At 65.1% G+C, this 111,598-nt stretch carries 124 protein-coding genes and 3 tRNA genes (1 of these 127 cut by a window edge); 104 read left to right on the forward strand and 23 right to left on the reverse strand.

The window, feature by feature from the left end:
• Positions 1-58 precede the first annotated feature (58 nt).
• Together QUS11_00460 and QUS11_00465 are read right to left on the reverse strand one after the other, a co-directional pair.
• On the reverse strand, positions 59-553 hold the full coding sequence (locus tag QUS11_00460) for a hypothetical protein (protein MDM7991765.1): 495 nt from the start codon (positions 551-553) through the stop codon (positions 59-61).
• A 32-nt stretch (positions 554-585) separates the two neighbouring features.
• Positions 586-1,269 (reverse strand): HAD family hydrolase, encoded by a 684-nt coding sequence (locus tag QUS11_00465; protein MDM7991766.1) that lies wholly within the window; start codon positions 1,267-1,269, stop codon positions 586-588.
• Between the two features lie 112 nt (positions 1,270-1,381).
• Between QUS11_00465 and hydG the strand changes: the two genes are divergently transcribed.
• Together hydG and QUS11_00475 are read left to right on the forward strand one after the other, a co-directional pair.
• A complete protein-coding gene (gene hydG, locus QUS11_00470) occupies positions 1,382-2,839 on the forward strand; it encodes a [FeFe] hydrogenase H-cluster radical SAM maturase HydG (protein MDM7991767.1) in 1,458 nt (485 codons plus the stop codon).
• Positions 2,836-3,096 (forward strand): hypothetical protein, encoded by a 261-nt coding sequence (locus tag QUS11_00475; GenBank protein ID MDM7991768.1) that lies wholly within the window; start codon positions 2,836-2,838, stop codon positions 3,094-3,096. Before hydG ends, QUS11_00475 begins: the two co-directional genes overlap by 4 nt.
• On the opposite strand, the gene QUS11_00480 is transcribed toward QUS11_00475, so the two are convergent.
• Positions 3,093-5,111 carry a urocanate hydratase gene (locus QUS11_00480; protein MDM7991769.1) on the reverse strand — a complete coding sequence of 673 codons (2,019 nt, stop codon included), beginning with the start codon at positions 5,109-5,111 and terminating at the stop codon, positions 3,093-3,095. The two genes, QUS11_00475 and QUS11_00480, sit on opposite strands and share 4 nt — an antisense overlap.
• A gap of 126 nt (positions 5,112-5,237) precedes the next feature.
• On the opposite strand from QUS11_00480, the gene QUS11_00485 reads away from it, so the two are divergent.
• The 17 genes from QUS11_00485 (at position 5,238) to QUS11_00565 (ending at position 21,499) form a co-directional block, all read left to right on the forward strand.
• Positions 5,238-5,858, forward strand: a complete 621-nt coding sequence (locus QUS11_00485; protein ID MDM7991770.1) for a nitroreductase family protein — start codon at positions 5,238-5,240, stop codon at positions 5,856-5,858.
• Positions 5,859-5,896: 38 nt separating this feature from the next.
• A complete protein-coding gene (locus tag QUS11_00490; protein ID MDM7991771.1) occupies positions 5,897-6,226 on the forward strand; it encodes a cupin domain-containing protein in 330 nt (109 codons plus the stop codon).
• A gap of 362 nt (positions 6,227-6,588) precedes the next feature.
• A complete protein-coding gene (locus QUS11_00495; GenBank protein MDM7991772.1) occupies positions 6,589-6,969 on the forward strand; it encodes a hypothetical protein in 381 nt (126 codons plus the stop codon).
• A 34-nt stretch (positions 6,970-7,003) separates the two neighbouring features.
• Positions 7,004-7,696 carry an aquaporin Z gene (gene aqpZ, locus QUS11_00500; GenBank protein ID MDM7991773.1) on the forward strand — a complete coding sequence of 231 codons (693 nt, stop codon included), beginning with the start codon at positions 7,004-7,006 and terminating at the stop codon, positions 7,694-7,696.
• 165 nt (positions 7,697-7,861) lie between these two features.
• Complete coding sequence (locus QUS11_00505; GenBank protein MDM7991774.1) at positions 7,862-9,682, forward strand: bifunctional homocysteine S-methyltransferase/methylenetetrahydrofolate reductase; 1,821 nt, start codon at positions 7,862-7,864, stop codon at positions 9,680-9,682.
• A 28-nt stretch (positions 9,683-9,710) separates the two neighbouring features.
• The gene (locus QUS11_00510) at positions 9,711-10,256 is read left to right on the forward strand and encodes a hypothetical protein (GenBank protein ID MDM7991775.1); all 546 of its coding nucleotides are present in this window, start codon (positions 9,711-9,713) and stop codon (positions 10,254-10,256) included.
• A complete protein-coding gene (locus tag QUS11_00515) occupies positions 10,244-12,631 on the forward strand; it encodes a homocysteine S-methyltransferase family protein (GenBank protein MDM7991776.1) in 2,388 nt (795 codons plus the stop codon). Before QUS11_00510 ends, QUS11_00515 begins: the two co-directional genes overlap by 13 nt.
• Positions 12,628-13,764, forward strand: a complete 1,137-nt coding sequence (locus tag QUS11_00520; GenBank protein MDM7991777.1) for a glycosyltransferase — start codon at positions 12,628-12,630, stop codon at positions 13,762-13,764. The genes QUS11_00515 and QUS11_00520 overlap by 4 nt, the downstream gene beginning before the upstream one ends.
• Positions 13,761-14,441, forward strand: coding sequence for a hypothetical protein (locus tag QUS11_00525; protein MDM7991778.1), 681 nt, complete (start codon positions 13,761-13,763; stop codon positions 14,439-14,441). The genes QUS11_00520 and QUS11_00525 overlap by 4 nt, the downstream gene beginning before the upstream one ends.
• On the forward strand, positions 14,438-15,493 hold the full coding sequence (locus tag QUS11_00530; GenBank protein MDM7991779.1) for a hypothetical protein: 1,056 nt from the start codon (positions 14,438-14,440) through the stop codon (positions 15,491-15,493). Before QUS11_00525 ends, QUS11_00530 begins: the two co-directional genes overlap by 4 nt.
• Positions 15,480-16,211 carry a hypothetical protein gene (locus tag QUS11_00535; GenBank protein ID MDM7991780.1) on the forward strand — a complete coding sequence of 244 codons (732 nt, stop codon included), beginning with the start codon at positions 15,480-15,482 and terminating at the stop codon, positions 16,209-16,211. Before QUS11_00530 ends, QUS11_00535 begins: the two co-directional genes overlap by 14 nt.
• 12 nt (positions 16,212-16,223) lie before the next feature.
• Positions 16,224-16,949 (forward strand): YebC/PmpR family DNA-binding transcriptional regulator, encoded by a 726-nt coding sequence (locus tag QUS11_00540; GenBank protein MDM7991781.1) that lies wholly within the window; start codon positions 16,224-16,226, stop codon positions 16,947-16,949.
• A gap of 20 nt (positions 16,950-16,969) precedes the next feature.
• Positions 16,970-17,437 (forward strand): crossover junction endodeoxyribonuclease RuvC, encoded by a 468-nt coding sequence (gene ruvC, locus QUS11_00545; GenBank protein ID MDM7991782.1) that lies wholly within the window; start codon positions 16,970-16,972, stop codon positions 17,435-17,437.
• A complete protein-coding gene (gene ruvA, locus QUS11_00550) occupies positions 17,434-18,030 on the forward strand; it encodes a Holliday junction branch migration protein RuvA (GenBank protein ID MDM7991783.1) in 597 nt (198 codons plus the stop codon). The genes ruvC and ruvA overlap by 4 nt, the downstream gene beginning before the upstream one ends.
• Positions 18,027-19,061, forward strand: coding sequence for a Holliday junction branch migration DNA helicase RuvB (gene ruvB, locus QUS11_00555; protein ID MDM7991784.1), 1,035 nt, complete (start codon positions 18,027-18,029; stop codon positions 19,059-19,061). Before ruvA ends, ruvB begins: the two co-directional genes overlap by 4 nt.
• Positions 19,062-19,081: 20 nt before the next feature.
• Positions 19,082-19,624 (forward strand): epoxyqueuosine reductase QueH, encoded by a 543-nt coding sequence (locus QUS11_00560; GenBank protein ID MDM7991785.1) that lies wholly within the window; start codon positions 19,082-19,084, stop codon positions 19,622-19,624.
• Between the two features lie 75 nt (positions 19,625-19,699).
• Complete coding sequence (locus tag QUS11_00565; protein MDM7991786.1) at positions 19,700-21,499, forward strand: T9SS type A sorting domain-containing protein; 1,800 nt, start codon at positions 19,700-19,702, stop codon at positions 21,497-21,499.
• Between the two features lie 66 nt (positions 21,500-21,565).
• Here QUS11_00565 and QUS11_00570 read toward each other — a convergent pair whose 3' ends face one another.
• Genes QUS11_00570 through QUS11_00595 form a run of 6 tightly spaced genes read right to left on the reverse strand, consistent with a single transcriptional unit; the run spans position 21,566 to position 27,377 of the window.
• Positions 21,566-22,264, reverse strand: coding sequence for a glycosyltransferase family 2 protein (locus tag QUS11_00570; protein ID MDM7991787.1), 699 nt, complete (start codon positions 22,262-22,264; stop codon positions 21,566-21,568).
• Entirely contained in the window at positions 22,261-23,667 is a 1,407-nt protein-coding gene (locus QUS11_00575) for a radical SAM protein (GenBank protein MDM7991788.1), read from the reverse strand. The genes QUS11_00570 and QUS11_00575 overlap by 4 nt, the downstream gene beginning before the upstream one ends.
• Complete coding sequence (locus tag QUS11_00580; GenBank protein ID MDM7991789.1) at positions 23,664-25,238, reverse strand: hypothetical protein; 1,575 nt, start codon at positions 25,236-25,238, stop codon at positions 23,664-23,666. The genes QUS11_00575 and QUS11_00580 overlap by 4 nt, the downstream gene beginning before the upstream one ends.
• A 2-nt stretch (positions 25,239-25,240) precedes the next feature.
• A complete protein-coding gene (locus tag QUS11_00585; GenBank protein ID MDM7991790.1) occupies positions 25,241-25,711 on the reverse strand; it encodes an aspartate carbamoyltransferase regulatory subunit in 471 nt (156 codons plus the stop codon).
• Positions 25,708-26,625, reverse strand: a complete 918-nt coding sequence (gene pyrB, locus QUS11_00590; GenBank protein ID MDM7991791.1) for an aspartate carbamoyltransferase — start codon at positions 26,623-26,625, stop codon at positions 25,708-25,710. The genes QUS11_00585 and pyrB overlap by 4 nt, the downstream gene beginning before the upstream one ends.
• Before the next feature lie 38 nt (positions 26,626-26,663).
• The gene (locus QUS11_00595; GenBank protein MDM7991792.1) at positions 26,664-27,377 is read right to left on the reverse strand and encodes a PTS sugar transporter subunit IIA; all 714 of its coding nucleotides are present in this window, start codon (positions 27,375-27,377) and stop codon (positions 26,664-26,666) included.
• Between the two features lie 83 nt (positions 27,378-27,460).
• On the opposite strand from QUS11_00595, the gene pepT reads away from it, so the two are divergent.
• Both pepT and QUS11_00605 read left to right on the forward strand, forming a co-directional pair.
• Positions 27,461-28,678 carry a peptidase T gene (gene pepT, locus QUS11_00600; GenBank protein ID MDM7991793.1) on the forward strand — a complete coding sequence of 406 codons (1,218 nt, stop codon included), beginning with the start codon at positions 27,461-27,463 and terminating at the stop codon, positions 28,676-28,678.
• 64 nt (positions 28,679-28,742) lie between these two features.
• Complete coding sequence (locus QUS11_00605) at positions 28,743-29,249, forward strand: hypothetical protein (protein ID MDM7991794.1); 507 nt, start codon at positions 28,743-28,745, stop codon at positions 29,247-29,249.
• A 1-nt stretch (position 29,250) separates the two neighbouring features.
• Here the strand turns inward: QUS11_00605 and QUS11_00610 are convergent, their stop codons facing one another.
• Positions 29,251-30,273, reverse strand: a complete 1,023-nt coding sequence (locus QUS11_00610) for a radical SAM protein (protein ID MDM7991795.1) — start codon at positions 30,271-30,273, stop codon at positions 29,251-29,253.
• A 72-nt stretch (positions 30,274-30,345) separates the two neighbouring features.
• Between QUS11_00610 and QUS11_00615 the strand changes: the two genes are divergently transcribed.
• Genes QUS11_00615 through QUS11_00630 form a run of 4 tightly spaced genes read left to right on the forward strand, consistent with a single transcriptional unit; the run spans position 30,346 to position 34,819 of the window.
• Positions 30,346-30,789 carry an OsmC family protein gene (locus QUS11_00615; GenBank protein MDM7991796.1) on the forward strand — a complete coding sequence of 148 codons (444 nt, stop codon included), beginning with the start codon at positions 30,346-30,348 and terminating at the stop codon, positions 30,787-30,789.
• Positions 30,790-30,793: 4 nt separating this feature from the next.
• Positions 30,794-31,483: a type 1 glutamine amidotransferase gene (locus QUS11_00620; GenBank protein MDM7991797.1), complete on the forward strand. Its 690-nt coding sequence runs from the start codon at positions 30,794-30,796 to the stop codon at positions 31,481-31,483.
• Positions 31,484-31,491: 8 nt separating this feature from the next.
• Complete coding sequence (gene pepD, locus QUS11_00625) at positions 31,492-32,961, forward strand: beta-Ala-His dipeptidase (GenBank protein MDM7991798.1); 1,470 nt, start codon at positions 31,492-31,494, stop codon at positions 32,959-32,961.
• A 37-nt stretch (positions 32,962-32,998) separates the two neighbouring features.
• Positions 32,999-34,819 carry a DUF4954 family protein gene (locus QUS11_00630; GenBank protein ID MDM7991799.1) on the forward strand — a complete coding sequence of 607 codons (1,821 nt, stop codon included), beginning with the start codon at positions 32,999-33,001 and terminating at the stop codon, positions 34,817-34,819.
• Positions 34,820-34,906: 87 nt separating this feature from the next.
• Here the strand turns inward: QUS11_00630 and QUS11_00635 are convergent, their stop codons facing one another.
• Entirely contained in the window at positions 34,907-35,191 is a 285-nt protein-coding gene (locus QUS11_00635) for a metalloregulator ArsR/SmtB family transcription factor (GenBank protein MDM7991800.1), read from the reverse strand.
• A 4-nt stretch (positions 35,192-35,195) separates the two neighbouring features.
• Positions 35,196-36,428 carry a permease gene (locus tag QUS11_00640; protein ID MDM7991801.1) on the reverse strand — a complete coding sequence of 411 codons (1,233 nt, stop codon included), beginning with the start codon at positions 36,426-36,428 and terminating at the stop codon, positions 35,196-35,198.
• Positions 36,429-36,619: 191 nt separating this feature from the next.
• Here QUS11_00640 and QUS11_00645 point away from each other — a divergent pair, with 191 nt between their 5' ends.
• From QUS11_00645 to QUS11_00685, 9 genes are all read left to right on the forward strand, one after another.
• The gene (locus QUS11_00645; GenBank protein ID MDM7991802.1) at positions 36,620-37,465 is read left to right on the forward strand and encodes a fumarate hydratase; all 846 of its coding nucleotides are present in this window, start codon (positions 36,620-36,622) and stop codon (positions 37,463-37,465) included.
• Positions 37,462-38,004: a fumarate hydratase C-terminal domain-containing protein gene (locus tag QUS11_00650; GenBank protein MDM7991803.1), complete on the forward strand. Its 543-nt coding sequence runs from the start codon at positions 37,462-37,464 to the stop codon at positions 38,002-38,004. The genes QUS11_00645 and QUS11_00650 overlap by 4 nt, the downstream gene beginning before the upstream one ends.
• Positions 38,004-39,314, forward strand: a complete 1,311-nt coding sequence (locus QUS11_00655; protein MDM7991804.1) for a malic enzyme-like NAD(P)-binding protein — start codon at positions 38,004-38,006, stop codon at positions 39,312-39,314. The genes QUS11_00650 and QUS11_00655 overlap by 1 nt, the downstream gene beginning before the upstream one ends.
• Before the next feature lie 56 nt (positions 39,315-39,370).
• Entirely contained in the window at positions 39,371-40,528 is a 1,158-nt protein-coding gene (locus QUS11_00660) for a 6-bladed beta-propeller (GenBank protein MDM7991805.1), read from the forward strand.
• A gap of 121 nt (positions 40,529-40,649) precedes the next feature.
• Positions 40,650-42,923, forward strand: a complete 2,274-nt coding sequence (locus QUS11_00665; protein MDM7991806.1) for a TonB-dependent receptor — start codon at positions 40,650-40,652, stop codon at positions 42,921-42,923.
• A gap of 411 nt (positions 42,924-43,334) precedes the next feature.
• Positions 43,335-43,880 carry a cysteine hydrolase family protein gene (locus QUS11_00670; protein ID MDM7991807.1) on the forward strand — a complete coding sequence of 182 codons (546 nt, stop codon included), beginning with the start codon at positions 43,335-43,337 and terminating at the stop codon, positions 43,878-43,880.
• Positions 43,881-44,187: 307 nt separating this feature from the next.
• Positions 44,188-44,577, forward strand: a complete 390-nt coding sequence (locus tag QUS11_00675; protein ID MDM7991808.1) for a hypothetical protein — start codon at positions 44,188-44,190, stop codon at positions 44,575-44,577.
• On the forward strand, positions 44,574-45,071 hold the full coding sequence (locus QUS11_00680) for a GNAT family N-acetyltransferase (protein MDM7991809.1): 498 nt from the start codon (positions 44,574-44,576) through the stop codon (positions 45,069-45,071). Before QUS11_00675 ends, QUS11_00680 begins: the two co-directional genes overlap by 4 nt.
• Positions 45,061-45,768: a hypothetical protein gene (locus QUS11_00685; protein ID MDM7991810.1), complete on the forward strand. Its 708-nt coding sequence runs from the start codon at positions 45,061-45,063 to the stop codon at positions 45,766-45,768. The genes QUS11_00680 and QUS11_00685 overlap by 11 nt, the downstream gene beginning before the upstream one ends.
• 10 nt (positions 45,769-45,778) lie before the next feature.
• Here the strand turns inward: QUS11_00685 and QUS11_00690 are convergent, their stop codons facing one another.
• The gene (locus tag QUS11_00690) at positions 45,779-46,417 is read right to left on the reverse strand and encodes a TetR/AcrR family transcriptional regulator (GenBank protein MDM7991811.1); all 639 of its coding nucleotides are present in this window, start codon (positions 46,415-46,417) and stop codon (positions 45,779-45,781) included.
• A gap of 157 nt (positions 46,418-46,574) precedes the next feature.
• On the opposite strand from QUS11_00690, the gene QUS11_00695 reads away from it, so the two are divergent.
• From QUS11_00695 to QUS11_00780, 18 genes are all read left to right on the forward strand, one after another.
• Complete coding sequence (locus QUS11_00695; GenBank protein ID MDM7991812.1) at positions 46,575-46,994, forward strand: pentapeptide repeat-containing protein; 420 nt, start codon at positions 46,575-46,577, stop codon at positions 46,992-46,994.
• A gap of 52 nt (positions 46,995-47,046) precedes the next feature.
• Positions 47,047-47,826 (forward strand): class I SAM-dependent methyltransferase, encoded by a 780-nt coding sequence (locus QUS11_00700; GenBank protein MDM7991813.1) that lies wholly within the window; start codon positions 47,047-47,049, stop codon positions 47,824-47,826.
• Between the two features lie 297 nt (positions 47,827-48,123).
• Positions 48,124-48,714: a hypothetical protein gene (locus QUS11_00705; GenBank protein ID MDM7991814.1), complete on the forward strand. Its 591-nt coding sequence runs from the start codon at positions 48,124-48,126 to the stop codon at positions 48,712-48,714.
• Positions 48,715-48,749: 35 nt separating this feature from the next.
• Entirely contained in the window at positions 48,750-49,052 is a 303-nt protein-coding gene (locus QUS11_00710; GenBank protein MDM7991815.1) for a putative quinol monooxygenase, read from the forward strand.
• Positions 49,025-49,813 carry a hypothetical protein gene (locus tag QUS11_00715; protein MDM7991816.1) on the forward strand — a complete coding sequence of 263 codons (789 nt, stop codon included), beginning with the start codon at positions 49,025-49,027 and terminating at the stop codon, positions 49,811-49,813. Before QUS11_00710 ends, QUS11_00715 begins: the two co-directional genes overlap by 28 nt.
• Positions 49,814-50,009: 196 nt before the next feature.
• Positions 50,010-50,372 carry a hypothetical protein gene (locus tag QUS11_00720; protein MDM7991817.1) on the forward strand — a complete coding sequence of 121 codons (363 nt, stop codon included), beginning with the start codon at positions 50,010-50,012 and terminating at the stop codon, positions 50,370-50,372.
• Between the two features lie 355 nt (positions 50,373-50,727).
• Entirely contained in the window at positions 50,728-50,928 is a 201-nt protein-coding gene (locus QUS11_00725) for a hypothetical protein (GenBank protein MDM7991818.1), read from the forward strand.
• Between the two features lie 164 nt (positions 50,929-51,092).
• Positions 51,093-51,464: a DUF3795 domain-containing protein gene (locus QUS11_00730; GenBank protein MDM7991819.1), complete on the forward strand. Its 372-nt coding sequence runs from the start codon at positions 51,093-51,095 to the stop codon at positions 51,462-51,464.
• Between the two features lie 330 nt (positions 51,465-51,794).
• The gene (locus QUS11_00735) at positions 51,795-52,577 is read left to right on the forward strand and encodes a nucleotidyltransferase domain-containing protein (protein ID MDM7991820.1); all 783 of its coding nucleotides are present in this window, start codon (positions 51,795-51,797) and stop codon (positions 52,575-52,577) included.
• A gap of 400 nt (positions 52,578-52,977) precedes the next feature.
• Positions 52,978-53,220: a ribbon-helix-helix domain-containing protein gene (locus QUS11_00740; protein MDM7991821.1), complete on the forward strand. Its 243-nt coding sequence runs from the start codon at positions 52,978-52,980 to the stop codon at positions 53,218-53,220.
• A complete protein-coding gene (locus QUS11_00745) occupies positions 53,205-53,543 on the forward strand; it encodes a type II toxin-antitoxin system PemK/MazF family toxin (protein MDM7991822.1) in 339 nt (112 codons plus the stop codon). Before QUS11_00740 ends, QUS11_00745 begins: the two co-directional genes overlap by 16 nt.
• 129 nt (positions 53,544-53,672) lie before the next feature.
• Complete coding sequence (locus QUS11_00750; GenBank protein ID MDM7991823.1) at positions 53,673-54,032, forward strand: hypothetical protein; 360 nt, start codon at positions 53,673-53,675, stop codon at positions 54,030-54,032.
• Positions 54,033-54,116: 84 nt separating this feature from the next.
• Complete coding sequence (locus QUS11_00755; protein MDM7991824.1) at positions 54,117-54,566, forward strand: DUF3795 domain-containing protein; 450 nt, start codon at positions 54,117-54,119, stop codon at positions 54,564-54,566.
• 114 nt (positions 54,567-54,680) lie between these two features.
• Positions 54,681-55,151: a hypothetical protein gene (locus QUS11_00760; GenBank protein MDM7991825.1), complete on the forward strand. Its 471-nt coding sequence runs from the start codon at positions 54,681-54,683 to the stop codon at positions 55,149-55,151.
• Positions 55,152-55,157: 6 nt separating this feature from the next.
• Positions 55,158-55,685, forward strand: coding sequence for an O-acetyl-ADP-ribose deacetylase (locus QUS11_00765; GenBank protein MDM7991826.1), 528 nt, complete (start codon positions 55,158-55,160; stop codon positions 55,683-55,685).
• Between the two features lie 69 nt (positions 55,686-55,754).
• On the forward strand, positions 55,755-56,486 hold the full coding sequence (locus QUS11_00770; protein ID MDM7991827.1) for an SDR family NAD(P)-dependent oxidoreductase: 732 nt from the start codon (positions 55,755-55,757) through the stop codon (positions 56,484-56,486).
• 159 nt (positions 56,487-56,645) lie between these two features.
• The gene (locus tag QUS11_00775; GenBank protein ID MDM7991828.1) at positions 56,646-57,014 is read left to right on the forward strand and encodes a hypothetical protein; all 369 of its coding nucleotides are present in this window, start codon (positions 56,646-56,648) and stop codon (positions 57,012-57,014) included.
• Between the two features lie 373 nt (positions 57,015-57,387).
• On the forward strand, positions 57,388-58,293 hold the full coding sequence (locus QUS11_00780) for a cation diffusion facilitator family transporter (GenBank protein ID MDM7991829.1): 906 nt from the start codon (positions 57,388-57,390) through the stop codon (positions 58,291-58,293).
• A 90-nt stretch (positions 58,294-58,383) separates the two neighbouring features.
• Here QUS11_00780 and QUS11_00785 read toward each other — a convergent pair whose 3' ends face one another.
• Positions 58,384-59,187: a 4Fe-4S binding protein gene (locus QUS11_00785; GenBank protein MDM7991830.1), complete on the reverse strand. Its 804-nt coding sequence runs from the start codon at positions 59,185-59,187 to the stop codon at positions 58,384-58,386.
• A 565-nt stretch (positions 59,188-59,752) separates the two neighbouring features.
• Between QUS11_00785 and QUS11_00790 the strand changes: the two genes are divergently transcribed.
• The 4 genes from QUS11_00790 to QUS11_00805 all read left to right on the forward strand — a co-directional run bounded on the left by QUS11_00790 (position 59,753) and on the right by QUS11_00805 (position 61,343).
• On the forward strand, positions 59,753-60,205 hold the full coding sequence (locus QUS11_00790) for a DUF3788 domain-containing protein (GenBank protein MDM7991831.1): 453 nt from the start codon (positions 59,753-59,755) through the stop codon (positions 60,203-60,205).
• 22 nt (positions 60,206-60,227) lie between these two features.
• Complete coding sequence (locus tag QUS11_00795; protein MDM7991832.1) at positions 60,228-60,428, forward strand: DUF3795 domain-containing protein; 201 nt, start codon at positions 60,228-60,230, stop codon at positions 60,426-60,428.
• 24 nt (positions 60,429-60,452) lie between these two features.
• A complete protein-coding gene (locus QUS11_00800; GenBank protein ID MDM7991833.1) occupies positions 60,453-60,776 on the forward strand; it encodes a hypothetical protein in 324 nt (107 codons plus the stop codon).
• Positions 60,777-60,848: 72 nt separating this feature from the next.
• Positions 60,849-61,343, forward strand: a complete 495-nt coding sequence (locus QUS11_00805; GenBank protein ID MDM7991834.1) for a TspO/MBR family protein — start codon at positions 60,849-60,851, stop codon at positions 61,341-61,343.
• A gap of 220 nt (positions 61,344-61,563) precedes the next feature.
• Here the strand turns inward: QUS11_00805 and QUS11_00810 are convergent, their stop codons facing one another.
• Positions 61,564-61,761, reverse strand: a complete 198-nt coding sequence (locus QUS11_00810; GenBank protein ID MDM7991835.1) for a hypothetical protein — start codon at positions 61,759-61,761, stop codon at positions 61,564-61,566.
• A 465-nt stretch (positions 61,762-62,226) separates the two neighbouring features.
• On the opposite strand from QUS11_00810, the gene QUS11_00815 reads away from it, so the two are divergent.
• The 8 genes from QUS11_00815 to QUS11_00850 all read left to right on the forward strand — a co-directional run bounded on the left by QUS11_00815 (position 62,227) and on the right by QUS11_00850 (position 67,997).
• Positions 62,227-63,006, forward strand: a complete 780-nt coding sequence (locus QUS11_00815) for a radical SAM protein (protein MDM7991836.1) — start codon at positions 62,227-62,229, stop codon at positions 63,004-63,006.
• A gap of 288 nt (positions 63,007-63,294) precedes the next feature.
• On the forward strand, positions 63,295-63,498 hold the full coding sequence (locus QUS11_00820) for a dodecin family protein (GenBank protein MDM7991837.1): 204 nt from the start codon (positions 63,295-63,297) through the stop codon (positions 63,496-63,498).
• A gap of 110 nt (positions 63,499-63,608) precedes the next feature.
• Positions 63,609-64,142 carry a DUF1648 domain-containing protein gene (locus tag QUS11_00825; GenBank protein ID MDM7991838.1) on the forward strand — a complete coding sequence of 178 codons (534 nt, stop codon included), beginning with the start codon at positions 63,609-63,611 and terminating at the stop codon, positions 64,140-64,142.
• A gap of 4 nt (positions 64,143-64,146) precedes the next feature.
• The gene (locus QUS11_00830; protein ID MDM7991839.1) at positions 64,147-64,545 is read left to right on the forward strand and encodes a pyridoxamine 5'-phosphate oxidase family protein; all 399 of its coding nucleotides are present in this window, start codon (positions 64,147-64,149) and stop codon (positions 64,543-64,545) included.
• Positions 64,546-64,617: 72 nt separating this feature from the next.
• The gene (locus QUS11_00835; GenBank protein MDM7991840.1) at positions 64,618-65,301 is read left to right on the forward strand and encodes a hypothetical protein; all 684 of its coding nucleotides are present in this window, start codon (positions 64,618-64,620) and stop codon (positions 65,299-65,301) included.
• Between the two features lie 113 nt (positions 65,302-65,414).
• Entirely contained in the window at positions 65,415-65,807 is a 393-nt protein-coding gene (locus tag QUS11_00840) for a cupin domain-containing protein (GenBank protein ID MDM7991841.1), read from the forward strand.
• 244 nt (positions 65,808-66,051) lie between these two features.
• Entirely contained in the window at positions 66,052-67,020 is a 969-nt protein-coding gene (locus QUS11_00845) for a GNAT family N-acetyltransferase (protein MDM7991842.1), read from the forward strand.
• Positions 67,017-67,997 (forward strand): 4Fe-4S double cluster binding domain-containing protein, encoded by a 981-nt coding sequence (locus QUS11_00850; protein MDM7991843.1) that lies wholly within the window; start codon positions 67,017-67,019, stop codon positions 67,995-67,997. The genes QUS11_00845 and QUS11_00850 overlap by 4 nt, the downstream gene beginning before the upstream one ends.
• Before the next feature lie 288 nt (positions 67,998-68,285).
• On the opposite strand, the gene QUS11_00855 is transcribed toward QUS11_00850, so the two are convergent.
• Positions 68,286-70,538, reverse strand: a complete 2,253-nt coding sequence (locus tag QUS11_00855; protein ID MDM7991844.1) for a C25 family cysteine peptidase — start codon at positions 70,536-70,538, stop codon at positions 68,286-68,288.
• 302 nt (positions 70,539-70,840) lie between these two features.
• Between QUS11_00855 and QUS11_00860 the strand changes: the two genes are divergently transcribed.
• Together QUS11_00860 and QUS11_00865 are read left to right on the forward strand one after the other, a co-directional pair.
• Complete coding sequence (locus QUS11_00860; GenBank protein ID MDM7991845.1) at positions 70,841-71,239, forward strand: hypothetical protein; 399 nt, start codon at positions 70,841-70,843, stop codon at positions 71,237-71,239.
• Between the two features lie 34 nt (positions 71,240-71,273).
• Positions 71,274-71,687, forward strand: a complete 414-nt coding sequence (locus QUS11_00865; protein MDM7991846.1) for a hypothetical protein — start codon at positions 71,274-71,276, stop codon at positions 71,685-71,687.
• A gap of 57 nt (positions 71,688-71,744) precedes the next feature.
• Here the strand turns inward: QUS11_00865 and QUS11_00870 are convergent, their stop codons facing one another.
• Positions 71,745-73,079, reverse strand: coding sequence for a hypothetical protein (locus tag QUS11_00870; GenBank protein ID MDM7991847.1), 1,335 nt, complete (start codon positions 73,077-73,079; stop codon positions 71,745-71,747).
• Positions 73,080-73,242: 163 nt separating this feature from the next.
• On the opposite strand from QUS11_00870, the gene QUS11_00875 reads away from it, so the two are divergent.
• The 22 genes from QUS11_00875 (at position 73,243) to QUS11_00980 (ending at position 93,326) form a co-directional block, all read left to right on the forward strand.
• Positions 73,243-73,653, forward strand: a complete 411-nt coding sequence (locus tag QUS11_00875; protein MDM7991848.1) for a low affinity iron permease family protein — start codon at positions 73,243-73,245, stop codon at positions 73,651-73,653.
• 306 nt (positions 73,654-73,959) lie between these two features.
• A complete protein-coding gene (locus QUS11_00880; GenBank protein ID MDM7991849.1) occupies positions 73,960-74,514 on the forward strand; it encodes a M55 family metallopeptidase in 555 nt (184 codons plus the stop codon).
• A gap of 104 nt (positions 74,515-74,618) precedes the next feature.
• Positions 74,619-75,161, forward strand: coding sequence for a hypothetical protein (locus QUS11_00885; GenBank protein ID MDM7991850.1), 543 nt, complete (start codon positions 74,619-74,621; stop codon positions 75,159-75,161).
• A gap of 89 nt (positions 75,162-75,250) precedes the next feature.
• Entirely contained in the window at positions 75,251-75,658 is a 408-nt protein-coding gene (locus tag QUS11_00890) for a DUF3795 domain-containing protein (protein ID MDM7991851.1), read from the forward strand.
• Positions 75,659-75,733: 75 nt separating this feature from the next.
• Positions 75,734-75,985, forward strand: coding sequence for a hypothetical protein (locus QUS11_00895; GenBank protein ID MDM7991852.1), 252 nt, complete (start codon positions 75,734-75,736; stop codon positions 75,983-75,985).
• Entirely contained in the window at positions 75,982-76,434 is a 453-nt protein-coding gene (locus tag QUS11_00900) for an isoprenylcysteine carboxylmethyltransferase family protein (GenBank protein ID MDM7991853.1), read from the forward strand. Before QUS11_00895 ends, QUS11_00900 begins: the two co-directional genes overlap by 4 nt.
• Positions 76,425-76,886: a hypothetical protein gene (locus QUS11_00905; GenBank protein MDM7991854.1), complete on the forward strand. Its 462-nt coding sequence runs from the start codon at positions 76,425-76,427 to the stop codon at positions 76,884-76,886. The genes QUS11_00900 and QUS11_00905 overlap by 10 nt, the downstream gene beginning before the upstream one ends.
• Before the next feature lie 47 nt (positions 76,887-76,933).
• On the forward strand, positions 76,934-77,224 hold the full coding sequence (locus tag QUS11_00910; protein ID MDM7991855.1) for a helix-hairpin-helix domain-containing protein: 291 nt from the start codon (positions 76,934-76,936) through the stop codon (positions 77,222-77,224).
• 17 nt (positions 77,225-77,241) lie between these two features.
• On the forward strand, positions 77,242-77,808 hold the full coding sequence (locus QUS11_00915) for a flavin reductase family protein (protein ID MDM7991856.1): 567 nt from the start codon (positions 77,242-77,244) through the stop codon (positions 77,806-77,808).
• 131 nt (positions 77,809-77,939) lie between these two features.
• Entirely contained in the window at positions 77,940-78,989 is a 1,050-nt protein-coding gene (locus QUS11_00920) for an NAD(P)-dependent oxidoreductase (protein MDM7991857.1), read from the forward strand.
• A gap of 77 nt (positions 78,990-79,066) precedes the next feature.
• Entirely contained in the window at positions 79,067-79,969 is a 903-nt protein-coding gene (locus QUS11_00925; protein ID MDM7991858.1) for an NAD-dependent epimerase/dehydratase family protein, read from the forward strand.
• Between the two features lie 63 nt (positions 79,970-80,032).
• A complete protein-coding gene (locus tag QUS11_00930; protein ID MDM7991859.1) occupies positions 80,033-80,497 on the forward strand; it encodes a hypothetical protein in 465 nt (154 codons plus the stop codon).
• Positions 80,498-80,706: 209 nt separating this feature from the next.
• A complete protein-coding gene (locus QUS11_00935; GenBank protein MDM7991860.1) occupies positions 80,707-84,018 on the forward strand; it encodes a PAS domain S-box protein in 3,312 nt (1,103 codons plus the stop codon).
• Positions 84,015-85,526, forward strand: a complete 1,512-nt coding sequence (locus QUS11_00940) for a PQQ-binding-like beta-propeller repeat protein (GenBank protein MDM7991861.1) — start codon at positions 84,015-84,017, stop codon at positions 85,524-85,526. The genes QUS11_00935 and QUS11_00940 overlap by 4 nt, the downstream gene beginning before the upstream one ends.
• Before the next feature lie 45 nt (positions 85,527-85,571).
• Positions 85,572-86,321: a rhomboid family intramembrane serine protease gene (locus QUS11_00945; protein ID MDM7991862.1), complete on the forward strand. Its 750-nt coding sequence runs from the start codon at positions 85,572-85,574 to the stop codon at positions 86,319-86,321.
• A 12-nt stretch (positions 86,322-86,333) separates the two neighbouring features.
• A complete protein-coding gene (locus QUS11_00950) occupies positions 86,334-86,960 on the forward strand; it encodes a hypothetical protein (protein ID MDM7991863.1) in 627 nt (208 codons plus the stop codon).
• A gap of 288 nt (positions 86,961-87,248) precedes the next feature.
• Positions 87,249-87,695 (forward strand): hypothetical protein, encoded by a 447-nt coding sequence (locus QUS11_00955; GenBank protein ID MDM7991864.1) that lies wholly within the window; start codon positions 87,249-87,251, stop codon positions 87,693-87,695.
• Positions 87,696-87,761: 66 nt separating this feature from the next.
• Positions 87,762-88,979 carry a hypothetical protein gene (locus tag QUS11_00960; GenBank protein ID MDM7991865.1) on the forward strand — a complete coding sequence of 406 codons (1,218 nt, stop codon included), beginning with the start codon at positions 87,762-87,764 and terminating at the stop codon, positions 88,977-88,979.
• A gap of 55 nt (positions 88,980-89,034) precedes the next feature.
• Positions 89,035-90,633, forward strand: a complete 1,599-nt coding sequence (locus QUS11_00965) for an NADP-dependent glyceraldehyde-3-phosphate dehydrogenase (GenBank protein ID MDM7991866.1) — start codon at positions 89,035-89,037, stop codon at positions 90,631-90,633.
• 75 nt (positions 90,634-90,708) lie between these two features.
• Complete coding sequence (locus QUS11_00970) at positions 90,709-91,206, forward strand: hypothetical protein (GenBank protein MDM7991867.1); 498 nt, start codon at positions 90,709-90,711, stop codon at positions 91,204-91,206.
• A gap of 26 nt (positions 91,207-91,232) precedes the next feature.
• The gene (locus QUS11_00975; protein MDM7991868.1) at positions 91,233-91,703 is read left to right on the forward strand and encodes a hypothetical protein; all 471 of its coding nucleotides are present in this window, start codon (positions 91,233-91,235) and stop codon (positions 91,701-91,703) included.
• 105 nt (positions 91,704-91,808) lie between these two features.
• Positions 91,809-93,326 carry a hypothetical protein gene (locus QUS11_00980; GenBank protein ID MDM7991869.1) on the forward strand — a complete coding sequence of 506 codons (1,518 nt, stop codon included), beginning with the start codon at positions 91,809-91,811 and terminating at the stop codon, positions 93,324-93,326.
• 202 nt (positions 93,327-93,528) lie between these two features.
• Here the strand turns inward: QUS11_00980 and QUS11_00985 are convergent, their stop codons facing one another.
• Entirely contained in the window at positions 93,529-95,004 is a 1,476-nt protein-coding gene (locus QUS11_00985) for an FAD-binding oxidoreductase (protein ID MDM7991870.1), read from the reverse strand.
• Positions 95,005-95,154: 150 nt separating this feature from the next.
• On the opposite strand from QUS11_00985, the gene QUS11_00990 reads away from it, so the two are divergent.
• The 7 genes from QUS11_00990 (at position 95,155) to QUS11_01020 (ending at position 101,783) form a co-directional block, all read left to right on the forward strand.
• A complete protein-coding gene (locus QUS11_00990; protein MDM7991871.1) occupies positions 95,155-96,408 on the forward strand; it encodes a 3-isopropylmalate dehydratase large subunit in 1,254 nt (417 codons plus the stop codon).
• A gap of 1 nt (position 96,409) precedes the next feature.
• The gene (gene leuD, locus QUS11_00995; GenBank protein MDM7991872.1) at positions 96,410-96,904 is read left to right on the forward strand and encodes a 3-isopropylmalate dehydratase small subunit; all 495 of its coding nucleotides are present in this window, start codon (positions 96,410-96,412) and stop codon (positions 96,902-96,904) included.
• Positions 96,901-97,539, forward strand: coding sequence for a hypothetical protein (locus tag QUS11_01000; protein ID MDM7991873.1), 639 nt, complete (start codon positions 96,901-96,903; stop codon positions 97,537-97,539). Before leuD ends, QUS11_01000 begins: the two co-directional genes overlap by 4 nt.
• A gap of 42 nt (positions 97,540-97,581) precedes the next feature.
• Positions 97,582-97,657, forward strand: a tRNA-Thr gene (locus tag QUS11_01005).
• Between the two features lie 24 nt (positions 97,658-97,681).
• Entirely contained in the window at positions 97,682-99,028 is a 1,347-nt protein-coding gene (locus tag QUS11_01010) for a hypothetical protein (protein ID MDM7991874.1), read from the forward strand.
• The gene (gene glmS / locus QUS11_01015; protein ID MDM7991875.1) at positions 99,016-100,848 is read left to right on the forward strand and encodes a glutamine--fructose-6-phosphate transaminase (isomerizing); all 1,833 of its coding nucleotides are present in this window, start codon (positions 99,016-99,018) and stop codon (positions 100,846-100,848) included. The genes QUS11_01010 and glmS overlap by 13 nt, the downstream gene beginning before the upstream one ends.
• Positions 100,845-101,783, forward strand: coding sequence for a YihY/virulence factor BrkB family protein (locus QUS11_01020; GenBank protein MDM7991876.1), 939 nt, complete (start codon positions 100,845-100,847; stop codon positions 101,781-101,783). The genes glmS and QUS11_01020 overlap by 4 nt, the downstream gene beginning before the upstream one ends.
• A gap of 6 nt (positions 101,784-101,789) precedes the next feature.
• Here QUS11_01020 and QUS11_01025 read toward each other — a convergent pair whose 3' ends face one another.
• The 4 genes from QUS11_01025 to QUS11_01040 all read right to left on the reverse strand — a co-directional run bounded on the left by QUS11_01025 (position 101,790) and on the right by QUS11_01040 (position 103,884).
• Positions 101,790-102,779 (reverse strand): DUF933 domain-containing protein, encoded by a 990-nt coding sequence (locus QUS11_01025; protein ID MDM7991877.1) that lies wholly within the window; start codon positions 102,777-102,779, stop codon positions 101,790-101,792.
• 72 nt (positions 102,780-102,851) lie between these two features.
• The gene (locus tag QUS11_01030; protein ID MDM7991878.1) at positions 102,852-103,256 is read right to left on the reverse strand and encodes a hypothetical protein; all 405 of its coding nucleotides are present in this window, start codon (positions 103,254-103,256) and stop codon (positions 102,852-102,854) included.
• Between the two features lie 23 nt (positions 103,257-103,279).
• Positions 103,280-103,537, reverse strand: coding sequence for a hypothetical protein (locus QUS11_01035; GenBank protein ID MDM7991879.1), 258 nt, complete (start codon positions 103,535-103,537; stop codon positions 103,280-103,282).
• Positions 103,537-103,884 carry a DUF2089 family protein gene (locus tag QUS11_01040; protein MDM7991880.1) on the reverse strand — a complete coding sequence of 116 codons (348 nt, stop codon included), beginning with the start codon at positions 103,882-103,884 and terminating at the stop codon, positions 103,537-103,539. Before QUS11_01040 ends, QUS11_01035 begins: the two co-directional genes overlap by 1 nt.
• 152 nt (positions 103,885-104,036) lie before the next feature.
• On the opposite strand from QUS11_01040, the gene QUS11_01045 reads away from it, so the two are divergent.
• Both QUS11_01045 and QUS11_01050 read left to right on the forward strand, forming a co-directional pair.
• On the forward strand, positions 104,037-105,299 hold the full coding sequence (locus QUS11_01045; GenBank protein ID MDM7991881.1) for a glucose-1-phosphate adenylyltransferase: 1,263 nt from the start codon (positions 104,037-104,039) through the stop codon (positions 105,297-105,299).
• Between the two features lie 102 nt (positions 105,300-105,401).
• Complete coding sequence (locus tag QUS11_01050; protein ID MDM7991882.1) at positions 105,402-106,436, forward strand: hypothetical protein; 1,035 nt, start codon at positions 105,402-105,404, stop codon at positions 106,434-106,436.
• A gap of 334 nt (positions 106,437-106,770) precedes the next feature.
• Here the strand turns inward: QUS11_01050 and QUS11_01055 are convergent, their stop codons facing one another.
• Positions 106,771-107,940, reverse strand: a complete 1,170-nt coding sequence (locus tag QUS11_01055) for a PLP-dependent aminotransferase family protein (protein ID MDM7991883.1) — start codon at positions 107,938-107,940, stop codon at positions 106,771-106,773.
• 176 nt (positions 107,941-108,116) lie between these two features.
• Between QUS11_01055 and QUS11_01060 the strand changes: the two genes are divergently transcribed.
• The 7 genes from QUS11_01060 to QUS11_01090 form a co-directional block, all read left to right on the forward strand.
• Complete coding sequence (locus QUS11_01060) at positions 108,117-108,572, forward strand: peptidylprolyl isomerase (GenBank protein ID MDM7991884.1); 456 nt, start codon at positions 108,117-108,119, stop codon at positions 108,570-108,572.
• A gap of 12 nt (positions 108,573-108,584) precedes the next feature.
• A complete protein-coding gene (locus QUS11_01065) occupies positions 108,585-109,553 on the forward strand; it encodes an RluA family pseudouridine synthase (protein MDM7991885.1) in 969 nt (322 codons plus the stop codon).
• A complete protein-coding gene (locus tag QUS11_01070; GenBank protein MDM7991886.1) occupies positions 109,553-110,125 on the forward strand; it encodes a hypothetical protein in 573 nt (190 codons plus the stop codon). Before QUS11_01065 ends, QUS11_01070 begins: the two co-directional genes overlap by 1 nt.
• Positions 110,125-110,871 (forward strand): tRNA pseudouridine(38-40) synthase TruA, encoded by a 747-nt coding sequence (gene truA, locus QUS11_01075; GenBank protein MDM7991887.1) that lies wholly within the window; start codon positions 110,125-110,127, stop codon positions 110,869-110,871. Before QUS11_01070 ends, truA begins: the two co-directional genes overlap by 1 nt.
• Complete coding sequence (locus QUS11_01080) at positions 110,868-111,344, forward strand: SPOR domain-containing protein (protein MDM7991888.1); 477 nt, start codon at positions 110,868-110,870, stop codon at positions 111,342-111,344. Before truA ends, QUS11_01080 begins: the two co-directional genes overlap by 4 nt.
• A 40-nt stretch (positions 111,345-111,384) precedes the next feature.
• Positions 111,385-111,460, forward strand: a tRNA-Gly gene (locus QUS11_01085).
• Between the two features lie 81 nt (positions 111,461-111,541).
• Positions 111,542-111,598 (forward strand) — tRNA-Cys (locus QUS11_01090) (it continues 18 nt past the right edge of the window).

Raw genomic sequence — 111,598 nt, forward strand, 5'->3', positions numbered from 1 at the left:
GTTGGGGGGGGCGGCCCCGGCCGGGCGGCCCCCCCTCTTCGCAATCGGACAGGATGATCTAGAAGTAGATGCCGGCCTGGGCCGAGAGCCACATGTCGTCGAAGTCCATCCAGTGGAGCTTGCCGGAGAGCTCGAGCTTCGTCCCTCCCAGCGGGAGAGTGGTGCCGAGATTGCCGTAGGCGCCGAGGTCGCTCTCGCTGGCCTCGACATCCCCCGAGGGGGTGCTCCAGCTCGCGCTGTAGGCGTCGAGCTCGAGCCCGCCGCCGTAGAACACGGTGCCGCTGTAGGTGCGGAGGCCTGCCATCACGGGGATGATGTGCCCTGAGTAGTCGTCGATGTCCAGGTCGGGCTGGAGGAAGACATAGCCCAGGCTGGCCTCGATGGCGAACATCGGCATGTGCATGAGGAACTGCCCGCCTATCTCGGGGCAGGTGTTGTAGGCATCGCCGGCGTCACCGGTCGGGAAGAAGAGCCCGCCGTGGATGCCGAACTCCGAGTAGCCCGCGAAGGCCGAGAATGCGGCCAGGATGGACAGCAGTACCGCCAACCTCATGTTCCCCTCCTGAAGCCGGCTGCGCCGGCCCGTTACTCCCGGAAGCCCGGGAGGCCTGGCAGATCCCTCAGGCCGGTTATCCTCGCGATCCACCGGCCCGAGGGTGCGAACACCCCGTCGGGTCTGAAGTACACGAAATCGATGCCGGCGGCCTGCGCGCCGGCCATGTCGCTTGCCGCACCGTCGCCTACCACGACGGCATCCTCCTTCGAGGAGGACAGGAGTTTGAGGGCAGCCCGGAAGAAGGCCGGGTCGGGCTTGGCCATCCCCACCTCGCAGCTTATCACGAGAGCGTCGAAATACTGCATCAGTCCGGCATCCGCGAGGCGCGCCCTCTGCACGGGCCCCAACCCGTTGGACACGGCCGCCAGCCTGCGCCCGGGCCTGACCGCCTCGAGGGTCTCGAGCGCGCCGTCGATCAGCCCGTGCTGTCGCGAAAGGGCCCGGAAGAAGGCGTCGAGGAAGACCGGGCAGTCGACCCTGTCACGGAGCGGGAAGATGGAGCGCAGCGAGGGATCGCTAGTGGCCGGCGCCCCGGGTCTGCAAGCCTCGATGGCCTGGACCGGATCGGAGTCGAGGAAGGCCAGGAGAGCGTTGCCGACGGGGTCCGGCGCCTCGAGGCCGAATTCGGAGAGGCTCTCGTCTAGGGCGGCCCGGCGCGCCCCGGCATAGTCGAGGAGCGTGCCGTCGAGATCGAACAGAACGGTCTTCCACACGGCGCCCCTCCTCCCGTCGAAGCGGGAACCCGCGCCCCGACGGCCACATTATATTACACTGGTCAGGCAGCGGCATGGTGCCACGAAGTCAGCACCCGAACGGCGGTTATCGATGAGCGGCGACGCATGGGTCTCGGGGGTGATACGTTCCGCCGAGGACGAGAAGTATCTCGAGAACGGCAGGGACTTCGTGGACGAAGCCCTGATCGGGTCGGAACTCGAACACAATTCCAGCCCTGATCCCGCGAGGATCGGCGACATCATAGACAAGTCCCTGTCCCTGGCGCGTCTCGATCCCTCCGAGACGGCCGCGCTGCTGAACTGCCGGGACGAGGGGCTCTGGCAGCGGATGTACGAGGCCGGTCTGAAGGTGAAGCAGTCTGTCTACGGGCGCAGGATAGTCTTCTTCGCCCCGCTCTACGTATCCAACTACTGCGTGAACAACTGCGAGTACTGCGGATTCAGGAGCTCGAACCGGGAGACGCAGAGGTCGAGCCTCACCGACGGGCAGCTCCGCGAAGAGATCCTCGCCCTGATACGGAAGGGCCACAAGCGCCTCGTGATGGTGTACGGCGAGCACCCGCGCTCGGGGGCCGACTTCATCGCCCACACGATCCGCCTCGCCTACTCGGTGAAGGAGGGCGGCGGAGAGATCCGCAGGGTCAACGTGAACGCCGCGCCCCTGTGCGTCGACGACTACAGGAAGCTCAAGGAGGTGGGCATCGGGACGTACCAGGTCTTCCAGGAGACCTACCATCCCGCCACCTACCGGAGGCTCCATCCCGCCGACACAGTCAAGGGCGACATGAGATGGCGCCTCTACGCCCTCCACAGGGCCCAGGAGGCCGGCATAGACGACGTGGCGATCGGCGCCCTCTTCGGGCTCTACGACTACAGGTTCGAGGTCATGGCACTGCTTCTCCACACCATGAGCCTGGAGAAGTACTTCGGAGGCGTGGGTCCCCACACCATCAGCTTCCCGAGGCTCGAACCGGCTCTGAACACCCCGTACACCGAGAACCCCGCACACCGCGTCAGCGACGAGCAGTTCAAGAAGCTCGTCACGGTGCTGCGGCTCTCGGTGCCGTACACCGGCCTGATCCTGACGGCGCGCGAGCCGGCGGAGATCAGACGAGAGGTCATCCCGGTGGGCGTCACGCAGATCGACGCCGGGTCGAACATCGGCATAGGCGGCTACTCGTCGGGCACGATCAAGGGCGAGAAGCAGCAGTTCATGCTGTCCGACCCGAGGTCCCTGGACGAGGTCGTGGGCGAGCTGGTGGACATGGGCATGATCACGAGCTTCTGCACCGCCGACTACAGGTGCGGGCGCACCGGCGGCTGCTTCATGGGCTTCTCGAAGTCCGGAAAGATCCAGGGCTTCTGCATGCCCAACGCCGTGCTGACCTTCGCCGAATACCTGCTCGACTACGCTTCGCCCGCTACGAGGGAGAAGGGCTGGGTGCTCCTCGAGAAGGAGCTGGAGTCCCTCCCGGTCGACGGGCCGCGCGAGATCGTGGCGGGATACCTCGAACGCATCAAGGCGGGGGAGAGGGACCTCTACCTGTGAGCGCACCGTCCCGGGAGGAGCTCGAACAGGCCGCGGGGCTGCTCGAGCATGACCACCCGGGGCTCCACGTCAGGTTCGCGCGCGTGATGGGCAGGAGGCTCTCGCATCTCGCGGGAAGCGCCTCCCCCGAACCAGGTCCTCAGGTCCTGGTGAACCTGGATGACGGCCTCGCGGCCGTGATTTCCGGCAGAATCCCCTTCGAGGGGGAGGAGCTGGAGGCCGCTGTCAGGTCCGCGCTCGGGAGGGCCTCCCCCTAGACGCCGTCCAGGGCCGCGGACACCGCTTTCGGGTCGGCGGGCACGGGCAGCGTGACCCGCATGGCCCCGTCAGACTCCATTGCTCGCGATACTGCGAACACCGCGCCGGGGTTCCTGGCCCAGGCCCTCCTCGCGAGGCCGTTGGCCACGTCCCACGACAGCATGGAGGAGGCTCTGCGCGACGCCTCCGGCGATCCGTCGAGCAGCAGGCCGAACCCTCCGTTGGTCACTTCGCCCCAGCCCACGCCGCCGCCGTTGTGCAGCGACACCCAGGTCGCGCCCCTGAACGAGTCTCCGATCACGTTCTGTACAGCCATGTCGGCGGTGAACGAGCTGCCGTCCCTGATGTTAGCGGTCTCGCGGTATGGCGAGTCCGTCCCTGAGACGTCGTGGTGGTCGCGCCCGAGGACTATCGGGCCGGAGACGACCCCACGGGCAACGGCGTCGTTGAAGGCCAGCGCGATCCCGATCCTACCGGGATGGTCGGCGTACAGGATCCTCGCTCTCGAACCCACCACCAGCCGGTTCACCTTCGCCTGCCTGATCCACAGGAGGTTGTCCAGGAGCTGCTGCCGGGTCTCCGGAGGGGCTTCCGAGGCCATCCCCGAGAGCACCTCGCCGGCGATGCGGTCGGTCGCGTCGAGGTCGTCGTCGCTGCCCGAGCAGCAGACCCAGCGGAAGGGGCCGAAGCCGTAGTCGAAGCAGACCGGGCCCATGATGTCCTCGACGTACGATGGATACGAGAAGGAGCCGTCCTCCCCGAGGATGCCCTCGGCGCCGGCTCTCGAAGCCTCGAGCAGGAATGCGTTTCCGTAGTCCCAGAATGCCATGCCGGCCCCGGCGACCCTGTTGATCGCCGCCACCTGCCTGCGGAGCGATGCGCCGACCGCCTCCCTGAATCCGGCAGGATCGGCCGTCATCATCAGGTTCGACTCCTCGAACGAGAGACCGGCGGGGTAGTAGCCTCCGGTGTACGGCGCGTGCAGGGAAGTCTGGTCGCTGCCGAGGTCGACGGGGCAGCCTTCGGCGGCCAGCCTCTCCCAGAGGTCGACGACGTTGCCCAGGTAGCCCAGGGACAGGGCCTCGCCCGACGCCCGCGCCTTCTCCATCCTGGCCATGATCCTGTCCAGGTCGTCGTCGGATTCCATCAGCCAGCCCTGGTCCTGCCTCTTCCGGAGGGCCGACCCGTTCACCTCCGCCACGACGCAGACGGCACCCGCTATCACCGCGGCCTTTGCCTGGGCTCCGCTCATCCCGCCCAGGCCGGATGTCACGAAGACCTTCCCCGAGAGGTTCCTGCCGGGTTCGAGCCCGAGATAGAGACGGCCGGCGTTCAGGAGGGTGATGGTCGTGCCGTGCACGATGCCCTGGGGGCCGATGTACATGAAGCTGCCCGCGGTCATCTGGCCGTAGGATGTCACTCCGAGGGCGGACATCCTGTCGTAGTCCGCCCTGGACGAATAGTTGGGTATGACCATCCCGTTGGTGACCACCGCTCGGGGCGCGTCGGGATGCGACGGGAAGAGGCCCATGGGGTGTCCCGAGTAGAGCGCGAGGGTCTGCTCTCCCGTCATCTCCGACAGGTACTGCATCGTGAGCAGGTACTGCGCCCAGTTCTGGAATACGGTGCCGTTCCCGCCATACGTGACCAGCTCGTACGGATGCTGCGCCACGGCCGGGTCGAGGTTGTTCTGGATCATCAGCATGATCGCGGCGGCCTGACGGCACTTCGCGGGGTACTCGCCGATGGGGCGGGCCTTCATCTCGTATGACGGCCTGAAGCGGCGCATGTAGATCCGCCCGTCCACCGCCAGTTCGCGGGCGAACTCCGGCGCGAGCCTGCCATGCCACTCTGCGGGGAAGTAGCGGAGGGCGTTGGCGAGGGCCAGCTCCCTGCCCCTCCTGTCGAGCACCTGCGGCCTGGCCGGGGCGTGGCTGATCCCGGGGGCCTCGGGGGGCATGTCCGGAATCGACGCCGGGATGCCCTGCCTTATCTCATCCGCGAATGCGGTCATTTCGGGCCTTTCTTTCTCGGGTCCGTCTCCCTGCCGGGGAAACCTAATCCAGCCCGGGTTCCCATGCCAGACCACCGGCCCCATAGTCGGAGGGAAGGTGCCGATCTGCTAAAAAGGGAGGTCGAAGTGTCCGGGTCCCCGTCTGTGAAGATGGCCTCGTCGGATCACCCCATCCATGCACTAGTAGCGGAGAGGTGGAGCCCGTACGCGTTCGACTCCGGGCCGGTTCCGGATGCCGACCTGGAATCCCTGTTCGAGGCCGCAAGATGGGCGCCTTCGGCATACAACGAACAGCCCTGGAGATACATCGTCGCGAGGCGGGCGGATCCGGAGCATTTCGAGAAGGTGCTGTCATGCCTGGTCGACGGCAACAGGGTCTGGGCGGCCTTCGCCCCGGTGCTGGCCCTCGGCGTGGCATCCCGCCGCTTCTCGCGCAACGGCAGGGAGAACGGCACCGCCCTCCACGACCTCGGCCTCGCATCGGCCAACATCCTCGTCGAGGCGACCTCGCGCGGGCTGTTCGTGCACCAGATGTCCGGCATACTCCCCGACAGGGCACGAGAGCTGTTCGGCATCCCCGAGGGCTTCGACGCGATCACCGGGATGGCAGTGGGCCGACCCGGCCACCCCGGCGGGCTCCCCGCCGATCTAGCCTCGCGCGATCTGGAGCCGAGGGTGAGGAACCCGCTGGCCAGGTTCGTTTTCGGTGCGCACTGGGAGGAGCCTGCAGCCTTCCTGGAGGCCTGAGGCGTCCGGATGGTTCCTTTCGACGGGAGGAGATGGAAATGGGAGATGGAGAGGGCGGGATCGTTCCCGTGACGAGGCTGGCCGGCCTGGTGGAGTATCAGGAGGGATCGGTCGTCAGCCGCGAGCTGGTGAGGAAGCAGGCGGGCACCGTGACCGTGTTCGCCTTCGATGCCGGACAGGGGCTCAGCGAGCACACAGCCCCCTTCGACGCCATCGTCGACGTCCTCGAAGGCGAGGCCGAAGTGAGCATCGGCGGGATACCGCACATGGTAGGTGCCGGCGAATTCATCGTCATGCCCGCGGGCAGGCCGCACTCGCTCTCCGCCGTGGAACGCTTCAAGATGCTGCTGGTGATGATAAGGGGGTAGCATGGTGACAAGCCGTGCAACACCCCGGGAATCACCGGAACGGATCGCGGGCCGGCGGGGACCGGGAGGAGCGGCCGGGTTCCTCGTGCTCGCCGCGGCCTTTGCTATCGCTGCAGCGGCATTCCTCGTGAACCCGGCGAGCCGTCCGCTGGGGCGCGGGGCCGACCCCGCGGGACGGGACGGCAACCGCCGCGGGGGAGATGCACGGAGGGGCGATGAGGAGTGTTCTTGACACCGCGCTGGTGCTGGCCGATGTTGAATCTACATGGTCCCGCCACCCCGGCCACTGCATATCCCCGCGCTGCCGGGATGACCGGCCGAACAGCCGATAGCACCTTCAACCGTCTCGAAAGGAGAGATCGATGGCCGGGGAGAACGGAAGACACGGCTGCCTGACGGTCTGGCTGCTCCTCCTGCTGCTGTGGAACCTCGTCCTTATCCTGACCTACACGGGATGCAACATGGTGCAGTGGTTCGGCGACGTGGGCGAGCCCTTCGGCTGGTACTTCCCGATCATGATCGGGCTGGCCGTGGCAAGCCTGGTCTGCGTGATGGCGATCTTCAGGTGGAGGAAGTGGGGCTTCTGGGGCCTGCTCATCATCAGCGCCGTGAAGGTCGTTCTCGAAGTCATGGCCGGTGGCACCGGCTTCGCGGTCCTTTCCGGCGTCGTGTTCTCGATGCTGATCCTCTACGGGGTCCTGCACATAGGGAGCGGGAACAAGGGCTGGCCGCAGCTCAGGTAGCATCCCCGCCCACAGTGGAGATGGAGGGAGCATCATGAAGAAGCTGGGTGCGGAGTTCTTCGGGACCTTCTGGCTGGTCCTGGGAGGCTGCGGCAGCGCAGTACTGGCCGCGGGCGTCCCCGGGGTCGGCATCGGATATCTCGGCGTAGCGCTCGCGTTCGGCCTGACCGTGGTCACCATGGCCTATGCCATCGGCCACATCTCCGGGTGTCACCTGAACCCTGCCGTTTCGATAGGCCTGTGGGCCGGGGGCCGCTTCCCGGCGAAGGACCTCCTTCCGTACATCGCCTCCCAGGTCCTCGGCGCCATAGCTGCAGGTGGAGTGCTCTTCCTCATCGCGAGCAGGACCGCGGGGTTCGACGTGACCGCCGGTTTCGCGTCGAACGGATTCGCCGCCCACTCGCCACAGGGATATTCCATGGGGGCCGCGCTCATCTGCGAAGTGGTGATGACCATGATGTTCCTGCTGGTCATCATGGGTGCGACCGACAAGCGGGCGCCCCAGGGCTTCGCACCTCTCGCGATCGGCCTCACGCTGACGCTGATCCACCTGATCAGCATCCCCGTGACGAACACCTCGGTGAACCCCGCGCGCAGCACCGGGGTCGCCGTATTCCAGGGCACCTGGGCCCTCGAGCAGCTCTGGCTGTTCTGGGTCGCGCCCATCATCGGCGCGGTAGCAGGTGCGTTCGTCTACAGGTTCGTGGGGGGCAGAGCCGAGAAGTAGCGGCGTCACCCCGGGGGACGACGGGTCCGGGCCATCCGCGGCCCGGACCTTTCTTTCCGCCCTCTTCCGGGCAGGCTTGCGGAGGTACGCGGCGATGCACATAAAGCCGGGTATCGTCCGGACGGCAGGGGACCGGAACCGGGCAACACGATGACGGAGGACGGCTTGGGCGGATTCCTCGACAGGCTCGCAGAGAGGCGCGCCATCGTCTTCGACGGGGCGATGGGTACGCTGCTCTACCAGCGCGGGGCGGCGGGCGGGAGCTGCTACGACGAGCTCAACCTGTCCAATCCGGACATCGTCGCAGGGATCCACAGGGACTACGTCCTCGCGGGCGCCGAGGTCATCACCACCAACACATTCGGTGCGAACCCCGTGGTGCTCGAGAAGTACTTCGGACTGGGCTCCGCAACGGCCGAGATCAACAGGGCCGGGGTGGGGATCGCCCGGGCCGCTTCGGGCGGGGCCATGGTGGCGGGCTCGGTCGGCCCGGTCACGAGGCCGGCAGAGGCGCTCGACGATATGACCCCGGAGCTTATGGAGCAGGCCTTCGGAGTGCAGCTCCGGGCTCTTCTGGGCGCCGGGGTCGATCTCGTGATCTTCGAGACGTTCAACGACCCGCGTGAACTCGCGGCGGCACTGGATGCGCTGGATGCCGCGGGAGGGGCCCCGTCCGTGGCCATGCTCACCTTCCTCGAGGGCGGACAGACGATCGGGGGGCTCCATCCCCTGCACGCCGGGCATGCACTGGACGAGCTCCCGGCCGATGTCGTTGGGGTCAACTGCGGCACCGGGCCCATGGACATGCTGAAGGTGATCCAGAAGATAGCGCAGGCCACCGGCAAGCCGGTCTGCGCCATGCCCAACGCCGGGGTCGCGAGGTTCGAGGGCGGGAGGTTCACATACCCACGCAATCCCGAGCACATCGGCTTCTACTCGTCCCGGATGGTGGCCGCCGGATGCTCGATAGTGGGCGGATGCTGCGGCACGACGCCCGAGCATGTCTCGGCCGTCGCTAGGGCCGTGCGCGGCGCGACCCCCGGGAACCGCAGGCGCGTGAGCGTGCAGCTGTCGCACGACGATTCCGCGGATGCGGCGCCCCCGGTCGTGGAGACCACCCTCAAGAGCATGCTCGGCAGGCGGTTCGTCACGAGCGTGGAGGTCGACCCTCCCAGGGGACCCGACTCGAAGAAGCTCCTCGAGAGGCTCCGGAAGCTCAAGGGCCTGGGGGTGGACGCCGTGAACGTCTCGGACGGCCCGATGGCGAGGCTCCGCATGTCCCCCTCCGCCTTCGCATCCATAGTGAGGAGGGAGCTGAACCTGGAGGTCGTGATCCATGCGACCTGCCGCGACAAGAACATCCTCGCCCTGCAGTCCGACCTGCTCGGGCTCTCCGCAACGGGTCTGAGGAACATCCTCGCTCTCTCCGGCGACCCTCCCAGCATCGGCGACTATCCGTTCGCCACCGCCGTCTACGACGTCCGTTCCGAGGGCCTTGTCAGGATGGTGGACTCCCTGAACCGGGGCCGCGACGTCCTCGGGAACAGGCTGAACGGCCCGGCCGGGATCTTCTGCGGAGCCGGGGTGCCGTCATCGCCGGCCGATCATGCGCAGGAGCTGACCGCCCTGGAACGCAAGACCAGGTCCGGCCTGGGCTTCGTGCAGACGCAGCCGGTCTTCGACCTCGAAGGCTTCGCCCGTTTCCATCCGGAGCTCAGGAAGCACGGTCTGCCGGTGATCGCCGGGCTGATGCCCGTGCTGACCGCCGGAGGCCTCGACTACCTCGCGAACGAGGTGCCCGGGATGAGCATCCCTCCGGAACTCCTGGAGTCGATGAGGAGCGCCGGAGGGGAGGAGGCCGAGGCTGCCGCCGGAATCTCGTTCGCGAGGGGCGTTCTCGAGGGGCTGAGGGACATGGGTGTCGACGGAGTCTGCATCATGCCCGCCCTCAACGGCTACGATGTCGTCGAATCACTGCTCTGCTGAGCGGCCGGAGCCCCGGCTCACGCAGCGCATGGTCCTCCTCCGGCTCGGCTACAGGCCCGGGATGCCCGCCGGAGACTGGGCCGTGCGCGCCGGGGAGGCGGTCGGGAAGATCCTTGGTCTGATGGAACCGGCGTGCGAGCGCGAGCACATGGATGTCGTCGATGTGTCGACCTCCGGCGTGGGGCTCCGGGATGTGCGTTTCGAGAGCGCCTGCCTGGCGGCCCGTCTCGAGGGATGCACCGCCTGCACGGTCTTCCTCGCCACTCTCGGTCCGCGCGTGGACGAGGAGATAGACGCGCTCGCCCGCACCCCTTCGATGCAGGCCGTCCTCGACGCCGCGGCCTCGGAGGCAGCCGAGGCCTGCGCCAGGTGGATCCAGCGCCGCGAGGCGGAGCTGGCCCTTTCGGCCGGAGCCAGGACGATGCACAGGTTCAGCCCGGGCTACGGCGATTTCTCGCTGGGTTACCAGCGCTGGTTCACCGGACGGTTCCCTTCGCTGGGGGTCCGGGTAGAGACTTCCGGCATGATGGTGCCGAGGAAGACGGTATCGGGGGTGATCGGATGGAGGCTCTGATAGACAGGTTCGGGGGTCGTGTCCTGGTGGCGGACGGCGCCATGGGCACTCTTCTCTCGGGGAGCGGGCACTCCGGTTCCGCACTCCCGGAGGAGATCCTGCTGGAGGATCCCGACAGGGTGCGGGACGCCCACCGCGAGTATGCCGCGGCCGGAGCCGACATCCTCGTGACGGACACCTACGGCGCGGGCAGGCTCAAGCTCTCCGAGTTCGGCCTGGAGTCGAGGCAGCGCGATATCGTGGATCGGGCCGTATTCGCAGCGCGGTCAGGGGCTTCCGGACGGAACTGCCTGGTCGCCGGCTCGATCGGCCCGCTGGGGAGCTTCCTCGCACCTTTCGGACCGGTCCGCCCGGCCGAGGCCTCGGCCTGCTTCAGGGAGCTCGCGGAACTGCTGGTGCAGTGCGGCGTCGATCTGATATTCCTCGAGACCTTCACCGACATCCGCGAGCTGAGGCTGGCCGCCTCGGCGGTCAGGGAGGCCGGCCCGCGGCTGCCTATCCTCATGAGCATGAGCTTCGAGAGAAACGCGAGGACGGTGACCGGCACGCCCGCCGAAGTGCTAGCCGACGTCTCCGGGGCGTTCGGCCCCGGCATGGCGGGGGTCAACTGCGGAGCCTCCCTCCCGGACAACGAGGCTGCCGCGCTCGCCCTCCTGGCACATTCGAGCCTTCCCGTGTGCTACATGCCCAACGCCGGGATCCCGACCGTCAGGGACGGCGTAACGACATGGGCCGCCACCCCCGGCGACCTGGCGGGCTCGGCCGTCCGGGTCTGCGAAGCCGGGGCGTCCGTGGCGGGGAGCTGCTGCGGGTCGACCCCCGAGCACACCAGGGCCATCGCGGAAGCACTTTCCGGAATGCCGGCCGCCCGGACGAGGCCGCGCAGGGTCTGCTCGATCTCCTCCAGGACCTCGAGGCTGGTCTTCGGCGGCGGGGGCTTCCTGATCGCCGGCGAGAGGATCAATCCCACCGGGCGAAGGGCGCTGGCATCATCTATACGGAGCGGTTCCACAGGGGTGCTCAGGCGGTCGGCCGCGCGGCAGGCCGCCGCCGGCGCGAACCTGCTCGACCTCAACGTCGGCGTGGGCGACCCGGGGCTCGAAGCCTCGTTCATGCCGGGAGCCGTCGCGGCCCTGGACGGAGTGCCGGGGCTCCCGCTGTTCATCGACAGTCCCCTGCCCGGAGTCGTCGCATCGGCGCTGCCCGAATACCCGGCACGGGCCTTCGTCAATTCGATACCCTGCATCCCGTCGAGGCTAGAAGCCGAGCTCCCTCTCGTGAAGAAGCACGGGGCGGGATTCGTGGCGCTGCTGATGGATGCGCACGGAGTCCCCGACACCGCCGGGGGCAGGATCGCGCTGCTCGGGGAGATGCTGGCCGCCGCCCGGGCTTTCGGACTCGGTGTCGAGGACGTGATCGTGGACCCCGTGGTCCTCTCCGAGGCTGCGTCACCCGGGGCTGCGCTCGTGACTCTGGAGACCCTGCGCCGCATCAGGAGCGAGTACGGCCTGGAAACCATCGTCGGGCTGAGCAATGTCTCCTACGGCCTCCCCGCGAGGAGTGCCGTGAACAGGGCATTCCTGACCCTGGCCGTGGAGGCCGGCCTCTCGGCTGCGATAATGGACCCGCTGGATTCCGATGGTGGCCTGCTGCCGTCGGCAGCCCGGCTGCTCATCTCGCCGGGCGAAGGCTTCGCGGGGTTCACCGGGCTCGCCACCGGCTGCGCGCCCGCCATGGAGCCGGCACCCCGCCCGGACGCGGACGGACCCACGATCGAGGAGGCCATCGCTGGGGGCGATGCCGCTTCCGCGGTGGAGGCGGTCGAAAGGGCCCTGAAGGACACGGACCCGTCCGGGCTCGTGGCGTCGGTGCTGGTGCCCGCGGTGACCAGGCTCGGGACGGAGTACGAGCAGGGCAGGATCTTCCTGCCCATGCTGCTGGCGGGCGCGGAGGCGGTCGAGGCATGCTTCGGCGCCATCCGGAGGATCTCGGGCGGATCGGCCTGCCGGGGGACCGTCCTCATGGCCACCGTCGAGGGCGACGTTCACGACATCGGCAAGAACATCGTCGCCGCAATCCTGGCCGGGCACGGCTGGAGGATCGTGGATCTCGGCAGGAACGTCCCGGCAGGGGTGATCGTAGAGGCGGCCCTTCGCGAGAAGCCTGATGCAGTCGGCCTGAGCGCGCTGCTGACCCCCAGCCTTCCCGTCATGGCGGCCGCAGTCGCACTGCTGCGGGAGAGACTCGATCCCGTGCCGCCCATACTCGTGGGTGGAGCCGTGGTCACCGAGGGGTTCGCCCGGGGCATAGGCGCCGTCTACGGCAGGGACGGGGTCCAGGCCGCGAGGATCCTGGACGGAGGAAGCCCGTCATGAGCCCGGCCGGGCCCATGCGCATCGTCATCAGCAACTCGATGATGACCTGGGGAGGCGGCGAGAACTGGAGCCTCACCGCCGCCGCCGGGCTGGCCGGGAGGGGACACGACGTCATCCTGGTCTGCCGGCCGGGAAGCTCACTGGAAGAGAGGGCCCTGGCCGGGGGCGGCCTCCGTGTGGAGGCGATCCCCATCCGGGGCGACTTCAGCCCCCGGTCGGTCTTCCGGGCGGCATCCCTCTTCGCCGGGCACGGGACACAGGTGGCCTGCTGCAATCTCGACCGCGAGGTCAGGAGCCTCGGGATCGCCGCGAGGATGGAGGGAGTGGTCTTCATCCGCCGCAGGGGCAGCGACTACGGCTTCAAGAACAGCCTCAGGTACAGGATCTCCTACAGCCGCCTGGTGGACGGCGTCATGGTGAACAGCGACTCCACGATGAACAGCATCCTTTCGAAGAACAGGTGGCTTCCGAGGGGAAAGCTCCGGAGGATATACAACGGCATCGACACCGGGCGGTTCGTTCCGGACCCCGTGGCCGGAGCCCGGTTCAGGGCATCGGCGGGCCTGGGGGAGGGCGATCTCGTCGTAGGCATCGCGGGCTCGCTCCTTCCCAGGAAGAGGCACGGAGTCCTGTTCGAGGCATGTTCCGGACTGGTGGGGACCTTCCCCGCGATGAGGCTGCTCGTGGCCGGTCCCGCGCCGACTGCGCGGCACAGGATGGAGACCGAGGAGGCCGCCTCGAGGGCGGGTGTCCTCGACAGGACGGTCTTCACCGGCCCCGTAGACGACATGGTGGGATGCTACAACTCGATGGACATGCTCTGCATGCCCTCGATCAACGAAGGATTCGGCTACGCGGCAGCCGAAGCGATGTCCTGCGGGAAGCCCGTGATCGTCTCCGACGCCAGCAGCCTGCCGGAGGTCGTCGGCCCCGACGGCATGATATTCCCGGTGGACGATGCCGCCGCTCTCGGGGGATATGTCTCCAGGCTCGCCGGCGATCCCGGGATCAGGGCCGAGGCCGGGAGGCGCGCGAGGAACCGCGTGGTCGAAGTGTTCTCCATCGACAGGATGCTCGACGGCATCGAGGCGTACTTCTGGGAGATGATCGCGAAGAGGGGCGGGGGGGCATGAAGACTTCCTGCAGCCAGTGCGGCGCCGGGCTGAGGGTGCTCAGGAGGGAGTTCTTCCTGAGATGTCCGTACTGCGGCGCACGCATGCTGTTCGAGATCCCGGGCAGGATCCTGATGATATCCTCTCCTTCGATCGGCGAGGACTCCCTCCGCAGGCTGCTCCCCGGAGTGGGCATCGATGCGGTCGAACTGATCTACTACCCCTACCGCGAGATCCCGGGGGCGGGCCTCGAGGCTGCGTTCTCGCAGCCCGTGCCCGATCTCGAGGGCTACCGGCCTCCCTCCGGCGCCATGACGGTCCTGTCGGAGAACGATGCCTCGCCCGAACAGCTCATGCCGCCGGCGGGCGAAGGCGCTGAGAATACCGGTTCCGAAGCCTCGACGATCGTCTACCATCCCTTCTTCCGGGTCCGGACACAGGACAGGGGGATTCCCGAGACGCTCCTCGTCGACGCGGTGAGCGGGCTCCCCGTCGGCGGCGCACGAGCAGCGTCGAATCAAGTCAGGCTGCCTTCGGCCAGTTTCGTCGAAGCCCTGATCGCCCTCTCCCTCCTGTCGGGAGCGGTCTTCGCGGCGGCGAGGCTTGCGGGCGCCGGGCTTCAGGGCGGCCTCGAGGCCTCCCTGGTCGCATGCATCGCGGGATGCGCCCTCTACATCCGCTTCAGGATCCTCCGGTGACCGGTCCCAGGGCCCTCTCCTGCCCGGCCTGCGGCGGTCTTCTCGACTTCAGGGAGGGAGACGTAGAAGGGTCATGCCGCCACTGCGGCACCAGGGTCAGGAGGACCGACGCAGTCGTCAGGCTGCTCAGACCCTCTGCCATGGACGGGACCGGAGCCCTCAGGGCCGTGAGGCGTCTTCTCGAGGGTCCGAGCATACGGCGCGGGGCGCTCTCCAGGGCGAGGGTGGCCAGACCGAGGCTCTTCTACGTGCCGTTCTGGCATGTCTCGGCCCAGGTCACGGGTTTTGCGTTCGGGCTGGAGCCGGTATGGGAGGAGCAGGAGCTGCCCGTGGCCACCGACACCGAGCAGGGCGGCGACAACATGTCCGTCTTCGGGAAGACGCGGACCGTCCGGATCAGGAAGGGTGCGAAGGCCGTCTCCCGCGAGATCAGGGTGTTCGGGAGCGTGAACGTCAGCGCCGCAGACCTTGAGCCCCTCGGCATCCCGTCGATGGGGGAGGACGCCCAGCTCTCGATGACCGGCCTCGAGATACAGCGGAACGAACTCCCGGAGGGCCTCGAGGTCCTCGACTCCCGGTCGGCCGGAGAGGGTGTCCTCGTCGACCCTTCTATGCCCCTGAGCCAGGCGGTCGCGAGCGCCGACAGGTACTTCGAGCGGCTGGCCGGGGGATCGGCGAGAGCGCTGGAGCAGCGGTGGACGTGGCACGCCATCACCTGCCGCCGCGTGCGTCTTGTCTTCTACCCTCTCTGGGTGGTCGATTTCCAGTGCGGCGGCTCTCCCTACCGGGCGGTCCTCGATGGAGCGTCCGGAAAGGTCATCAGGGGAATCCTTCCCGGCAGGAGGCGCGACATCAACATCCTGGCCTCGATCGTGGCCGCCCTCTGGGCCGCCTGCCTGCCCTTCGTCCTCTCCTCCCTGGACGGCGGTTCCGCTCTGCGGGGCTGCGGGTCGGTCACGCTCCTGGCCGGCGCGATGCTGGGACTGGGCACCTGGAAGCTCATGGACATGCTCGACTCCGTGAGCAGGAAGGGCAGCGATGTCGTGGTCTGAGAGGGAGATGACCAGCCTCGCCTGCGGGCTCTGCGGAACCGGCCTCACGGGGCTGCCCGACGATATCCTGCTCTACTGCCGCGGCTGCGATTCGGTCTGGAGCATCGAGTCGGGCTGCCCGGAGAAGGTGGCCCTGTCGGTGCTCCCCTCGCCGGAGGAACCGGCCCTGCACCTGCCGTTCTGGCTGGTCGAAGTATCGGTCGAGCGGGGCGGCATCCTCGTCAGGGACGAGAACTGCCCGGCCCGGATCGAGTTTCCCAGGGAACTGGACACTTCGGCCGAGAGAGGCCTGGAGTTCGTCGAGACGAAGCCGTACTCGACGAAAGCCGCCGTGCCGGCCTTCGCGTGCGACCGGGCTGCCGGATTCGGCTCCCTCCTGTCGTCGATCCTCGGAACCATGGAGGGCCGGCCGCACCCGGTCCGCTGCCTGGCCGGAGGTGTCATGTCCGGGCGTGAGGCCCGCGAGACTGCCCATGCCGTCCTGATCGCGGGGCTCAGGCGCGACAACCCCGGCCTGGCCCGCGTGGACCTCGTGACGGAGACATCCGCACCCTCTCTCGCCGCAGTGGGTTTCGACCCCGTCGAGCGCGGCCTCCGGCTTGCAGGAACGCGCTTCGTACTGCCATATACGGCCCTGGCGGATGCACGGGCGCTCCTGTGTTTTTCCGGTCACCGGATGCAGTCTTCAACAACTGATTTTACCGGCCATCTTCCATGAAATGAGGGAATCATGTCGGGACACAACAAATGGAGCACGATCAAGCACAAGAAGGGCAAGGCCGACGCCGTCCGAGGCGCGCTCTTCAGCAAGCTGGTCAAGGAGATCACGGCTTCGGCGCGCGAAGGCGGCGGCGATCCCAACATGAACGCCCGTCTCAGGGTGGCCGTGGATGCCGCCAAGGCCAGCAACATGCCTGCCGACAACATCGAGAAGGCCATCAAGAGGGGCACCGGCGAGATCGAGGGCGTTGTCTACGAGGAGATGCAGTACGAGGCCTACGGCCCCGGCGGAGTGGCCATCCTCATCGATGTCCTCACCGACAACAAGAACAGGGCTGCCGCCGAGATCCGGCACATGCTGACGCGCGGAGGCGGCAGGCTGGGAGCCAAGAACAGCGTCGCCTACCACTTCACCAGCCGCGGCCAGATCTTCGTCGATGCGAGGAAGTACGACGAGGAGAAGGTGATGGAGGCCGGGCTCGAGGCCGGCGCCGAGGACATCCAGTCCGAGGACGACACCATCATCGTCGTGACCAGCCCGGCCCAGCTCTACAACGTCAAGGAGAGCCTCGAGAAGGCCGGCATCACAGTGGACGGGGCCGAATCCACCAAGGTGGCCGACAACGTGGTCGTGCCGGACAGGAAGGAGGCCGAGCAGGCCGCCCGGCTGCTCGAGATGCTCGAGGAGCACGACGACGTCCAGGCGGTCCACACGAATCTGGAGATGCCGGAATAGGTTCTACCGGCGGGATCGTCCTGGGTGTCGATCCGGGCCTCGAGATCACCGGATACGGTCTGATCGGGTCCGCGGGAGGGAGAGCGGTGCTGCTGGAGGCGGGAACCATCCGGACCCGCCGGAGCGCACCTCTGCCAGATCGCCTGAAGGAGCTCTACGAGGGACTTTCCTCCGTCATCGAAGGCTTTTCGCCGGAAGTGATGGGCATGGAGGAGATCTACTCCCATTACGCCCACCCGGCCACCGCCATCGTCATGGGGCATGCCAGGGGTGTACTCTGCCTCGCGGCCGCCGTCAGGGGCATACCCGTGACCGCACTCCAGGCCACGCTGGTCAAGAAGCTCGTCACCGGGAACGGCAGGGCTGGCAAGGAGCAGGTTTCCGGCATGGTCAGGCATCTCCTCGGCATCAGGGAGGAGATCAGGCCTCCCGACGTCACCGACGCTCTCGCCGTGGCCATCGCGCTCATGGAACGGGGGGAGCCTTGATCGAGCGCATCCGCGGAACCGTCGAGTCGATCGACGACGGAGGGCTCGTCCTGGGGACGGGCAGCCTCTCGGTGCGCCTGCTGGCATCACGGAACCTCACGTCCAGGCTCGTGCCAGGGCGCGTCGAGGATCTGCCGGTACAGCTCGTGGTCCAGATGGAGGGGAGCAGGGTACTGCCGATGTGCATCGCGTTCGACGACGAAGTCGAACGGGAGGTCTTCGAGGCCCTCGTATCTGTCTCCGGGGTGGGCGCCAGAGCCGCGGTGAAGGCTCTTGCCAGGCCGGCTTCGGAAATAGCTTCGGCCGTCGTGGCAGGGGACGAGAGATTCCTCTCGACCCTTCCCGGCATCGGAAGGGCGAGAGCCAGGCAGATAATCGCCGCTCTCCAGGAAAAGCTGTCCAGGACCCATTCGCCGTCGGCTCCGCCAGGCGACGCCGCCTCGGAGGCCAGGCTCGTGCTTGCTCAGCTCGGAATCAATCCGTCCGAAGCTGATGTGCTCATCTCCCGGGCCGCGGAGGCCCTCGGCGAAGAGGCCTCCCGCCGGTCATCCGACCTCGTGCGTGAGGCCATGAGGATCAGGGGTACGAGATGACGCGCCAGTCCGTGGTCTCCGGGGAGGTTCAGAACGGCGAGGAGGCAGTGCTCTGCACCCTCAGGCCGAGGCTCCTCTCGGAGTACGTCGGGCAGGGCATGGTCGTCGAGAACCTCGGGATAGCGATAGAGGCCGCCAGGGGCAGATCCGAGCCGCTCGACCACATCCTCCTCCACGGCCCCCCGGGGCTGGGCAAGACCACGCTTGCGCACGTGATCGCTGCGGAGATGGGCGCCGAGATAACTACGACATCCGGGCCGGCCCTCGAGAGAGCCGCCGACCTGGTGGGCATCCTGACCAACATGCGGGAGGGCGGGGTCCTCTTCATCGACGAGATACACAGGCTGCCGAGGGTGGTCGAGGAATACCTGTACCCCGCGATGGAGGACTTCGAGATAGACTTCGTCCTCGATCCCGGCCCGCACGCCAGGACCGTCAAGCTGGGGCTCTGCCGCTTCACGATCGTGGGCGCCACCACCAGGGCCGGACTCCTCACGGGTCCGCTCAGGAACAGGTTCGGCCTCGCGCTCCACCTGGACTTCTACAGCGTCGACGATCTCGCATCCATCATCCTGAGGTCCTCGGGCATACTTGGGGTTTCCATCGATGCGGACGCCGCCGCCATGGTGGCCTCAAGGTCGAGGGGCACGCCGCGTGTGGCGAACCGCCTCCTGCGGAGGGTCAGGGACTTCGCCCAGGTGTCGGGCAGGCAGGGCATCGACGCGGACTCGGCCCTCGAGGCCATGGAGATCAACGGCGTCGACGAATGCGGGCTCGACGCGCTCGACCGCAAGTACCTCGGTATAGTGATCGGGCGCTACTCTTGCGGCCCGGTGGGCATATCCGCCATCGCCGCCACCCTGAACGAGGAATCGGACACCCTGATGGACGTGGTCGAGCCTTATCTCCTCTCCGAGGGTTTCATCATCAGGACGAGCCGCGGGCGGTGCGCCACCGCCAAGGCCTGCAGGCATATGGGCCTCGAGTGGACTGGGAGGGCCGACATGTTCTCGCAGGAGGCCGGACGCTGATCAGGAGGCTGCTCCTCCACGTGTGCTGCGCCCCGTGCATGACGGTCACCGAACCTTTCCTGGGGGAACAGGGCTTCGAGTCCACGGCCTTCTTCTACAATCCGAACATCCATCCCTGGCGGGAGTGGAAACGCAGGCTGGACACCCTGGGGGAATGGGTGTCCCGGACCGGCACCCCTCTCGTCGTCGACTACTCGTATCCGCTGGAGGAGAACGTCTCGATGCTCATCGGGTCGGAGCCGAGATGCGCCGCGTGCTTCTCCGACCGCCTGTCGAAGGCGGCATGCAAGGCCTTCGAATGCGGATGCGACTCGTTCTCCACGACGCTCATGCTGAGTCCCTATGCAGACCATGCACTCCTCCGGGCGGCGGGGGAGGAGGTCTCGGCCCGCACGGGCGTGCCGTTCGTCTACATTGATCTGAGGCATCTCTACGGCAGGTCCGTCGAGCTTTCGAGGGCCGCGGGGCTCTACCGCCAGCCATATTGCGGATGCATCTTCAGCGAGAGGGACAGGTTCGCGCGCGGAAGCCCCGGCCCCGCCTCGCTCGGAGCATCTTCCTGAAGGATTGCCACTGGCCGGATTCTTGCAGATATTGACATGGCTGCCAGCATAAATCAATCGGAGTGGAGGGTCCCGATGAAAAGATTGTGTCTGTTCACCATGCCGTTGTTGCTCATGAGCGGTTCGCTCTGGGCCAACATCGAGAGCCAGACCAACTGGGAGGGCGGGCCGGGGGTCGCCGGACCCGTCAGCGCCTGGGGTGATCATTTCTACCTCGGCACCGACCTCGACTGGGATACCGAGCCCGGCCAGCTCAAGCTGGTCATCGACCAGGGCGAGAACGTGATCGATCCCTCCGTCAACGGCGCCTACGGCTGCGACCTCGTGGACATCGACCAGGACGGCGACCTCGACATGGCCGGGTGCTCCTACTACGACGACTACGTCCACTGGTGGAAGAACAACGGCGCCGGCGAATCCTGGACGGAGTACACGGTCGGGACCATCAACGGCCCCGTTTTCGTCAAGGTGGCCGACATCAACATGGACGGCGCCCGCGACATCGTGGTGGCGGCGGCCGATGCCAACCAGATCGTATGGTACAGGAACAACAGCGGCGGCACGAGCTGGACGGCCACCGTCCTGGAAACCGACTTCGACGCCAGGCAGATCAGCCTCTCCGACTTCGACGGCGACGGCGACCCTGACATCGTGGGCGTGTCCAGCGAAACCGGCGACGTGGTCTGGTGGAGGAACAGGGTCAACCAGAGCCTCCCCTGGATCAAGACGTACATCGACGGCTCACTCCTCGGCGCATACGCCTGCGACACCGGCGACATCGACAACGACGGCGACATCGACGTTTTCTGCACCTCCACGTACTACGGGTCGATCGTCCTCTACACCAACGATCTCCAGTACACCGGCTCCTGGATCAAGTCGACGGTGGCAACCGGGCTCTCCAACCCTTACTCCATAGCAGTAGCCGACGTCGATTCCGACAACTCGTTCGAGGTCGTGTCGGCCAACTGGGCGGGCATCAGCTTCTATGACTACTCCGGGAGCAGCTGGACCGCCAACACCATCGACGCCACGGTCACCAACGTCACATCGGTGGTCGAGGTCGACATGGACGGCGACGGCGACATGGACCTCGCCTCATGCAGCAGCGGCTCGTCCGACGACGTCTACTGGTACCAGAACCTGCCGGGCACCTCATGGGAGAAGAGCCTGGTAGACGGCGACTTCCAGGGCGGCATCTTCGTGGTCGCAGGCGATGTCGACGACGACGGAGTGCCCGACGTGGCCGGCGCCGCGACCGACGAGGACAGGATTAGCTGGTGGAGGATAGGCGGGTTCACGAGCCCCGGCGTCCTCTACTCCTCGATCTACCAGGTCGACCAGGTCGGCTACTGGCAGCAGATGGGCTGGAGCCTGGATCAGCCTGCAGGCACGTCGATCTACTTCAACCTCAGGGCCTCCGACAATCCGTCCGCGATGGGCTCGTGGAGCCCCAACATCAGCGGCACGAACCCGAGCAGCATCATCGGCCTCCTCGAGGATGGCACGGGCTACCTGCAGTACCGGGTCACGCTGCAGACCACCAATCCCTATGCCACGCCGTCCCTCAAGGACCTGTACGTCTACTGGAGCCCGACCGGAATAGAGGAGGAGGAGGGCGGCAGCATGCTGTCCGTAGCGTCCTCCAATCCGTCGTTCGGCCCCGTCGAGCTGGTATGGACCCTCGAGAACGCCGGCAACGCCGTCCTCACGATCTACGACACGACCGGCAGGCTGGTGCGCGAGGTGGAGAACGGCTGGTTCGAGGCCGGAGAACACTCCACGACGGTCGAGGGGCTCCCAGCGGGCGCCTATGCCGCCTGCCTGCAGGGCAGCGGCTTCACCGCCCTCCACAGGGTCGTGGTGCTCGACTGACGATCCTCCGCAAAAGGGAATGGGCGGGCTCCGGCCCGCCCATTCCACATCTCCCGGGATTCCGGGTCAGGCGCCCGTCATCGATATCCCCAGGCGCTTGGCGAAGAGGAAGGCCAGGTTCCTGGCCCCGTCCCTCCAGAGTCTCAGCTTGGCTTCGCCCAGCCTGCGCGAATAGCTGAAGGGAACGGGGATCTCGCAGCATCGCAGGCCCTTCTTCCGCCATGCCTCGATCTTGATCTCCTCGGAGAACGGCATGCCCCTGCTGGTGAGCCTTAGGCCGTCGAGAACCTCCCTGCGGAAGACCCACATGCCGGACTGGCTGTCCCTTATGAATCTCCAGAAGAGCGCCACGGTCCAGAACGTCAGCATCGCGTTCCCGCCGAACCTCAGCATGTTCTCGAGGTTGCCGGCCCTGTCGTCGGCCACCCTGCGGGCCGAGACGAAGTCCCAGCGGCCCGCCTCGAGCTTGTCGACCAGATATGGCAGGAGCTCGACGGGGTAGGTGCCGTCGGCGTCGGCCGTCGTGACGATCTCGCAGCCGGAGGCCGGGAGGCCCGCCATGTAGGCGCTCCCGTACCCCTTCACGGGCTGCGGCACGACCCTCGCCCCGAACGAGGCTGCGACCGCAGCGGTCGAGTCCGTGGAGGCGTTGTCGACCACGATGACCTCGTCGATGCCTTCGGGAACCACTCCCAGGACCCTCGGGAGCCCTTGCTCCTCGTTGTGGGCGGGGATCACCAGCGAGACCGTCCTCCCGGCTATCATCCCGCGCACCGCGCATCGGCCGCGGCACGCGGCGAAAGGTACTCGAGGGCGCGCCTCGCGAGCCTCGCGGCATGCCTGCCCCGGAACAGCAGCGCTACCGCCCTGAAGAAGGGGCGGGGACGCATGTAGAAGGACATGAAGGCCCTGCGCTGGATCGCCTTGAGTCCGGACCTGCTGATCCCGTCGGGAGGCGCCGGGCAGGCGGTGTTGTGGAAGGTGGACCATGATCCTCCGGGAATCCCGTGGGCCGCCAGATACGAATCCCCCGCCTCCGAACCCGGGATGGGCAGGAATGCCGCGAAGTGGGCCCAGGCCAGCCCGATGTCCTTCGCGAACGATATGGTCTGGAGCATCTCCTGCCTCGTCTCCCCCGGGAGGCCCAGGATGAAGTACCCGGCTGCCGGGAGGCCCGCATCCCTGATCATGCGGACCGCCGAGCGGATCGAGGCCGTGTCCGTGGCCTTCCTGACGCCTGCCAGAATCCTGTCGGACCCCGATTCTATCCCGCAGTGGATTACGTACCAGCCCGCCCGCTTCATCGCGGACAGGAGCCCGGGATCTAGCCTGTCCAGCCTGACCCCGTTCGGTGTCGAGAAGAGGAGGCCCGTGTTCCTCGCGGCGGCCTCCTCGCAGAAGGCCATCGCGTAGTCGCGGTCGAATGTGAAGTTGTCGTCCTCTATGTGGATCTCGCGCACTCCGAACCGCGTCCGGAGCAGCTCGATCTCATCCCAGACCATCCTGAGCGGCCTGTGCCTCAGGCTCCTGCCGGTCACCCTGAAGCCGGCGCAGAAGGTGCAGTGGTACGGGCATCCCCTCGTGGTGAGGATGGGGGCATATGGCGACCTCCTGAGGACCACTCCGTTGGGCAGCCCCCGGTATCGTCCCGGCGGGGCCAGGTGCCAGGCAGGCAGAGGAAGGGCCGACAGGTCGGCTATCGATGCCGGCGCGGTTTCACGGGGGGCCGATCTGCGGATCACCCCCGTGATGTCCGGTTCGGCGGGGAAGGCCGATACGGCCTCCACTGCGGTCTCCTCGGCCTCGCCCACGAAGGCTGCGTCGAACCATGGCAGGTCATCCAGCGAAGCCTTGCCCCTGCACGAAGCATGGGGCCCGCCCAGCCACATGGCCGTTCCCGCAGGGAGACCCTCTCTCAGGCGCGGCATCTCGCAGGCCAGGGAGGAGACATCGGAAGTGAAGGCCGATACCATCAGGATGTCGGGCTCCCTGCCCGAGACAGCCCTGAGGAGGCCTTCTCCCGAGAGTCCCAGCAGGGCGGCGTCGACAAGGGCAACCTCGTGGCCGGCCTTCTCGAGCGACGAAGCCAGATAGAGCAGGCCCAGCGGCGGCAGGAGATTCGTGCCCCGCCCCCCGGGCCTGGGGGGTTGGAGCAGGCAGATCCTCACCTCGCAGGCTCCAGCCTGAAGAGGGTCTGCTCGAATCCTCCCGAAGCCCTTCTCACGACAGGCTCCATGACGGCCTCCGAGACGATCATCCCGGCCAATGCCTCGTCGAACCCGGGGTTCGCAGCATCCGCCCAGGGCCTGTAGACAGTGTAGGATGCCTCCGGGTCCAGGGTTCCTCCGCCCAGCCTGCGGCACGGGACCGGGGCATCGACGAACCCGAGTGCGGGGTTCTCGAACAGAGCGCATTCGCTTTCCGGCGCGATGACGGTGTCACCCACGGCAGAGGCCGCCACGGCCATCTCCCTGGTGTCGTAGACGGTGGCCAACCCGGCAGGGGTGGCGTCCGGCTGATTCGGGACGATCCTGGTCCCGGCCGTCACGCATGCGAGCGCCGCTGCTGCGGCGAGCGGATGCAGCATCCTGATCCCGCCCCGGTTCCGGATCAGCGCGACGGTGCATGCGATCACGGCCGGATATACCGCGAGGATGTATCTGAAGAGGTCGAGCTGCGGATCGGGCGCGAATGAGACCACGAGGACATGGAAGGCGATCATGGCGAGGGCGAAGACGACTGCCGGCAGGGCGGCCGGATCGGGCATCCTGCCCTCCCTGAGGACTGCGAGCAGGGCGGCTGCGGCCATCAGTGCGAGGAACATGATCCTCCCTGGCGGGAAGAGGAACGCGGGGGAGAGCAGGAGCAGCACGGCCGTCACCGAAGGGGCCTTGCGCGCCTGTCTCGCGAGGGTCAGGGCGATCGCCGACGTCAGCAGCAGCCACCTGCCGTCTCCCGCGAGGAGGTGTCCGGCGAACAGCCTGATCCTACCGGGGAGCCATCCCTCCCCGAGCTCGGACGGGTCGCCGAGATAGGTCGGGAAGAAGAAGTAGCCGTTGTATGCCAGGTTGCCCAGGCCGGTCAGGGCCAGGACCGCCGGGGAGAGCAGGTGGACGAGGATCCGGCCGGGCTTCGAGAAACCGTTCCTGGCGAGTTCCACCAGCATGAAGGATGCGGCCAGGAGAAGAGCCTGCTCCCTGAATGCAGTAGCGACGGCCGTGAGGAGAGCCGCCCGTCCGTTGCGGCCGGATCCGTACCCGTGCATGGCCAGCACGGCCATGGCCATGAATCCGACGTCCTGCAGCGGCTGCATCGACTGGGCCAGGAAGAGCGGGCTCGCCAGGAGTATGACCGCCGACCACATCCCTGCGGCCCTGCCGCCGAGAAGCGAGCCGTAGCGGTAGGTGCCCCAGAGCGCAAGGCCTGACAGGAATGCCGGCAGGAGGTGCGCCACGAGGGGCGTGTCGCCCAGGACATTCATCAGGAGCGCCCAGATCCAGAGCATGAGCGTGGGATGTCCCATCGCCTGCTCGCCCCGTTCCTCTCCGGCCGCAACGGGCTGCATGCCGTGATGCGCGATCCAGGAGGCGGACCTGTAGCCATAGGCCCAGCCGTCACCGAACACCGGCAGATCACCCAGGAACAGGAGAAGGACGACTGATGCGGCCATGCAGGCCGCGAGCATCGTCAGATCGCGGCGGTCGAGCGGGCCCGGGAATCCGTGGGTGCGGCCCGCCATCCCTAGGTCCCCGCGGAAGTGATGAGCAGGTCCGGCTCCACCTTGGTGGTCCGCTCGCAGAAGCGGCACCTGTAGAGAGGCCCCTCCGGCGAGGCGAGGCCGAAGACCCGCGGGGCTCCCAGCACGTTGGTGGCGCAGTTGGGATTGGGACATCTCATCACGCCACGGATGCCGTCCGGCAGGCTGATCCTCCTCTTCTCGATCACCTTCCCGCCCTCTATGATGTTGATCGTGGCCTCCGGTGCTATCAGCGCTATCATGTCCGTCTCGTCGCGGGTCAGGACCTTGTTCTCGATCTTGACGATGTCCTTGCCCTCGGGCAGCCTCTTCGACGTGAAACCCATGCCGATGGTCAGTATGCCCTCGTTCCCCAGCCCGAGGATCTCCACCACCCTCAGCGCGAGAGGGGTGGGGATGTGGTCTATGACGGTTCCGCTGCTGATGGAATAGACCTTGTAAGCCCTCTCGGTCATGACAGACCTCCGGTGACCAGCCCGAGCAGGGCCTGCCTGGTCGGGATCCCGTTGTGGGCCTGGCGGAAGTAGATGGCATTCTGCAGCCGGTCCACGTCCTCGGCTATCTCGTCCACCCTGGGGAGCGGGTGCATCACGAGCACCCTGCCGCCCAGCCCGCGGATCGTGTCGGCGGTCACCCTGAAGCTGTGGGCGACGCTCTCGTATTCCTGCGGATCGCCGAACCTCTCGCGCTGGATCCTCGTGACGTAGAGCACGTCGAGGTCGTCTCCGGCCTCCTCCGGCTGGCGGACCTCCCGGAAGGAGACGCCGGCCTGGGATAGCTCGCGCTTGATCATGTCAGGCATCTGGAGGGTATGCGGGGAGATGAAGGTCATCCGCGCGCCGAACATCGCCATGGCGGTCGCCAGCGAGTGGACGGTCCTGCCGTACTTGAGGTCGCCGAGCATCCCGATGTGGAGCCCGTCCAGCCTCCCGAAGGATTCCTTCATCGTGAACAGGTCGAGGAATGTCTGGGTCGGGTGCTGGTTGGCACCGTCGCCCGCGTTGATCACGGGGACCGAGGCGATGTCGGATGCGAGCCTGGCCGAACCCTCCACGGGATGCCTGATCACCATCGCGTCGCAGTACCCCGTGACGGTTGAGATGGTGTCGGCGAAGGACTCGCCCTTGCTCTGCGACGAGGATGCCGGGTTGGCGAAGCCTATCACCGTGCCGCCGCTGCGCTGTATCGCCGATTCGAACGAGAGCCTGGTCCTGGTGGAGGCCTCGAAGAACATCACCGCGATGGTCCTGCCCTGCAGGAAGCCCTTCTCCCGGCAGGCCTTGATCCTGCCCGACGTGTCCATGATCACTTCGAGATCGGCGGCCGTCATGTCGTGAAGCGAGATGATGCTTCTCCCCGCGAACCCCATAGAACCTCCACTCCACGGACCACGCAGGGTCCTCAGGCTTATCTCCCGGAGGCCAGCAGAGCGGATTCCGCCGACCTGACTGCATCGAGCATCTCCGTCGCGCCCGGCGCCTCCTCCAGGGCGTCGACCAGGCCCTGGTCCCTGATCATCCTGTTGAGCCTGGCCAGAACGTGCAGGTGCACGCTGGGCGAGGGCAGCAGCAGAAGGAAGAAGATCCCGGTCAGCCTTCCCCCGGGAGCCCCGAATGGTACGGGGGAGGCGGTCCTGGCGAGGATGAGGAGGTCATCCTCCATGTAGACGCTGCGCATGTCCCTGGGATGGGGGAACGCGACCCCGTTCGGCAGGGCGGTCGAGACTATGTCCTCGCGCGATGATATCTGTTCGGCAAGCAGGTGCTCGTCGTACGTGAGCCCCGTTCCGACTGCCAGGTCGGCCAGGGACCTGATCAGGGACACCCTTGTCCTGGCGGGCACCATGGGATGGATCCTTCCCTCCAGCATGCGGGAGACGAAGGGCTGGGTCGGATCGAGACCCGCGTTCGAGGCGTTCGAAAGGTCCACATTGCGGAGCCTCTCGACGGTGAGGCTGCCGAAGGTGCTCTCGAGCCAGTGCAGGAGTTCGTCGCGCACATATCTCTTCTGCCCCCCCACCATGGTGGCCTTCAGTGAACTCCTGTGGAGTATCCTGTCGGCCTCGGGCAGGGAGACCCCGAGACACCGTGCGACCTCGACCGCTGTCAGAAAGTTCTCCATCGGCGATGGCTCCGGAGGGGTGACATGTGACCACTCGAGTGATCTATATACTAGAAAAGGACGATCCGCAAAAGGAGAACGGCATGTCTTCACTCCTCGACAGCTTCCTCAGGTATGTCCGCGTCGACACGGCGTCTGACGAGGATTCCCCCGCGGCCCCCTCGACTCCGTCCCAGCTCGACCTTCTGCGGATGCTCGAATCCGAACTCCGGGAGATCGGCATGCTCGACGTGGAACTCAGCGGGCAGGGGGTGCTCTACTCCAGGATGCCAGGAGCGGGCGGAGGGCCAGTCATTGGTCTCATCGCCCACGTGGACACGTCGCCGGAGGAACCCGGATCGGGCGTGAATCCGGTGCTCCATCGAGGCTGGGACGGTTCCCCGATCGCCCTGGGCAGCGGCGTCACGGTCGACCCGGCCAGGTCGGTGGACATGATGCGCTACAGGGGGACGACGATCGTCACCTCCGACGGCTCCACCCTGCTGGGGGCCGACGACAAGGCCGGTGTGGCGATCATCATGGACGTGCTCCGGACGATGCTGGCCGATCCTTCCATCCCCAGGCCCCGCATCGTGGCCGCCTTCACCCCCGACGAGGAGGTGGGCCGCGGAGTAGAGAACTTCGACGTGGGAAGGTTCGGGGCTGATTTCGCCTACACCGTCGACGGCGGCGTGATCGGAGAGATAGAGACCGCCACCTTCAACGCCTGGAGCGCGGAATGGCGCATCAGGGGCCGCCAGGTCCATCCCGGCAGCGCGTACGGGCTGATGGTGAACGCCGCCAGGATCGCCTCCGAGATCATATGTGCCCTGAAGACCGAGGAGATGCCGGAGAACAGCAGGGGCATGGAGGGTTACGACTACCCGCTCCACATCTCCGGGACCTCCTCCGATGCCCGCGTGAAGATGATCCTGAGGGACTTCACCTCTGCCGGCATCGATGCCAGACGCACCAGGATGCAGGGCCTGAGGGACTACATGGCCCTCAAGCACCCTGGCTCCGAGATAGTGCTCACCCTGAAGGAGCAGTACCGGAACCCGTCCGAGATCCTGGGGAAGGACAGGCGGCCCGTGGAGTACGCTCTCGAGGGGGCCTCGAGGGCAGGTGTGGAGTGCAGGGAGGGAGCGATAAGGGGCGGCACCGACGGTTCCAGACTCTCCTTCATGGGCCTTCCCTGCGTGAACCTCCCTACCGGAGGCGAACTCTTCCACTCCAGGGAGGAGTGGATTTCCGAGAGGGGTATGGAACTCGCCCGCGACATGACGATACAGACTCTCGGGGTGTGGGCGGAGCGCGGCTAGAGCTTGCAGCCCCGTGCTCCGAGGCCTATAGTCCATCAGGGAATCATCCCGACGGGCGGTGGCCATGAGATCGATGTCCGGCATCGTCACAAGCCTGATGATCGCAGCTCTGCCTGCATCGGCGGCCGACACCGACCCCGGCCCCGTTGTCGAAGCCTTCTTCTCGGCCCTCAGGACGGGCGATTCCACGGCGGTGGACTCGCTCGTATCCGATGAGGCGCTCTCCATGGTCGAGACCATGCTCGACGCCCTGAAGCAGACCGCCGAATTCGACCCCGACGGGGTTGCCGCCAGGCTGGCCTCGGCCGGCTACGCCGCCGGTGTCGGCGAACTCGAGGACTGGGACTCCCGGGAATACCTGAAGCGGACCGTGGCGCTCCCGGTCATGGCCGCGCGATATCTCCAGTACGAGATGACTGTCGGCGAGCCGTCCTACGACGGCGACAGGGCGGTGGTCCCGCTGGTCTTCGCGACATCAGGAGGCTTCACCCTCGAATCGGAGGCGATACTCGACCTCCACGACGGGGCCTGGATGGTCACGGGATTCCTCGGTCTGAACAGCTTCCCCTGAGTCACACCTTGCTTATCTCACCGCGCACCGCTCCCTCGATCTCAGGGCACGATGCGCACACCCCCCCGAAGACCCCCCCGGCCAGGCGCGCCCTCAGCCTCTCCCAGGCGGCGCCCCTCCACACATCCCCGAAGCTGGACACGGACAGGTCGCCGACGGGATCGCCCAGATTCCAGTAGGGGCAGGGGAATACCTTTCCGTCCGGGGCGATGAAGACCCATGACCTGGAGTAGCGGCAGTCCGGGCCGGGCGATGCGGAGCCGGCCCGGTGGAGGCCCACCCCCAGCACGGCCGCTGCGCGCCCGGCACGATCCATCGTGTCGGCCAGGAGAGGATCCGAAGGATCGACCGCCTCGCCTGCCATTCCGAGCCCTTCGTAAGGGACGAGCAGATTCACGTTCACGGTCTCGGCTCCGCAGTCAGCCGCGAGTGCCACTATGCCGGGCAGTTCCGCCAGATTCCTCTGCTGCAGCGTGGTGCTGAAGGCGACGTGCGGGATGCTCCCGCCGCGGGCCTTCCTGCCCTGCGCGAGGGCCTGGAGGTTCCGTTTCACGACACCCAGGTCGCACCCGCCCCTGATGGCCGCGTGGGTCTCCTCCGTCGCCCCGTCGACGGACACCGTGAGTGTCGTGGGAGGGTGCCGGAGCACTGCGTCGAGCCTTTCCCCCGTGAGCAGGATGCCGTTCGTCACCATCTCCCGGCAGGGCACGTCGGCCCTGTAGAGGGATTCCAGGTGGGATGGGAAGGACGGGTTGCAGAGCGGTTCGGCCCCGCACGAGAGGGAGACGGACGACGCCCTGGGGAAGACTTCGGAGGCTATGCGGCCGAAAAGGGAATCCTCCATGTCCATCCAGACTCGGTCGGGATCCAGGTCGGACAGCCTCATGGGGCACATGGAACAGCGCAGGTTGCACCGGTTCGTGGTGTCCATCCTGACGGTCAGGGGCCTCGGGAGGGCGGGGACGATCCACGGGAAGCGCGTCGACCTGCGGACCACGCGCCTGACGATCCTGCGCAGGAGCATTGACCGCGGACCTCCGTGTTATGAGTATCGACGAGTATTCCAGAACGCGAGTCTTCACGCAATGGGGGCCGGATGGCTGGATCGACTGGCAGGTGGCTGGGTGGCATGGCCTTCGAGATCGAGCAGGACGGGCATGCCTTCATACTCGACGCCCCCGGCGACTCAGGAGGTGCCGATGCGGGTCCGAGGCCCAAGGCGCTGCTGCTCTCCGGGCTCATAGGCTGCACGGGCATGGACGTGGTCTCCATCCTTGCCAGGATGAGGGTGGAGGGCTTCACCTTCCGGCTCGAGGCATCCGCTCCTCTCACCGACGGATATCCGTCCGTCTTCGGGAGGATCTCCCTCAGATACGTATTCGGGGGGCACGGGCTGCCGGTGGAGAAGATCCGCAGGGCCGTCGAGCTCTCCCAGGAGAAGTACTGCGGCGTGTCGGCCATGCTCAGGGCTGCCGCCCCGCTCGACTGGCGGATCGACTTCGAGGATGCCGAAGGCTCTTCTCCCGGCGCGGCGGAGTGACGGGGTGACCAGGACTCTCGTGATCGACTACTCCACCGACCGCACGGCCGGGGCCGACATCTCCCGGTGGATCCCGCCCGATGCGCTGGCCGGGGTCTTCACTCCCGGCTCACAGGACTTTCCCGATCCCCTGGACTTCACCCACGTCGTCCATTCCGGATCGGCGCTCTCGATCTGCGACGACGCCCCCTTCCAGGAGGAGGCCGAAACCTTCATCAGGAGGGCGGTCGACGGGGGAGTCCGCCAGATGGGGATCTGCTACGGCCACCAGCTCCTCGCGAGGGCCGTCTCGGGGCGTTCCGCGGTCCGCAGGAATCCGTCGGGCGGCGAGACCGGCTGGCTCGAAGTCCTATGGAGCCCCTTCGGCTCCGGGCTCTTCGGGATACCCCGTTCCACGAAGCTGTTCCAGTTCCACTACGACGAGGTCGTAAGGCTGCCCGAAGGGGCGGCCATCCTTGCATGGAGCCCGGTTTCGTTCACAGAGTCCTTCGTGAGCTTCGATCTGGGGCTCTTCGGGGTGCAGTTCCACCCCGAGTTCGGGAGGGAGTCCGGGAACGCCCTCTTCCTCCGTGAACGCTCGAAGATCGAGTCGAAGGGTCTCGATGCCGATCTGATAGTCAGGGGCGGACCCGAGCCCGACACGGACGGCGGTTTCTTCAGGGCCTTCATCGGCCCTCTCTGGAACGGGAGGTGACGAAGGCGGTGGAAGAAGGACGGATCAGCATCCTGTCCGGCCTCGAGCCCGCGATCGTATGGCGGATGTTCGACGCCGTCAGGAGCATTCCCCGGCCTTCCGGCTCGGAACAGGAGATGACCCGCTTCCTGTGCGGGTTCGCATCCGAACGGGGGTTGGCCCATCTCACCGACGCTGTGGGGAACGTGCTCGTGAAGCTGCCGGGCAGGGGACCGGCCTCGTCCGGCAGGCCCGTGTGCATCCAGGCTCATACCGACATGGTCGCGGAGAAGCTCGATTCGAGCTCGCACGACTTCCTCCGCGATCCGATCGATGTGGAGGTCGACGGCGACTGGGTGGTGTCGCGCGGGACCACGCTCGGAGCCGACAACGGGATGGGCGTGGCGATCATGCTGGCCCTCCTCGATGGCGGGTGTGAAAACCATCCCCCCCTCGAGTGTCTCTTCACGATCGACGAGGAGAGGGGGCTCACGGGAGCCTCTCATCTCGATCCTGGCTGGCTCGAGGCCAGGCGGATGATCAACCTCGACTCAGAGGAGGAGGGGCACTTCTGCATCGGCTGCGCCGGCGGCGTCGACGTCGGCATCGAGGGGCGGTTCACGCCGGTCCCCGCAGCCCGGGGGTTCGTCCCGCTGTCCGTCAGGGTGGAGGGTCTCCTGGGCGGCCATTCTGGGATGGAGATCCACAGCGGCAGGGCCAACGCAATCAGGGTACTCGGCAGGGTGCTGCGCGTGCTCATCGACGGCCACGGCTGCGCCGTGGCTGCCATGGCGGGGGGATCCAAGCGGAACGCCATCCCCAGAACCGCATCGGCGCTGGTGGTGGCCCCTCGCGACGGCCTCGGAGGGATCCGTGAGGCCGTAGCGGCGATCCAGGTCCGGCAGAGGGAGGAGTTCTCCCCCGTCGACGGCGATATCACCATCAGTGTCACTGTCATGGGCGATGCCCTCCCGGACTCCGTGATGCCTCCGGAATTCGCATCCCGGGCCGTGGACCTGCTTCTCTCGCTGCACCACGGCGTCGAGAGGATGAGCTGCCTGTCCCGGGGGCTCGTGGAGACCTCGTGCAACCTGGCGATCCTGGAGTCCGGGGCTGATTCGGTCTCCCTCGTGCTCACCGCGCGAAGCCTGGTCGAGACCGCCAAGTACGCACTGGTCGACCGCCTCGATGCTTCCGCGCGACTCGCCGGGTTCTCGCATTCGAGAGGCAACGGCTATCCCGGCTGGAAGCCCGATGCATCCTCCGAACTCCTTGCGGCCGCGACTGCACACTACAGGGGGCTTACAGGCGGAGAGCCGCTCGTGGAGGCCGTGCATGCGGGCCTGGAGTGCGGGATCATCGGCGACAGGGTCGGAGGCATGGACATGATCTCCATGGGTCCGGACATCAGGGGCGTCCACGCTCCGGGCGAGAGGGTCTGCATATCCTCGACCGGGCGCTTCTGGGAATTCCTCCGTGGACTTCTCGCCAGGCTCTGATATTCGCGAGGCCGCTGCTCCGACGCCTTCCCGCGGCGTGAGGAGGTCCGGCAGGGCGGTTCTCAGGACCGAGATAGCCGCCGCACTCGATCTCTCCCTGCGTTCCGTCGCGGCGCCGAAGGTGCCGCCGGGCACGCGGCCCCTCTCGGCCGACGAGGTCCTGGCGCTCCGCGATGCGGGCTGCACTGCCTTCGACTGGAGCAGGGTATCTACCGGCCGTTTCTCCGACCTCGGCGGTGTGACGTCATGCCGGTTCTCTGGCGAGGTCGTCCTCGCACTCGCCCCCGGCTCGATCCTTTCCTCGTCGGGCATCTCCGACTGCATCCTCGAAGGAATGATAGTCCTGGAGAGGACAGGGCTCCTGGCGGGCTACCACGTGCTCGATGGAGCGGTGATCGAGGACTGCGGCAGGGTGGCCTTCGAAAGCTCCCTCGGCCTCGCGAGGGGACCTCTCCTGAAACTCGGGGTCGAAACCGGCGAGCGTGACCTCCGGGCCCTTCCGGCCATCGGGGTGCCTCTCGCATCCAGGCTCACCTCGGGAGATGTCACGGTGAGGGACCACGACCATTACGAGGCCTCCCGCGAGAGTTTCGCCTCCTTCGTCGAAGCGCAGCCCAGGGGCGTGATCGGCCGCGGGGCGCACATCAGGGGCGCCCGGCTGGTCGAGAACTGCCTCGTCGGTGAGGGATGCCGCTTCGACTGTCCCGGATCGCTGAGGGATTCCATCTTCCTGGGCGGGGACGGAGAGGGATGCCGGGTATCGGACGGCTCGATCGTCCGGTCCTCGGTCGTCCAGTGGTCGGCTTCCGTCGACTGTCTGGCCATGGTGGAGGACTCGGTGGTATGCGAGCGCGCCCTGGTCGAGAAGGGTGCGAGGCTGACATCCTCGATGCTCGGGCCGTGCTCCTCGCACGGATCGGGCGAGGTGACGGCAAGCCTGGTGGGCCCGCTCTGCGCCATGCACCACCAGTCGCTCCTGATCGCCGCGCGCTGGCCCGACGGCGGGGGCAACCTCGGATACGGCGCAAACGTCGGCAGCAACCACACTTCGCGGCTGCCCGACCAGGAGATCTCCATCGGGGGTGGGGTGTTCTTCGGCCTCGGCTCGTCGGTGAAGTTCCCGGCCTTCGTGGCGACGGGGACGATCATCGCCACGGGCGTGACGCTTCCTCCGGGCAGGATCGCATATCCGTTCTCCCTTGTCACGCAGGGCGAGCCCCCGGCTCCCGCCGGAGCACCCGCCCTTCTCCCGGGATGGGTGCTCTACGACAACCTGTTCTCCTTGCTGCGGAACGAATCCAAGCACCGGAGCCGCTTCGATGCCCGCCGGAGCCATCCTCCGGCCTGCCTGACCAGTTCGGAGACCGCACTGCAGGCTCATCGGGCCCGCGCGGCACTCTCTGCCGTGCCGAAGGAGGCCGACTTCTACACTTCGGCCGACCTGCCCGGCGCGGGTGCCTGCGCCGTCTCGGACAAGGCGAGGCTGAAGGGCATAGAAGGCTACACCCTGTATCTCCGTTGGCTGGGATTCTCGAACCTGCTGCCGCGCCTGGAGAGGGGCAAGCGCATCCCCACGGCCGACGAGTTCGAGATGAACGGCCACCTGTGCGCCCTGCCCGAGCTGGAGTTCCCGGGAGAATCGGAGCGTTCTCTGATGGAGAGGTATCTCGAACTGATCGGAGACATGAAGCAGAGCGTCTCGGGGAGCAGGATGAGGGACTACAGGAGGGGAGCCTCGGTCATACCGGACTATGCCGACAGGCACGCCCAGCCTTCGGAAGACGAGGTCCTTGCAGGCATCCTCGCCGAACTCGATTCGGAGGCCCTCAGGATCGCCAGGTGGCTCAGGAGGCCCTGAGCCGTTCCACCGGGTGCGGGTCCGCCGCGACGCCGGCAATTCCGATCCCCGGCGCTTCGACTGGATGGACCGTCCGGAAGCTCGCGGCTACTCCCTCACGTGCGAGAGCCCCATCGTCATCAGCGCCTCCACGTGATCGTCGGCCAGCGAGTAGTAGACATGCCTGCCGTCACGTCTGCGGCACACGAGCCCTCCGGCCCTCAGGAGCCTCAACTGGTGCGACACCGCAGACACGCTCGACTCGACCTCGCCTGACAGTTCGCACACGCACTTCTCGCCATGAAGCAGGGTCGCGAGCAGGCGCAGCCGGGTCGGGTCGGCCGCCAGTGCGAACAGGTCGGCTAGAAGCCTGACCTCGTCGGGTGCCGGCATGTCTTCAGTCCGCCGTGGCTTCATAACCGAGCCCCGTGACGGCTGCGACTGCGAGCCGCCTGTCGAAGCCCGCTGCCGCATCCACGACAGCCGAGCCTTCCTGCCTCGATACCGAAACAGCCTTCACTCCCCGGACCGACAGGAGGGCTTCGCGCACCCTGCGCTCGCAGGAGCCGCACGACATCCCCCCGATCCTGAGCCTGAAGGATGAGGTGGACCTCCTGGCGCTTCTCTCGGAGATGAGGGCGGACAGATCGGACCACGCGAGCCAGACTATCCCGGCGATCATCAGCAGGGCGGCGGCAGGCGGGAGCCAGTGCGGGATCAGATGCATGCCGTGAGTAGCCATGCCTGCAGCCGTGCCTTCGGAGATGACCCCGTCGAAAAGAAGCCCGGCCGCGAGGCTCACGGCGCAGATCACCGTGATGTAGATCCAGAATACGCGCTTGCCCAGGAACTTCCTCACGGCGCCCATGGTGGCTGCGTTTGTGGCCGGGCCGCCCATGAGGAATACGATGGCCGCGCCGGGAGGGAAGCCCGCGGCGACCAGACCCGCGGCTATCGGTACGGATGCCGTGGAACAGACGTAGAGAGGGACCCCTACCGCGAGTGCGGCCAGCATGCCGAGCGGTCCGTGCAGCCAGGTCACGCCGGCCAGGCTGTCGGCGGGGATGAAGGTCGAGAGCAGGGCGGAGATCACTATGCCGAACACGAGCCACCTGTAGAGGTCGCGGAAGATCACGCCGAACGCGTGCCCCCAGAACCGTGCGAAAACTCCCCTTCCGGCCTGCACGGCGCACGATTCGGCCGCGGAGGCGTCTGCAGAGGGAGCGGGGGCCTTGCGGAGATCGGTCAGAACTCCGCTCACCAGGCCCGCCAGGAAGGCCGAGACCATCTTCACCACGGCAAGCGGCCATCCCAGCATGCCTGCCGTGACGAGTATCGAATCGACCCCCGTCTGCGGAGTGGAGACGAGGAAGGCCGTAGTGGCGCCGGGCGATGCGCCGTCCCGCCTGAGCGACATCGCCGTGGGGATGACCCCGCACGAACAGAGGGGCAGGGGGACTCCCCAGAGCGAGGCCTTGAGCGTGCTGGAGAAACCGGGCCTGCCGAGGTGGCGGAAGATCCTGTCCTTCTTCACCAGCACGTGGAGGATCCCCGCGACGGCAAGGCCGAGCAGGAGGGAGGGCGCTATCTCGGTGGAGACCCTCCAGAGTTCCGCAGGAAACGTGGACATCGAGCCTCCTGTCGTGTTGCCGGGGCAATACTGAAACACTTGAACAAATATTCAACTATCGAGCCGCGGTGACAAGCCCCCCTGGATCGGGGTCGTGAGGCCGTGACGATACAGGGTCTCGAGCGGAGGGATGGAGTGCCCTGGACCGGCGGAGGCCTGCAGGATCATAAATGCCCGACGGGGAGGACGGATTGAGGGAACTGGACGCGGAGACCATCGCCATGGCAGTGGAGGGGATGTGCAGGGAGGGTTCGACCTCTCCGGCTCCCGGGCTGGCGCCGGCTCTTGCAGATGCTCTGGCGCAGTGCCCGCCCGGTCCCTCCCGCGAGGTGCTCGCGATCTGCCTCGAGAACATCGACATCGCCTCCTCCTCCGGGCTTCCGCTCTGCCAGGACACTGGCGTGCCGGTCTTCCTGGCCGAGCTCGGTTCCGAAGTCACGATCAAGGGTGGTACGCTGGAGACCGCGATAGCGTCGGGCGTCTCGTCCGCCTGTCGTGCGGGCTTTCTGAGGCCCTCGATGGTCTCCGATCCCTTCGGATGCAGACTCAACACCGGCGATTCGACCCCTCCGGTAGTCCACCTCGGGATCGTGGAGGGCTCGTCCCTGCGCCTCGGGCTCGTGCTGCGGGGTGCAGGCACGGAGAACGCCAGCCGCGTCGCCATGCTCCCTCCACTTTCGGGTGCGGATGGAGTGGCGCGCTTCGTCGTGGATACGGTTGCCTCGCAGGGAGCCTTCGCGTGCCCGCCCCTCATCGTTTCGGTGGGAGTCGGCGGCAATCTGGAGACCTGCGCTCTGCTCGCGAAGAAGGGCCTGCTGAGGCCGTTCGGCGCCGGATCACCGGATCCGGCCTGCGCGGCTCTCGAGGAACGGCTCCTGAACCGGATCAATTCACTGGGGATCGGCCCGCAGGGCTTCGGCGGGCCGTGCACGGCACTCTCGGTGCGCGTGACATCGGCACCCTGCCACATGGCATCCCTGCCGGTGTGCGTCTGCATGGGCTGCCACGCCCTCCGCACGGCGGAGGCGATGCTTTGACCGGGCGCAGGGTCGATCTCCGGAAGGATTCGGGCGATCTCCGCGAAGCCCGCGCCGGAGAGCTGCTTCTCCTGTCGGGCCCGCTCCTGGCCGCCAGGGACGCCGCCCAGGAGAGGCTGGCCGGGCTCGTTTCCGCCGGCGGGCAGCCGCCATTCCCCCTATCGGGTTCGGTCCTCTTCTACATGTCCCCCGCCCCCGGGCGGGGCGGGCTCGCCGTATCGTCGGCCGGACCCACCACGTCCGCCCGCATGGACCGCCATCTCGCCATGCTCGCGGACCTGGGCGTGATCGCCACGATCGGCAAGGGTCCCAGGTCGGCCATGGCGGCGAAGCTCTGCGCGGAGCGCTCCATGCCCTATCTCGCCGCGGTGGGCGGGGCCGGGGCCTTCTACGCACGAAGGATCACGGGCTGTACGGTGCTCTGCTGGGAGGACCTCGGCCCGGAGGCCGTGCATCTGCTCGAAGTGACGGACTTCCCCGCGTTCGTGGGCATCTCCTCGGAGGGTGTCTCGATGTTCCCGGCGTCAGGCGGCGTGTGATGGACTGGACCGAACTCGATCGCCGACTCGCCGAGCTCGAGGCCCGGCTGCGGAGCGATCCGGCGGCCCTGGCCCGCGAGCGCACGAGACTGTTCAAGGAAACAGCCATCGCAGCCCACAGGGAATCCGCGGGGAAGGTGAAGACCGTGCCCTCCGTCCCCGTGCCCTCGCCCTCGTGGCTGGGCGTCTGGTACACGCCGGGGGTGTCGGCCGTATCCCTCGCCATCCGGGACGATCCCGAAGCCTCGTTCGACCTTACCGGGCGCGGCAACAGGGTGGCGATAGTGACCGATTCCACGAGGGTGCTCGGCGACGGCGACTGCGGGCCCGCCGGAGGCATGGGCGTCATGGAGGGCAAGGCCCTGCTGATGTCCCTTCTGGCAGGCATCGACGCATGGCCGGTCTGCGCGGACACCCGCAGGCCCGACGGAACGGGCGATCCGGGGAAACTCGCAGCATTCGTCCGCGCCATGGTCCCCTCCGTCGGTGCGGTGAACCTAGAGGACATCTCCCAGCCCAACTGCTACGAGGTGCTGGAGAAACTGCGCGATTCATGCGGCATCCCGGTTTGGCACGACGATGCCCAGGGCACCGCATGCGTGGTCCTCGCGGCGATCGAGAACGCCCTCGCCATCACTGGCAGGAGGCTCCCGGACACCAGGTTCGTCCTCCTCGGAGCGGGGGCCGCCAACTCCACGACGGCGAGGCTGCTGTTCGCCGCCGGTGCCGACCCCGCCCTGGTCGCGGTATTCGACGAGCACGGGCAGCTGTCGCCGGGCAGGACGGACTTCGAAGGGCCCGGCTGGGGCTGGCACAGGAAGCTTTGCGGGATGTCCGGACGACGCTTCGACTCGCCCCGCGAGGCCCTGGCCGGCTGCGACGTCCTGGTGGCTGCTTCCAGGCCCGGTCCCGGAGTTGTACCTGCGGAATGGATCAGTTGCATGGCCCGCGACCCGGTGGTCATCGCATGCGCCAATCCCGTGCCCGAGATCTATCCCGCCGAGGCGCTCGCGGCCGGGGCGGCAGTGGTGGCCACGGGCAGGGGCGACTTCCCCAACCAGGTCAACAATGCCCTCGCCTTCCCCGGAATCCTCAGGGGCGCACTCGACTGCCGGGCCAGCGCGATAAGCGACGGGATGGCCATCGCAGCCTCCACCGCCATCGCCGCCCTCGCCAGGGAGAGGGGGCTGTCGGCGGAGAGGATCGTCCCCGCCCTCGACGACCCCGGTCTCGTGAAGGCCGTGGCGGGTGCCGTCGTGTCACGTGCGGTGTCGGAGGGCCTGGCGCGGAAGCCGCTGCCCCCCGGCTGAATCCATCTGTTGACGCAAAAGTAGCCAGGCCCCGGTCGCTTTATTGGAGGTAATTCATGGTTGATGGGAGAGCCTCCTCGTATCCTTCGATACTCTCTGTTCTGTTCCGCCTTTTTGCGGTCTCTGCATTGGTGATCCAGCCGGGATGCGGTGATGGAGATGCACCGGAGCCCGTCGACGCCCCCGGCGGGGTGCCGGCCATCTCCGATCTCGTGGTGGTCGACTCGATCGGTATCGAGCTGGGTGATTCCAACTACGTCTTCGGAGCGATCCTGGACGGCTGCTTCCTCTCGGACGGCCGGATAGCTCTCGTCGATGTCATCGAGCGGAGAGTCTCCGTCTTTTCGGGCGAGGGTGCTTTCGTGGGATCGGTGGGGCGGTCCGGTGGAGGGCCGGGCGAGTTCGCCGCGCCCTACACCATTGCACCGCTGTCGAATGGAGGTTTCGCCGTTTTGGATGTCCAGGCGGGGAAGATCGTCTTCTTCGACTCCTGCCTCGTTCTGGAGCGCGAGATCACCGGGCTGCTGCCCATGGCGCCTTCTGCTCTCGGCTCGGGGCCGGAAGGCTCGGTGATCGGCAACAGGATGAACTACTACTTCGAGGGCGATGCCCTTTACAGGGGTGCGGACATCTGCGCCTGGTCATGTTCGTCCGAACCGGACAGCGTCTATCTCGGCGACTATGCGATGCATCCCGACACCGAGTACGACACTTTCAGCTTTGTGTCTTCCGAATCGGGTGCGCTCTATTGCACGCTCATCTCCCACGAGGAGTACAGGCTTCTCGGTCTGAGTGCGCCGGGAGACACGCTTTTCGCGGTCGACAGGCCCTGGCAGGAGACGCCGGTGACGGAGGAGGAACTGGAGGCAGCCAGACCATATCTCGTGATTCCCGGTCCGGGCAGCGAATCCACCAGCGAGGAGCTGTCAGCCGGCTGGGAGCCCGACCTGCTGCGGTATGCCGCCTTCATGTCCGGCTTCGATTCCGAACAGCGTCTCTGGATGCAATCGGGGAACGGCGAGACCGCATCGCAGGTCTTCGACCTCTACGACATGGCGGATGGCACCTTCATCCAGTCGGTTCGGACCACTCTCCCTCCGATCGCTCGTTACTGGACCTTCGTGGTCAGCCCACAGGGCATAATCGGCTGGGATCACAACCCCTCCGACTATCCCAGGGTCTACATCCTGGAGACCGTCCCGGGGGTCCGCTGACGAAATCCATCCTTCGATACTGTTGCCCAGGCTGAAATGGCCGGGCAAGGGCTTGCCCCGGTCTGGCGTGAAACGTATGATTCAATCATCTGATTGATCAACACAACGCCCCGGAGGCATCATGAAGGCTCTCCTGCTCATCCTGTCTGCCAGCGCCATGTCGACCGCCGCCGGAGAACTCCCCGGCGGGATCGCCGGCACGGTGCGCGACGCCGCCACTCTCTATCCGATCGTCGGAGCCACGGTCATGCTGGCAGGCACAGGCACAGGGACCATGACGGACGCCTCGGGCTTCTATCGGATCGAAGACGTGCAGGCAGGCTCGTACACCGTGAATGCATCCTGCGTCGGCTATGCCGTTCTCGCGGTGACGGACGCGATCGTCCGCCCCGGCAGGACCACCGACGTGGACTTCGACCTCGGGGTTTCGGCAACGGGCAGCACGACGATAACGGTGAGACCGGACTACTTTCCGGAGGCATCATCCTCCTCGTCCGGCGGGTCGTCCCTGTCGGGCGAGCAGGTGAGGCGTGCGCCGGGTTCCGCGGGCGACGTCGTCCGCGTGATCACCAGCCTGCCCTCCGTGGCGAAGTTCGACGACCAGTACAACGGCCTGGCGGTGCGCGGCGGCAATCCATCGGAAACCGGCTTCTACATCGACGGACTCGAGATGGCCAACATCAACCACTTCCCGCGCCAGGGCACCACCGGGGGAGGCCTTGGCATGGTGAATGTCGATCTCCTCGAGAACGTCACGTTCATGGCCGGGGGTTTCCCGTCCTGCTTCGGCGGCAGGCTGTCCTCGGTGATGGAACTGGAGCTTCGCGAGGGCGCACGGGATGGGTTCGAGGGCCAGCTCGACTTCGGCATGTCCGGCATCGGAGGCGTGGCCGAGGGCCCCCTGGACGGCGGGCGCGGATCCTGGCTCGCCTGTGCGCGGCACAGCTGGATAGACCTGCTCGTGGACATAGCGGACATCCCGACGGTAGCGAGCTACTCCGACTTCGCCTCGAAACTGGTGTACGATCTGTCCCCGGGGAACACGCTGTCGTTCGTGGGCGCCGGAGCCGTCGACCACTCCGACTACACACGCGACCAGGCATGGGACGACGGGAATCCTGATTACGGCGTCACGGACTCATGGAACGCTACTGCGGGTGCATCACTGCGCACGCTCTGGGGCGGAGGGAACGGCTACACGACCACGTCCCTCTCGGCCCAGGGCATCAGCTACGGCGGTGACTACGGCCGGACCAGCACCGGCAGTCCGCTGGCAATACAGAACTCCGTCGAGAGTTCGCTCTGGCTGAGAAGTGCGAGTACCTGGCTCGCCGGGGGAGGGGTGAGCATCGGCTTCGGCGCGGAGGGCGGATACTCGTCGGACACTTTCGACAACTGGTTTGCCCCTGACACGAGTTATACCGGCGAACCGCTTCCAGGTCTCGACCTGGAGACCGACAGGGAGGAGACGGACTACGGGCTGTTCGCGGATGCCTCCGTTCCTCTGCTGTCCGGGCTGACCGCCACTGCCGGCTCGAGGCTGGACCGCTCGGGGGATGGCTGCGGCCTGTCGCCCAGGGGATCCCTCAGATGCGAACTCACCGATCGGACGGCCGTAACGGCTGCGGGCGGGATCTACAGGCAGGATCTGCCATCGGATCTCGTGGCGAGGGGCGGCATCTTCGAGGACCTCGAGGGCCCTTCGGCGGTACACTATGTGCTCGGCTTCTCGCACCTCATACAGGACGAAACGAGATTTACGGTCGAACTCTACGACAAGGAGTACTCCGACCTGCCCTTCGATCCCACCCAGCCTGGTTTCGCTATCCTCGACGGCCTCGGCAGCGAGCAGAACCTCTACTCGTTCGACACGCTCGCCACTGGCGGCGTGGCCCGGTCCCTCGGGCTCGAACTGCTCGTCGAGAAGAAACTCGTGAGCGGCGTGTACGGCATCCTGGCCGGATCGTGGTCGACGGCGAGGTACAGGAATCCGGGCGAGCCCTGGCGCGACAGGATCTACGACAACCGCTTCACCTTCACCGCCGAGGGCGGCTACAAGCCGAACAGCAACTGGGAGTTCAGCGCGAGGTGGGTCTACGCTGGCGGAAGGCCTTACACGCCGCTTGACCTGGAGGCTTCGGCCCTCTACAACCGCACGATCCTCGACGAAACGAGGATCAACGGGGAGAGGCTTCCTTCCTTCCATTCCCTGAACATCCGGGCGGACCGCCGCTTCGCGTTCGAGGGTTCGAACCTCGTGGCCTACGCATCGCTGTGGAACGCATATGCGAGGCGCAACATCGCCACGGTCTACTGGAACGAGATCGAGCATCATCCCGACGAGATCCTCCAGTGGGGGATCATGCCGGTCCTCGGCCTCGAGTACGAGTTCTGACCGGCCGATTCCTGGTTTCAGATCCTTCAGATGCAATGGTATCTCATTGAATAACAACCTTATAACGCTTGCGCTGGGATGCTTATCCAATATGCCCGGCCGTGATCGGAATCGGTCCGCTCTCGCTGACCGTCTCTGACCGGTGCCCGGGTGACCACGCGACCGTGACCGGGGTCATGACCGGGATGACCGGGGTCAGGCTACTCGTGAAAAGCCGCAGGCAACTCCTTCTTCGAGCTATTCTGCCTGGTTCTCGTTATTGTGAACTGTCGGAGATGATGGTTTGGAGAGTGTCTGCGAACAGCAGTATTATTCAAGGGATAACCTGTAAAATGACTTTGGCTGCAACCTTCGGTAACGCTTGATATTACAGAGGCGGTTTCGGGAGTAGTCTGACCCCGGAGGTGGCCTGTGGTTGCACTCCTGCTGATCGACATCCAGAACGACTACTTCCCGGGAGGCGCGATGGAGGTGCCGGATGCGGAGACAGTCGCCGAGAAGGCCTCGGGGATGGTCGCAACCTTCAGGGAGAAGTCTCTGCCCGTGATCCATATACAGCATATCGCCGCTCGCCGCGGGGCGAGGTTCCTCCTGCCGGGCACGCATGGAGCGGAGATACATGTCTCGGTCGCACCGGCTCCGGGCGAACCGGTGTTCCAGAAGCACTTTCCAAGCGCCTTCCATCAGACGCCTCTGCTGGATCACCTGAGGGGCAGTGGCCTGTCGAGGCTCGTCATCGCCGGGATGATGACCCAGATGTGCATCGACTCGACAGTCCGTGCAGCCCAAGACCTGGGTTTCCGCAGTTCGCTCGCCAGCGACGCCTGCGCCGCCCGGCCGATGTCCTTCGGCGGAGTCACGGTGTCCGCCGACAGCGTCCAGGCAGCCTTTCTTTCCGCACTGGACGGTCTTTTCGCGAAGGTCGCCCCGGCAGGCGAACTGATCGCCGGTCTCTGATCCATCGCAGCGTAGACAGCAGAGTTTCATTTCACGTCGTCGCCGGTGGATCGGTCGGCCACCGGTGGCTATAGGATGCAGCTGAGCTCTGACAGGGATCTGGCTCTCGATGAGATTCCGGCTGCGACAGCGGACGTGCATATTCGAAGCCTGGGACGGGTTGCCGACGCTCATGGAAACATCGGTTTCCCCTGTAGGTCGCGGTGTCGCCTATCTGTCGGAAACGACCCGTCCATCCTTGATCATTGAAATGCCGGTGGATGTCAGAATACCGAACAATGCTCCGGCAGCACACCCCGGAGGAATGATGCCGATATCGAAGAGCGGCAGCGCGCTGATCGCCGGGGTGAAGGCCTCCCGGCTGGGCAGGATCGTGTCCGGAGATGCGGTGGAGAGGATGAACAGGGCCGTCGGAGGCGCATGGATCGGGGGAAGGCTCAGCGTCTCCGGGGGTGACCTGGTCTTCTCGCCATCCTGGCTGGACCGGCGCCTGCACGAAGGTCTCGCCGACATCACGATCCACCTGTCCTCGGTGAAGACCGTGCAGGCAGCCAGGGATCGTGCATCGGGAGCGATCGTCATCGACCTCGAAGGCGGCCGCTTCTGCTTCAGATGCAGTGGCGCCGAGAGTGCCGCCGAAGAGTTTGCGAAGATTGTCGACGATGCCAGCCGGGCGTCCAGGGATGATGCTGTGTGACCGATCAACCGCAGAGTCATCTCGACAAACCGCCGGGAGGGATCTCGATCCGTCAGGAGCGCCTCTCCGCGGAGGAGTACGTCGAGTTCCTCGCCAGGACCGACCTCGGCAGCCAGTACCCGATGGAACGTTTCCGGGAGAGGATCGGCAGGCTGGTCCGAAACGCCACGATCAGCCTGGTCGCCCGCAACGGGGCCGGAACCGTCGTCGGGGTCTGCTTCGGCCTGACCGATTTCGCCTACTGGCTATTGGTGACCGATCTAGGGATCGACAGGGGCTGCACCGGGAAGGGCATCGGCGGCGAGCTGATGCGCCTGGCCAGGGAGGCCGCGGGCGGCTCGAGGGATATCGTCGTGTTCGCCTATGCCAACGAGGAAGCCGTCGGCTTCTATGAGAAGATCGGCATGAAGCGGTCCGCCGACATGATGGAGCTGACCGGCGTCGACTGGACCAGCTTCACGGTAGGGCGGGATCCGGAGCAGGATGGGAGTTGAGACGGGCATGACCGCCGATGAGATGAAGGCCGTCGCCATCGAGCTAGGGGCCGATCTCTGCGGGATCGCCTCCGCAGAAAGGTTCTCGGGGGCGCCGTCCGGCTTCCACCCCCGCGACATTTCGCCCGAATGCCGGTCGGTGCTGGTGTTCGCCAGGAGACAGCCCGCCGGTTCGATGTCCGCCTCGAGCTGCATACCCTACACCTATGTCAACCGCCTGGTCACGGAGGAGGTGGATCGCCTCACCCTCGGCCTGTCGCGCAGGCTCGAGCTGGCCGGAGTGCCGAACGTGCCCGTCCCGTCGGACGACCCTTCCGAGTACTGGGAGCCTGAAAGGTCATATGCCCGCGGCATCCTGTCGCTCCGCCACGCCGGCCACCTCGCGGGGCTGGGCTTCCTGGGCCGTAACACTCTCCTCGTCAACGACAGGCTGGGCAGCATGATCCAGCTCGGAGCGCTCCTGCTCGGCGTGGATGTCGCGCAGGATCCGATCGCGACCTACGAGTCCTGCAGGGAGGGCTGCCGGCGCTGCATCGCGGCATGCCCCACTTCAGCCCTCGACGGCACTACTGTCGATCAGCAGAGATGCAGGCCTGTCTCCAACTCCAGGAGCGAGAGGGGATTCGTCCTGAAGAAGTGCTGGGAGTGCCGAAGGGTGTGTCCGAACCACGCCGGCATCCCGGGAGATCCACGGTAGCCGAACCCGGTCAGGGCTGGAAGCTCGAGAAAGCGGTATCCCTGAGCTCCGCCAGCCGCGCTTCCAGTTCCTCCGAAACAGCCGGTCTGCATCCCGTGATGAATTCGACCAGGGCCAGGATGATCCCCTGCCTGCCTGAAGGCGAGACGGCCTCCACCTGCTCGGGCATGAGCCCCGCCGACATCACGGCCAGCACTGCAGCGCCCAGACGCAGCCTCAGATCTGCCTCGGGAGCGCCCGAGGGCGACAGCAGCACGGTTGCCTCATCGAGGAACGACGAGAGGTGCCCGCCGAGTTCCACCCGGCTTTCCTCCATGACGCCGCTCTCGAACATGTGGGCGCGGACCACGCCAGGGTTGCGCTCGATCCCCTCGAGCATAATGGAAAGGGCTGCATAGAGCCTCGATGGGGCATCCAGGCTCCTGTCCTCGAGCACCTCGATCCAGTCTGCGAAACCGTGCGACAGCGTCAGCGAGAGAACCTGCCGCACCAGTTCGTCCTTGGACCCGAAGTAGTAGTTGACAGCGGCAGTGTTCACGCCGGCCTCGGCAGCGATTCGCCGGGTCGTGATCCCCCTTGCGCCATCCTTCTCCAGGATCCCGATGGCTGCGAAGATGATCCTCTCTCTTGCCCCGGTCTTCTCGTCCAATCCGTCCCCGATCGCTTGAATCATCCGCTTGATCCTGCTCTGAATCTAACGTCCTTCGTGCTTCACGGGGGAGTCGGATTCCGGCCCTCATGGCTTGACACCGCAGAGGCCGCTGGAGATCATGGGCAGCCGCATGCCTGTGGCGGGGGAGGATGCGATGGATCGGAACATCAAGTGCGGGATGAGCAGCGTAGAGCATGCCGACATTGTAGGATCGAGATTCACCGACGCGAACATGGAGGGTGCAGAGTTCCACGACGTGAATCTTGCCGGTGCCGATTTCGACAATGTGAACCTGAGCGGCGCGAGGTTCCACAACGCCAACATGAGCGATATCCGGGTGACGGCCGTGCAGATCGGCGGAGCCTCCTTCGGGTGCATCGGAACCCCTCCCGACTCGGAGGGACACCAGGCCAGGCAGAGGGCCGTCGTCTTCGAGAACGCGATGCTCTGCGACAGCCTCTTCAGGCGTGTCGACCTGTCAGGCTCCAGGATCGAGGAATGCGACCTCACCGGCGTGACCATCGACGGCATCCCCGTTGCCGACATGCTGGAAGCATGGAAGGCACGAAGGTAGCCTGTCTGCGGTGTCCATCGCGGACAGCCGTGCGGTAGACCGAGGAGGACGATTGCCGGAGTGCGACTGGGTTCTCGAACGGCCGGTCCCGGCCATCACGGACTGTCATTTCTACCACACCATGGATGTTCCCGGCCACGGGCTCGTGCACGGCGAATGGGACCTTCGCGGCAGGGAGGAGGAGTACCTGGGAGGTGTGGACGTATCGGGGAAGCGCGTTCTGGAACTCGGGACCGCCAGCGGTCACATCTGCTTCTGGATGGAGAGGATGGGCGCGGCGGTATCCGCACTCGACCTGTCGGGCGACCAGGAGTGGGACATGGTTCCCTACCATGGTCTGGATCTCGGCCGGCGCATCGCAGACCGACAGAGCCACATCGAACGCCTCAACAACGGATTCTGGTTCGCGCACGCGGCATTCGGATCCAAGGCTAGGGTCCACTACGGTTCCGTCTACGACATGCCCGAAGACGCCGGGCAGTTCGACATAGCCACGATGGGCTCGATCCTGCTCCATCTCAGGGATCCCTTTCTGGCCCTCCAGCGTCTGTCCGGCCATGTCGGCGAGACGATAATCGTGACGGACATGCGCCCGGGGCTGAAGTGCCGTGTGTTCGACCGGATCGGTGGTTTCCTGGGGATCCGGCCGTTGTACTTCCTGCCCGATGCGGGGCGGTGTGAACCGATCGATACCTGGTGGCGGCTCTCTCCGGGCCTGATCGCCGAGTTCCTCGGGATCGCGGGTTTCCCGGACGTCAGGATCACAAGGCACCGCCAGAAGTTGCAGGATCGCGAGATCGAGATGTTCACGGTCGTCGGAAGCCGGCGGTGAGCGGATGAGTCCGCCTTTCCGCAACGGCGGACGGTAGAACGGGAGAACGGAGAACAGGGTCAGGCTACTCAAGAACGGGGTCAGGCTACTCATGAAATGCCGTCGGGACGGGCGTTGGGTGACTTTGAGCCAGTGCCTTCTTTATCGGGCCTGTTCGTGAACACCGATTTGCAGGGCCTCTGCGAAGTGCAGTTTTCTTCAGCCGATAACCTGTAAAATGACCATGGCTTCAACATCATGGACCGCATCAGATTGCAGACGCGGTTTCGAGAGTAGTCTGACCCCGGGGAGGGGCTGATGACCAACAGGCGGATGCTGATGCTGATGGTCGGCGCGACCGTCCTCCTGGCAGCGGCATCCCTGATCCTGGGCCTCGCCGCCGGGCACCGGATACTCGTCTCGATGGGTTTCGCAAAGTTCGCCTCGGAGCTGGGCTCCATCCCCGGCTCCTCCGGCATCGTCGGGCTGGCGCTCACTCCTCTCATGTTCGCGATCGGGGTCGGCCTCACCTGGAAGGGCGCGAGCGAGTCGCGGATGAGGTCGGTCACGCGCGGGACCCTCGCAGGCAGCACCATACGCGTTGTGCCGAGGGATCCGGAGGACGGATACCGCATCTACAGCAGGGTTTCCTACTACGTCGACGGGGTGCGGTACGAGACCGAAGGCCCTCACGAGGACATCCACTCCTCCGGGGCGGAGGCGAGGAGGCGTCTCGAGGATCTGCATCCCGGAGACTCGATCCAGGTCTTCTACAAGCCCGGCGATCCAGGGACCGTGAATCTCGACTCCCCGCCGGGCCGGACGGCACTAGTCCGGCTCCTCGGGCTGGTCATCACGATGGGCGGCCTGTGGTCGGCATTCATCGGCGGGGTGGTGCTCTCCGGCTGAAGCTGCGGTCTGCGAACGTAAGCGAGGTGGAAGGAATGGACAGGATCGCCTTGAACGTCGAGATCGAGTGCACTCCCGGGTCGAGGGAACATGTCCTCGATGCCCTGGCATCGCACCGGGAGAGATGTCTGGCAGGGGAGCCCGGAACGCTCCAGTTCGAGATCATGGTCCCTTCCGACGACCCGGCGAGGATCTACCTCTTCGAGCTGTACAGGGACGACGAGGCGTTGAAGGCCCACGTCGGAGGCGCCAGCATCGCCCGTTACCGCGGGGAGATCGCATCCTGGGTGAAGGAGACGAGGATCAGCAGGTGTTCCCTCTTCTGCGGGCCGGCGTGACCGACCTCACGGTCTGCACGCTCGACCGGAAGCCGGAGTTCAGAGACCGGATCGACCTGCTCAGCGCCGGATCATGGCCGCGTTTCCTGCTCCACGGCAGCGTCTCCCGCTGGCACCTGCTGTTCGATGCCTTCCCCCGGTATCAGATCCTGCTGTTCGACCCGGCCGGCGACCTGATCGCCGCGGGCCATACCGTACCCCTTGCCTGGGACGGCACCCTGTCCGACCTGCCCTCCTCGATCGACGACATCCTGCTCAGGGCCGAAAGCGACGCCGGGTGCGGCAGGAAGCCCGATACCCTCTCCGCTCTCGCGGCGATGGTGGATGCGGGGCATCGCGGTTGCGGCCTCAGCGGCATCCTGGTGGAGGAGATGAGGGCTCTCGCACGACGTCTGTCGTGCACCGGCCTGATCGCGCCGGTGCGGCCGACGTGGAAGAGCCGCTACCCGCTGACGCCCTTCGGACGCTATGTCGAGTGGAAGCGGGCCGATGGAACCCCCTTCGACCCCTGGATCCGGGTGCACCGGCGCCTCGGAGCCGAGCCTCTCTGCATCGCGCCTGACACCCTCACCGTGGAGGGCTCCGTCGACGACTGGGAGGGCTGGACCGGGATGGAGTTCCCCGAGACCGGGCCTTACGTCGTGCCCGGCGCCCTCCAGCCCGTTTCGATCGACCGCGAGCTAGACCTGGGAAGGTACGAGGACCCGAACCTGTGGATGCTGCATCGCCTGGAACGTGAGCCGGGAATCATGCAACCGTGATGAAGCCGGAGCCCTCCTCCGCGGACGCAAGCCGCGGGTTGAGACCCTGGAGGCTGCGATGGTGTCTGCCGCCGGTTTGGCCGTTCTGATTCAAGGGCTGATCCTCCAGGGCTCCGTCGGTGCATCTCCCGGATCTGCTGCGCTTACGACCGATGAGCTGATCACATCGATGCTTCAGGCGCTGCCGGGGGAGAGCGTGCTTTGGAGGGATGCCACTGACTGGATCGGCGAAGTCGACTTCCTCGAGACCGGCTCCCCGGCTGACTCGGGCATGACGGTATCAGAGGCATTCAGCCCCGACAGTACGTATCGATCCATGGTCATCCGTGACCTGGGGCTGAGCCAGGAGCGGCTGTTCGTCGAAGACTCAGGCACTGGCCGCAGGTTCGCCCTGGAATGGCCGCAGAGGCTCCCATGGCGCCCGGTGTCGGGGTTAGTCTGGATTTCTGACAGCCTGCTCGTGTTCACTCAATGGTCCCAGCCGGGCTTCGGGTACTGCTATGCCGTGGATGTTCCGGGGCAGAGGCTCGTGCTCGCACTGGCCCTGTCCGGGGAGTGAGCGCGGCTTGCCGCATCTTTGCATCGAGCGCCATCCGCCTAGGGGCAAGCACCGCTTCGGAGGGGAGACGGGGATGTCGCATGCAGGAGTCGGACAGGCCCTACGGTGAGTCGCTTATCCTGCATAAGTGCAAGCCCTGGCGCATGAACCTCTAGTTCAATGTACCCGTCTGAAATGAGTCTGAAACGGGATCCCTATTCTGCCAATCCGCTTCTTGACGCGATTATGCAGCACCGTGATGTTGAGGCCAACTAGCAGGATGGGAGCGAGTACTGGCAAAAGCAAACTCTGCAGAATCAGTGTTCGGCGGACTCGACGGAGAGTCGTTCGAGCGGCTGATGAAGGAGGCGGGTGAATGGCGGAGAATCCCGGCAAGGTCCCAGCCCCGGGAGAGATGATAGCTCTCGCGGCGGGCATGGGAGTCGCAGTCGGTGCCGGAATCGGCGTCGCCATGGAGAGCATTGCTCTCGGAGCGGGTATCGGCGCTGCACTAGGGGTGGCCATCGGAGTTGGCCTCGCCCAAAAGCGCAAAGGCGGCGGAGACGAGGGCAAGTGACCGAACGGCGAGCGTGCGATGAACGGAGGCGACCGGGTCACTGAGGGACGCTCTGCTGTCGCAATGTGCCTCGAGCCCACTGACAACGGCCGAGGGTTGCAGGCGTCATACACTCTGTGGCGTCCCGAACCGCAACCGCGGACCAAGCGCCGCCGAACAAGGCGATGAACCTGCCAAGCGGCGCGGCGCAGGAGCGTGCAGCCGCTTCGCGGCAGCCCGCTACGGTGGTGGACGCCGCTTGCAGGTTATCGCCAGTGTTCCCGAAGCGCTGCGCGCTTCGGGAAAAAGCTGTCAGGGAATGGGCAAAGCTGAACAATGCTCCGATCAGACCGGAACATATCAACTGCACCGGATGTAAATCGCTGGGCGCCAGGACATACTACTGCGATCAACTGTGTGAAACCAGGAAATGCGCTTTGGATAAGTCCGTCGGTACATGTGCGGACTGCTCCGACTATCCCTGCTCTGTACTCGACAAGACTCTCCAGATGGCTCCGCAAGCAAAGGCAACGCTCGATGAACTGAAGAAGAAGTAGAATCGCCGAACCAGACGTTCCGCTGGATCGCGGCCCTTGCGGGTCTCTGCCGGTGAGTCTCGTGTCGGGCCAGATCAGGTTTTTCTCCGTATCGTTCTAGCAAGTGGAATGGACATCGTCTATGCTGCCAAGCATTTTGGCAACGCTGAGAGTAAAAAGGCATACACGATTCATCATCTGCGTACGAAATGGCTTATCGAAAGCCTCCGGAACAACGCTGGAATCAGTGAATGGTGATCCCCCCGACGAGTTATTGCCGGAATGACGAACTCATGATGAGCTGGTGCAATCTGGTGCCGCCTGACGAGGAACACATTCCTGGAGACAGACGTGGATAGGCTGGAGCCGACCTTCGAGGAGTTCCTGGGCGACCTCCGGCGCACCCTCGGCGAAAACCTCGCCGATATCGTGATCCATGGTTCCTACGCCTTGGGCGACTTCCGGCCCGGATTCGGCGATCTCGATTACATGGTCGTTACGCACGTCGACCTCGAGGAACGGACCAACGAGCGCATCTTCGCCATGCACGACCGCTATCGCAGCGAGAAGCGGATGCTTCTCCACCAGCTCGAGGGAACCTTCTTTCCGGCCCGCATCGCTCAACAGCCCGGGGCGGCGTTCGTCGGCTGCTACATCGGCACGACACGACGGGGTTGGCGCACGATCACGACCCTTCCCAGCAGCTTCATCGATCTGGCGGTTGCCCGGCGGTATGGTCGACATCTTCTCGAGCCACCCGTGCCCATCTACTGTCCCACTGCCGATGAGATCCTGGAGGAGCAGAAGAACGACCAGCGGAAGCTCTTGGCGGCGATGAACCCAGACAGCCGACCGGATTTCGGTCTATGGATTTCCGCGATTCACTGGTCAGCGAGGACGATCTACTACCTGGACGCCGCGGAGATCACATCGAAGGGCAAGGCATGCCTACGCTGTCGCGACAATCCCGGGCTGCATGACTACGCTGAGCTGTTTCGAACGGCCGAGGACCGGCGCTATCCTTACGGAGACGAGCCTCTGGCAAGGCGACAGATCGAAGGATGCCGGCGACTTCTCGAGCACATCGGGCAAAGACTGGCGCGCGAGCAGGTTCGAGGTAGTGAGGAGCGGTGAGTCGCATGAATCATGTCGCTCGAGCAAAACACACGACCTTCAAGCCCAGATCAGCGTCGGGCCGATGCTGGGAGACTGCCACTTCCCACGACCGCTGTTCTCGGCACTGCAGATCTTCCAATATGAAGAACCCGGATGCCTAGGATCGTCAGAGACCGGTCAGGAATCGCCTTCGACATACAGGGCTGCCCGAACCGATGCCGGCGCTCCTGCAGGACAGAAGATCTACTCGACCGAAGCGGATCTGCTGTCGCTGTACAGGGGGAAGCACTGCGAATGAGAATGGAACCGAAGACAACCAGACCCTGCACGGAAACTCGGGGCCGCGCACCCGTGAGGGGCAGCGCCGGCAGTTGACGCCCCCCGAGGTATGACTGATGGTAATACCGGAGGTGAGGCTGTGGGAACGGCGAAGATAGCCATCAGTCTCGATGAAGCGATGCTGAAGCATCTCGACGAGCTCGTGTCGGAGTCCCGGTATCCCAGCCGGAGTCGAGCCATCCAGAAGGCGATACAGGCCCTTCTGGAACGAACATCCGGCTCCCGTCTGGCCAGGGAGTGCTCGAAGCTCGATCCCGGGGAGGAGATGGCTGTCGCCGAGGAGGGCATTAGCAGCGAGATCGGATCATGGCCGGAATACTGAGGGGCGATGTAGTCTGGGCGGATCTGAACCCGACCATGGGGCATGAGCAATCTGGACGGAGGCCGGTCCTGATCCTCAGCCGCGATGTCTTCAACGACCGGTCGGGAACCGTGATCGCCGTTGCCGTCACGAGTCAGGAACCGCGGGCAGGCTTCCCTCTGACCTTCTGTCTGGACACCGAGGAACTCCCGAAGAGATCCTGGGTCAGGATCGGTCAGATCAGAACACTGTCGGTCCAGCGAATGGGAGAGAAGATCACGAGGATCTCGCCCGAGAATCTGGAGCGTGTCATTGCCGGGCTGAACGAGATCATCGGGGGTTGATGGCGGCATGAAGCAGTCTCTGAGATTGAACTGCTTTCCCTTTCTGAGTCGCGCCGATGGATAACATCCGATCTGAAGCCGGCAGGCCGCTGCCCGGCGGACCGTGACCGCAGAGAATGAGCGGGTGAGATGGATCCGAAGCTGAAGGGGATTCTCCGGCACATCGCTGGGTGCTGCGTGTGCAGTATTCTGGTGTTCGGGATCGTCTATGCGGCCGTACTGGTTCGCTTCACTTCGGAATATGAGAGAGAGGGCGGGACGACCAGCCTCCTGTCCACGGCGGCGCAGAACATCCTCCGGGTGCTCGTCTTCCTGCCCGGACTCCTCGGGAACGGTGACTGCTTCGGTCAGCACTCGAACGACGTCTGGTCCTGGATCAACATACTGCTCGACGGGTGCGTGCTCTACATCATCTGGTCCGTCGTACGCGGCAGGCGAAGAAGGCGGGGCGATAGCAGCACCCGACAGGGCAGCGGTTCTCAGAGCTGACAAGCATCCTGCCTGGAGACTGGTATCCCGGCGCAGCCCCAGAGGACTCGTCGATTCATCCACGAGAGGAAACGAGGACGAGAGATGACGCAGATCGACAGAAAAGAGCTAACGGCTCCATGCGGGATCGACTGTTTCAACTGCCAGGTGCTCGAGTCCAACATCACGGAAGAGACCAGGAGGCGGATCGCAGAGAGGCGCGGGGTCGATCCTTCCCTGGTGTCCTGCAGGGGATGCAGGGTGCAGGGCGGATACTGCGTCCTGGTCGACTCGTGCGAGACTCTGGAGTGCGTCCGCTCGAAGGGGGTCTCGTTCTGCTTCGAGTGCGGCGAGTTCCCATGCCTGAAACTCGCCCCGGCCCAGGAGGGGGCTGCGGTGTTCCCGCACAACATGAAGGTCTTCAACCTATGCCGGATGAAGGCTGTCGGTGTCGGGAAGTGGGCGGAGGAAGAGGCATCGCGCATCCGCGACCTCTACTACACCGGGCGGTTCGTGCCGGGTTCCGGCCCTGTGGACAGGGAGCCCGGCAACTGAACCACCTCTGCAAGGCCGCTCGACCGGTTGATCCTCGAACCCTACGCTACTGGAAGAGGATCGAAGGGGAGGCCTGACCGAAGAATGACGGGCTGAGGAGCACGATATCCGATCATGGCCTACTACAGGGATCTCAGCAGGTTCCGATACGAATCCGGGCTGCTTCACGGCGGCCTCAGCGTCGGCTGGCTGACATGGTGGCTGCCTTACCGCAGAGGGAGGGCTCCGGAAGGATTCCCCGCTGCGCTCCTGGATCTGTGCATGGGACCGAAGGCGGTGCAGCATCGAGGACTGCACTACTGCCCGTTCTGCTTCCGATGGAGACAGGGCTCTCCGATACGGCTGAGGCATGACGGCAGGGAGGCCCTTCTCGGGGGTTCGATCGTCGCCGTCCGTCACCCGGATGGTACGATCTTCGCCGCTCCGGACCTGATCTGCCACTATGTCGAGATCCACCGATACCTTCCCCCTGCGAAGTTCATCGAAGCCGTGCTCGATTGGAAGAAAGGGCTCGAGGCTGTCGAGGCTCCCGCAGGCTCGACCCCGAATCTACGGGGGCGGGAGGATCGCCCCGGAGCCAGGTAGGAGCCGATGCCCGAATTGCTGAGTATCTGCGAGGGCGATATCACGAAGCTGGCGGTCGATGCGATCGTCAACGCGGCCAACTGCTCGCTGCTGGGCGGGGGAGGCGTCGACGGGGCGATCCACCGGGCGGCCGGGCCGGATCTCCTGCGCGAATGCAGGCTGCTGGGCGGGTGCAGGGTGGGGCATGCGAAAATAACTTCCGGCTACAGGCTGCCCGCCCGGTACGTCATCCATACCGTGGGGCCGGTCTGGAAGGGCGGCGGGCACGGCGAACCCGGGCTGCTGGCGGAATGCTACCGGTCGAGCCTCGCACTGGCTGCCGGTCACGGGATCCGGACGATCGCGTTCCCGGCGATCAGTTGCGGGATATACGGCTACCCGATCGATCAGGCCTCGCGGATCGCGGTGCGGGAGGTCGACTCCTTCACCCGCGAGCCGGGCGGGTTCGATCAGGTGTTGTTCGTCTGCTTCGGGCCGGATGCGGCGGAAGCCTACCGGCTGGCGCTGGAGGAACTCCGTTTCGGGGCTCGCTGAGAGCGCGGGAACGGTACGTTCTGTCCGGCATGGATCAGGCGCTTCAGGGGTGAAGAGGAGGATGTGGAGATGGCGGTCGGGAACGGCAGAGTGGTGCTCATCACAGGAGCGAACAAGGGCCTGGGCAGGGAGATCGGGCGGCAGCTCGGCGCGCTCGGGTACACGGTGGTCCTCGGCGCGAGGGACGAGAAGGCAGGCGCAGCAGCCGCGGAGGAACTCAAGGCTGCAGGATACGATGCCCACACGGTCCGCCTCGACGTAACCAGCCCCGGCGACATCACCGGCCTTACGGGCTATCTCGGGAAGACGTTCGGAAAGCTCGACGTGCTCGTGAACAATGCCGGCATCGCCCTCGAGTGGGACGGGAAGCCGACGGATGTCGACAAGGTCCGCCGTACGCTCGAGGTCAACCTGGTCGCACCCTTCGCGGTCACCGAGGCCCTCGTTCCTCTGTTGTCGAAGAGCGACGACGCACGCGTGATCAACCAGTCGTCGATGCTCGGCTCGCTGGGATCCGGCGAGACGATGTGGGACCAGATCGGGTGCTTCATGACAGTGGGGTACTCCACCTCGAAGGCGGGGCTCGACATGCTCACGCTGATCCAGTCGAGGACCCTGGCGGGCAAGGGGATCGTGGTCGCCGCCTCCCATCCCGGGTGGGCGAAGACCGACCTCGGGTCCCAGGCGGCCCCGATGGAGGTCGACGAAGGTGCTCAAACCGCCGTCGAGCTCGTGACGATCGCCCGGGAGAAGTTCCCCAACGGCCAGCTCGTCCACAAGGGTGAGCGCGTGGCCTGGTAGGGTTACTCGCCCAGCGTGACAGCCCGTCGATCCGGAGCACGAATCCGACTGCCGGGTGACGGGATGCCCGCCATGGGTCCAGGCAGTATGTTCATAACTCTCCGATGTATCGGGGTATTCGGGAAACACGACTCTGGCGCCGACAAGGAGAAGGAGTCCATGAACGACGATCGACATGCACCGATCCGGACGATCCGCTGGACAGCCCGTATCCTGGCGGTGGCGTGCGTAGGGCTGATCCTGGCGTTCCTGGTCGGCGAGGGCTTCCGCCCATCCCTGATCCAGCCCGGAGAGTGGTTCGGACTGGTGTTCTTCCCCATCGGCATCTGCGCGGGGATGATCGTGGCCTGGTGGCGTGAGGGCCTCGGCGGGGCGATCACGGTCGGGAGCCTCGCGGCCTTCTACCTCGTCCATCTCGCTACGGCCGGCACGTTTCCGAGGGGATGGGCATTCCTCCTCTTCACCGTGCCGGGATTCCTGTTCCTCGCGAGCTGGATGCAGTCGCGCAGAGCCTGTACGTCCGCCTGATCCGATCCGGCAGGCGGCCGGTCGCGGGCGGAGAGAGCGGCTAGGCGAGAGGATGCCGCCTGGAAGCCGAAGGAGGCGCCCATCGCGAATGCATCCTGCGGTGAACGGCTGCTCCTGAGCCGCGTATTACTCCTTTTCCGATGAAGACTCGGTTGCATGAACCCCTCGCCCGGTTTCACCGGTCTGAAACAGGTCGGAAACGGGATCGCTCTTCCGGCGATCTGCTCCTTGACACGATTATATGACGCAGTGATGATGACCTCGACTAGCTAATGCAGACGATTCCAGGGGAAACTCAGACTCTGCACGATCGATACAGGGCAAGAGAAACGAAATGGGACACGGACACCACGGGCATGACCACCATCACCCTGTGAACTATGGCCGGGCGTTTGCCATCGGTATCATTCTGAACGTTGCGTTTGTCTTGGTGGAAGTGTTCTTTGGGCTTATGGCGGATTCTCTTGCGTTGCTGGCCGATGCAGGGCACAATTTGAGCGACGTGGTCGGTCTGGTAGTGGCCTGGGGCGCGAGTTGGCTCTCGCAATGGCATCCCACCGACAAATACACCTACGGCTTCCGCAGATCGTCGATACTGGCCGCCCTCATCAACGCCCTTCTTCTGATCGTAGCCATCGGCGGCATCGTCTGGGAAGCCATCGGTCGCCTCATGCATCCAGTCGCGGCCCATGCACCAACCATCATCTGGGTGGCCGCTGTCGGAGTCGGAATCAATGCAGCTACCGCGCTCCTGTTCATCGCGGGACGGAGATCGGATCTGAATATCCGCGGGGCTTACCTGCACATGGCCGCCGATGCGGCCATTTCGGCCGGGGTTGTAGTGGCTGGCATCCTGATCGCCCTCACGGGCATCCAGATACTCGACCCGGTGATAAGCATCGTCGTTGCCGCGATCATCTTCACTGGAACCTGGGGTCTTCTGCGGCAATCCATGAACCTGGCCATCGACGCGGTACCAGAGCAGATAGACGCGGATCAGGTAGCCCGTTTCCTCTCATCACTCCCTGCAGTCAAGAACGTTCATCATCTTCACATCTGGGGTTTGAGCACGACGGATGTAGCGCTGACTGCACACATGGTTCTTTCCCGCCCCGACAACAATGATGTGCTGCTGGCACAGATACGCGAAGAGCTTCACCATCGTTTCGACATCAACCACGCCACAGTTCAGTTTGAATCCTCGGAATCGGGAATATGCCTGACAAAGTGCTGCACCCTGCATTCCTGCCGCGGCGGCAAGGATGAAGGCGGGCGCTGATATTCCCGAAGCTTCGCGATTCGGAAACGACGGGATCGAGCAGTGTCATCACCGAGGATTAGCCCACCGATGGGTATCGCGCCCCACCTCTCAATCGGCTGACGATTCGACGTAATTGCTGATGGAGGGTGCTGCATTCTCCGGCACGCGGCAGTGCTCGAAGCAGATGCCGCAGCTGATGCACTTCGTGGTGTCGATGTAGATGTAGAAGTCCTCGTCCCAGTAGAGCGCATCCACGGGGCAGTGCGGGGTGCCGATCACGGCATGGCAGGTTGACGTTCCTCCGCTGTTGCAGTGCTGGCATCGTTCGAGATCGTTGACGTATCTGATCCTGTAGGCATCGGCCGTGCAGGCGACCTCCTCGGAGGGGGCGCCCGAGGCCGAGTAGGCGCGGATCGCGAAGTAGTACCAGGTGTCGTACTTCGTGTCGGTAATAGCGTTCACGGGGCAGACCAGCACGCACTGGCCGCAGGACGTGCACGAATCGGGGTTTATCACCGCGCGGCCGCCTGTCAGGGTCATCGCATTCTGGGGGCAGGCATCGACGCAGAGGCCGCAGCCGATGCAGGTGTTCTCGAAGACGACGGGATCGAGGGAGACCCAGCAGGTATCCTGACCGCCCGCCACGGTGTCGACCGGCACGGCGACGTCCCAGTTCGATTCGTCGATGCAGGCGGTCGAAACACGGACTTCGTAGTGATCGGCCTCATCGGAGGGAGTCCAGTGCAGGACGAAGACGGGATACTCGCCACTGTTCCAGGGATAGTACGAGCAGGGCGTGTATCCGGTGTCCACCAGGAGGGCAGACGTGAAATCAGGTGCTGGCCCGGAACCATCGTTTGCGCTGAGACAGGCGCAGGCACCGGCGAGGATCAGGAAAAATACGAGAGTCAACCGATGCATTGCTCCCCATCGAGGCCGGGACGAACGGGACCGTTCGGCTATCGGCGCAATCCGGATGCTTTGTGAGACTACGTGCTAAAACCATAGCCACAGGGGATGAGGGCAGCAAGGCTCCGGGTCGGACCGGGTCTGTTGCCGGGTGAGGGAGCAGTTGATTGCCGGCACGATTGTCGTCACACACGATGGACCTGCAGGCGGACTCGCCTGTTGCACGGACGGTCTGCGAGTCGCATAGTTTTCGGGAAATCGGACTGCATGACGGGCGAAGTGGCGCCATACCGCCCGCGATGGAGCAACCGTGCTCGCCTGCTGCGGTATCGACTGCGCCGCCTGCCGGATCCGCAGATGTGCAGTCGGGACAGGCGTACGGTACTGTGCCGCATGCACTGTTTCGAGTCCTGCGGGCTCATGGGCGACGTCCTTGCGGGGGACCCCGAAACTCGTTGCGACGAACCCGGGAAGCTGCGCAGAAGGCCCGCATGGCTCAGGGAGAGATGTCTGGAGCACATCGAGGATCGTGCAGCCCGTGCCGGCGAACAGCGCCGGGGAGGTAGAGATGACTGAGCAGAGCAAGTACATGACCGATCCGGAGGGGCCGCCTGATGAAACGCGGGTGGCGGAATGGGTCGGTCAGTCAGCATTCAGGTTCTGGAAGCGCATGGCCGGGCTGATCGAGGAGACCTGGCCGGGCGTTTTCGTACCGGAGTGGCTCTACGGCGGCAGGAAGCACGGATGGTCGCTCCGGTACAAGAAAAGCAGGTCATTCTGCACTTTCGTACCCGAAAAGGGCCGCTTCTCCATCCTCATCACCTTCGGAGCCGAACAGCGGGCCGGTGTAGAGACGACGAGGGGCGATCTATCACAGGAGACTCGGTCGGGCTACGACCAGGCGCCGGTCTTCACCGACGGGAAGTGGTTCCTCATGGCGATCGATTCGGACCGGGCGGTCGAGGATGCGGCGAGGCTCCTGTCCGTGAAGCGGAAGCCGGGCCACGCGAGAAGGTCATGAAGCAAGCCGGGAGATCCCGGGGATGAACCATCCGGAGATAGGCATCTGCGGCCTCTCGTGCCGCCTGTGCCCGCGGTTCCATACAGCAGGCACCAGCCGCTGCGAAGGATGCAGGGGCGGTAACCGGGTGGCGGCAGGCTGCCCCTTCATCACATGCGCAGTGAAGCGCAGGGGCATCGAGTTCTGCTGGGACTGCGGGGATGCCTGCACCTGCGAAAGATAGGCGAACCACCGGGCCGCCGGGCGGGTGCGCGATTCGTTCACCTGCTATGCCTCGCTCGAGGCTAACATCTCGAAGGTCGCCCGCGACGGGTTCGAGTCGTTCCTCGAAGAACAGAGCCTCCGCGGCAGCCTCCTCGACGAGATGCTCGACCGGTTCGACGAGGGTCGTTCGAAGTCGTACTACTGCATCGCCGCGACCCTCCTCGATCCTTCGGAACTGCGCGCCGCAATCGATAAGGCTTCTGATTCGTACGGCACCTGCGACGTGCGCGAGAGGGCGAAGGCCCTTCACACACTCCTCGACGAGGCTGCCTGCAGGCGATCCTTGAGGCTCGCACTGCGCAGGTGAAGCTCCGAGAGCATCGATCGGGCCGGATGCAGGCTTGAATTGGTGAGTCGGGTCGAAGACAGGGAGGGAATCATGGCTCGGTCTGGGACCAGGCAGATCGCAGGGCTCGTGTTCTGGCTCGCCGTCTCGTTCGCTGCCGCCGCGATCGGGGGAGTCGCCACCATGAGCGCCGGCCCATTCTACTCGCAGCTCGTCCGTCCCGGGTGGGCGCCGCCTGGATGGCTTTTCGGCCCCGTCTGGACAGTCCTCTTCTCGATGATGGGCGTATCCGCATGGCTCGTCTGGCGGGTCGGAGGCTTCCGCGGCGCGAAGCCCGCTATCGTCCTGTTCCTGGTTCAGCTCGCCTTCAATGCCCTGTGGAGCTGGCTCTTCTTCAAATGGCAGCTGGGCGCCGCCTCATTCGTCGAGATCGTCCTGCTGTGGGCGCTCATCCTGGCAACGATCGCCGCATTCCGGCGTATCAGGCCAACCGCTGCGGCGCTCCTCATCCCGTACCTGCTGTGGGTCACCTTCGCGTCCGCGCTCACCTTCAGCGTGTGGAGGATGAATCCGCAGTTACTCGGATGATGGGATGATCCGATCAGGATGACAGCCCGCCCATCCGCACCACGGCCGCGGAACCGACTGGGAATCGTTATGATCGGTTCGATGGAAACGCTGTCTTCCGGACGGCGCTGACAACGGAGCGGCAGAGGCCGGACCGTCCCGGCAGGATGGATAGCGTGAGCACCACATCCGCTCCCATGGCTGCTGAGGATCGCGAGGCCGTCATCGATATCTTCAACCACTACATCGAGAACAGCTTCGCGGCGTATCCCGGGAAGAGGCTTCCCTGCGAAGCCTTCGGCATGCTCCTGAACATGTGCCAGGGGTATCCCTGCTCCACGGCCAGAACGGAGACGGGCGAAGTAGTGGGATTCGGGATGCTTCGCCCGTACAGCCCGATTTCCTCCTTCGCCTCGACCGCCGAAGTCTCGTACTTCATCAAGCCGGGCTTTACGGGCAGAGGCATCGGCAAATCGCTGCTGGAGCATCTGATCGAAGGCGCAGGGGCTAAGGGGATCACCAGCATTCTCGCGGGCATCTGCTCGCTGAACAGGGCAGCATCAGGTTCCACGCGAGGAACGGTTTCGTGGAGTGCGGAAGGTTTGCCGGGATCGGTTTCGAAAACGGGCAGCGGTTCGACGTCGTCTATTTCCAGAGGATTCTGCAAGACCCGAAGGCGGGATAGCGCCAGGGCACGGGATCGATCCGGATCCGGGGTCAGGCTACTCGATCCGGGGTCAGGCTACTCGACGGGTAGCGTCAGGATCAACGAAAAACCTAGATCTGCGAGGGCAGGTCTGTTTGACGGGTTTTCCAATAGGCAGTCTGTCAAGAACTTACGAAGTGCAGTCTTCTTCACGGGATAACCTGTAAAATGACTATGACTGCAAGATGAAGAAGGATAATGGATTGCAGGGGCACTCCAGCTAGTAGTCTGACCCCGGTCATACGGGAGATCCGGTCGAAGACCATCCTCTCGAAGTCGCAGGTATACCCATACGCGCTGAATCCGTACGTCGGCTGCATGCACGCCTGCACCTACTGCTACGCCAGGTTCATGAAGCGCGTGACCGGGCACACCGAGCCCTGGGGCATGTTCGTCGACGTGAAGGTGAACGCGGCGGAACTCCTCGAGGTCGAAGCGGTCCGGAAGAGGAGGGACAGGGTCTGGGTGAGCGGCGTCTGCGATCCCTACCAGCCGCTGGAGGAGCGATACGTGCTCACCAGGCGCTGTCTGGAGATCTTCTCGAGACACTGCTGGCCGGTTACGGTGCAGACCCGGTCGCCGCTGGTGCTGCGGGACCTGGACATCATCGCCTCCGCGCGGGACTTCGAGGTGGGCTTCTCGGTCACCACATCGGACGATTCCGTCCTCAAGCTCTTCGAGCCGGGCGCCCCGCCGGTGGGGGAGAGGATCGCCGCCCTCGACAAACTCCATCGGGCCGGCGTGAGGACTTTCGCGATGATCGCCCCGATGCTCCCTGGTTCGGATGCACTCGCTGACGCGCTTGCCGGGAAGGTCGACTCGATCCTGGCAGATTCGATGAACTACGGTTATGCCGCAGCGGTGTACCGCAGGCACGGCCTGGAGCGGGCGATGACGGGTGAGTTCTTCCACGAGACAAGGATGCACCTCGCCGAGGGTTGCGAACGGCACGGGATCCCATTCCGGTCGCTCTGCTGAATTGGGGTCAGGCTACTTTTGCGTTAACAGATGAACGGCGCAGGAATACTCATCAGGCTGAGCACAGGTTGCCGTCAGGTTGAGCATCCGCTTCTGTATCTGGCTGTTGCGGGATTGATGTGCTTCTGAAAACACTGATTCGGACAGTATCCGTGAACAGCACTTTTCTATCGAGGATAACCTGTAAAATGTCTATAGCTGTATCCATAAGTTGTTGAATGAAATGCAGGGCTGGTTTCGGGAGTAGTCTGACCCCATTATGTTCTCGGTACTCGGAAGGAGGGTGAGATGTCCATCGCAAAGGTCACGGAAGTCATCGCCTCGTCGGAGAAGAGCTTCGAGGACGCGATCGCGCAGGGTATAGCAAGGGCCAACAAGACTCTCGAGAATGTGAGCGGAGCCTGGGTGAAGAGCCAGCAGGTCGAGGTCGAAGAAGGAAGGATCACGGCCTACAAGGTGACGCTCAAGATCGTCTTCGTGCTGAACGACTAGCAGGACGCCGGTCAACCGATGGAGGATCGCCGGACGGGACGATCGATGCGCTGATTCCCTCTATGACCCGTCGGGGATGCTGATGTGCAGCCTCAAATCGGAGTGACGACTTGAAACAGCCTGTGAGCCTCCTCTTCGTGCTGCTCTGCGTCACATGCGTCTTCCACGCTCTCCATTACCTCCCGCTGCTGCCCGAACGATCCGCCACACATTTCGGCATCTCAGGCGCTCCTGACTGCTGGGGAGGGAAATCGGAACTCGTCATCACATACCTTGGTACTGTCGCGCTGATGGCCGCGATTTTCCTGGCCATCCCCCTCGCAATGCACAGGTTGCCCGATGCCATGATAAACCTGCCTGGAAAAGCCTACTGGCTGGCACCGGAAAGGCGGGAGGAGACGCTGGAGTGGCTCTCGACGAGCATGATGCTGCTCGGGTGCGCCACACTCGTGCTGATGATGGACATCTTCCACCAGACCTTCATGGTGAACCTCGGTGAGACGTCCGGTCTCCCTCATCCCTTTTTGAGCATGGGTGTGTTCTTCGGCGTCGTGGTCATCTGGTGCGCCATCATCCTGATCAGGTTCCGCAGGGTGCAGCCGCCACCACCGGGCGGGGAGAGCCGCTCTCGATCATGGAGGTGACCGAGTGAAGAGAGTGTTCGAGTTCCTGAGGAGCAGCCGTGTCTTCTATCTCGCGACCGTGGATGGCGATCAACCGAGGGTCAGACCTCTTGGCTTCCACATGGAGTTCGAGGGAAGGCTCTACCTAGGCGTCGGTACTCACAAGAACGTATATCGGCAGGTCCGGGAGAACCCGAAGATTGAACTCTGCGCGGTCGGCGGCATGGGCGAGTGGATGAGGATTACCGCAACCGCCGTCATCGACCAGAGGCAGGAGGTCGTCGATTACTCGCTCGAATCGATGCCCAGCCTGCGGGAGATCTACAACGAGAAGACAGGCTACACGATCGGAACCTTCTTCCTGAAGAACGCCGAGGCCGTCTTTTACGACATGAAGGGCGGCTGCGAGAAGGTATCGTTCTGATCCGGGCTGGAGAGTAACGGCACGCCACCGGACTGTGACCGGGTGGCTGCCTCCCCAGATTAGGAGGTGCCCTTGCTCGATGTGATCCCTTCCTCTACGAGAGCGGCCGGCATCTGGTCGGCGGTGCTGGCGACATTCTTCAGCATCTTCTACGACGTGGCGCAGATCGCGGAATGGCTCGGGCTGATGGGTTCGGGCGGTGGAGCCGACAATCCCAGCACTCCTTTCGGGCTCTTCGTGCTTCTCACCCCCTCGCTCCTGCTCGGTTCGTCCTTCCTCATGATGATGGCCAGCATCCACCAAGCCACGCCGAACGACCGGAAGGTGTGGAGCCAGGCCGCACTTGCCTTCGCGACGGTCTACACCGTCCTGATCAGCATCAACTACTACGTGCAGCTCACATGGGTCGGCCCAAGGCTCGCTGCAGGCAGGATGGCGGGCATGGAGGTGTTCCTGTTCACCCCGTTCGACTCGTTCCTGTATGCCGTGGACATACTGGGGTACAGCTTCATGAGCCTCTCCACGCTGTGCGCGGCATTCACGCTTGAAGGGAGTGGACTCGCTAGGGCTGCAAGGGTTTTCCTCATTGCGAACGGTCTACTGATCCCGTTCATTGCCCTGCAGATGTACGTCCACTGGCTGATCTGGATCGCTGCGCTGTGGGCTGTGACGTTCCCCGGCTCTACATGGTGCATGGCTCTCCTGTTCAAGAGAGCAAGGGTCGACGGATCGGCAGTGACCACCGTGGCTGCCTGATGTATTCCGGGATGCACCCGCGAATTTGGAATCCGTTGCGCGGGAGGGTAGTCTAGACCGGAGGTCGGAGCGATCCTGACCGGACTGTCTGGATAGGAACCGAGGGAGGAATGATGAAGGGATTCGTGCAGGACATCGAGAAAATGGCAGTCGCCAACAGCGACTTCAGACGAGTGCTCTACACCTCCGGGCATTGCCAGCTCGTGCTCATGTCGATCGTGCCGGGCGGCGAGATCGGCATGGAAGTGCATCATCTCGACCAGTTCTTCCGTGTGGAGGAGGGGAGCGGAGAAGCTATCCTCGATGGTGTGAGAACGCCGATAGGAGCCGGTTATGCCGTGCTTGTCCCGTCCGGGGCCGATCACAACATAGTCAACACAGGGAGCGTGCCGCTGAAGCTCTACACGCTCTACGCCCCGCCCAACCACCGCGACGGCGTGATCCACCGCACGCGCGAGGAGGCCGAGGCAGACAGCGAGGAGTTCGACGGCACGACGACCGAGTGACCCGGCAGCCCGGTGGAGGATGCCTGCCCGGCGATCAGCGGCATTAAAGGGAAACGGGGTCTTGCTGCTCGTGGAATGCCGTAAGGACTGGCATCAGTGATCCTTTCGGCGCCTGATCCGGATGAAGGGATAATCACGGATGCCGAAGGATGAAGCGTCCATGAAAAGCACTCTTCTTCAGGAGATATCCCGTGGAATGACTGTTGTTGTATATAAATGGCAGGCATGATGTTGCAGGGCCGTTGTGAAGGGTAGCCCGACCCAGTTCATAATTAGGCCGTTCGACAGGGCGACTGACATGCCGGCGTTCGTCAGGCTGCGCCGCGAGGTCGAAGAGGTCGATCGTTCCGGCAACGATGTCAGCGAGCAGGCCGCCTTGTCGACGCTGGCATGGCCCGGTCACGATCCGGCGCGTGACAGGTGGACGGCCTGGATCGAGGCTGATCCGGAGAACATGGCCGGGTACGCTTTCACGTGGGCGCAGTCGCCGGAGCGATCCATCGTCTATTCGGCAGTCAGGCCCGATCTGCGGAGGCGAGGGATCGGGAGCAGGCTTCTGGAGGCCGTAATCATGCGGTCTGTCGAAGCTGGATCTACCCATGCCACATCTGCGGTAGACGCCTCGAACGAGACGGGTGGCTCGTTTCTGTCGGGACGGGGTTTCACACCGGCCGGAGAGAACAGGATCATGAAGGCCGGCGCGGATGTGGACTCACCCGAACCGGTCTGGCCTGCCGGATACACCGCGAGGGACTTCGCCTCTGTGAGCGATCTGCACATGCTCGCCGAGGCGCTCAACGGCAGTTACGGCGATATGTGGGGGCATACCGAGAACTCCCCCGGGATCGTGGATGCCGGATACCTCGAAAGAGAGATCGAAACCCGCCCGGAACTCCACGATCCCCATGGAGTCTTCATGGTTTTCGGACCGGAGGGGGATGTGGCGGGGGTCGTCGCCGCCTTCCGGAGACCGGCTGGACCGGGTCGGGAGCCCGACCTCGTGATCGACTCCCCTGGCGTCCTGCCTCGCCACCGCAGCCTCGGGCTCCAGAAGCAGCTCACCCTGACCGCGATGAGGTGGCTCAGGAAGGGCAGCACGGCTCCGATTTCGCTCGAGACCTTCGGCGACAGCCCTGAGGCCTTCGGGATCTACGCCGGGCTGGGTTTCGAGATCGAGGCCCGCTTCATCGAGTACTGCAGGAAGCTGCCGTGAGAACGCTCAACGATGCGGTGACGCAGACCAGACTATGCGACTTCATCCGTGAGGGAGAACTGGCTATGACCATGCAGGATGACGTGATCAACCGGCTCGAAGCGCTGGGATACCGGGCCGGGATGGTTCCCGTTGCCCGCCTGGCCGACCTGCAGAACAGCATCGACCGCTGGCGCATCGATGGGATCATCGGCAGCGACTTCTTCAGCGGGAACCTGTCAGGTTTCGTCTACTCGCCTCCCGGTGACCTGCCGGCGGCGAAATCGATAGTCATCGTCGCCATCCCCGACGATCCGGTGCACCTCTGGTTCGATCGCCAGGGAGCACGGACGATGGTGACCGTCCCCCCCCACTATCTGCACTGCATGCGGAAGGATCGGTCCGCCGGCGAGGCGCTGTCTTCGATACTCGGGCCTTCGGGCTTCCGCGCGTCCAGGGCCCGCCTGCCCGTGAAGCTCCTGGCCGTCTCGTGCGGCCTGGCCCGATATGGCAGGAACAACATCACCTACGTCGACGGAATGGGAAGCTACTACAGGCTGGCGGCCTTCTTCACCGACCTCGAATGCTCGAGCCACGTTTGGACCGAGCCGGCCGCGATGGAGTCGTGCGCGTCCTGCAGAGCCTGCACCGAGGCCTGCCCCTCGGGCGCCATCGATCCGGGGCGATTCCTGGTGAGGGCCGAGAGGTGCATCACCCTCTGGAACGAAATGCCGGGTGGAGTTCCGTTCCCGGAATGGCTTGACTCTTCCTGGCACAACTGCCTGGTTGGCTGCATGCGTTGCCAGGCCATCTGTCCGGCGAACGAAGGGAACGACCGGGTAGTGGATGGAGCAGTGTTCTCGGAGGAGGAGACCGAGATGCTGCTCGGAGGCACCCCCCGCGGTGACCTGCCGCAGCCTCTGATGGAAAAGCTCGAGGAATGGGACCTGCTGGAATCCCTGGATATGCTGCCCAGGAATCTCACTCCGCTGCTCTGACCTGATGGGGTCAGGCTACTATTGCGTTAACAGACGGATTTGTCTGAATCGGTCCATTCTCTCATGGAGACGGGAAGCAGATGTATTCGAGTTGCCTGCCCGATGGGCATCCCTGGTTGTTCTCGACCACTCCCGGGTTTAGGCGATCCCACGGATGCTGAGATGATTATCGTTCTTGAACAGCACTTTTCATCACGCGATAACCTGTAAAATGACTATCAATGTAACAATATGGCAGACAACATATTGAAGGGCCGGTTTCGACGGTAGTCTGACCCCGGTCACCGGTCAGGGGAGCAGGACCAGCCTCCGCGAGAGCGAGGCCGAGGCCGTCTCCAGCCTGCAGAAGTAGACTCCCGCGGGCACGCTTCCACCACCCTGCCCGGAACAGCCCCAGACCACGGAATGATCCCCGGCCGCGAGCACGTCATCCACAGGGGTGGCCACGACCCTGCCCGCCATGTCGTACACCGAGACTACGGTCCTGCCGGCCTCCGGGAGCGTGAAGCCGATCGACAGGACGCCGGAGCACGGGACCGGGCTCATAGAGAGAGACGCCCGCGGTACGTCCCATTCCTGGTCGCCTATCCCAACCAGCCCGTCGGAGAGGTAGGGGTGCAGGTTCTGGCCGGTGGCGGTGACGCAGACGGAACTGCCGGGAGTGTATGAGGGGATGTCGAACGTGACGTTCCCCGAAGCGTCGGAGTAGAACGACTCCATCCATGAACCGGAAACCGTATCCTGGATCATCACGGCCACCAGCACACCCGCCGCGGGCTCGCCCCCGACAGTCACCGGGAAGGTCTGCGTGCCCGGAAGGATGGAGTCGGGGTGGTTGCATACGATCTGGGGCAGCGGTGAGGATACGTTGTAGATGTCCAGCTCCGGGCAGCCGAAGACCATGTGCATGTGGTTGTTCGAGTTGCCGCTGGCCCCATAGTAGCTGTAGACCCCGGCCTTGCCCCAGTCCGTGATCGCACCCATGTGGCTCATACCGTTCACGAACCGGCCCTCGAAGATCCACTTGCCGAGAGAGTCGGCCGGGCCGATCGGGCTGCCCGTGGTGGGGCTCATCACGCCGATGGCCCCCTTGGTCTCGATTGCGTCGCCCGCCCCCATCAGCGCTTCGCTGAAGCAGTACTCGCCGTCGAACTCGCCCGTGTTGCATGCGACGAGCACCCACCAGCCCAGGCGCCGTCCGTTCATCAGGGCTTCCACGTCCGAGTTGGTGAATCCCGGGGGTACGATCGTAGTCAGGTTTCCGTGGCCGCAGATGCCGAACATCGAACAGCCCTCGTTCAGGCTCTCCGCGAGACCGGGAATCGTGGGAGGGATCCCGCCCGTGTCGCAGAACCAGGTCACATCCATCCCGGCATACTCCATGAACTCGACGTACTCGTAGGAGTTGTCGGCGAACTGCACGTGGCCGACGCTGATGCCGCTCTGGAACCAGCTGGTGGATGGCTCGTAGGGGTCCATCTCGTGGCTCGCTATCTTCCAGGTCTCGTACGCCAGGTCATCCGAGTCGCTCCCGGAGAGCCGCCCGACATGGATCGACGGCACCGATCCCGACCCCACGACGCCGTAGATGTTGTCCGCAGCGAACGAGCCGCCGTACCAGGGCGGCGGGACGACATATCCGTCGCCGACGATGAGGATGTACTCGGGAGGGTTGGGCCAGGTGGCGTAGGCATTCTCGATCCATGCGTCGATCGCCTCGGGCGTCGAACCGATCTCGGGGACCGTGGCCGTGAAGACCTCGAATCCCTTCCTGTACTTCCAGTCGATCAGGGCGCCTGCGAGATCGAGGCCCTCCCCGGAGGAGATGAAGAGGTAGCTGCCGTCGATGATGTCCGCGCCCTCCCTCTCGGGGAAGCCCAGCACCTCGTCGTACAGAGGGAGGAAGCTCCGTGTCAGACCGGTGAACGGCCTGGGCAGCTCGTTCTCACCCCTGCCGTCCCCCGCGTGGATGCGCACCGTGACCTCGGTGTTGAGCGTCGCCTCGCCTGTAGACGGATCCCATGAGACGGGGTAGTAGCAGATCCAGGCGACTCTGATGTCGCGCAGGACACACACGGATTCGACGATCACCGGAGAAGCCGGGTAGAGCCCGCTCCCGGTGTAGAACTCCTCGCTGATGCGGAAGGGAGGTGTCTCGCCGTCGTGCGCAGGGAACGGCTGGAGGGGTGGGATCCTGAGAACTCCGAGCCTGGAGGTCTCCTGCTCGAGCAGGTCGACCCTGACATCCCCCGTGGAGGGCACCCTGACCATCCTGCGGATCACCGGGAGGTCGGGATAGCCCTCTATACCCGAAATGCCCCCGTCCGGGATGCTGAACAGCGTACCGCAGCCGAATCCCTCGATCGAAACGTCCTCGGAATCGAGCGCGTCCAGAGCGAACCTGATCACCGTGTCCCCTCCTCCCTCGGAGAGGACCTCCACCTGTCCGACCGGCGCCGGGCTCTCGTAGACGCGGTCCAGGCCGCCCGAAGCAGTGCCGGTGCAGACGGAGACAACGAGAAGGAGATCAAGGGCGTTCATCGACATCCTCCAGTCATACCCGGTGAATACTCATGATGGAACATAGGGGCGAAACCGCATCACAGGTAATCCGCCCGGTTCCCCTGCCGGGGCAGTCGACCTCTGTCCGGGCCGTGAACCGATGCTTGAGCCGGGGCTGCGACGCTGGTCCCCTCGCGCTTGACGGGGAGCTGGAGCGCCATGATGATGCGTGCGAGCGGAATCCGGCTGATGGAAGCCGGATGCGCAAGGATCGCCGGGCGGAGTCCGCGGCGGCTGCCCGTCAGCTGGCAGGCCGGGCACGGTTCGAGCAGGAGGGTCTGATGAACAGGGTCGTGGCGAGGTATTCGGACGGACACATCCTGAAGGGCGAGACATCGGACTTCCTGCCCAACAAGGAATCGTTCCACGTCATCCCATCCTCCCGGCCGGGGGAGAAGGGCCCGCTCACGGTGAAGATCAGCGAGCTGAAGGCCGTGTTCTTCGTGAAGGACCTCGAGGGCGACCCTCGCCACATGGAGCGTAAATCCTTCGATCCCGCGCATCCCCCGGTAGGGCGGAAGATCAGGGTCGTGTTCAGGGACGGCGAGGTGCTGCTGGGAACCACGCAGGGCTACCAGCCCGGCAGGCCCGGCTTCTTCATGATCCCCGCCGACGAGGCGTCCAACATCGAGCGGTGCTACGTCGTGTCGGCATCGGCGAGCAGCATAGACTTCGTCTGATGACCGGCACCTCCTGCAGGCTTCCGGGGGAGCCATGACAGCGTCGATCCTTACGGCACTGCTGGCACTGGATGCGGTTTCCGCGCAGGTCCCCGTGATCGACCCATGCATCTCCTCGGTTGCGAGCGGCGGATTCTGGGAGTCGGACGGAGTCAGGGGGCATTACCGTGTCGTGGTCGAGAACTCGGGGTTCGAGGTCGTCGAGTCCATCCTGTACCTGCAGTGGCTGGCCGACGCAACCGAGGACTCCGGCCCCCGCATCGTGCTCTCCGAACCCGTGTCCGGGATCGGATCGGACGAACCCCTCTCCATCGGCACTCCCGTGTTCGAGTTCGACGGCGGGACCGCCATCGTCCTAGAAGCGACCGACCCGCACACGCTCGCTGCCTCGACGTTCCGGATCATCCCCGGGAAGCCGGGCGAATACACGGTCTTGCGGGCCGACTGACCTGTCTGGCTGCGATTCAGGAGAACAACCGGGACATTGCCGCGAAGGGAAGCCTGCTCATAGCATGGGCAGAGCTGCGGGCCTCGACAGGCCGTCGTCTCCGGTGCGGTAGAGTTCGATCCAGCCGTGAAGGGGACCCATCAGCTCATAGTTCACTATGTCGTAGGGGCTGCAGTCCACCAGGATCCAGGGTCCGCGCGTCTCGATCACATCCAGCACGGTGTTCACCGGAAGCAGGGAGATCGCCGGGGCATCGGAGTCCGGCGAGTCGTGGAGCTGCACGCCGTCCAGGTCGATTACAGTCAGCCTGTCGGGAGGGTCGTCGGAGAGAAAAGCGTAGATGAACGACCCGCCCCAGCCCGTCGGCCTCGGTGCGGATTCCGAAGTCCGCCACTCCCTCACGCTGTCCGCAATCACCGCGTACATGTCGCCGAGGCCGGGGAACAGCCCCCGCCAGCCCTCCGGGACGGCGGAGGGCTCGAAGTCGGAGAAGCTCCACTGGAAACCGCCCCCGAGGCGGGTTCCCGCCAGCCGGGAGAGTCTGGTGGCTGCGAAGGAATGGTGCCCCGCCATCTCCGGAAGAGGTTCGAAGGCACCCGGAGAGAGTGCGACCGATTCCGGGAGCATGGAACCGGCGATGAACGTCACTTCTCCAGGGCCCGCGGGTCCGGAAGGAACCACCGTCACCCTGCCGCTTCCGATGGATCCGGTCCACGTCGACCCGGTCTGCAACGGATAACAGAGGATGGACATCGTCGAATCGTAGTCCGTCGTCATGCGCCCCGTCACGTGGTATTCGACGAGCACGGTGTCGTCCTCCCCGAAACCGGCCGACCAGGCTGCGTTCAGCGCCTGACTCCGGATTCCCGGCAGCGTCGTGAGCCATGTTCCGAAAGAGCCGGTCACCTCTCCCTGGGGGGGGATCCTGGTGGCATAGAAAGGCTCTCCCGGATCGGGCTCGTCCGGAAGGAGGGGCCTCGTCATCTCCCGGGCCGACTCCCAGCACGAGAGCGACGGCTCCTTGGAAGTACCCCACTCGCAGACGAACATCGGGAACACCTCGGCCTCGATGCCGTCGACCGTAACGTCCACCCTTTCCAGCAGGGCATCCGGTTTCGTGGAGCTGTAGAGCATGCCTACGAAGGGCGTGATGATGTCCACCGGGAAGTACATGAAAACGGTGCCCTCGTCGGATGGCGAGTGCAGGAGGAAGCAGCCCGTGATCTCGTATGAGTGCCGGTCCACGCTGATGAGGACATCCTGGGCCAGCATCCTCACGTCCGGCCCCGAATCGGAGAGCACCGACGGACCGCGGACCACGGAGCCGAGGATGCCGGCGTCACCGAGAGCGACGACGGGGAGCAGGAGCGTCGCGAGTAGGCAACTGCGCATGGTACCCCTCCTGTCAGTGCATTCATATCATGCAGACGGTCGTACCTGCTGGAAACCACCGTGGCGGACATGTTCGACGAACGGTAAAGAACAGTCGACGGACGCGGAATTCACGGATAACCTGTATGGAGAGATGTACCGATCATGGGAAAAGGAGCTGGACATGAGAGGAAATGCCTGGTATTCGAGATTCGCGAAGGGTACGGCACATTTCAGCGGCAGGCCCTGGGTCTTCGTCGCAGCGGTCTTCGTGATCCTGGTCTGGATAGTCACCGGGCCGCTGTTCGGGTTCAGCGACACCTGGCAGCTGGTCATCAACACGGGCACGACGATCATCACGTTCCTGATGGTCTTCCTCATCCAGAACACCCAGAACCGAGACACGAAGGCTATCCAGATCAAGCTGGACGAGCTGATCCGGGCGACCCGGGGCGCGCACAACGCCCTGCTCGATCTGGAAGAGCTGGAAGAGGACACTCTCGACCGGTTCCGCAGCCGGTACGAGGCGCTTGCGAGCGAGGCCAGGGCGGAGCTCTACAAGGGCGAAAAGGACACCGGCAGCCCGGAGCCCTGAGCGGCTCCAGGACCCGTTCCGGCCAGGAGGTTCATATGGGTTCGAGGATCTATGTGACATGCGATCTCGAGGGTGTTGCCGGGGTTGTGGACCACGGCCTCCAGTGCTGCTGGGATGCCCGTGCAGGATGGTTTGCACCCTATCTCGGCCAGGCGCGGCGGCTCGCTACGCTGGAGCTGAACGCCCTTGCGGAGGGTGCGATCGCTGCGGGAGTCGACGAAGTCGTTGCATGGGACGGGCACGGCGGGTTTCCCGGGGGGATCGATCCCGAACTCCTGCATCCTTCCTGCAGGCTCGTGATGGGGGCTGGAGAGGGGTGGCCCGGAAGGGCTCGATCCCGGATTCGCCGGCCTGTTCCAGATCGGCATGCACGCAATGGCGGGCACTCCGCGCGCTGTCCTGCCGCACTCGTTCCACGGTGGGCTCGAGGGCTACTGGGTCGACGGGGAGCCCGTCGGGGAGATCTGGATGAACAGCTACGCAGCTGGACTCCACGGGGTCCCGTTCGTCTTCCTCGCAGGCGACAGGGCCGCTGCCTCCGAAGCCTCGAAGCTGGCGCCGTGGTCGGTGACCGTCGCCGTGAAGGAGGGGCTGGGCGGTGAACCCAGAGGGCTCCGTCAGGCTCCCGCCGTATCGATGTCTCCAGCCGGAGCCCGGCAGGCCATACGAGAAGGCGTGGAACGCGCGATGCATTCCATCGGCTCGGCACGGCCATTCGCCCCTTCGCCTCCGTTCACCGTGAGGGCAAGGTTCGTCAGCCCCGAGGCCGCCGACGGGAGGGAGGCGCTGCCGGGAGTCAGGAGGATCGATTCCGTCACGGTCGAAGCCTGCGGGGCCGACCGTCCCTGGATCCTCATCTGAGCAGACCCGCAGGTGGCTGCCGCCGTTTACCGTGCGACGGCCCATGAGCATGTTCGGACGGGTAATTCCATCGGATGTCGATCCGGCAGTCCGGGAGGGACTTGATGGTTGTCGAGACGAACAGGTGCCCGAACTGCGGGAGCAGCCTCCAGACCGTATCCGGAACGGGCCGGATCACATGCGGTTACTGCGGAACAGAGTTGACGATCCGTGAGGACGAACCCGGCGGCAGCGGGCCCAACCTCATCACCTCCGAGAACCTCGAACGCGTCAGGACGATGATTGCCGGGGGGGAGTACATCGAGGCCATCAAGCTCTACCGCGAGAGCACCGGCGCCTCCCTCAAGGAGGCGAAGGACGCCGTGGATGCCATGGCGAAGGGTGCCGGAATGGAGGTTTCGCAGCCGAAGCTCTGGCCGTGCCCCGTGCTGATAGCCCTCTTCGCGGCCTGGATCGCCCTCGTCGGCTTCTCGCCGGCCATGGCCGAATGGCTTCTGAAGACCGTCTCAGGCGGGAGAGCGTCCGGTGCCGCGATCGATTCCGTCAGGGTGGCGTTTCCGATCGCGATCGTGTTCATTTCCGTCGGGCTCTTCATCTTCTGGCTCGCGAAGAAGCCCCGGACCTCCAAGCCTGCATCGAAGACCTGAGACCCCGTGGGCCTGCGTCGCTCCGTTCCAGAGCCGGTTCGCGTCCTGCCGGAGGGTGCCTTGTCCGGCATCCGATCCCGCACGGCCCTATGATCGGCGTCTGCGGCGACGACTGCGGAGCCTGCCCCAGGTTCCTCGCCACGGCTTCGGGAGATCCGGCGGCTCTGGAGAAGGTGAGGGATCTCTGGGTGCGGATCGGTCTCAGAGAGACCGGCTTCCCGGTGGAGGACATGGCCTGCCGGGGCTGCCGCTCGTCTAGCCGTTGTGCCTGGCCTCTCGTCAGGGACTGCGCATTCTCCAGAGGCATCCCGGACTGCGGTCGATGCGGCGGGTTCCCCTGCGGCCGTCTGGAAGCGGTGTTCGAGGCATCGGAAGAGCTTGCGGCCAGGATTGCATCCTGCTGCTCGCAGACCGAACGGGATGCCCTGACAGGAGCGTTCATGAAGAAGAGGCTGAACCTCGAGCTGATCCGAGGGGCTGGAGTTGTCGGCGACTGATCATTCTCAGGCGCTCGGCCGGAGAATCCGGACGCCTGATTCGTTCCCGTTCATGTGCTTCCGGGAGGGTGGCTGATGGACAGGGCCAGGAGGAGATTGGTCATGGACCTCGTCGCGGCGGTAAGCGGTCTGGCCGCAGTCGTCATCTCGGCGTCCTCGCTCGGGGGGTCGGTTCGCACTGCGCCCCTGCTGGGCCTCGTGGCCGGCTCGTTCTGTGCCGGTGCTTCGTTAGTGAATGGGCTGAAGGAGTATCGAGCCGCACGCGGTGCCGCGGGGAGGGGAAAGCTATCCGGCCGTTCCGGGGACGATGCGGAGAAGCCGGCTTGACCGGGGGAAGAGTGCAGCCGGGTATCCTGTTCCTGGCCGGGCTGCTGCTCGGGTTCTCGGCGGATCTGCTCCTCCATCTGAGCATCCCGCTGGATGTGCGGATCTCCGCGGGTTGCGGGATCATCCTCATCACTGCCGGATCGGTGACCCTGGCTTCCGCTGCGACTGCTCTCCGCCGCGCCGGCACCCCGTTCGATCCGTCGCGCAGGGCGGAGGCCCTGGTGACTTCCGGGATCTACTCCAGATCCAGGAATCCGGCCTATGTCGGATCGGCGACGATCTATGCCGGCATAGCCATGGCCGCCGGGAGCCCGGCTGCCCTCGTTCTACTGGTCCCGGTGATGCTCCTGATCGACCGGATCGTGGTGCCGCGCGAGGAGGAGCGCCTCCTTTCAGGCTTCGGAAGCGCATACTCGGAGTATCGGAGGAAGGTCGGGAGGTGGTTGTGACGGCAGGCCATACGACGATGGGCATCTTCTCAGCGGTTGCACTGACCACCGCGGCGGGCTGCGGGGGCTCCGGCCCCACATCGACGAATACTCCGCGCGAGATTTTCGAGGCGGTACTGATGTCCCCGGTCGTCGGCGGAGTGAGCGACCTGCAGGGAGTCGGAGACACATGGCAGGGCTACAGCCTCTATCTCAGGTTCTCGGCGACGGATGTCTGCATCGACTCCCTGATCGCCACCGGATACAGGGAGGTCTACTGGTCGGACATCGAGGACGAGTTCGACCTGCCGCCCGGATACGACCGGTTCGACCCGCCATGGGCCCCCGGGTCGATCTACGACAAGGACTGCTACATCGACGAGGTCGAGAACTCCTGGACAAGCTCCGGGACGCACTGGCTCGTGGTGGACAGGGAGAACGGAACGGTCTACTTCAGGGGGCTCGGGGCATAGGACGGCCCGTCGGACGATCAGCCGTCCGGCCGGGGGAGGGAGTGCGCATGAACCCGTCGAAAGTCGATCGGAAACGGATGACATGCCTGACCGACCTGCCCAACGTCGGGCCGGCCATGGCCGCCGACCTCGAGCTCCTCGGGATCACCGAACCTGCCCAGGTGGCGGGCCGCGATCCGTATGCCATGTACGACGAACTCTGCAGGCGCACCGGGTCCAGGCTCGACCCCTGCGTGATCGACCTCTTCGTTTCGATAACGCGCTTCATGGACGGCGGCGATCCGCGTCCTTGGTGGGAGTTCACGGAGGAGCGGAAGAGCAGGCTGCAACACATCTGACCAGCCGGAGGGTTTAGATGGGACAGATCAGAATCGACAGGAACGCCTTCCCGTATCCCATGCCCATGGTTCTCGTGGGCGCGGAAACGGGGGGGAGGGCCAACTTCATGCCGGTGGCCTGGGTCTCCAGGGTCAACTACAAGCCTCCGATGATCGCCGTGGCCATCAACAGGGGGCACTTCACGAACAGAGGGATCCGCTCCTCAAGGGCTTTCAGCGTAGGCGTCCCGCCCGTCTCGATCATCGACAGGGTGGACTACTGCGGGATCATCAGCGGCAGCAGCACGGACAAGTCGAAGCTGTTCACCGTCGTCACGGGCGAGGAGACCGGCGCTCCGATGGCCGTGGAGTGCTCCGTGAACATGGAGTGCAGGCTGGTGCAGACTGTCGAGCTGCCGACCAACGACATCTTCATCGGGGAGATCGTCGGGGCCTATGCCGATCCGTCCTGCTGCCCGGACGGCAGGCCCGACATCACCAGGATCAGGCCCTTCACGCTCACGATGCCGGACAACAGGTACTGGGAGACCGGGCAGGATGCAGGCAGGGCCTGGGATGTCAGGAGATCGCAGGGGCTTCACTAGCCTGTCGGCACGGCCGCATCCGGAGTCCAGGCGCTCTCTCATGGTTGGATCCGGTCGCCCCCGACCCCTCAGGTCGCCGATGTCGGCATATTAGGGCAGTGGTTCCGGCATTCCGGGCAACGGAAGGATCGGTGGAAGTGGGCAAGAGATTCCTCATCACGGGAGGATCCGGTTTTCTCGGGATCAACCTGGTTCGCTACCTGCTCGCCAGGGGACAGGATGTCACGGTCCTGGACCTCGTCGAGTTCGACTATGAAGACTGCAGGGACAGGATAAGAGCGATCCAGGGTGACATCCGCATCCGCGAGGACGTGGTTGGATCCCTCGAAGGCGCCGATGTGGTCGTGCACGCCGCGGCGGCGCTTCCTCTGTACAAGCCCGAGGACATCTACAGCACCGACATCGAGGGCACCCGGATCGTGATGGAGGAGTCGGTGAAGGCCGGCGTGAAGCGGATCGTCCATATCTCGACCACCGCCGTCTACGGAATACCCGACCATCATCCGCTCTTCGAGACCGACAGGCTGTTCGGCGTCGGCCCGTACGGCGAGGCGAAGGTCGCGGCCGAGAAGGTGTGCGAGGAGTTCCGCGGGAACGGCGTCACCGTGCCCATCCTCAGGCCCAAGTCCTTCATCGGCCCCGAGCGCCTCGGGGTCTTCGCACTCCTTTACGAGTGGGCCAGGGAGGGGCACGGCTTCCCCGTGCTCGGCAGCGGGAACAACCCCTATCAGTTCCTCGACGTGGAGGATCTCTGCGATGTCATCTGGCTCTGCTCTACGCTGCCCGACGACCTCGCGAACGACACTTTCAACGTCGGAGCCGCAGTCTACGGCACACCGCGCTCCGACTTCCAGGCGGTGCTCGATTTCGCCGGGCACGGGCGGCGGATATCCTCCATCCCGGTGAAGCCCGCCGTGCTCATGCTGAGGCTCCTGGAGTCGCTGCACCTCTCTCCTCTTTACAAGTGGATCTACGAGACGGTCGACAAGGAGTCCTTCGTGTCGATCCAGAAGGCCGTCGACAGACTCGGATTCGCGCCCAGGTACTCCAATGTCGACGCCCTCCTGAGGAACTACAGGTGGTACCTCGAGAACTGCAGCCGGTTCGGGAAGAGGCCGGGCCTCACCCACCGGACCCCCTGGGCGCAGGGCGCGCTCAAGCTGGCAAAGATCTTCTTCTGACGCGAGTCCGGGCCGTGCCCGGAACGTGCGTGCCTCTCCGCCGGCAGGGGCGGGGGCATGCCGGAGGTGGAGCAGAGATGAGATGTCTGGTGACCGGCGGGACCGGGCTCGTGGGTTCGAACCTGGCGCTGGAACTCATTGCTTCGGGCCACGACGTCGTCATCACCGGAAACGAAGCCGAGCAGCAGCTCCCGGGCTTCACCGGCAAGTGTCTCAATCCGGGGTTCCTGGGCATCGACTGGGATGCGATCGGTGAAGTGGACGCCGTGTTCCACCAGGCAGCCCTCAACAACACGAGGAACATGGACAGGGCCGAGATGTTCAGGGCGAACCTGGAATCCTCCGCCGCCCTCTTCAGACATGTCGTCGAGAGGGGCTGCAGGAGGATCGTATACGCCTCCTCCACCGCGGTCTACGGCAGGAATGCCGCTCCTTTCCGTGAGGAGGGCCCCTTCGACCTCAACACCCCCTACGCCGAGTCGAAGAAGGCTCTCGAGGAGCATGCGGCATCCCTTGCGGCGTCCATCCCCGGCCTTGTCATCGTTGGTCTGCGGTACTGCAACGTCTACGGCCCGCGCGAGAACCACAAGGGATCGCGCGCCACGATGATCCACCAGCTAGCGCGGCAGATGCTGTCGGGGAACCCCCGCCTGTTCGAGTTCGGCGAACAGAAGCGCGACTACATCTATGTGAAGGATGTCGTACGGGCGAACCTGCTCGCCTCCCGGGCCGGAGAGAGCTGCGTCGTGAACTGCGCATCGGGGCGCGCGACCACGTTCAACACCCTGGTGGACATCCTCAACACCGAGCTGGGTCTCGACAGGAGGCCGGAGTACTTCCCCAATCCATTCGGCGGGAACTACCAGTCCGACACGACCTGCGAAACGGCCGAAGCAGCCAGGAGGATCGGATTCAAGGCGGCATTCGGCATCGAGGACGGAATCCGCGACTATGTCCGGAGCGGCTGGCTCACCCGCTGAAACGCCGGCACCCGGCAAGGCGCCGTGACTTCCCGGGATCTGCCGGACGAAACCCGTGCAGCAGTGCGCGAGGTGCTGGGGGAGTACCTGTCGGGGCATCCCTGCCTGTGCGGGTGGCCACAGTTCAGGTTCTGGGCGGGGAAGGAGCACGGGCCGGGCTGGATGGACGAGATCCAGAACCGCCTGGTAGCCGATGCGCTCGATCTGCCTCTGTTCAGGCGGGAACCGCCGGCAGCCCCATCCTACATGCAGGGGGATGACGCTGTCTGCACCGCCTGTGGAACGCGCTGGCGGCATTTCGAGTTCGAGTGGCGCATGCAGGCGTTCCAGCAGCGGCTGATCGCGCCCGGAACGCTGCCCTCGGAGTGCGCCGCCTTCGATCCGAAGCTGACTGGTGAGTGGATATTCGCGACGGCCGGATGCGGCCCGCAGGCCGGCGACCCCGTCCTCGCTCTCGGGGAGTGGGTGTCGTTCATGCTGGGCAGGCCGTTCCGTGCAGTCCCCAGGCCGCCCGGAGCCATTCCCTGACGGCCGCATCCGGCCGGGCCGGGTCGTCTTGACCGGAGGACACCGCTTGGAGTAGACTGTTAATGCAATCTTCCCAGGGGGTGTGCCACGGCAGCTCTTCCGGGATACTGGCGAGAGCCATCCTTCGGTGTGATCCCATCCCGCCGGCCGAAGGCCGGAACCCCGTCCCCGCAATGAAGGAACCATCCGCACGCACCACGGTCGCATGGATGTCCGGCGCGCTTCTCCTACTCGCCGCGGCCGGTGCGCTGATCCTCGACACCGAGCGCAGGCAGGCCAGGAGGAACGCCTGGAGCGAACTCGAATCCATCGCCGGATTCTCCTCCGGGCAGGTCGGTATCTGGCGCCTCGACCAGATCACCGACGCCGGCATGATATCGACCGATCCTCTGCTGACTCCCGCCGTCTCCGACTATCTCGAATCACGGTCGGCACCCTCGGCTTCCCTGCTGGAATCGATCTTCCGCCAGACCATGCTCGAGCACAGCTATCTCGACGTCATGCTGGTGGATTCCTCAGGAGCGCTGCTCGTCTCGGGATCGGATCCTCCGCTCTTCACCGGCGGCCTGTCCCGAGATCTCGTCACTACGGCTCTCGACACGCTCACCCCGTCCTTCGTGGACATGCACCTGCACGGAGGCGACTCCGTGCCGCACATGTCGGTGATCGCACGTCTCTCCGATGAAGACGGCCGGATACGGGTCCCCCCGACGTACCTCGTCCTGGTCAGCGATGCATCCTCCTTCCTCGAGCCGATCCTCAGGCCCGGGCCTTCCATCGGTGACGCCGTCGAGGTCGCCCTCATAGAGGTGCGGGGCGACGATGTCGTGTATCTCAACGAACCCGCGCACTCGGGATTCCCGGCCCTCGAACTGCGAATCCCCCTGTCCGATGTCGGGCAGGTGGAGGCACAGGCTGCCTCCGGCGCCCGGGTCTGCCTGTCGGGAACGGCCTATCATGGCGGAAGGGTGCTCGCCGCGGCCGCGCCGGTGCAGGGCTCCCCCTGGATCCTGATCGCGATGATGGACGAGCCGGCAGCCACAGGCGGCCTCCGCGCAAGGTTCGGGCTCCTCATGGGGCTGTTCGTCGTGTCGGCGTTCGCGATCTGTCTGGGGGGGCTGTTCCTCTGGCAGCGCGAGAAGAAGCGCCACTTCGAGGAACTCTATCGTTCCGAGTCGCGTCTCAGGGCCTCGCAGGACCGGCACGGCATAACGCTTCGCGCGGTCGACGACGCGGTGGTCTCGACGGATCTCGACGGAAGGGTCGACCTGATCAATCCCGTGGCCGAGGAGCTCACGGGCTGGCACGGCACGGAGGCCTTCGGCCGGCCGGTCGCCGATGTCTTCAGGATCGTCGATCCCGGAACCGGCGAACCGGCAGCCGACCCCGTCGCCGGGGTCCTGGCCGGCGGGAGCGGCACGCGCCCGTCGGACAGCATCCTGGTCTCGCGCGACGGCAGGCGTACCCCGATCGAGCATTCCGTCTCACCTATCTTCGACTCGGGCATGAAGCTCACCGGCGTCGTACTCGTGTTCCGCGACAGAACCGAGGAGCGGCTGGGCAGGGGCATGGTCGAGATCAGGCTCGAGCTCACCCGCCGTATCGCCGAGCTCCCGCCGGGTGAGTTCCTGGCTTCTGCGGCCGGGCTGGTGCTGTCGCTGGTCGGAGCGGAGGAGGGATTCTTCCGCGTGATCGGAGCCGGCGATTCCTCCTGTCCCCCACGGCCGGGAACGGTGCTGGAGGATGTCTTCCAGAGGTGTATCAGGGACGGGGCACCTGCCTCCTCGCCGATCTCCGAAGGGCAGACCATGGCTGCAGCAGTGCCGGTCTCGCGGGATGGCGCGACAGCCGCGGTACTCGCCGCCTCCGGAATCCCGCAGATCCTCTTCCCTCGCAGGATGCAGATCCTCGAGTACTTCGCCTCCGTGATCCTCGATCTGGTCGAGCGCAGGGGTACGGAGGACGCCCTGAAGGAGAGCCAGAGACGCTACCGCGAGATCTTCGAGGGCAGCAGGGACGGCATGGTCATGGCCAGCCCCGGCGGGCTGATCATCGAGGCCAATCCCGCCTACTGCGAAATGCTGGGTTACACGCCCGGCGAACTCGCAGGCGCAGTCGACACCCTGGCCGCGACAACCTCCCGGGATGAGGGAATGCCGGCTGAGCCTCAGGCAGGCGGAGGGGGATCCCAGCCCGGCTTCTATGCCATGAGACTGCTCAGGAAGGACGGCACCCCGCTGCTCGTGGAGGTCAGGGCCTATTCGGCGCCAGGTGTGGGTGGAGGGCAGGGATACCGGTGGTACATCACCAGGGACATCACCGAGTCCGAGCGGCTCGGCCTCGAGACCGAGAGGCTCCGGACGCAGCTCGAACAGGCCCAGAAGCTCGAAGCCGTGGGGCGTCTGGCCGGCGGGGTGGCTCACGACTTCAACAATCTGCTGATGGGTATCCTCAACTATGCCGAGCTCTGCAGGGAGAGCACGGCGCCGGGGAACCCGCTGCGCGAATGGATCGACGAAATCGTCAACATCACCGACCGGTCCATCGAACTCGTCAAGCATCTCCTGGCCTTCGCCCGGAGGCAGCCCGTGTCGCCCCGCGTGACGGACGTCAACGACGCGATCGCGAGCATGATGAAGATGCTCGGCAGGCTCATCGGAGAGGATGTCGACCTGCACTGGCTCCCGGGAGCGGGGGTCCCCCCCGTGATGATCGATCCAGCCCAGCTCGACCAGCTCCTGGTCAACCTGGCGCTCAACGCGCGCGACGCATTCGAGGGCCCCGGCGTCCTGACCATCGAGACCGCCCGTACCGAGCTCGACGAAGACTACTGCCGGAGCCGCCTCGACGTGAAGCCCGGCATCTACGCGATGATCATCGTATCCGACAACGGCTGCGGGATGAATGCCGAGACGGTTGCGCACATATTCGAACCCTTCTTCACCACCAAGGATGTGGGCAAGGGGGCGGGGCTCGGCTTGGCTACGGTGCACGGCATCGTCAAACAGAACGAGGGTTATATCGGTGTCTACTCCGAACCCGGCCAGGGAAGCACCTTCAGGGTGGGCTTCCCCGCGTGCGATGGCAGCCCCGAGAGGCACCGGACCGAATCGCCCGCCGAGCTCCGCACCGGGAAGGAGACCGTGCTGCTCGTCGAGGACGAGGCATCGGTAAGGGCGACGGTCGACGCCTTCCTGGTGAGGCTCGGATACAGGGTCATCTCGGCCGAATGCCCCGAGCGGGCCCTGGAGCTGATGGCCGCATCCGGCGAACGGGTGGATGTCCTCGTGACGGACGTGGTGATGCCGGGCATGAACGTGCGCGAGTTCGTCGACCTTGTCGGGAAGGCCAACCCCGGGATGAAGTGTCTCTACATGTCGGGATACACGTCGAATGTGATCGTCCACAGGGGCATCCTCGACGACTCGGTCGACTTCCTCGCAAAACCCTTCACCCGCGATCAGCTCGGCCGCAAGCTCAGGGAGATCCTCGGCAGACCGGCGCCCGGAGGTTCAGCATGATGCTGCTGCTCGCTGCATGTGCCGCATTGGAGCCTGAAACGCTCTGGTCCGCCGTGGGGAACGGCGGGGTGTACGCCTGCGTATGCCCGGGCGATCTCGATGCCGACGGAGTGCCGGATGCCGTCGCCGGCCTCTACTACTCCGATGAGGAGCCCACTCTCCAGGCGCTGTCCGGAGCCGACGGCTCGGTCATCTGGACGTCCGACGAGTGCCAGGGGGTCTATCAGGACGAAGGCCTCGCCGTCGCCGGTGATCTCGACGGAGACGGCATCCATGACGTCCTCGTCTGCACGCCGGGAGGATACGACCCCCCGGGCAGGTGCCTCATCGCCGTTTCGGGAGCATCCGGTGACGTCATCTGGCAGTGGAGCTGCTACCTGTACGGACCCAACCATGGATGGGGATACGGCGCTTGTGCTCTGGATGACCTCACCAGCGACGGGAGACCCGAGGCGGTGGGCTCTTTCGGTGGCAATTCGAACGATCACGACGGAACCGTGGTGTGCATCGACGGGGCTCTGGGAGACACGTTATGGACGGCGTCCGGCTTCCTCGACGCCGTCGAGGACGTCTGCCCCTTCCCTGACGTCGATGGCGACGGAGTTCAGGAGGTCGTCGCCGGTGTGGGCGGCAACTCCCTCGCCCTCCAGCAGGTGTGGCTGCTGTCAGGAGCGGCCGGCTCCCCGCTCTGGTCCGCGGACGTCGACGGTGACGTGATGTGCGTGGGTACGTCCGACAGGGACGACACCTTTCCCGCGATCCTCGCCTCGACTTTCGACGGGAAGGCGGTCTGTCTCGACCAGTCGGGCAATCCGCTCTGGTCGGTCTCACCGGGCGGGATGCTGCTGGATATCGAGGGAGGCCCCGATCTGGACGGCGGCGGCACCGGCGAGGTCGCCCTGGCGGCTGACAACGCTGGCGTCAGATGCCTCGACGGCGAGGATGGATCGACCCGGTGGACGTATCCGTCCGGTTCCAACACCTGGAGCGCCACCTGGGCCGATTCCATCCGGATGGGTGACCTGTATGCGGCCTGCATCGCTGCGGGAAGCGTCAATGGCTACCGGGTCGCCCTCGTCGATGGCGTGGACGGAGCCGAGCTCTGGCAGCAGACCTACGGCGAACGCGTCTACGGCGTCAGCGTGATCCCGCCGCTGGGCGGGAGCCAGTCGCAGACCGTGATGGCCTGTCTGCAGGACCAGACCTCCGTCCCTCTCCACCTCGCGGCGCTCCTCACGCCGGGCGGCCTTTCGGCACCGGATGGCCCGGGCTCCGGATCCCTGTCGATAATCTCGAACCCATGCCGCGGCACGCTCGGGTTCATCCTCCCGGACGCCGCCTGGTCATGCAGGCTGGTCGACATGTCGGGGCGCAGGGTCCGGACGGCAGCCTCTCCGGGGGGCATGTGCGCAGTCGATCTGGACGGTCTGCCTTCCGGCGTCTATTTCTTCGAGGCCGTTTCGGCGGGTGCCGAATACTCCGAGAAGGTCGTCATCCTGGGCGACTGACACCATTGCGGCAGGACCGATCCGCCTCGACCCCCGGAGGTATGATTGTTCCCTCTCCGTGATGAGAATCCGACCGTCAGAGCTTCGCTCGTCACGTTCCTGATAGTGGCCGTGAACGCGGCCGTGTGGGTGTTCGTGCAGCATCTGGGTGCGGATCCTCATCTCTCTCAGTCGATATGGCGGTTCGGAGCCATCCCCGGCGAACTGCTCGGTAGGGTGACCCCGGGGATGCGGATCATGGACGGCAAGACCCTGCTGGCCATCCTCGACGGCATCCCCGACTGGCGCACCGCGGTGACGTCGATGTTCATGCATGCCGACTGGATGCACATCATCGGCAACATGTGGTTCCTCCTCGTGTTCGGCGACAACGTCGAGGACGCGATGGGCCCCGTCCGTTTCGCAGTCTTCTACATCCTCTGCGGGCTTGCGGCCGTCGCGGCCCAGATCGCATCCGATCCCGGCAGCACCATCCCGATGGTGGGAGCCTCCGGAGCGATCGGCGGAATCATGGGAGCCTACCTGCGGCTCTATCCGAGGGTGAGAGTCCAGATGCTCGTATTCCTGGGCTTCTTCATCAGGGTGATCCCGGTGCCGGCCCTGTTCATGCTGGGATACTGGTTCCTGCTCCAGCTCGCCTCCGGCCTCATGGCGCCGGGGGTCGGAGGAGTGGCGGTATGGGCGCATGCAGGAGGATTCGCTGCCGGGTTCCTGCTGGTGAGGCTCTTCTGCAGCCGCTCCAGACTCGCGGCCATAAGGTCCCGCAGTGACTCCGTCCGTTCCATCCCGTACTGACTGCATGGCCATATGAAGTATCCTGACGGCGGACACGGCTCCAGACGGACGGCATCCGTCATGGCCGGCCTGCTGGCGCCCTGGATCGCAGTCGGCGTATTCTGGCTCCGGCTCGAGAGCGCCTGGGGCACGATCCTCTTCTACCATGCCCTCATCCTGGTGATGTCAGGCCGGCACATGCGGGAAGTGTCGAAGGGCCTGAACATTCGTCTGGCACTCGCTTCCGCCCTGCCCTGCCTTCTCGCCGGGCCGCTGACATGGCTCCTTCTCCCCTCGATGGTCAGGGTCCCCGTAGATCAATGGCTTTCGGCTCACGGCCTTTCGGGATGGGCCCTCGCCCTGATGGTTCCCTACTACGGGCTGGTGCACCCGGTTCTCGAACAGGCGCACTGGGGTCGTCTTCGCGATCTGCCGGGGCTGGCCGTGCCTGCTTCCGCCATGTTCGCGGGATATCACGGTCTGGTCCTGTCCACTCTCATGAAGCCGGTCTGGACAGCTGTCTGCCTCGCGGTGCTGTTCGTGTCGTCGCTGACCTGGAAGGCCATCTCGAGAAGGACAGGCGGTCTGGCGGTACCTGCCCTTTCCCACGCCGCAGCCGATTCGGGGATGATCCTCGCCGCCTTCCTGCTGTCGGCCTGACTCCACCCCCCAGAACGCACCCCCCCAGAACGCTTTTAACTCCTTTAACTTTCTCCTGCCATCGGAACGCTGCACCAGATCCGACGTGATTCATGCTCACGCAAGTTCATGTCAATAACAAACAGGAATAATTCTCTGCCGCACTATCATATCGTTGTGGATCATAGAGATACGAATGCATCTGAAGCATCTGAAACCAGGCACCGGCCGGGCGGTGGTTCCGGAGGGCGGGACCCGGCATGATAGTACCCGCGTGGCCTGGGGCATGACTCCCGATGGGAGGTGGCTGTGAAGCATCCGTTCCCGGTCGTTGCCGTCTGCGTCCTTCTGCTGGCGGGCTGCGGGAGGTCTCCGGAGGGTTTCGCGGAACAGGTGAGCGGGCTCGAGATCCCCGACGGGGCGACCGTCGTGTCCTTCACTGACAGCTCGTACGGCGCAGACTGCGAGGACCTCTTCGCCGAAGCCGTACTCGAGTTCGAGCCGGCAGGATTCTCGTCGCTCAGGGATCAGGCCATGGCCCTCGGCTACGGGCCCGTCACCAGTGGCGACGCGTCGATCCCGGATTCCGTCGACGCAGCCGGGATGAGCCTCCACGGATTCGCCGAGGCTGCAGCCGAGATCTCTGGGTCCGAGGCGGGACTCTTCATGTACAGGCGGGATTCGCCGGGTTCGTACGTGCTCGCCGTCCTCGACCCGGGGCGGAGGCGCCTCGTGGTCCGCGCCGTTATCATATAGGAGGCACGGCGTGCGGATTACATCCCGCCGCGCCGGGCGATGTCCGGACATGCACGGAGGTGAGCCTTGCAGGTGACCCGCGTCCAGCCCTATCCGGTGCCGAGCACGGTCCTGATGCGGTGCGTCCTCTTCGCCCTGTCGAGGGCGGGCGCCAGGCTCCATCAGTACAGCGAGCAGGACGGGGTCGCGATCGCGAGCCTCGGCAGGTTCAGGGTCGGGCAGAGGGAGTACGTCAGGCGCGAGATCAAGGCCACGGTGCAGGAGGTAGAGTACGCGACCCAGCTCAGGCTGACCGCACCCGCCGACAGGATCGACGAGATCCTCGGCCTCGTCTCCATGTACGCCGTACAGGGTGCGTCCGCCATCCGTGGCGATGCGGTGGCCCAGTGGGACCGGTTCATCAAGGACGAGGAGGCGGCCAGGCGCAGGGCCGAACAGAAGCAGAAGCTCCAGCAGAAGGTCGATTCGGTGAAGGGGGCCTTCAGCGACCTGATCCTCGGACCCGGCATGGAGGAGCCGCCGGACCTCCCCGAGGATGCCCTCTCCGGCAGGGAGGCCTCGGACCTCATCCCCATCGACGAGGGGGAGGGGATCTCCCTCACGGTGGCCGACGGCGACGATACGGCCGTCATCCCCGTCGATTCCTCGAACCTCGACCTGAAGCTGCCCGAGAACCCCGGCATGCTGGTGCGCGACAGGAACCGTCAGGTGATGGAGATCAGGATCGACCCCGAGCTCTTCCCCGACCGTTCGAGATACCTCAGGATCTGCAGGAACTGCTCGGCGGCGAACCTCCACACCGGCCTCTTCTGCTCCCAGTGCGGCCAGGCTCTCGTGCTCGAGGCCGCGGTGACGGGCGAGCTGGGAACCGGGATCACCGCACATGCCAACGCCGGGCTCCGCTACGGCCTCCTGGGCCTGCTGCCGCTGCTCGTGTTCCTCTCCATCACGGCCGCGCCCTTCGCCGTGGCCGGGGGCGCCCTTTCGATCACCAGCATGCTGGAGGTCCTCACCAAGTCCATAGATTCGATCGGGAACACTATAGGGCAGGGCATCGTGATGGCCACGGTCCCCCTCATGCTGCTGATCGCCCTGCCGAGCCTCGTGCTGGGCAGGAAGGCCGTGCAGGAGAGCCAGAGGGCCACCCAGCACCTGAACCTCAACTTCGTGCTCGAGAAGACGGGCAGGAGGAGGGCGGCCTGGGGGAACGCCCTCGGCTGGCTCGACACCTATGCCGGCATCTCCTTCTTCCTGCTCGTGATCATCGCCTCCCTCCTGAAGTGAGGCCTTCCCGGCAGGCTCGCGGCCGGCCGGCGGATCCATGCGGAGGACCGAAGTGATGCGTGAACCCGCCGAAGTGTTCCCTGCAGACGGCTCCATCCCCCCGGAGCACTGGCCGGGGCCGGTCATTGAGCAGCGCGGATACCTGTGCAGCGGCGAGATCAGGCAGTGGGACGGCCCCCTCCAGGACGTCCTTTCTCCAATATGCACCCCTGCGCCCGGCTGCGAGCGGAGGAGGATCGGCGGATATCCGCTCCTCACCGGGAAGGAGGCCCTGGAGGCGCTCGACGCGGCATGCGCCTCCCAGGACGGAGGCAGGGGGGAATGGCCCACGATGTCCGTCGAGGGACGCATCGCCCGTCTCGAGGAATTCGCCTCCCGCATGCCGGCGGAACGCGACGAGGTGGTCCGCAGGATGATGTGGGAGACCGGCAAGAGCCTTCCGGAATCGCGCAGGGAGTTCGACAGGACCGTCGATTACGTCCGCGACACCATCGAGGCCATGAAGGACCTGGACCGCGCGTCGTCCCGTTTCTCGATCGAGGAGGGGGTCATCGGCCAGATCCGGAGAGCGCCGCTCGGAGTCGCGCTCTGCATGGGCCCGTTCAACTATCCCCTCAACGAGACGTTCACCACGCTCATCCCGGCCCTCCTGATGGGGAACTCGGTCATCTTCAAGCCGCCCAAGCTGGGGGTACTCCTGCACGAACCCCTCCTCGAGGACTTCAGGGACTGCTTCCCCGAGGGTGTCGTCAATACCGTCTACGGGGACGGCCGGACTGTCGTCGGCCCTCTGATGGAATCGGGGCGTGTGGACGTCCTCGCGTTCATCGGCACGAGCAGGGTGGCGGACACGCTCAGGAGGCAGCATCCCAGACCCCACAGGCTGCGGTGCGTGCTGGGCCTCGAGGCCAAGAACGCCGCGATCGTGCTGCCCGACGCCGATCTCGACCTCGCCGTGAGGGAGTGCGCCCTGGGCGCACTGTCGTTCAACGGCCAGCGCTGCACCGCCCTGAAGATGCTGTTCGTACACGGGAGCATCGCCGGGGGGTTCCTCGAGAGGCTGTCCTCCGTGATCGGAGCGATGCGCGCCGGCATGCCCTGGGAGGAAGGCGTCGCCATCACGCCGCTGCCCGAGGACGGCAAGGTCGATGCGATGTGCGGGCTCATCGCGGATGCCGTCAGGGGCGGCGCCGGCGTGGTGAATCCCGGGGGAGGGGAGGCGACAGGAACCCTGATGACTCCAGCGGTCGTATACCCCGTCGGCCCCGGCATGCGTTTGTACACCGAGGAGCAGTTCGGCCCCGTGGTGCCCGTGGCCTCGTTCGAATCGACGGAGGAACCCCTGGAATGGATCGCCCGGTCCGACTACGGCCAGCAGGTGAGCCTGTTCGGGCGTGACCCCGCTACGCTGGCCTCGCTGATCGACCCCCTGGTGAACCAGGTCTGCAGGGTGAACCTGAACAGCCAGTGCCAGAGGGGGCCCGACACCTTCCCGTTCACCGGGCGCAAGGACTCGGCGGAAGGCACCCTGTCGGTGTCCGACGCCCTGCGGGTGTTCTCGATCCGCACCCTGGTGGCCGCGAAGGAGACGGAGGAGAATACATGTATACTGAAGCACATCCTCAGGATACCATCTCTAGGTTCCTCTATATGAAATAGGATTCTTTAGTATGGTTGTCAGATCAGACATCTTGAGTATAGTATGCCAGTCCTTAACGAAAGGGAATCGATGAGCATGAAGTACGCAATACTCTTATCAGTACTTCTTTTTTCCTCCTGCGCCTTGAATCCATTAGGTACAGAGAACTTTATTTCAAACAGAACGGCGGGAAGATTTGTTCTCTGCCCTCCCCCTGGTAGGGATTTGTCAGTAGATCCCCCACGTTATACTGGAGATCCGTTCAGGATTTTAATGAAATCACCTTCAACTTGGTCAACTGTAAGGTCAAGTACTGATGTACTGTCTTACTACGATTCGTTTCTAAACAACTACTTTCGTAACGAAGAACTGGATACAATATTCGACTTGGTGGAGGTCTGGGATATGGATTTTAGTCTCTCCACCGGGTTGTTTGTATCTGATTGGATTACGGGAGCAGAAGAAGCATATACAGCAGAAAGTGTATTCTGGGATAGGTTCACAGAACATGGAGCCACGATAGATCAGTTCTATATCGACTCGGCTATGTACTACGGTATGAATATGTATGGTGATATCAAAAGGTAGTTCAAGAAACGGCACTGTTCATCAGTATGATCCGAAGCCATTACCAAGGTTGTGACATTGAGATATTCTCTTTCGAACCATACCCTAAGTATGGCGTTGACGATATTACAAACTGGATAATAGATGTTGATTTGTGTGCAGAGGGTCTTGGATCGGATGGATTTGACGGATACTTCATGGATCCAAATCCTTATTATGGTGGTGCACCCTTCCTATGGACGCAGGTATCTGAGATTGAACAGTTCTGTGATCAGAATGATGTTGATTTTGGGTATGTTTTCTGGGCCCCAAGAGCCTCATACCACGAGAACACTGCTACCGACTTTGATTGGTACTTGGAAACAATGGATCAAGGAATGCAATGTCAAAACGCAGGAGTTACTCCTGACTACTATTTGTACATGAGCTGGCTTACGGTACCTAAGCAGATTGTTCCTGAGACTGAGGAATACTCTTTTTCGTTCTCCGCTTTACAGTTCATTAATGCATTCATGTAAACTGTTAGCATGAACAACTGTCGGTATTCCTTAGGAAACACTGTTGAATGATGCATTTGGCATTATGTGACAAAAAGTACACTAATGATAACATATCACTGTATTATGGTTCCTAAAGAACTCTTTAGGCTTACTTTTCCTGTTATCCTTGCTATCTGTGTATATTGGATATCTCTATCAACAGGATTCCAGTCCGACGACTTCCATCTCGTCGACAGGATCGACAGGGAAGGCTTCTTCGCATCCTGGGGCGGCCCTGACGGCGATCTGTTCCTGAGGCCGGGAACGGTCCTGAGCCTCATGGCCGACCGCGCGGTCTGGGGTGGCCGGGAGGCCGGGTTCCATGCTACGAACCTGCTGCTGCATGTCGCGGCTTCGCTCCTCGTCTACGCCCTTGCGCGCCGAGTCTTCGAATGCGCGGGGCTGCGGGCTCCGGAATCCGCCGCGTGCCTAGCGGCATGCCTCTTCGCGGTACTGCCATGCCACTCGGAATCGGTCTGCTGGGTCTCGGGCAGGACTGATCTACTTGCGGCGGTACTCGGCCTTGGTGCTACGCTGATGATGATGCGGGGGAGGACCCTCGCCGCATTGCTGTTGTGGCTGGCCGGAGTGCTCTGCAAGGAGAGCCTGGCCACCGTGCCAGCAGCCTGGGCGCTGATCCCGGCTTCGCGCCCCGGCAGAGGCAGGGGAAACCTTGCCGGCCGGCTCGCTCTCCTGGCGATCCCGGCGGCATACGCAGGCTTCAGGATGCTCGTCAGCCCGGGCGTCATGGACGGTCCGGGCGGCGGAGGGATGCTCGCGGGGCCGGACTGGAGCCCTGGCGAGAATCTGTTCAGGTTCGTGGTCAGGGCCTTCCTGCCTCCGCTGCCCTCCGGGCTGCTGCCCGCCCTGTCGAGCTTCCCGCCGGCACTGGCCCTGGCTGCGGCCCTGCCCCTGGTGATCCTCGCAGCAATCCTCTTCGTCAGAAGGAAGCCTGCCCCGGCACTGTCGCGGACGGTCGCCGCCCTGTGCGTCGGCTTCCTCGTCCTGCTCCTCCCGGTGATGGGCATGAAGGTCGCCCTGTTCGATACCCAGTCGGAGAGGCTGCTGTACATTCCCGGAATCCCGCTGCTACTCGCGTCGATACTGATCCTCGTGTCCCTGGCCGGGGAGGGGAGGACGGCGAGAGCGGTACTGCTGGCAGCCGTTGCCGGAGGTTTGGTTTCGACCCTCCATCTCTCGGCCGGCTGGGCGCGCGCGGGAAGGCTCTGCGACTCTCTGACCGCGGACATACTGGCGCAGGGAGGCGGCCGGGATGTGGTCATCCTCAACATCCCCGACAACCTGAACGGGGCCTATGTCTTCAGGAACGGGCTGAACGAGGCCGTCCGCATGGCCGGCGGCTCAGGGCGTTGTGAAATACTCTCGACCCACAGCATCTCGTCGGTCGAGGATCGGATAGCCGTCGATGCGGATCCGGGATCGGTCAGGCTCGGGATCCCTCCCGGCGAGAGGTTCTGTGCGATGGGCGGGATCGCGATGGTAGAGGATACGGGAGAGACAGTGATCGACACCGGTCTGGAGGAGGGCAAAATGCTCTTCTACAGCGATGGCTCGCTCAGACCGGCTTTCGGTATCCGGTAAGCGACTTCCGGTATCCGGTTTCCGGTTTCCGGATTAGGGCTTCCGGTAAAGGGCTTCCGGTATCCGGCTTCCGGTTTCCGGCTTCCGGTTTAGGGCTTCCGGACCTCCGGACACCCGACGCCTGATGCCGAATGCCGGACGCCGAACGCCGAATGCCGAACGCCGGCTGCTGCTGCCGGACGCCGGAAACCGGACGCCCCTTTCACGCCCACCGGATGGCCCTCGCGAAGCGCCTCTCCGGGTCCAGCGACCGCCTGAGGCGCGTCATCGACGCGATCACGCCCGGCGGGTGCATCATCCCGAGCAGTCCTCCCTTGAGCCTGCCCAGGCCGTGCTCGGCCGAGACGGTGCCGCCCATCGACACTGCGAGCCGGGCGATCTCGTGCATGCACCGCTCCGATGCCTCCATCTCCGCTTCTCTCCGGGGGAGGACGTTGGCGTGCAGGTGCCCCTGGCCTGCGTGGCCGAAGACGACGCCCGCGAGGCCGGCCCCGTCGATGATGGCCCTGATGCCGGCATGGAAGTCGCCTGTCAGCCCCGGGGGTACCGCCGAATCGGACCCGTACTTGCGTATCCCCGGCACCGACAGCCGGAGCCTGGATATCTCCCTGTTCACCATCTCCGGCAGGGAGTGGCGGAAGCTCCTCATCCTCGAATCCCAGGCCCCTTCGAATCCGGCCCAGACCAGGTCGCCCGGTATCCCGGAAGCCGTCGCCAGGTCGTCCAGCCTGCCCAGGATCGAGTACGTCACGGCATCGCCGGAGGATTCCAGGCGGACCATCACTGCGCAGGAGGCGCCCTCCGGGGGCAGGACCGCACCCGGGAGGGGGTCGCGCCTCAAGAAGTCGAGGCACTCCCGGTCCATGACCTCGAGTGCCCGCAGGATGAGCCCGGACTGCCGGACCGCCCCTGCCAGGGGCCAGAGGCCCTGGGGATCGGGGTGGAAAAGGACGGCATCGATGATCGTGCAGGGGCTCGGAGCCAGCCTGAGAACCAGCCCCGTCACCAGTCCGAGGGTCCCCTCGGAGCCGAGGAAGAGGTCGAGCAGGTCCATCCCCTCGCGCAGGGCGTAGCCGGCCGCGTCCTTGGGGTTCGGGTGCGCGGGGATCTCTCCCATGACGAGCGTGCCCAGCGCGGGATGGCGGCAGGTGCCGCCCGGGCCGAAGGCGCAGTCCCCCCGCACGAGCGTGACGGGAGAGCCGTCGGGGAGGACGAGGTCGGCGGATTCCACCCATCTCCGCGTCGAGCCGTACAGCAGGCTGTCGGACCCCGAAGCGTCGGTCGCGGCCATGCCGCCCAGGGATGCCGCGGCCTCCGTGGGATCGGGCGGGAAGAAGAGGCCGGGGGCATCCGACGACAGACGGAACGAGAGATCCTCGAGGGTGACGCCTGCCTCGACGGCCACCGTGGCGCCCTCAACCGGGCCGAGCCTCCTCATGAGGCATGTGGACAGGACTGCTCCGCCGTCGGGCAGTGCGCCAGCGACGACGCCCGTGCGCCCTCCCGAGATCGTCAGCGGGAGGCTCCTCGACGCGCATGACCGGACGTACTCCGCGGCCTCGGCGGCCGAGGAGGGCCAGCACGCCTCGTCGCACCAGGCGCCGGCCATGCCCGACTCGTCGGTCAGGATGCCGGGCTCTCTTTCCGACACCGCGCCGGATCCCTGCAGGATCCTCATGAACCCATCCGGGCCTGTCGAACGGGTGACTCGACGGTGTGCAGGCGAATCCTCCGGGTTTGTCGGGCGGGGAACAATGTTGTTATTGATAGAATACATTGGGCGTCGATCTTCGGTAAGTGCGACCTCTTCCGGAAGGGCAGGGACTGGATGGGCCTGACGTTCGCGATGAAGGTGCTGGGGCGCATAGCCGGGCACGAGGTGAAGACGGGCGAGATCGTCTTCGTCGAGCCCGACATCGTCCTCACCCACGACAACAGCTCGGCCATCATCGACAAGTTCGAGAGCACCGTCCCGGGCGGCCGCGTGAAGTACCCGGACAGGATCGCCATAGTGCTGGACCACGTGATCCCGGCCGACTCGAGCAAGGATGCCGCGGGCCAGCGCAAGATACGCGAGTTCGTGAAGAGGCAGGGCATCGGGCGCTTCTACGAGATGGGCACAGGCATCTGCCACCAGGTCGTGCCGGAGAAGGGGCTCTGCCCCCCGGGCAGCCTCGTCGTCGGCAGCGACAGCCATACCTGCACCTACGGCGCGTTCAACTCCTTCGCGACCGGCATAGACAGAACCGAGGCGGCCGGGCTCTGGATCACCGGGCGCACATGGCTCAAGGTCCCCGAGAGCATCTGCGTGAACCTGGAGGGCGGGCTCGGGCGCATGGTGTCGGCCAAGGACATCGTGCTGAGGATCATAGGCGACATCGGAGCAGACGGTGCCAACTACATGGCCGTCGAGTTCCACGGCGCCGGGATCTCCTCGCTCAGGATCTCCGAGCGCATGACCATCAGCAACATGGGCGTCGAGATGGGCGCGAAGATCGCCGTCTTCCCGGCCGACGGCCAGACGAGGGAGTTCTTCAGGGACAGGGGGACCCGCTGCGACGGCGCGGTGTGGAGCGATCACGACGCGCCCTTCATCCGGACTCTCGACTACGACCTTTCCAGCCTCGTACCGGTGGTCGCCAGACCCCATGCGGTCGACAACGTGGTGCCGGTGACGGAACTGCCCGAGACCAGGATAGACCAGGTCCTCCTCGGAACCTGCACGAACGGCAGGCTTGAGGACTTCAGGGCTGCCGCGGCCATACTCAAGGGCAGGAAGGTGGCTCCATCCGTCAGGCTCATAGTGGCACCCGCCTCGCGCGAGGTCTACATCCAGGCGATGAGGGCCGGCTACCTCGAGGATCTCATACAGGCCGGCGGGACCGTGATACCGCCGGGTTGCGGCCCATGCCTCGGCGCCCACCAGGGCGTCCTCGCCCCCGGAGAGAGGTGCCTCTCGACGGCGAACCGCAACTTCAAGGGCAGGATGGGGGAGAAGGACGCAGAGATCTATCTCTCCTCCCCCGAGACCGCCGCGGCAAGCGCTCTGACAGGTGTAGTCACCGACCCGAGGGAGGTGTGAGATGGCCGTGTTCCGCTACGATCAGGACGACATAAACACCGACCTCCTGTTCCCCGGCAAGTACACGTACTCATGCTCGAAGGGCCCCGAGATCAGGGAGCACCTGCTGGAAGACCTCGACCCCGGCTTCGCCGGCTCGGTCCAGCCCGGCGACATAATCATGGCGGGCAGCAACTTCGGCTGTGGATCGAGCCGCGAGCAGCCCTCGCTCGGGCTGAAGTACGTCGGCCTGGCCGGGGTGGTGGCCAAGTCGTTCTCGCGGATCTTCTACCGCAGCGCCATCAACCAGGGGCTCCTGCTGGTCGAGTGCCCGGCGGCGGTGGACGCATACAGGCCCGGCGACGAGGTCTCGATCGATGCCAAGAGCGGCATCGTGAAGGTCGGAGGGAAATCGTTCCCCTTCCCCGCCCTGCCCCCGGAGATGATCGCGGTCCTCGAGGCCGGCGGGCTCCTCGAGTACATCTCGGCGGAACTCGCGGCCGGCAAGCCGAAATGACGGGCGGAGCCCTTCGCATCCTCCCCGTGCTGGCCTGCCTGGCGCTGCCCGCAGCTTCGCAGGGCATGGAGGTCAGCCTGGGCGCGGCCGCATCCAGCCTCTCCCCGACCGAGCCGTTCTACGACAGCGCGTTCCTGACGCCCGGCACATGCCTCGGCGCGGTGGTCACGGTGGACGCTCCCGGCCCGCTGAGCTTCTCGGTGGGGCTGGAGGACTTCTCGAAGGACGCCCCGGCCGGCTGGGACGGCAGCGTGGACGCCTTCCTCGTCACCCTCTTCCCGACGGCCGGGCTCGAACTCCTCGACGGATTCGAGGTCTTCGCCGGGCCCGGCGCCGTCTACCTCTCGGGCGACTACAGCGGAACCGACAGGTACGGCAGGTTCGTGGAGGCCGACGGCGCGAGCGTGGGATTCGGGTTCTCCGCGGGAGGCGAAGTCTCGATAAGCGGCCCGCTCAGCGGCAGGCTCGAATATCGGAGGACGTTCATGGACCTCTCCACCGGCAGTGCCGTGGTGGACGGAACCGGGCAGGCAGTCTACCCCGCCGAGGAGACCGATCTCGGCTATTCGCAGTTCGGCTTCGCCCTCGTAGTCTCGATCCTGGGCGGGGAGGGCTCCCTTCTGGGTGGGCTTTGATTTCGGGCCCCGCGTGACTATCATTGCCGATCCTCGGAAGGCGCCGGCGTAGCTCAGGTGGTAGAGCAGCGCACTCGTAATGCGCAGGTCATCGGTTCGAGTCCGATCGCCGGCTCCAGCTCCTTCACGGGACGGGTTCTTCTTGGATAAGCCCATCATCAGCGGTTCCGGAATCAGAGGCGTGTTCGGCAGGTCCTTCACGGTCGCCGACGCGATGGGTTTCGCAGCGGCCTTCGGCGAGATCGCCGGACCGGGCCCGGTGATCGTCGGCAGGGACACCCGCCGCAGCGGGCCCGCCGTCGAGGCCGCCGTGGTGTCGGGGCTCTGCGCGGTCGGGTGCGAGCCCGTGCTGATAGGCGTGGCGCCCACCCCCACCATTCAGATGGAGGTCATCGCCTCCGGGGCCAGGGGCGGGATCGCGATCACTTCGAGCCACAACCCGGGCGACTGGAACGCTCTGAAGCTGATAGGCCGCGACGGGGTGTTCCTCAGGGCGCAGGCGAGGGCCGCCCTGATGGAGAGGACGGCCGCCTCCCGACGGTGGACCGGGTACGACGAGGCGGGCGCTCCGGCACATTCCTACGGGGCGGTCGACAGGCATGTCGAGAGTGTTGCGGCGCTGCCGCTCGTGCGGTGCGACGGCAGGCCCATGCGCGCCGTGCTCGACGTCGTGGGAGGCACGGGCCTCCTGCTGGGGCCGGTTCTGATGGACATGCTGGGCGTCGAGTACTCGATCATCAACAGCTCCATGACTCCTGCGGGCGACTTCCCAAGGGTGGCCGAACCCCTGCCGAAGTACATCGGCGACCTCTGCAGGGCGGTCGTGGAGACGGGCGCCGACATAGGTTTCGCGTACGATCCCGACGGCGACAGGCTCGCCCTGGTCGACGAGACCGGAAGGGCGCCGGGTGAGGAGTACACCGTCGCGCTCGCCGTCGATCACGTGCTCTCCCACAGGAAGTCGCCGGTCGTCGTCAACATGTCCACGTCCGGCCTGGCCGGTATCTGCGCTTCGAGGCACGGCGCCGTGCTCTCGAGATCGCCGGTGGGCGAGGTGAACGTGGTCGAGGAGATGGAGGCCAGGGGCGCCAGCATCGGAGGCGAAGGGAACGGTGGAGTGATCGACCGGGAGTGCCATCCCGGGCGCGACAGCGCAGTGGCTGCGGCCTATGCCGTCTCGCTGCTCCGGGAGAGGGACTGCACACTGTCGGAGTGGATCTCCACGCTTCCCCCGCTCAGGATGATCAAGCTCAAGTTCAGGTTCGAGGGGACGCTCGACGACCTGAGACCCCGCCTGGAGAGTGAGTTCGGCAGCCCCTCCGACACCAGGGACGGGCTCAGGTTCACCACGCCGGGGGGGTGGGTCCACGTGAGACGGTCCGGCACGGAGCCGGTCGTGAGGCTCATAGCCGAGGATTCCGACGAGCGCGCCCTCGATTCGATCAGAGCCGGGTTCGTCGAGATGGCGGGTGAACCATGTGCGGAATAGTCGGTTATGTGGGCTCGAAGAACGCCCTGGAGATCCTCCTCGGAGGTCTGCGCAGGCTCGAATACCGGGGGTACGATTCCGCCGGGTACGCTGTACAGAGCAAGGGCGGGCTCATCATCCGCAGGTGCAGGGGAAGGGTCGCCGACCTCGAGGCGCTGGATCCGGGCAATGCGGTCGAGGCCACCGCCGGCATCGCGCACACCAGGTGGGCGACGCATGGCGAGCCCTCGGAGAGGAACGCCCATCCCCAGATGGACAGCACCGGCAGGATAGCCCTGGTGCACAACGGCATAATCGAGAACTACAGGGCTCTCAGGCGCGAGCTCCAGGAACAGGGCATCGAGTTCAAGTCCGATACCGACACCGAGGTCATAGCCCAGCTCGTCGGCCTCGAGGTCACGGCGGGCAAGGGCCTCTTCGAGGCCGTCAGGTCCGCCCTGGCAAGGGTACAGGGGGCATACGGCATCGCGGTGATCTCCACCCTCGAACCCGGCACGATGGTGGCGGCCAGACACGGAAGTCCTCTGGTGGTCGGCGTCGGCGAATCCGAGTTCATAGTGGCGAGCGACGTGGCAGCGATCATCTCGCACACCCGCGACGTGATCTTCCTGGGCGAAGGCGAGGTAGTGAGCGTCGGCCTGGAGGGGATGTCATCCGACAGGACCCCGGGGCTCCTGCGCGACCGGGTCGAGACCGTGGAGTGGGACCTCGCCGAGATAGAGAAGAACGGCTTCTCGCACTACATGCTCAAGGAGATCTTCAGCCAGCCGGAGTCGCTCACCAACGCCTTCCTCGGCAGGATCGACCTGGACGAGGGCACGGCCCACCTCGGCGGCCTCGGCCTCACTCCCGCCGACATGAACGCCGTACAGCGGATCATCATCACCGCCTGCGGGACCTCGTGGCATGCCGCACTGATAGGCAAGTACCTGATAGAATCCCTGGCCAGGGTGCCCGTGGACGTCGAGTACGCCTCCGAGTTCAGGTACCGCGACTTCGTGATAAGCCCGGGCTCCATAATGTTCGTGATCAGCCAGAGCGGAGAGACCGCCGACACCCTGGCGGCGCTCCGGGCCTGCAGGAGCAGGGGCTGCAGGGTGTTCGGCATAGTGAACGTGGTCGGTTCGACCATCGCCCGGGAGACCGACGCAGGCGTATACATCCATGCCGGGCCGGAGATAGGCGTCGCCTCCACCAAGGCCTTCACCTCCCAGGTCATGGTCCTCTCGCTTGTGGCGATGGCGTTCGGAAGGGCACGCGGGGTACTCAGCAGGGCCCAGGGCGTCGAACTGGCCAGGGAGATAAAGCTCATCCCGGGGAAGGTCTCGAAGATACTCGAGAGCTCCGACGACATAGCCTCGCTCGCCCGGGAGTTCACCTTCGCGCGGAACTTCCTGTACCTCGGGAGGGGGTACAACTACCCGGTCGCCCTCGAAGGGGCGCTGAAGCTCAAGGAGATCTCGTACATACACGCCGAGGGGTATCCGGCCGCGGAGATGAAGCACGGCCCCATAGCCCTGATCGACGAGGAGATGCCGGTCCTCGTCATCGCGGTGAAGGATGCGGCCTACGACAAGATCCTCTCGAACATCCAGGAGGTGAGGGCCAGGCGGGGCAGGGTGCTCGCCGTGGCCACGGAGGGTGACGAGGAGATCTCGTCGGTCAGCGACCACGTGCTGTGGGTGCCGGCGGCCGTCGATCCCCTGATGCCCCTGCTCACCGTGATACCGCTCCAGCTCCTGGCCTATCATGTGGCCACGGCCAGGGGCTGCGACGTCGACAAGCCGCGCAACCTCGCGAAGAGCGTGACAGTAGAGTGATACCCGCCATCCAGCGGATCGAGACCGGGGTCAGGACCCTCGTCAGGTTCGTCCGCTTCTTCGGCAGGAGGCTGTACGGAAAGTGGGATGCGGACAGCGTCTACTTCTCGGCTGCGGCCATCTCGTTCAACTTCCTGGTCACCGTCATACCCCTGGGGCTGCTCCTCGTGACGCTGTCGGGCTTCGCCTTCCGCGGCGACGACGAGCTGCGGGCCGTGGTGGGATCATGGATCTCAGAAGCCGGGCCGCTGGTGCCCGAGAGGATGTACCAGGAGCTGGAGAATGCGTTCTTCTCCGGCGCCAGCACGAGCATCACCGGGGCCATCGGGCTCCTGTCGCTGTTCTGGCTCGTGAGCAGGCTCTTCGGGACGATCCGGACAGCCTTCGACCGTGTCTTCGAGGTCCCGCGGGGGCGCAACCCCATACTCGGCAAGCTCTACGACTTCCTGCTCGCCCTGATGGTCTCGATATGCCTGTTCGCCACGCTCGTGATGAACACGCTGGCCTCGCTGGTGAGAGACAGCCTGCCGGGCGAGATCGCCGCGCGCTGGCCCCTCGTGGGCGAGCTCGTGGGCACCGGCTCGGCACAGGCCCTGGGATTCTTCTTCACCAGCCTGCTGTTCTTCACGCTCTTCTGGGCCGCACCAAACCGGAGGGTCTCCCTGAGGCAGGCGGGGACCGCCACCGTGCTGGCGTCGGCCATGGCGTGGGCGGGGACGAGGTTCTACATCTGGAGCATAAGCAGCCCCGACTGGGGTCTGGTGTACGGCTCCCTGGCGACCGTCATGGCCACGTTCCTCTGGATCTATCTGATGTGCGTCCTGCTGCTCGCATCCGCGGAGATCAGCCAGATCATCCACGAATGGCGGCACATGAAGAGGAGCCTGAAGCTCTCGCCCCGCGATGCCGGCTGGATGGACAGGGTGGCCGACTGACGCCGGTCAGACGCTGAAGCGGATCTCCAGGATGTCGCCGTCTCGGACCGTGTAGTCGCGGCCCTCCAGCCTCACCAGATTCCTCTCCTTGAGCACCTGCATGTCGGGGCAGCCGTGGAAGTCGTCGTAGGCCACCACCTGGGCCCTGATGAACCCGCGGGCCAGGTCGGAGTGGATCCTTCCCGCGGCCTCGAGGGCGCTCGAGTTCCTCGGGAGCGGCCAGGCCCTGACCTCGTCGTGCCCCATCGTGAGGAACACCATCAGATCGAGCGCGTCGAAAGCCCCGGTGACGATCCTGGCGAGCCCCGAGCCCTCGTATCCCATGGACTCGAGGAACTCGCCCCTTTCGGCCTCCGGGATCTCGGCCAGCTCCAGCTCGAATGCGGCGTTGACCGGCAGGCACTTCGCGGATGACGCGGCACAGTGCTCCAGCAGGACGGCCTCGTCGGATACCGGCGTGTCGGCCCGGTTCGAGACGACGAACAGGGGCTTGAGCGTCAGCGGGGCGAACGGTGAGAGCAGAGCCAGCGCATCGGCATCGAAGGTGCCGGTGCGGAGAGGTCTGCCGTCGGCGAGCATCGCGCCGGCCTCCTCCAGCACCTTCGCCTCCATCGTCCGGGTCTTCCCCTCGCGGGCCAGCCTCTCGGTCCTCTTCTCGATGACCGAGAGGTCGGACAGGATCATCTCGGACTCGCACGAGAGGAAGTCCGAATCCGCGCTTCCGGTGGCGTAGTTGTCGAGCACGAGCGCGATCACGGAAGCGTCCCTGAGGTCCGAGAGGGCCTTCGGCGAGAAGGCGGGGGACTGCGTGTCGGTGAAGACTATGCTGGCATGGACGGTCTTCCTGGGCTTCCAGACCTCCGACAGGAAATCGAGCCGGGTGTCGGGGACCTGGACGGTCAGGGGATTTCCGGAGTCGGCCGACGGGTTCCCGGCGAGCGCCCTGAAGAGTGTCGTCCTCCCGCCGCCGGGCGGGCCTGAAAGAGCTATCCTCATCGATGACCTCCGGGAATGGTTGGCGCAGGCGGGAAGATATCCGCCTGCGCCCCGTCCCGCCAGGAGGGCGGGCTATTCCGTGAAGATCCTGACGGTCTCCCCGTCGCTGCTCTCGACGTCGACCTTGAGTTCGGCGAGGAACCTGACGAGCTCCTCCTCGTCGAGCTTGGAGAGGCTCGAGAGGTCGATGCCCTTCTCGCTCATGGCCTCGGCGGCGTCCTTGGGCATCAGCGAACCGAGCCTGATGCCGGTCTTGATGAGGCTGAGGGGTATCCTGACGTTGACCTTGTCGCCGTCCTGCGAATCCACCACCACCCTGAGGTAGCGCAGATTCCTCGGGGAGTCGCCCGTCTGGCCCGGTTCGGGGGCCGGCTCGGCGGGGGCTGACGAGAGCTTCTCGAGGAGCATCGAAGCCTCGTCCACGCTGATCTTCTTCTCCGAGAGCATCGCCAGGATCTTCTTCCTCGACTCGGCCACCTCGCACCATCCCTTCAGTCTGATCAGACCCAGGCGAGCGAGAACCGCGCGCCTTCGACAGAATCGACTCCTATCCTCGTGCCGTGCAGGCGTGCGAGGGCGAATGCCAGCCTCGGCGATTCGCGCAGCAGACCGAGCGTCCTGCCGCGGCAGAACCTCGGGACCGGGAGGGTCAGCATCCACGCGATCCAGGAAAGGGGCAGCAGGATCATCCAGACCGGGAACCACGGCAGCACGACCGGCACCCTCCCGATCCTGGCCACGAGCAGCAGCGCCGGCATCACAGCCTCTCCATGGCCTGCGCGACGGTCAGCTCGCCCCTTGCGAGCAGTTCGAGGATGTCGTCCCTGCCGTCCGGAGCGGTCATCGTCCCGTTCAGGTTGTCGACTATCCTCTCGAGGCGGGCGCGCGCGGTTGGGAAGCTGACTCCCAGCAGCTCCTGGACCTTCTTGATGGACCCGAAGCTCCTGAGGAAGGCGATCACGATGGCCTGATCCTGAACCGGCAGGGAGGCGAGGGGCGACACCGTGAACGACCCCTCCAGCCTGAGCGAGCAGTTCTCGCACGTACACGCCACCGGAGTCATCGGTCTTCCGCATCCGGGGCAGAGAGCACTTCCGAGATCCATATCCACCTCCAGAAACTGAAAGTATCATTTTAAGAAACTCTAAAAATGTCAACACCCGGATTAGAGAAAACTACGAAGCATCCACCGTACGGCCTTGACGCGGGTTTCCGGTTCGATAATCTCATGCCCGACTTCATCGATGGAGGTCGGGCGTGAGCAGGATCCTCGCCGTTATTCTCGGGGGCGGCAGCGGCACTCGTCTCTTCCCGCTGACCCTCCATAGAAGCAAGCCGGCAGTCCCCGTGGGCGGCAAGTACCGCCTGATAGACATCCCCGTGTCCAACTGCATCAACGACGAGATCAGGCGCATCCTCGTCCTGACGCAGTACAACAGCGAGAGCCTCAACAGGCACGTCTCGCAGACCTACAGGTTCGACAGGTTCACCGACGGCTTCGTGTCCATCCTCGCCGCGGAGCAGACCGCCAGCAACAAGAGCTGGTTCCAGGGCACCGCCGATGCCGTCCGCAAGAGCCTCGTGCACATAATGGACAGCCGCCCGGAGCTCGTTCTCATCCTCTCCGGCGACCAGCTCTACAGGATGAACTTCCGCGATTTCGAGAGGAGCCACCTCGATTCCGGCGCGGACATCTCGATAGCCACCAAGCCGGTGTCGAAAGCCGACGCTCCGGGCCTGGGGATAATGAAGATCGCATCCGGAGGCAGGATAATCGAGTTCCGGGAGAAGCCCGCGGCGGATTCCCTGGACGGGCTCGTGAGCGAAGGCCCCGGGCTCACGCCCGGGCGGCCGCTCCTAGGGAGCATGGGGATCTACCTGTTCAGGCCCGATGTGCTGATGGAGGCCCTCGGGAACGAATCCATGACCGACTTCGGCAAGGAGGTCATCCCCTGGGCCATAGGCCGCATGAAGGTGCAGTCGTACCTGTTCGACGGATACTGGTCCGACATCGGGACCATAGGAAGCTTCTTCGAGGCGAACCTCGACCTCGCGTCGGAGAACCCGCAGCTCGACCTGTTCAAGAACGGCGTGCCCATCTTCTCGAGGGCGAGGGCGCTGCCGGGCGCCCGCGTCAGGAACTGCACGCTCGACAGTGCGGTGATCTGCGAGGCGAGCGAGCTCTCCGGCGCGACGATCCGGAGGAGCATCATCGGCCTGAGGAGCAGGGTGAGGGACGGTTCGGTGCTCGAGGACTGCGTCTTCATGGGTTCGGACTACTGGGAGGGGAGCTTCCGTGACTCCCGGAGTCCCGGCGTTGCCGGGCGGCCCGCTGTCGGAATAGGCGAGAACTGCCTGATCCGCAGGGCGATCATCGACAAGAACGCCCGGGTCGGCGACGGCAGCAGGCTGGTGAACGAGAAGGCCCTGGACTTCTTCGACGGCGACGGCTACTTCATCAGGGACGGGATAACCGTCATCCCCAAGAACGGCGTGATCCAGCCCGGAACCGTCGTATGAGAGATCGTTGACTTCCGGCGGGAAACCGCGATATACGGCCAGCATCGGGACCGCTCCGCGGGGGTGGTCCGGCTTCCCCAAATCGAGCCCGGGAGGGTATCTATGAAGCTGGCACTGACAACCGTCCTGGTCCTTGCGATGGCCGCCTCAGCGAGCTATCCGCGCCTGGCGACCCTCGGCGGCGACCCCAGGCTGATGCTCGAGGACTACGTCGAGATGTGGGCCTATCCCGGCACGATCTCCGACTACGAGTTCGCGACGGGCCAGTCCGACGGGACCGGGGATGCGGACGGCTGGTTCGGCCTCGTGAAGAACTTCGACGGCTCGACCCTGGGCGTGACGATCAACCACGGAGACATGCTCGAGGTGCTCTACCACCCCGGCACCTGGGGCATGATAGTCGGGCTCGACTACGAGAAGTCCACCGAAGTCGAGGAAGGCGTGGAGATCACCGCGAAGGACATGGGCTTCGACGCGAACTGGGGCACCGAGGTCGGCATGTTCGGCGACTACAGCGACCTTGCGATCGGCTTCGGCTACGGCAAGGCCACCGAGACCATCGGCGAAGATCCCGAGACCGGTGACAGCTTCCTCAATGTCGGCGCATCCGTCCGCGGTCACCAGGATGCCTTCATCAACCTGTTCCCGATCATCTCCGCCGGCGTCCAGATGTCCACGCTGATCGACGGCGACGACGACACCGAGGATGCCAAGGCGACCTCCATCACCGTCGACCTCGGTGCCGGGCACAACCACTTCGTGGCGCCCCAGACCGCGGTCGTGGTCGGCGTGTACACCGGGGTCATCAGCACGTCCTACAGCGGTGACGCGTACGAGGGCTGGGACAGCAGGATGCACGTCATCATCCCCAGGATCACCGGCGGCATCGAGCAGTACGTCGGCAAGTGGATCACCTTCCGCGCCGGCGCCACCAGCCATACCGAGTACGATTCGCAGGGCGACGTGAACAGCTTCTCGACCGAGTTCAACACCGACTTCGGCATCGGCCTGCACTGGGACAACTTCACGGTCGACGCCACGATCACCGAGGGCTTCCTCCACGACGGGCCCTACATGATCGGCGGGGACGGCGAGAACGGCTTCATGGGGTCTCTCGCCGCGACCTACACGTTCTAGATCCATCGGAGAAAGAAGAGGGGGGCTGCCCTCGGGCAGCCCCTCGCTCATTCCCGCGGACGCGGAAATGAGCAGGCCTGACAGCTGCCCGCTACTGTGTGAAGACACCGCTCGGCGGGCGGCGAGAAGGCCCGGAGCGTACTTCCCCGGAAGGTGTTCCGGATCCGCGTCAGCGGATCCGACCACGCTGTCAAATCCCTTCCGGGGTTTCCACGCCCTCTCGCAGATCCCGAATCCCGCGAAGCGGGATGAGCCATGCGACAGCACGGTTCGCGAAGCGAACCTGCGAAAGCAACCTTCGGGAACCGTGCTGCGGGCTACCTATCAGTTCGTGTCACGAAACTGATGCTTTGTGTATCAGCGCGCTCAGCCGCTTCACGCCCTCGCAGATCTGCATCTCGGAGGCGTAGCTGAAGTTCAGCCTCATGCTCCTGTGGTCGTCCTCGTCGGGGTAGAACGCGCTGCCCGGGACATAGGCGACCTTCTCCCTGATGGCGGCGTGGAACATGTCGTCGGAGTCCATGCCCTCGGGCAGCGTCAGCCAGAGGAACAGGCCGCCCTCGGGCTTCGTCCACTTGATCCCGGGGACGTCGAGGAGGTGGTTGTCGAGGCAGCTCAGCATCAGCTCGCGCCGCCTGGCGTAGAGCTCGATCGTCTTCACGAGACCCTTCTGCAGGGCTCCGCTCGCCATCACATGGTGCGCTATCGCCTGGTTGAACGGAGGAGAGCAGAGGTCCGTCCCCTGCTTGGCCATGACCATCTTGTCGATTATCCAGTCGGGCCCGTAGGCCCAGCCCAGGCGGAAGCCCGGCATGAGGATCTTCGAGAAGGTGTAGAGGGAGAGGACGGAGTCGGGAGCCATCGACTGGAAGGTGGGCTCGTGCTTGCCGGTGTAGCGGAGCTGCCTGTAGGGAGTGTCCTCGATGATCAGGTAGCCGCCCTCCCGTGCGATGCGGATGATCTCGCGGCGCCTGTTCTCGGGGATGGTGACCCCCGCGGGGTTCTGGAAGTCGGGGATGACGTATATGAACTTGGGTCTTCTGTTCTCGGATTCGAGTCTGCGGATGGTGTCGGCGAGCATGTCGGGCCGCATCCCGTGGTCGTCCAGGGGAACTCCGACTGGCCTTCCCTGGTAGCTGCGGAATGCCTGGAGGGCGCCGAGGTAGGTCGGGAGGCCCACGACGCAGGTGTCACCGGGGTCGAGGAATATCTTGCCGACGAAGTCGAGCCCCTGCTGGGAGGCCACGGTCACCAGGATGTTCGAGGGATCGGCCGGCGTGCCGTCCTGCTTCATGAGATCGGCCAGGTCCTGCCGCAGGCGCATGTCGCCCTCGGTGGAGCCGTACTGCAGAGCCTTGTCGGACTCCTCCCAGAGGACCTTGTTGGTGGCCATGGCGACCTCGGCCACGGGGAAGGTCTCGGGAGCGGGGAGGCCTCCGGCGAAGGAGATGATCTCGGGGTTGGACGTGAGCTTCAGGAGTTCGCGGATCACGGATCTCTTCATTGATCTGGCGCGGGCCGAGAACAGCAGTTCCCTGTCCAAGGGTGCCTCCTTTCAGGAAACCGGAAGACCGTCGCGATGGAGGAGAGGACGGCCTGTTGGATGCTCGGACGTTTGGAGTATAGTTAGATGCTCGTTCCCGGACAAACAAAAGCACACAATCACGGAGGTCACAGTAGATGCGGATCATGATCGCAGCAGCGGCCGTCGCCGCACTGGCCCTGTCCGCCTGCGGCCGCCCCGAGGGCGGGGAACCTGCCCCGGCGGACTCTGCAGCAACCGGAGGAGACAGCTTGGCAGTCAACGCACCCCAGACCATCGAGGCGAGCCATATCCTGATAGCCTACGCCGGCGCCATGAGGGCCGCGCCCACGGTCACCAGGACCGCCGAAGAGGCCGCTCAGCTCGCCGCCGACCTGCTGTCCCAGATCCAGACCGGGACGATCACGTTCGAGGATGCCGCCATCGAATACTCCGACTGCCCCTCGGGTGCGGGCGGCGGTTCGCTCGGCCAGTTCGGCAGGGGTGCGATGGTCCCCGAGTTCGAGAACGCAGCCTTCGCACTCCAGGTCGGCGGGATCTCCGGCGTGGTCGAGACGGACTTCGGCTACCACATCATCAAGAGGACCCTCTAGACCCTCACGGGCTTGGAAACTCTCAGCCTGAGGGTCGAAGACGGCGAGACAGGGCTGAGGCTGGACAGCTTTCTGGCTCTGAAGGCGCCCGGCCTCAGCCGCAGCTACATCTCCACCCTGATAGTCAACGGGAGGGTTCTCCTCCAGGGCTGCCACGTGACCAAGCCCTCGCACAGGGTGAAGCCGGGGGAGGAGTTCGTCCTCGAAGTGCCCGACCCGGTCGGGATCGACCTGACCCCGGAGCCCATGGACCTCGACATAGCCTACGAGGATGACCACCTGCTGGTCATCTTCAAGCCTGCCGGGCTGGTGGTGCATCCATCCCCCTCGTCTCCGGCCGGGACCCTCGTCAACGCCCTGCTCGCGCACTGCAGCGCAGGCCTGTCGGGCATATCCGGCGAACTCCGCCCCGGGATCGTACACAGGCTCGACAAGGACACCACCGGTCTCCTCGTGGTCGCGAAGGACGACAGGACGCACGCCGGCCTGTCGGCCCAGCTCGCGGCACGGACGGTGAAGAGGCGCTACCTCGCTCTCGTGTGGGGGAGACCCGATCCACCCGCGGGAAGGGTCGACGCTCCGATAGGCAGGGATCCCGGACAGCGCAAGCTCATGCGCATAACGACCACCGGCAGGCGCGCCGTGACCAACTACAGGGTCATGAGGGAGTTCGACCTGGCCTGCATGCTCGAGTGCAGGCTCGAAACCGGGCGGACCCATCAGATCAGGGTCCACATGGCCTCGATGGGTTGCCCGGTGATCGCCGATGCCAGATATGGCGGCATGAGGCCCCGCGGGATGCCGTCCACCGCTTCGGCGAGGGCCTACGTGGCCGACGTCGTGCGCCTCGCCGGCCATCAGATGCTCCATGCCGAGACACTCGGCTTCATCCACCCCGTCACCGGGGAGGAGCTGGAGTTCAACGCCGCTCCCCCCCTCGAGTTCCACCTGGCGCTGAAGAGGCTCGAGGAGGGGACCTGATGGGCGGTCCGCCGCGGGCCGCCGCCGGTCTGCTCGGCATGGTCTCCGCTCCGGCCGCATGCCTTCTCCTGAGCCCTTCGCTGCTCCCGGCGGCGCTCGTCTTCCCCCTTGTGGGAACAGTCAGATGGAGGGTGAAGTGGCTCGCGGCGGCCCTGGCGGTGTCGGCCGCCCCTCTCGCGGTCGCCGTGTGGTTCGCCCTGTCGGATTCCGCGGGAGATGTCCTGGTTCCGCTCAGGTGGGCGCTCTCGGTCTCGTGCGGCCTGTATTTCGCGAAGAGGGCCCCGGCGAAGGGGATCGGAGCGCTTCTCAGGGCATGGTCCGGCCGCGCGCCCGCGGGCCGTTCGCTCCTCGCTGACGCGGGTGACGTCCTCTCGGCCTCCGCTGAGATCCGCGAGGGCATGAGGGGTGTTCATCCCCTTCGCACGAAGCCCGGGGAGCTGGTCGAGAGGCTGTCCCGTTCCCTGTCGGCGTACAGGCCGGCGCCAGCTGATCCGGAGCCCGCGGGTCCTGCGATGATGGCCGAGGCCTGGGCTGCATGGGCGCTCCTTCTGGCCGGGGTGGCCGGTTTCTGATGGCAGTCAGGCTGCGATTCACGGTCGAATACGACGGGACCGGCTACGCCGGATGGCAGGCCCAGCCCGCAGGGCGCACCGTCCAGGGCGAGATCGAGCGATGCCTGGCTGTTCTCCTCGGCCGGCAGTGCCGGGTGACCGGCAGCGGGAGGACCGACGCCGGGGTGCATGCATCGGGCCAGGTCGCCCACGTCGACATAGAAGAGGCCGAGGAGAGCCGTGTCGTGTCAGGCCTTCCCGAGATCCTGCCCGCCGACGTCGCGTTGCACGGCATCCGCCGTGCTGATCCTGGATTCCACGCAAGGTTCTCTGCGAGCGGGAGGGAGTACTCCTACCGGATCCTGAAGGGCAGGAGCCCGCTTTACGGGAGATACGCATTCGAGTGCCCGTGGCCCTGCCTCGACACGGCCGCCATGAGGGCCGCTGCCGAGCTCTCCCTCGGCGTGTCCGACTGGCGCGGCATGTCGAAGGAGGGCAGCGGGAACAGGACCTGGAGAGTCGACGTGCGCGCCGCGGATGTGACGGAGGACGCCCGGGGCTGGACCATGGCGATCCGCGCTGACAGATTCCTCAGGGGCATGGTCAGGATATGGTCGGGTACCCTCGTCGAGATCGGCCGGGGCAGGTTCGCTGCCGGAAGGGTGCGAGAGATCCTCGGCACCGGCGACAGGACGCTCGCGGGGCCGTCGCTCCCGGCGAAGGGCCTGACGCTGGTGAGAGTCGAATACGGGACGGAGGATGGATGAACCGTCACAGCGCAGCAGCGGTGTTTCTGGCGGCATCCGTTGCCGCCTGGTGCGGGTGCGGAGCCTCCTCGGCCCGTTCCGGGAGTTCCGGCGACCGCGTGCAGGCCGTGCCCGACGAGAGCGTGGTTGATCCCTACGGCGATCCCGTCGTCTATCCCGGGGATCCGTTCGAAGGCTTCCCCGTCGTGAACGAGCTGACGTATCCGGGAGAGTCGGGTACGGGTGTCGTGGAGCCTCCCGCAGCAGGTTCCTGGGCCGTCCAGGTGGCGGCATGCGCAGCCGAGGAAGATGCGGCGAGGCTTGCAGGGATCGCATCGGCGGCCACCGGGCTCGTGAGCCGTATCGACTTCGAGGGCTCCTGGTGGAAGGTGAGGCTCGGTTCCTACGAGAGCAGGGAGGATGCAGGGGAGGGGCTCGAGACCGCCAGGTCGTACGGATACGGCGATGCCTGGATAGTGGAGCTCCTGCCTTGACACGGATCGGCGCCCTCCGCAATAATCCGGCCGATTCGGAGCGGGAATAGCTCAGTTGGTAGAGCTCCACCTTGCCAAGGTGGAGGTCGCGGGTTCGAGTCCCGTTTCCCGCTCCACAACCTCCCCCGCCGTCTCTGTCATGGCCTTTCCTGGATCGACCCGGGACTGCGGGGACGGACATGCCAGCAGACCGGCGAGGCGGCGTAGCCAAGTGGTAAGGCAGCGGATTGCAAATCCGCCATACAGCGGTTCGA

The sequence above is a fragment of the Candidatus Fermentibacter sp. genome, assembly GCA_030373045.1.
Lineage (GTDB): Bacteria > Fermentibacterota > Fermentibacteria > Fermentibacterales > Fermentibacteraceae > Fermentibacter.

Excerpts from the sequence above, each read along its gene's own strand:
- QUS11_00460 (MDM7991765.1), bottom strand. The coding sequence starts at position 553 with ATGAGGTTGGCGGTACTGCTGTCCATCCTGGCCGCATTCTCGGCCTTC.
- hydG (MDM7991767.1), top strand. The coding sequence starts at position 1,382 with ATGAGCGGCGACGCATGGGTCTCGGGGGTGATACGTTCCGCCGAGGAC.
- QUS11_00480 (MDM7991769.1), bottom strand. The coding sequence starts at position 5,111 with ATGACCGCATTCGCGGATGAGATAAGGCAGGGCATCCCGGCGTCGATT.
- QUS11_00490 (MDM7991771.1), top strand. The coding sequence starts at position 5,897 with ATGGGAGATGGAGAGGGCGGGATCGTTCCCGTGACGAGGCTGGCCGGC.
- QUS11_00495 (MDM7991772.1), top strand. The coding sequence starts at position 6,589 with ATGGCCGGGGAGAACGGAAGACACGGCTGCCTGACGGTCTGGCTGCTC.
- aqpZ (MDM7991773.1), top strand. The coding sequence starts at position 7,004 with ATGAAGAAGCTGGGTGCGGAGTTCTTCGGGACCTTCTGGCTGGTCCTG.
- QUS11_00510 (MDM7991775.1), top strand. The coding sequence starts at position 9,711 with ATGGTCCTCCTCCGGCTCGGCTACAGGCCCGGGATGCCCGCCGGAGAC.
- QUS11_00515 (MDM7991776.1), top strand. The coding sequence starts at position 10,244 with ATGGAGGCTCTGATAGACAGGTTCGGGGGTCGTGTCCTGGTGGCGGAC.
- QUS11_00520 (MDM7991777.1), top strand. The coding sequence starts at position 12,628 with ATGAGCCCGGCCGGGCCCATGCGCATCGTCATCAGCAACTCGATGATG.
- QUS11_00525 (MDM7991778.1), top strand. The coding sequence starts at position 13,761 with ATGAAGACTTCCTGCAGCCAGTGCGGCGCCGGGCTGAGGGTGCTCAGG.
- QUS11_00535 (MDM7991780.1), top strand. The coding sequence starts at position 15,480 with ATGTCGTGGTCTGAGAGGGAGATGACCAGCCTCGCCTGCGGGCTCTGC.
- QUS11_00540 (MDM7991781.1), top strand. The coding sequence starts at position 16,224 with ATGTCGGGACACAACAAATGGAGCACGATCAAGCACAAGAAGGGCAAG.
- ruvB (MDM7991784.1), top strand. The coding sequence starts at position 18,027 with ATGACGCGCCAGTCCGTGGTCTCCGGGGAGGTTCAGAACGGCGAGGAG.
- QUS11_00565 (MDM7991786.1), top strand. The coding sequence starts at position 19,700 with ATGAAAAGATTGTGTCTGTTCACCATGCCGTTGTTGCTCATGAGCGGT.
- QUS11_00570 (MDM7991787.1), bottom strand. The coding sequence starts at position 22,264 with ATGATAGCCGGGAGGACGGTCTCGCTGGTGATCCCCGCCCACAACGAG.
- QUS11_00580 (MDM7991789.1), bottom strand. The coding sequence starts at position 25,238 with ATGGCGGGCCGCACCCACGGATTCCCGGGCCCGCTCGACCGCCGCGAT.
- QUS11_00585 (MDM7991790.1), bottom strand. The coding sequence starts at position 25,711 with ATGACCGAGAGGGCTTACAAGGTCTATTCCATCAGCAGCGGAACCGTC.
- pyrB (MDM7991791.1), bottom strand. The coding sequence starts at position 26,625 with ATGGGGTTCGCGGGGAGAAGCATCATCTCGCTTCACGACATGACGGCC.
- QUS11_00595 (MDM7991792.1), bottom strand. The coding sequence starts at position 27,377 with ATGGAGAACTTTCTGACAGCGGTCGAGGTCGCACGGTGTCTCGGGGTC.
- pepT (MDM7991793.1), top strand. The coding sequence starts at position 27,461 with ATGTCTTCACTCCTCGACAGCTTCCTCAGGTATGTCCGCGTCGACACG.
- QUS11_00605 (MDM7991794.1), top strand. The coding sequence starts at position 28,743 with ATGAGATCGATGTCCGGCATCGTCACAAGCCTGATGATCGCAGCTCTG.
- QUS11_00610 (MDM7991795.1), bottom strand. The coding sequence starts at position 30,273 with ATGCTCCTGCGCAGGATCGTCAGGCGCGTGGTCCGCAGGTCGACGCGC.
- QUS11_00615 (MDM7991796.1), top strand. The coding sequence starts at position 30,346 with ATGGCTGGATCGACTGGCAGGTGGCTGGGTGGCATGGCCTTCGAGATC.
- QUS11_00635 (MDM7991800.1), bottom strand. The coding sequence starts at position 35,191 with ATGCCGGCACCCGACGAGGTCAGGCTTCTAGCCGACCTGTTCGCACTG.
- QUS11_00640 (MDM7991801.1), bottom strand. The coding sequence starts at position 36,428 with ATGTCCACGTTTCCTGCGGAACTCTGGAGGGTCTCCACCGAGATAGCG.
- QUS11_00655 (MDM7991804.1), top strand. The coding sequence starts at position 38,004 with ATGGACTGGACCGAACTCGATCGCCGACTCGCCGAGCTCGAGGCCCGG.
- QUS11_00660 (MDM7991805.1), top strand. The coding sequence starts at position 39,371 with ATGGTTGATGGGAGAGCCTCCTCGTATCCTTCGATACTCTCTGTTCTG.
- QUS11_00665 (MDM7991806.1), top strand. The coding sequence starts at position 40,650 with ATGAAGGCTCTCCTGCTCATCCTGTCTGCCAGCGCCATGTCGACCGCC.
- QUS11_00675 (MDM7991808.1), top strand. The coding sequence starts at position 44,188 with ATGCCGATATCGAAGAGCGGCAGCGCGCTGATCGCCGGGGTGAAGGCC.
- QUS11_00685 (MDM7991810.1), top strand. The coding sequence starts at position 45,061 with ATGGGAGTTGAGACGGGCATGACCGCCGATGAGATGAAGGCCGTCGCC.
- QUS11_00695 (MDM7991812.1), top strand. The coding sequence starts at position 46,575 with ATGGATCGGAACATCAAGTGCGGGATGAGCAGCGTAGAGCATGCCGAC.
- QUS11_00705 (MDM7991814.1), top strand. The coding sequence starts at position 48,124 with ATGACCAACAGGCGGATGCTGATGCTGATGGTCGGCGCGACCGTCCTC.
- QUS11_00710 (MDM7991815.1), top strand. The coding sequence starts at position 48,750 with ATGGACAGGATCGCCTTGAACGTCGAGATCGAGTGCACTCCCGGGTCG.
- QUS11_00725 (MDM7991818.1), top strand. The coding sequence starts at position 50,728 with ATGGCGGAGAATCCCGGCAAGGTCCCAGCCCCGGGAGAGATGATAGCT.
- QUS11_00730 (MDM7991819.1), top strand. The coding sequence starts at position 51,093 with ATGAACCTGCCAAGCGGCGCGGCGCAGGAGCGTGCAGCCGCTTCGCGG.
- QUS11_00745 (MDM7991822.1), top strand. The coding sequence starts at position 53,205 with ATGGCCGGAATACTGAGGGGCGATGTAGTCTGGGCGGATCTGAACCCG.
- QUS11_00750 (MDM7991823.1), top strand. The coding sequence starts at position 53,673 with ATGGATCCGAAGCTGAAGGGGATTCTCCGGCACATCGCTGGGTGCTGC.
- QUS11_00755 (MDM7991824.1), top strand. The coding sequence starts at position 54,117 with ATGACGCAGATCGACAGAAAAGAGCTAACGGCTCCATGCGGGATCGAC.
- QUS11_00760 (MDM7991825.1), top strand. The coding sequence starts at position 54,681 with ATGGCCTACTACAGGGATCTCAGCAGGTTCCGATACGAATCCGGGCTG.
- QUS11_00765 (MDM7991826.1), top strand. The coding sequence starts at position 55,158 with ATGCCCGAATTGCTGAGTATCTGCGAGGGCGATATCACGAAGCTGGCG.
- QUS11_00770 (MDM7991827.1), top strand. The coding sequence starts at position 55,755 with ATGGCGGTCGGGAACGGCAGAGTGGTGCTCATCACAGGAGCGAACAAG.
- QUS11_00775 (MDM7991828.1), top strand. The coding sequence starts at position 56,646 with ATGAACGACGATCGACATGCACCGATCCGGACGATCCGCTGGACAGCC.
- QUS11_00790 (MDM7991831.1), top strand. The coding sequence starts at position 59,753 with ATGACTGAGCAGAGCAAGTACATGACCGATCCGGAGGGGCCGCCTGAT.
- QUS11_00795 (MDM7991832.1), top strand. The coding sequence starts at position 60,228 with ATGAACCATCCGGAGATAGGCATCTGCGGCCTCTCGTGCCGCCTGTGC.
- QUS11_00805 (MDM7991834.1), top strand. The coding sequence starts at position 60,849 with ATGGCTCGGTCTGGGACCAGGCAGATCGCAGGGCTCGTGTTCTGGCTC.
- QUS11_00810 (MDM7991835.1), bottom strand. The coding sequence starts at position 61,761 with ATGAAGTACGAGACTTCGGCGGTCGAGGCGAAGGAGGAAATCGGGCTG.
- QUS11_00815 (MDM7991836.1), top strand. The coding sequence starts at position 62,227 with ATGGATTGCAGGGGCACTCCAGCTAGTAGTCTGACCCCGGTCATACGG.
- QUS11_00820 (MDM7991837.1), top strand. The coding sequence starts at position 63,295 with ATGTCCATCGCAAAGGTCACGGAAGTCATCGCCTCGTCGGAGAAGAGC.
- QUS11_00840 (MDM7991841.1), top strand. The coding sequence starts at position 65,415 with ATGAAGGGATTCGTGCAGGACATCGAGAAAATGGCAGTCGCCAACAGC.
- QUS11_00855 (MDM7991844.1), bottom strand. The coding sequence starts at position 70,538 with ATGAACGCCCTTGATCTCCTTCTCGTTGTCTCCGTCTGCACCGGCACT.
- QUS11_00860 (MDM7991845.1), top strand. The coding sequence starts at position 70,841 with ATGAACAGGGTCGTGGCGAGGTATTCGGACGGACACATCCTGAAGGGC.
- QUS11_00865 (MDM7991846.1), top strand. The coding sequence starts at position 71,274 with ATGACAGCGTCGATCCTTACGGCACTGCTGGCACTGGATGCGGTTTCC.
- QUS11_00870 (MDM7991847.1), bottom strand. The coding sequence starts at position 73,079 with ATGCGCAGTTGCCTACTCGCGACGCTCCTGCTCCCCGTCGTCGCTCTC.
- QUS11_00875 (MDM7991848.1), top strand. The coding sequence starts at position 73,243 with ATGAGAGGAAATGCCTGGTATTCGAGATTCGCGAAGGGTACGGCACAT.
- QUS11_00885 (MDM7991850.1), top strand. The coding sequence starts at position 74,619 with ATGGTTGTCGAGACGAACAGGTGCCCGAACTGCGGGAGCAGCCTCCAG.
- QUS11_00890 (MDM7991851.1), top strand. The coding sequence starts at position 75,251 with ATGATCGGCGTCTGCGGCGACGACTGCGGAGCCTGCCCCAGGTTCCTC.
- QUS11_00895 (MDM7991852.1), top strand. The coding sequence starts at position 75,734 with ATGGACAGGGCCAGGAGGAGATTGGTCATGGACCTCGTCGCGGCGGTA.
- QUS11_00910 (MDM7991855.1), top strand. The coding sequence starts at position 76,934 with ATGAACCCGTCGAAAGTCGATCGGAAACGGATGACATGCCTGACCGAC.
- QUS11_00915 (MDM7991856.1), top strand. The coding sequence starts at position 77,242 with ATGGGACAGATCAGAATCGACAGGAACGCCTTCCCGTATCCCATGCCC.
- QUS11_00925 (MDM7991858.1), top strand. The coding sequence starts at position 79,067 with ATGAGATGTCTGGTGACCGGCGGGACCGGGCTCGTGGGTTCGAACCTG.
- QUS11_00935 (MDM7991860.1), top strand. The coding sequence starts at position 80,707 with ATGTCCGGCGCGCTTCTCCTACTCGCCGCGGCCGGTGCGCTGATCCTC.
- QUS11_00940 (MDM7991861.1), top strand. The coding sequence starts at position 84,015 with ATGATGCTGCTGCTCGCTGCATGTGCCGCATTGGAGCCTGAAACGCTC.
- QUS11_00950 (MDM7991863.1), top strand. The coding sequence starts at position 86,334 with ATGAAGTATCCTGACGGCGGACACGGCTCCAGACGGACGGCATCCGTC.
- QUS11_00965 (MDM7991866.1), top strand. The coding sequence starts at position 89,035 with ATGCGTGAACCCGCCGAAGTGTTCCCTGCAGACGGCTCCATCCCCCCG.
- QUS11_00970 (MDM7991867.1), top strand. The coding sequence starts at position 90,709 with ATGAGCATGAAGTACGCAATACTCTTATCAGTACTTCTTTTTTCCTCC.
- QUS11_00975 (MDM7991868.1), top strand. The coding sequence starts at position 91,233 with ATGATCCGAAGCCATTACCAAGGTTGTGACATTGAGATATTCTCTTTC.
- QUS11_00980 (MDM7991869.1), top strand. The coding sequence starts at position 91,809 with ATGGTTCCTAAAGAACTCTTTAGGCTTACTTTTCCTGTTATCCTTGCT.
- QUS11_00985 (MDM7991870.1), bottom strand. The coding sequence starts at position 95,004 with ATGAGGATCCTGCAGGGATCCGGCGCGGTGTCGGAAAGAGAGCCCGGC.
- QUS11_00990 (MDM7991871.1), top strand. The coding sequence starts at position 95,155 with ATGGGCCTGACGTTCGCGATGAAGGTGCTGGGGCGCATAGCCGGGCAC.
- leuD (MDM7991872.1), top strand. The coding sequence starts at position 96,410 with ATGGCCGTGTTCCGCTACGATCAGGACGACATAAACACCGACCTCCTG.
- QUS11_01000 (MDM7991873.1), top strand. The coding sequence starts at position 96,901 with ATGACGGGCGGAGCCCTTCGCATCCTCCCCGTGCTGGCCTGCCTGGCG.
- glmS (MDM7991875.1), top strand. The coding sequence starts at position 99,016 with ATGTGCGGAATAGTCGGTTATGTGGGCTCGAAGAACGCCCTGGAGATC.
- QUS11_01025 (MDM7991877.1), bottom strand. The coding sequence starts at position 102,779 with ATGAGGATAGCTCTTTCAGGCCCGCCCGGCGGCGGGAGGACGACACTC.
- QUS11_01035 (MDM7991879.1), bottom strand. The coding sequence starts at position 103,537 with ATGCCGGCGCTGCTGCTCGTGGCCAGGATCGGGAGGGTGCCGGTCGTG.
- QUS11_01040 (MDM7991880.1), bottom strand. The coding sequence starts at position 103,884 with ATGGATCTCGGAAGTGCTCTCTGCCCCGGATGCGGAAGACCGATGACT.
- QUS11_01050 (MDM7991882.1), top strand. The coding sequence starts at position 105,402 with ATGAAGCTGGCACTGACAACCGTCCTGGTCCTTGCGATGGCCGCCTCA.
- QUS11_01055 (MDM7991883.1), bottom strand. The coding sequence starts at position 107,940 with ATGAAGAGATCCGTGATCCGCGAACTCCTGAAGCTCACGTCCAACCCC.
- QUS11_01060 (MDM7991884.1), top strand. The coding sequence starts at position 108,117 with ATGCGGATCATGATCGCAGCAGCGGCCGTCGCCGCACTGGCCCTGTCC.
- QUS11_01070 (MDM7991886.1), top strand. The coding sequence starts at position 109,553 with ATGGGCGGTCCGCCGCGGGCCGCCGCCGGTCTGCTCGGCATGGTCTCC.
- truA (MDM7991887.1), top strand. The coding sequence starts at position 110,125 with ATGGCAGTCAGGCTGCGATTCACGGTCGAATACGACGGGACCGGCTAC.
- QUS11_01080 (MDM7991888.1), top strand. The coding sequence starts at position 110,868 with ATGAACCGTCACAGCGCAGCAGCGGTGTTTCTGGCGGCATCCGTTGCC.